Below are 115,343 nucleotides of genomic sequence, written 5' to 3'. Positions count from 1 at the left end.
TACGAGAGCGATTTAGCAAAGGTAACACTGACTAACATGTAAAAGCCCGAACTTAGGTTCGGGTTCAGACTGATGACAAACCTCTTCCCAGGTCGGATAAGCGCAGCGTCATCCGACACTTTTATCTGCAACAACAGGCGAAAATGGTGGATGGCGCTATCGCTTATCCCCCCTACAACACCTGTTTAGTGACCTTTGCCTGTAATCTAAACCCGAACTTAGGTTCGGGTTTTTTTATCCGACAAAACCACAAACTACGGACGAAAAAAAAGTCTGAACGTGAATTCAGACTTTCTCTTTAAATATGGCGGTGAGAGAGGGGTTCGAACCCTCGATACGTTGCCGTATACACACTTTCCAGGCGTGCTCCTTCAGCCACTCGGACACCTCACCGTTTTGTTTTTGTTGCCAACTTCTGGGGGCAACGGGGCGCTACTATAGGGATTCAACCTCATTCGGTCAAGTTTAATCTTTGGTTTATGTACCGTTCGGTTAAGGTGTGAACGATGATGAATTACGGGCGAAAAAAAAGCCCGTATTTGCATACGAGCTCTTCTTCAAATGTGGCGGTGAGAGAGGGGTTCGAACCCTCGATACGTTGCCGTATACACACTTTCCAGGCGTGCTCCTTCAGCCACTCGGACACCTCACCGTTTTGTTGTTCCTTACCTGCCGGAACGGGCGCTAATGTAGGGAAAACTGGGGGCTGCGTCAATTCACTTTTCAGCAAAGTCGGTGCGTTTAGCCAAACTTCAAACAACTTGCTTCTTAAAACAGCAACGCTGAGGTGATTTTTTATTACATTCATCTATTGTATTGTTAAACGCTACGCGTAAGTACAAGAATAAATGGAGAAAGCATGGATATTATTTTTCACCACCCGACATTTGATACGCAATTTTGGCTCGACGGTATGCAGCAGCTCTTTCCCGATGCCAGGGTTCGCCAGTGGCGTCCTGGCGATAATCAGCCAGCTGATTACGCTCTGGTATGGCATCCTCCGGTCGAGATGCTCAGCGGGCATAGTGAGCTGAAAGGTGTGTTTGCGTTAGGTGCAGGTGTGGACTCCATTCTGAGTAAACTACAGACGCATCCGGATATGCTGCCAGAAGGCGTGCCGCTATTTCGCCTCGAAGATACCGGCATGGCGCTACAAATGCAGGAATATGCCGTCAGCCAGGTGCTGCACTGGTTCCGCCGTTTCGATGATTATCAGGCATTGAAGCTGCAGGCCAAATGGTTGCCACTGGAAGATTATCGCCGTGAAGATTTTACCATTGGTGTGCTCGGCGCGGGCGTGCTAGGCGGAAAAGTGGCAGAAAGCCTCGCTGCCTGGGATTTCCCGGTTCGTTGCTGGAGTCGCAGCAAGAAAAATTATCCAGGTATCACAAGCTATGCCGGGAACGAAGAACTGAGCGATTTCCTGAATGGCACCCGCGTGCTTATTAACTTGTTGCCCAATACGCCACAAACCGTCGGTATTATTAACAGCCAAATGCTCAATCAACTGGCCGATGAGGCTTATGTTATGAACCTTGCGCGGGGCGTACATCTGGTCGAAAACGATCTGCTGGCTGCACTGGATAGTGGCAAAGTGAAAGCTGCAATGCTCGACGTATTTGCTAAAGAACCTCTACCTGAAAACAGCCCGTTGTGGAAGCATCCTCGCATTGCCATCACTCCGCATCTGGCGGCGGTGACTCGGCCGCAAGAAGCCATGGAGTACATTGCAAAAACCATTCGTGAAATTGAAAAAGGTGAATCACCGAGCGGACAGGTCTCTTTGCATAACGGCTATTAATGCTAAGCCCGGCCAGTGCCGGGCTAAAAAACAATGGCGATAACTGCTATCCTTGCGGGAAAGAGATAAAAGGAGAGAGCCATGTATCCCGTTGACCTGCATATGCACACCGTCGCTAGCACCCACGCCTATAGCACCCTTCACGACTATATTGCGATTGCGAAAAGCAAAGGCATCCAACTGTTCGCCATCACCGATCATGGCCCGGATATGGCTGATGCCCCACATTACTGGCATTTTGTGAACATGCGTATTTGGCCACGAATGGTTGATGGTGTTGGTATTTTGCGTGGTATTGAAGCCAACATTAAAAATACTGCCGGGGAAATTGACTGCACTGGCCCAATGTTGGATTCACTGGATCTTATTATTGCCGGTTTTCATGAGCCTGTATTTCCCCCAAAAGATAGCGCTACACACACAGAAGCAATGATCGCTGCCATGGCGAGCGGTAACGTTCATATCATCAGCCATCCAGGTAACCCGAAATTCCCGGTAGATATTCCTGCCATTGCACAAGCAGCAGCAAAATATCAGGTCGCACTGGAGCTGAATAACTCCTCATTTACTCATTCGCGCAAGGGCAGTGGCCCGAACTGCCGTGCTATCGCCGAAGCGGTGCGTGATGCGGGTGGGTGGTTATCGCTGGGTTCTGATTCCCATACTGCATTCACCCTTGGTGATTTCGATGAATGTCGCAAAATTCTGGCAGAAGTTGAGTTCCCGGAAGCGCGCATTCTCAATGTTTCTGTGCGCCGGATGCTTGGTTTCCTTGAATCCCGTGGTATGAAGCCAATCGAAGAATTTGCCACACTTTAGCTTTCACACCACAGTTTTTACTCAATAAATCTCTACTTAATGGACCACTAGCATGAATGAGTTTTCAATTATTTGTCGCATCTTAGGATCGCTGTTTTACCGCCAACCCCAGGATCCGCTTTTGGTTCCATTGTTGACGATGATCCGTGAAGGCAAGCTGGCAGAGCATTGGCCGCTGGAGCAGGATGAATTACTGACTCGCCTGCAACAAAGCTGCGATCCTCAGCTGCTAGCTGCTGATTACAATGCCCTGTTTGTCGGCGAAGAGTGCAGCGTACCGCCATATCGTTCAGCGTGGGAAGCGGGCAGCCACGAAGGTGACGTTCGTGAGTTCTTGAAACAACGCGGCATGCCGCTTGCAGAAACTCCTGCTGATCATTTTGGCACTTTGTTGCTGGCCGCTTCGTGGCTGGAAGATCAATCACAAGAAGACGAATTTGAAGCCCAGGTGCGTTTATTTGATGAGTACATTATGCCATGGGCGGGGACGTTCCTGGGCAAAGTGGAAGCGCATTCGACCACGGCTTTCTACCGTACGTTGGCATTAATTAGCCGTGAAGCTATTCAGGCGATGCGTGATGAGCTGGAAGAAGAAAGTGATGAATAAATGTGATTTAAATCACATTTAAAATGTAACGTTGATTTTTGATTTACAAAAATTGTGCGGCAGATCGTAGTCGAGCGATAAGGCTCTGCTATGATACGCCGCTATGAACATACTTATTTCTCTGGCATTGACTACCGGTATTCTCTCAGGCCTTTGGGGTTGGGTTGCGGTGAGTCTTGGCCTTCTCAGTTGGGCTGGCTTCCTCGGTTGTACCGCGTACTTTGCGTGTCCGCAGGGCGGAATCAAGGGCCTTGTTATTTCTGCATGCACGCTATGTAGCGGCGTATTGTGGGCGGAAGTGATTATCCACGGCAGTGCGCTGGCTCCGCATCTGGAGATTCTGGGCTATATGGTAACGGGCGTCGTGGCATTTCTGATGTGCGTTCAGGCAAAACATATGCTGCTGTCATTTGTACCAGGTACTTTTATCGGTGCCTGCGCGACCTTTGCCAACCAGGGAGAATGGCGTCTTGTCGTTCCGTCGTTACTGCTGGGTTTAGTATTTGGGTTTGCGATGAAAAACAGCGGATTATGGTTAGCGGCGCGAAAAGCAAAACCTGAGTCACAGGTGATAACCGAATAAATAAAAAAACCAGCCGCGGCTGGTTTTTTCTTATCTGATAATTATCAGGATTCTGGAGGGACTGACATCTCTCTGTATTTAGCCAGTACCGGGTTGTTAACATCTTGCGGATTTTGCAGATCCCACAATCCACGGTTAATACCATCATTAACCAGATAAATAACTCCTGTTTCAATCGCTGACATCAGACACATCATCACCGGTTCATTGGTGGTATAGCCGATTTCACCTTCCAGCAGTCGTTGGTAATCCACGAAGCGGAATACCCCAGCCTGCACTTCATAAGACAAAATCGTTTTACTGGTATTCACCGATGAAAGCACTTCACCGGTACTCACGTTAACCACACGTAGGTTCACGGCAATTTGGTCCAGTTGATATTGAGTTTCGCCACCGATACCGAAGTACCGCGCGCCAACACCGCCTGATTTCACATTGCTTTCATAACCGATGATTGAACCTTCAACCATTACGTTTGCCGCAACCAGTGATTGCAAAGGCATACGGTTATTCTCGGCTACAGTTCCATTTTCCTGTGCTGCACGAATGATCTTACGTTCGTTGAGCAAGTTTTGCAGGCCCTGACGTTCCAGAGGAATAAACCAGCGAGAATCTTTTAATGCTGTGACCAGCATGGATGTTGCACTCTGTGGTACTGCGGTCGAGAAGTTACTTGCTGGATAAGGTTTAAATTGCCCAGTTTCATCTTGAATATTATATACCGAGACAAAAAGTTTCCCTTTTGCTGGTGGCAAATGGGTTAAGTCACGATAACTTTGCGCACGAGGCAAAAGTGTAGGTTTCGCAGCTTCTTTAGGTGGTGCCGTTAAACAACCACTTAATAAACACACTGCTACGATGAGAAGTAAACGCTGCATGATGTTTATCCTTAAATACTTTTTTGATTATTTAATTTCCACTAGAAATCAGTGGAATTATTTTGTAAGCCTGCAACCTGGATAGTCGATACTTTTCCTGTTTTACGGTCAGTGACATTTAACTGTAGCTGTCCGTCAGTGTTTGCAATATCGACGATAAAATCATTAGTCATCATGCGACCCGGTTTGCCAGTATTAATATTGCTTAGCAACCCGCCAAGAAGTTGTGACTGAATAGCTTGAGTAAAGTTGTCCAGTGCTGATGGTGTTTCGATACCAAAATCATCGTCATAACTAGGGTCTTTATACGAGTTTTGAGCTTGCGCCTCATTAAGTAAGAAGGACCCATTATTGGGGTTGCCACCAAAATTTGGGTTAGTGAACTGAAAAGTCATATTGCCTCCCCAGGACAAAGGGGATATCAGCAGTAAAGAAATAACTGCATGAGTGATACGCATGACAGCCTCCTAAAATTCGTCGCTGGTTAAATCACCGGTACTTAACAATGTTTTGTCAATTTGTCGGCGCTTAATCGCTTCTGCGGTTTGGACCAGTGCGATAGTGACATTACGGTCAAAATCACGTTTAGAGGGGAATAAGAACGACTGAAATATGACGTCCTGATCAACGGTAATGGTTATCCAGCTCCCCCAACGGGCACTGGGGCGCTCATTGATGGTTAAGGTTCCGGTAAAACTGCTTTCCCACTTGTCACTAAAGGCACGATAAAACTCATGCCCCACCGAAGAAACGGTATGATCCGTTAATAATCCAGGAACCTCGACTTCAACGGCGCGAACGCCGTTGGAGGTCCAGACTAATACTGACGCTAGCAGTAAAGCAGTTTGTAATTTCATCGCCTTATCGCCTGAGATTATCGTTTGCCCAGGAAACAGCCTGAGTGCGATTTTTTACAGATATCTTCTTGAAAAGATTGTAGAGATGCGTTTTTACCGTGTTTTCACTTATAAATAACGACTGGGCGATTTCAATATTGGATGCCCCAATACGCAATTTATTAAGTATTTCCTTTTCACGGTGAGTCAAAAGAGATGACTCGACGTTATTGAAACGGTAGTTCCCTGAGTGATTAATAAGGTAACTTGCTAATTTCTGAGAAAAATAGCACTCTCCGGCCATTACGCCTCGAATACCTTCTACCACACGTGGCTCTTCCTCTGACATGTAAAATACGCCGTTTATATGCGGCCAGTTTTCTATGTCACGGAATTGATACTCTTCAGGAGTGTTAAGTAACAACAGCTTAATACTGTTATGTTTGCGACTTAAGTTATCTTGCCAATAGTTAATCAGCTTTTTATCGGCTTCAACCATATCGAAAAGGACCACTAAATTACCCACGACATCTTCAAGAGAGCGTTGAATATTATGGAGTTTCCCATTGATAGAGAGTGAAGACTTTAGATGCTGTAATAACGCAGTCGCTTGTAGCGAGGGTTTAGTGATCAACAATAAAGTTTGAGCATTTAACGCCTGGCTATTCATTGTATGGACTTCATTAAACATGATGAAACTCCATCCGAGTTTGCGCATCAACCAGCTGAATTAACAGAAAGTTAATTCACCAGAGGTACTGATAGATGCTGCACTGCTGTGTTTGAAATTAATGTAACACGGTCAAATAACGCTAAGTTGCGTCCTGACTTAATGTGTTAAACAAAATGTTACTGCTGATTTCAATCTAGCGGTTACTAATCTTAAAGCAAGTGTTAAAGCTGTTACAAAATGTAACTGTAGATATTAAAATGTTGCAATCCAGTTTTTTTGTTATTTAGTTTTAATACTAAAGTTGTACACATATTATAAACTGCATAGTTTTAAAAATCATACAAATGATTGTATATAATTGAATTAAATCAAATTTTTGATTTTTGTTTTGAGCGTGACTGGTCTTAACATATGTAAATAGTGAATGTTACATTGCGCGTTAGGATGATTCTTAAGGAAAATAATCTTCGTGACAGGGTCCCCTTAAAAATTGCCTGGAACGCCGCGGGAAACCCAACCAGGCGGCAAAATACAGTGTGGTTGGCGAGGCGGTTTAAAAGCTTGCAAGCTAATTAATATGATCAATCCTGAACCCTTTGTTGTATTTGATTTTTTTTATACGACTCATACTTTGTAATGAGTGGAAATATAAAAATACAACGTGCGGGTGAGATATTTTAAATGTTTCGCCAGACATACTCAGTTCCGTAACGCAGAAATAACTTTTCATCGTTAGCGTTAACAAAAGTAAATGTGTGATGTTTTAAGATGCAATTAGTAGATGTATTCAGGCCCAGGGTGACAACATGAAAAACAGATCGTTATTAGTGATGTTAGCATTGTTGGGTGCGCCTGGTTATGTTATTGCGAGTAATCCAGATCTTGCAAAATCAGAATATAACTTTGCGATTAACGAATTAAGTAGAGCATCGTTAAATCAGGCAGCAATAATTGGGCAACATGGCAACAATAATAATGCCAATGTTGACCAAAATGGAACCCGGCAAGTAGCACTGGTCTCTCAGACTGGGTCTGGGAACAGAGCTAACGTCGACCAATCAGGGAGTTATAACTTTGCTTATGTTGCGCAATCAGGCTACGGCAATGATGCAGATATACAGCAAACGTCATTTGGTAATGCCGCTCTTATTATTCAGCAAGGCTCGGGTAATAAGGCAAGCATTATTCAACAAGGCACACAGAAGTCGGCAGTTGTAGTTCAGAAACAGTCTCAAATGGCGGTACGCGTTATTCAACGATAATACACGACCATTTAGACTTACATTCTCAATACGATGGGGGCTTTACCATGAACTTTTTCAAAATCGCAGCATTAGCAGCAGTGGTTGTTTCAGGTAGCGCAATGGCAGTATTCCCACAATTCCCTAGCCATGGTCCAGATTCTACAATGAAAGTGTATCAGCAAGGTGCGGGTAACAACGTTACTGCGCTACAAGCTGATGCCAAAGATTCGACTGTTGATATCAAACAATATGGCGTGTCAAACGGCGCGAATGTTGGTCAGGGTGCTGACGATTCAACAATCACACTTCTGCAAGATGGTTTTGGAAACAATGCCACCATCGCTCAATGGAGTGCTGAAGATTCCACTATTGACGTGAAACAATATGGTGGACTGAATGGAGCAAATGTTAATCAAACTGCTAGTGATTCTTCCATTACGCTGACTCAAGCTGGCTTCAACAACCACGCTAACCTTCAGCAGCACTAACAGGTTTTCTGAACTATATAAAAACAGGGCCCTGGCCCTGTTTTTCTTTTTATAGTGGGAGAGGGAAGAAATATGCACACCTTATTATTGCTTGCCGCACTCAGTAATCAACTTACCTTTGATACCCAGCAACAAGGGGAAATCTACACTATTGTGCCAGTGGCGACCTTAACCGAGGATTGCCAATGTACCTTCAAAATGACGGCATTACGTTCAGGCTCTGGCGGGCAAACTAATAGCAGCCAGAGTAGCCATGTTTTTATCAAGGCCAATGAACCAGCCAAACTTTCACGCCTGAGCCTCAATATTTCTCCGGGAGACAGCGTGACGATTACTGTCACTATAACGGATGGAAAAGATATTCATCTTGAAAAACAGTGGGCATCACCAGGAAGCGTTTAATTAATTTCGCGGCAGGTAGAAATTCTTTCATCTATATACCAGGGTTTAACTGTAGTTCTGGTCACCTGGTGCCGATAACCCTCATATAACCTGGTTGAGGAGTTCCTGACGTGAAAATATCAAGCCTAAGATGTTTCATGCTTTTGTCCATGCTTGCTGTCTGTGTCCCTTTACTTAACGCACATGCCAGCGATGGTGTGATTCATTTTCGGGGCTCTATAGTAGAGGCTCCCTGTACTTTTTCACAAAGAGAACAATTCGTTAAATTGTCCTGCACACAAGACGGAAAACCAGTGGTGCGAACAGTCGCATTCAACCAACTCAATAACTACAAACCTGATAACAACGTCCCGCTAACGACGCAAATTCATTATCTTGATCCCCAGCGCAAACTCGCCGTTCTGGAAGTGACCTACCGTTAAAATCCACGGCCTGCTGTTCCGCGGGCCAGAGGATTTATCTCAAGTATTTATTTAATCGCCTTTTTTGTTACAATTCTCAGCCGCTGGAGAAGCCATAGCGCACGAAATATCAAAACTTGAGCGAAAATTCTTAAAATTAAGACTTAGTTGATAGTCGGCAACTGTCCCGGGATTAAAATCTGTCGGGCGATTTAGATGAATATGGGTATCGAGCATGAAGTTAGCGTTTAACGTTGTCGACTGGCAGGCCCGAGCCCCTGGTTTATCTGAAACTGAGGAGTGGCAGGCATGGAGCCAAACCCCCGGCGCCGTTGATATTTCAGCTCCGCTTGCAAAAAGCCGCTACTTACCGATGATGACGGCGCGTCGTTTGTCATCAGGAAGCCGTCTTGCCGTTGATTGTGCACTGGCAATATTGTCCCGACAGTCAGTTGATGCGCTGGTTTTTGCCAGCCGTCATGGTGAACTTGAAAGAAACTTTCGAATTTTAACTGCGCTGGCGGAACAAGAAAGCCTCTCGCCAACGGATTTTGCGATGTCGGTACACAACTCGTCAGTAGGTAATACCACCATTGCAGCCAAAAAAGCCCTGGTGTCATCGTCTGTTTCTGCGGGCTATGACTCATTTTCCCAGGCATTAATAGAAGTCACATCGCTGCATCATGCCGGGTATAAGCGCGTTTTGCTGGTCGATTTCGATGGTTTGATCCCCGAGTTTTATCACCCGCATTTGGCCGGTGACGTGGTCAATTTGCCATTTTCCGTTGCACTGTTATTGGAAAGTGGTTCGCAAATTCAATGCCAAACCACACCGAGTCCAATGAGCGAAGGGCAATTTTTACCGCAGGGACTGGCATTTTTGCACAGCTGGTTAAGCTCGCAGCCCACTTTTACTGTTGCCGGTGAACGCCTCGCCTGGTGCTGGAGCCGCTGCTAATGTGGGCGCGTTTGAAATGGGGCTGGCGGGTGCTTATGACCGGCTGGTTATTTGTTTTATTTGGTAGTGGTGGCCTGGTGCTGTCGCTGGTTTGGTTTAATTTACTACTATTATTTGTGCGTGATAATGGCAAGCGCCGTGAGATTGCACGTCGAAGCATTGCCGCCAGTTTCCGATTGTTTTTACGCATCGGACGCGGCCTCGGTGTGTTCGATTATCGCTTCGAAAATTGCGAGCAGTTAACAAACGATCATGGGTGTTTGATTGTTGCCAACCATCCGACGTTGCTGGATTACGTATTTATTGCTTCTCAGGCGCCGCATATTGGCTGCCTGGTGAAAGCCAGTTTGGTAAACAATCCCTGTTTTCGAGGCGTGATACGTGCAGCCGATTATCTGGTTAACAGTCAGGGCGAAACGTTACTTCCTGAAAGCCAGAAGCGTATGGCAGCAGGGGAGGCGATACTGATTTTCCCGGAAGGCACACGCACACGCCCAGGGGAACCGCTGGTTATCCAGCGCGGTGCGGCTAATATTGCGGTGCGCAGCGGATGTGAATTGCGGCTAGTGCATATTCATTGCGACCAGCGGTATCTCGATAAACACAGCCGCTGGTATCAGATCCCACAGCACAAGCCAATGATTACCGTGAGTGTCAAACAGCGGATCGACAGCCAGAGCTTTATGGTCAATTTAGACGATGCCCCAGGCTTAGCGGCGCGCCGTCTTAGCCAATATTTATGTCAGGAACTGCTTCCTGATTCTCGTTAAGACTCGGATGGTTATATGGAATCCTTAGAGACCGATATTAAACAACTCATTATCGATACTTTGAATCTCGAAGAGATAAGCGTTGATGAGATTGAAAGTGAGGCCGCGTTATTTGGTAATGACGGCCTTGGCCTTGATTCCATTGACGCACTGGAATTAGGACTGGCGGTTAAAAAACGTTATGGTGTGGTGTTATCCGCCGAAAACGAAGCGATGCGCGAACATTTTTATTCTGTCGCGAATCTCGCCGCATTTATTAAAAGTCAAAACCCTGCGCACAGCGCCTGATTGAAACCACGAGTACGTTATGAAGAAAGAAGATATTTATCAGGAAGTCACCGGGTTACTGGTTAAGTTATTTGAACTCTCTCCTGAACAAATCACTCCGCAATCTCGTTTATACGAAGATTTGGATCTCGATAGTATCGATGCTGTAGATATGGTTGTTCATCTACAAAAGCGCAGCGGTAAAAAAATTAAACCGGAAGATTTTAAATCGGTACGCACAGTACAGGATGTTGTAGACGCGGTTGAGCGTTTGCATAGCGAGCCGTAAAGCGTGCGGGCAAAACAAGCACTGACGATAGCGGGGGGGCTAGCCGTAATTGGTTGGCCCTTTGCCGTCTGGTTGGCGATCTCATACCCAAAATTACACATTTTGCTGCCGATCCTTGCGCTGTGTTTTGTGCTGCGTTTATGTGTGTTACGTGGAAAAACTGGTGCTTTAAGCCGGGCTTTTAAAGGTCTTGCGTGGGCTGGGGCGGTGTTATCACTCGCCAGTATCTGGATGCGAGAAGCGCAACTGCTACTGTGGTATCCGGTGGTCGTCAATGCGGTGATGCTGACCTTGTTTGGGTCATCATTGTTTACGACGATGTCGCTTATCGAGCGCCTGGCGCGTTGGCGTGAAGGGGATCTGCCGCCTGCGGGCGTGCGTTACACCCGCCGTGTGACACAAGTCTGGTGCCTGTTCTTTATTTTTAACGGCAGTGTCGCCCTATGGACGTGCCTTGCGGGCAACATTCATTGGTGGACTCTATGGAATGGAATGGTGAGTTACCTGTTCATGGGAATGTTATTTGCTGCCGAATGGCTGGTCAGAGTGCGAGTGAAACGTCGCTATGAATAGCCCGTTAGCGCTGGCGCTCTGGCTTAATGGTAGCCGTCATCCGCAGCATGTGGTGGCGTTTGCCGGGCAGCAATGCTTCACGCAGAGCGATTTAATTAAAGATGTGCAGCGTATTTATGACTGGCTACAGCGCCAGCCCGGCCAGCGCTGGGCACTCTGTTTTGATAACAGTTATGACTTTATCGCTGCACTATTAGCGACGCTGCACGCGGGTAAAACACCGGTTTTACCAGGGCATAATCGTGAAGCCCAACTGCGTGAGCAGCAAGAACATTTTTGCGGCGTGCTCAGTGATACTCCGCTAAATCTCAGTTGCCCGGTGCTGAACCCGCAAACACTGAATTACTCCGCGTTCCAGCCGTTTGAACCGGTCCCCGAAGAGGCTGGCGTGGTGTTCTTTACCTCAGGTTCGACGGGGGAACCGGCACAAATCTACAAAACGCTGCGTGCACTGGATGAGGAAATTGCCTGGCTGGCGGCGCTGTGGGGCGATAGCCTGCGTGATTGTCGCGTAGTGGGGTCGGTGTCGCATCAGCACCTTTATGGTTTCACCTTCCGCGTGATGTTGCCGATGGCGCTTGGCCTGGCGGGAGATGCTGCGATGATTCACTTCCCGGAACAATTAGCGGCGCGTGCCTCACATCCATTGCTGTTTATCAGTAGCCCGGCATTTTTAAAACGGCTGGATATTAACCTTGCCGCACCGCAGTTCAAACGAGTGATTTCCGCTGCCGGGAAACTCGATGATGTTACGGCGCAACAGGCACTGGCCTGGCTGAAAACGCCAGTATCAGAAATTTACGGCACCACTGAAACCGGTGTTCTGGCATGGCGTGAACATGTGCAGACTGCTCCGGAATGGCAAGCCTTTCCGGCGGTGCGGTTTACTCAACAAGACGATGTCTGGCACGTGGAATCACCCTTGATTCATCACCTTCACGGGCAACTCGACGATATTCTGGAATTTACCTCGCAAGGGCGGTTTCGTTTAATTGGCAGACGTGACCGCGTGGTTAAAATTGAAGAAAAACGTATCTCGCTGAGTGAAGTTGAGCGTCGATTATTAGCTTTGCCAGGTGTTGAAGAAGCGGTTGTGGTCCCGGTCACTCGAGGGAGTCGCATCGCACTTGGTGCCGTAGTGGTGGCCCCCACGGCGCAAGGAGCCTGCAAGCAACAGTGGCGAGAAGCGCTCAGTGCCTGGCTTGAGCCAATCGCCATTCCGCGTTACTGGCGCATCGTCGAGCGCATCCCGCTCAATAGCCAGAGCAAGCGCGCGTGGGCGCAATTACAGGAGTTATTTGATGAAACCCGTTGAGTTACAGCGTGCGCAACCCGAAGCGGGCAAACTGTGTTTGCGGCTTGCGGTTCCGCCAACATTAGGCTGGTTTGCCGGGCATTTCCCCACACAACCGCTGTTACCTGGGGTCGCGCAACTCGATTGGGTGATGGCCTACGGTGCAGAACTTGCGCCGGATATGCGCTTTAGTGCGATTGATAACGTTAAATTCCAGCGCCCGATTGTTCCGCAAAGCGAACTCGAACTGAATCTGCAATGGGATGCTACGCGTAACGTGCTGAGTTTTTCCTACACCTTGTTGACCGAAGATGGCGGCATTCCGGCCAGCAGCGGGAAGATTAAATTATGCCCGTAACACCTGCGGCTTTTCGCCCCTGTGTGGTGATCCCGTGTTTTAACCACGGCGCGACGATGTCGGCGGTGCTGGCACGCCTGCAACCGTTTGGCCTGCCTTGCATTATTGTCGATGACGGCAGTGAACAAGCCACCAAACTGCAACTGGCACAATTAACCGGCGTTACGCTTATCAGTCTTCCCACTAATCAGGGGAAGGGAGAGGCGGTGATTACCGGCCTGGAAGCGGCGGCGCAGGCGGGTTATACCCACGCAGTCCAGCTTGATGCCGACGGGCAACACTGCATAGAAGATGTGCCACGTTTTTTAGATGAAGCGCGAGCCCATCCCGAAAGCCTGATTTCCGGCACGCCGGAATACGACGAATCAGTACCAAAATCGCGCCTTTACGGGCGTTATGTCACGCATGTCTGGGTGTGGATTGAAACATTGTCGCTGTCATTAAAAGACAGTATGTGTGGATTTCGTGTCTATCCGCTGACGGCCACGCTCGGGATTATTGAGAAACACCGTCCGGGTAAACGGATGGATTTCGATACCGAAATCATGGTGCGTTTGTATTGGGCGGGAACCGACAGTCGATTTTTGCGCACCAGGGTTATCTATCCAGCGGATGGTGTGTCGCACTTTGATGCGCTGCACGATAACTTGCGTATCTCCTGGATGCACACTCGGTTGTTTTTTGGCATGTTGCCGCGCATTCCGGCGTTGCTCACGCGCCGTCGCAAAGCTGCTCACTGGGCACAAATCCCCGAGCGTAAAGGGCTGGCGGGAATGCGTTTAATGCTCAACATTTACCAGCGCTTAGGGCGTCGGGCATTCAACGTCTTGCTTTATCCGGTGGTGGCGTGGATGTGGCTGAGCGGAAGCGCGCAGCGTAAAGCCTCACAGCAGTGGCTGGAACGCGTCAGGCAACAGGCAGAAAGCCAGCAAATAACCTTGCCACAAGGTTTAAATAGCTATCGCCATTTCTTACGTTTCGGGGATGCGATGCTCAATAAGATTGCGGCCTGGCGGGGTGATATTGTCTGGGGACGTGACATTGAATTTGCACCAGGCAGCCGTGAAGTTTTACAACCACAGGCCGGGCAGGGGAAGCTAATCCTTGCCGCTCATCTCGGTGACATCGAGGCCAGCCGCGCGCTGGCGCAAGTGGAGGCCGGGCTGATTATTAATGCGCTGGTATTTACTGACCATGCCCAACGTTTTCGTCAGATTATTGAAGAAATTGCCCCACAGGCGGCGGTGAACTTGCTCCCTGTCAGCCATATTGGGCCGCAGACAGCAATGTTATTACAAGACAAACTTGACGCTGGTGAATGGGTGGCGATTGTGGGTGACCGAATTGCGGTGAACTCGCAGCGCGGCGGGGAAAGGCGCATCTGCTGGAGCCAGTTTATGGGCAACCCCGCGCCATTTCCACAAGGCCCGTTTATCCTGGCTGCCGCATTACGATGCCCAGTCATTCTTATGATGGTATTGCGTGAGCAGGGCAAGTTGCGTATTCACGCCGAAAACTTTGCCGATCCGCTGTTGCTACCGCGAACCACACGCTCTCAGTCTCTACAAGACATCATTGATCGCTACGCGCAGCGCCTGGAATTTTACGCACTGCGTTCGCCACTAGACTGGTTTAATTTTTATGATTTCTGGCAGTTACCGCCAGAAAAGGAGTCCGGATGTTAAATGACCCACGTTTCTCTGTGGAGATCAGCATCAAAGTCCCATTCCATGATGTCGATGCAATGGGTGTGGTGTGGCACGGTAACTATTTCCGTTACTTTGAAGTGGCGCGTGAGGCGTTGCTTGGCCAATTTTCTTATGGCTATCGGGCGATGCAAGAGTCCGGTTACGTTTGGCCAGTGGTCGACACCCGCGTCAAATACCGTGATGTGGTGAAATTTGAACAACAGATTTTGGTCCGCGCTACGGTACTGGAATACGAAAACCGTCTGAAAATCGGCTATGAAATTGTCGATGCGCAAAGTGGCAAACGCACCACCACGGGTTACACCATTCAGGTTGCTGTTTCGGCAACCAGCGGAGAGCTGTGTTTTGTTTCCCCTCCAGTACTTTTTGAACGTATGGGTTTGAGTCATGAATAAGATTTTTTTAATGGCCTTGCTGCTTATCAGCTTTACGGCGAGCGCCATCACACTTGATGATGTGCAGCGCAGTTTTGCCTCGCAGCCGGTGGTTCGGGCTAAATTCCAACAAGAACGGCAAATTAGCGGCATGGCGCAACCGCTCCATTCCAGCGGTGAAGTGTTGATCGCCAAAAGCAAAGGCTTGTGGTGGCAACAACAGCATCCTTTCCCGATGACGCTGGTGCTGGATGACAGCCATATGGCACAAAAGATGGGCACTCAGCCACCGCAAATCATCACCGCTGACAGCAACCCGCAAATGTTCCAGTTCAACCATTTGTTGCGTGCGCTATTCCAGGCTGACCGCAAAGTGCTCGATGAGAACTTTTCCAGCGTCTTTACCGACCAGGGCAAAGGCCAATGGCAGCTGGTATTAACGCCGACAACAACGCCGCTCGATAAGCTGTTTAGCACCATTACTTTGCAGGGCGATAAGTATCTGAAGCGCATTGCGTTGAACGATTTGCAGGGCGATTTCACTGAAATCATCTTTAGTAACCACCGACCAGAACCGCGAAAACTCACGAATGAAGAGCAGCAGCGCTTCGCTTTCTGACGTGTATCGTCGCCTGGCGTGGGGCTGGCTGGCGGTAGTCAGCTTGCTGGTGGTGTTGCTTGCACTCTTGCTCCCCAGGGCGCGGCTCGACAGCAGCGTATTGTCGCTGCTGCCTGCCAGCAGCCTTGGGAAAGTCCCGCCGCAAATTGAGAACGGTTTTCTGCAACGTCTGGACAAACAGATGATGTGGATGGTCAGCCCCGGTAACCAACCGGATGCCGCTGCTGCGCAGTGGTGGCAAACACAACTGCAACAGCAACCGTTCCTGCAAAATGTGCAGGGGCCGATGGAGGCTAAAAGCCAGCAGGAGTGGGGGAAATTCTACTTCGAAAACCGCAATGGCCTGCTGGATAACCAGACCCGCGGCCGTTTGCAAAATGGCGGTGAAGCGCAGGCGCAGTGGGTGTTATCGCAACTTTACTCGGCGTTTTCAGGCGTTAGCGGTAAAGAGCTGACTAACGATCCGCTGATGCTGGTGCGCGGTTCGCAACTGGCGCTGCAACAAACTGCCAGCCAAATGCGCCTGCAAAACGGCTGGCTGGTGGCGCGTGATAAACAAGGGCGCTACTGGTATTTGCTGCATGGCGAACTTAAAGGTTCCTCGTTTGATATGCAGCAAGGGCGTGTGGCAGTTGAACAACTGCGGGCTTTACAACAAAAGCTGAAATCACAATTCCCGGATGCACAGGTGATGTCGCGCGGCACCTTATTCTACAGTGATTACGCCAGCCAGCAGGCTAAGCATGATGTTTCAACGCTGGGTCTGGCAACGGTGATTGGCGTACTGCTGCTGGTGTTACTGGTGTTTCGTTCGCTGCGCCCATTACTGTTATGCGCCACGTCAGTTGCCATTGGTGCGCTGGCGGGTACGGCAATTACGCTGCTCTGCTTTGGCGAATTGCACCTGATGACGTTGGTGATGAGCATGAGCATCGTTGGTGTTTCGGCAGATTACACGCTCTATTACCTGACAGAACGTATGGTGCATGGCGCGCAAAATTCGCCGAGCGCCAGTTTACGCAAAGTGCTTCCCGCGCTATTGCTGGCGCTGGCGACGACGGCGATCGCTTATCTCATTATGATCCTCGCGCCATTCCCTGGCATTCGTCAGCTTGCAGTGTTCGCCGCCAGTGGGTTAATCGCCTCTTGTCTGACGGTGGTGTGCTGGTATCCGTTTGCGGTGCGCGGTTTACCCGTCAGACCGGTGCCTTGTAGCAGGTTGCTTAACGGTTGGTTGAATGCGTGGCAAAACAATAAAGCGGTGCGTTTTGGCATACCACTGGCGTTGCTGTTTATTAGTCTCGCCGGAATAGTTTCATTAAAAATTAACGATGACATTGCCAGCTTCCAGGCGTTGCCGCAGGATCTGGTGCGTGAAGAACAGGCGATTACCGCGCTGACCGGGCAGGGCATGGATCAAAAATGGTTTGTGGTTTACGGCGAGACAGCCGAACAAACCTTGCAGCGCCTCGAAAAGCTGGCCCCAGTCCTGGCAAGCGCGCAAAAGAATAAACTTATCGACAGTTATCGACTGATCCCGCTCGCCTCGCTTGAACAGCAACAGGCGGATTTGCGATTGCTGCGCGAAGCCGCGCCGGTTTTACAAAAACGCCTCGCCGAAAGTGGGATTACCGTCAGTGCGCCCAATCTGCAACAAATGGCGGTGACGCCCGAACTCTGGCAAAAAAGTGTTATTAGCAGTGGCTGGCGCTTGTTGTGGCTCACATTGCTGGACGGTAAAAGTGGCGCGCTGGTGCCGGTCAGTGGGGTTCGTGATAGCGCGGCACTGGCGGGGTTGGCGGCAAAACTGCCGGGCGTCAGTTGGGTTGACAGAAAAGTGATGTTCAATGAATTGTTCAGCCATTTCCGCAGTTTATTAGCGGGGCTGTTGGTTGCCGCAGTGGCCGCGATTGCGTTGAGTTATGTGCTGCGTCTCGGCGTAAAACGTGGCCTGCTGAGTGTGGTGCCTTCGCTGTTATCACTCGGCGGTGGCCTTGCTGCTCTGGCGTTTAGCGGCCACGCACTGAATCTGTTTTCGTTGCTGGCGTTGGTGCTGGTACTGGGCATCGGTATCAATTACACCCTGTTCTTTAGTAATCCGCGTGGGACTGCGCTTACGTCGTTGCTCGCCATCAGCGTGGCCTTGCTGACCACACTTTTCACCTTAGGAATGCTGGTCTTTAGCCAGACACAAGCCATCGCCAGTTTCGGTATTGTGTTGAGCTGCGGGATCTTCTGCGCATTTTTAACCGCACCATTAGCCTTACCCCCATCCACCCAGGGAAAGGGAAAGAGAGAATAATGAAAAAATTACCGATATTGGCCTTACTGTTGGGCTCATTTTTACTCAGCGCGTGCAGCACGCCAAAACCTGATAACTCCCGTCCGCAAGCCTGGTTAAAACCGGGCACCCTGGTGACGCTACCCGCGCCGGGGATTTCGCCGTCAATCACCGAACAACAGTTGCTGAGCGCCCAGGTCAAAGGTAAAACGCAGTCGCTGATGGTGCTGCTGAATGCCGACCAGCAAAAAGTGATGCTGGCAGGGTTGTCACCATTGGGGATCCGTTTATTCCGCCTGACCTACGATCAAACAGGGGTTAAAACCGAGCAGTCGATTACGTTGCCGGAATTACCGCCAGCCAGCCAGGTGCTTGCCGATATTATGTTGAGCTACTGGCCGATAAGCGCCTGGCAGCCGCAACTCCCTGCGGGGTGGACGCTAAAAGATATCGATTCACGACGTGAATTACGTGACGACCAGGGTGAAATCATCGAAACGATCGATTACCTGACCCGTGACGGAAACCGCCAGCCAGTCAGCGTGCGTCACCATCGTTTCGGTTATGTCATCAGCATTCAGCACCTGGAAAACTAATCATGATTACTTTAACGGCTGCCGGAATGGTCAATGCGTTAGGCAATAACCTTGCCGAAATCGCCGAAAATTTGCAGGCTAACACTGCACCTGGCATGGTGCCGGATACCGACGGTTGGTTGCAGCAAGGCGAATGTTGGGTCGGGCGCGTTACCGGCGAGTTACCGGAAATCCCACCAGACATGGTGCAATACCGCAGCCGTAACAACCGCTTGTTGCTGGCGGCACTGGCGCAAATTCGCCCACAGGTAGATGAAGCGATTGTGCGTTACGGCAACGAACGTGTGGCGGTAGTGCTGGGGACCAGTACGTCCGGGCTGGATGAAGGTGACCGTATGGTGAGCGGCACTAGTGCGGGCAAACCGCCTGCGTCTTATCGTTATGGTCAGCAAGAACTTGGCGATCCCTCGCGTTTTCTCAGTGATTATCTGCAACTGTTTGGCCCAGCGTTGACGGTTTCAACCGCCTGTTCTTCAAGCGCGCGTGCCATTATTACCGGCCAACGGTTGATTGAATCCGGCATGGTCGATGCGGCGATTGTCGGCGGGGCAGATACCCTCAGCCGCATGCCGGTTAACGGCTTTAACAGCCTGGAATCGTTGAGCAGCACGCGCTGTAAACCTTTTAGTGCTGCACGCTCCGGCATCACTATCGGTGAGGCCGGAGCGCTGATTTTGCTGACCAAAGAACCGGGCAAAGTACAACTGCTGGGCGTGGGCGAATCGTCAGATGCCTGGCATATGTCGGCTCCACATCCGGAAGGCGTGGGCGCGATTCACGCCATAGAAATGGCGCTGCGTGAGGCTGAACTCACGGCACAAGACATTGGCTATATTAATATGCACGGCACCGCCACGCGTCTTAATGACGAAATCGAAGCCAAAGTGGTGAATCAACTGTTCGGCGAAAGCGTTCCTTGCAGCTCGACAAAACATCTGACCGGCCACACGTTAGGTGCGGCTGGAGCCTGTGAAGCGGTGCTCTGCTATTTACTGTTATCGCAAGGGCTGAGGCTGCCAGCACAGGACTTCACTGATGCGCATCAAGACCTCACCCTTGCGCCTTGTGGTTTACTCAGCGCACCCCAGCCATTTACCAAACCAATAATGTTGTCGAACTCATTTGCTTTTGGCGGTAACAATGCCAGCCTGATTTTTGGAGTATCTCATGACTGATTTTCTTGCCCCGCACCACTATTTGCCGCACGAAGCACCCATGTGCCTGCTGGAGTCGGTAGTGGCGGTGGAACAAGAAAGTGCCCATTGTCGGGTCACGGTCAGCCACCATGGGGTACTGGCACCGTTTCTTGATGCGCAGGGGAATTTACCTGGCTGGTTTGCCATCGAGCTTATCGCGCAGACGGTAGGGGTGTGGTCTGGCTGGCACACCATGAATAACGGCGAAGAAGCCAGCCGTGTTGGGATGCTGCTGGGGGGGCGAGGGTTGCGCTGCCCAGCCGGGTATCTTGCGCAAGGTTTGCAGTTGGAATGTCATGTCACGTTACTAATGCGTGATGAAAAAATTGGTAGTTTTGAAGGACAAATTCTCGCGGACGGTAACGTACTGGCGAGCGGGCGGGTCAATACCTATCAGCCTGATAATAATGAATTAGAGAAGTTTTTTTAAAGGAGTTTTTTTGTAGGTCGGGCAAGCGCAGCGCACCCGACAACGCGGATGAAAATGGTGGATGACGCTGACGCTTATCCACCCTACGAAACTTATAATAATGAGTCATACCCAAAATAATTCGAGTTGCATCGCGGCGGCAAGAGAACAAGTCCCGATGAGCTTACATAAGTAAGTGATTCGGGCGAGTGAGCGCAGGCAACAAAGAGGCAGCTTGAAGTATGACGGGTATTTTAATGGGATAGCAGCAAGATGACACAGACGGTATTAGTAACCGGTGCCAGCAAGGGGATCGGCAAGGCGATTGCCTGTGGGCTGGCGGCCGACGGATTTGCCGTGGTGGTGCACTACCATCGCGACGAAGCGGGCGCACAACAAACGCTCGAGCAAATAACGGCTCAGGGTGGAACGGGGCGCGTCATGCAGTTCGATAGCGCAGACCGCGAGCAATGCCGTAGTGTGATTGAAGCGGACATCGAAGCTCACGGTGCTTACTGGGGCGTGGTTAACAACGCTGGTATCACGCGTGACGGCGCATTTCCCGCATTAACTGATGATGATTGGGACGGCGTAATCCGCACCAATCTCGATAGTTTTTACAACGTGATTCAGCCGTGTGTGATGCCGATGATTGGCCTGCGTGCGGGAGGGCGAATCATCACGCTCTCTTCGGTTTCGGGCCTGATGGGCAACCGTGGGCAAGTGAATTACAGTGCCGCAAAAGCGGGCATTATTGGTGCCACAAAAGCGCTGGCAATCGAACTGGCGAAACGCAAAATCACCGTGAATTGCATAGCACCTGGTCTGATTGATACCGGCATGATTGAAATGGAAGCGGCCGCGCTCAACGAAGCCATGCGCCTGATTCCACTCCAGCGCATGGGCCAGCCAGAAGAAGTGGCTGGGCTTGCACGTTATTTGATGTCGCCAGTGGCCGCTTACGTCACACGCCAGGTTATCTCCATCAACGGAGGCATGTTGTGATTCGCCGGGTGGTGGTTACCGGAATGGGCGGTGTGACGGCATTTGGCGATAACTGGCAGGATGTGGCTGCGGGGCTGAAGTCCGGCCAGAATGCAGTGCGCAACATGCCAGAATGGCAAATCTACGATGGGCTAAACACCATGCTCGGCGCGCCGATAGATAATTTCACGCTCCCCGAACACTACACGCGTAAGCGTATTCGGGCGATGGGACGCGTTTCTTTGCTCGCGACTCGAGCCACTGAACTGGCATTAACCCAGGCCGGTTTACTCGACGATCCGATTTTAACTTGCGGTGAAACGGGGATAGCTTACGGTTCATCCACCGGCAGTACGGGGCCAGTGAGTGAATTCGCCACCATGCTGACCGAAAAGCACACGCGTAATATTACCGGCACCACTTACGTCCAGATGATGCCGCATACCGCTGCGGTGAATACCGGATTGTTCTTCGGTTTACGTGGCCGAGTGATCCCGACCTCAAGTGCGTGTACATCAGGCAGCCAGGCAATTGGTTATGCCTGGGAAGCTATTCGTCACGGCTACCAGACGGTCATGGTCGCGGGAGGTGCTGAGGAGTTATGTCCTTCGGAAGCGGCGGTGTTTGACACGTTGTTTGCAACCAGCCAACGCAATGACCAGCCAAAGAGCACGCCATCACCGTTTGATAAGCAACGTGATGGTCTGGTGATTGGCGAAGGTGCGGGGACATTGATCCTCGAGGATCTGGATCATGCACTGGCGCGTGGTGCCACCATTTATGCCGAGATCGTCGGGTTCCATACCAATTGCGATGCGGCACATATCACCCAGCCACAGAAAGAAACCATGCAGATTTGTATTGAACGCGGTCTGTATTCGGCGGGGCTTGAGGCCCGCGACATTGGCTATGTCAATGCGCATGGCACGGCAACTGACCGTGGTGACATTGCGGAAAGCCAGGCGACGGCGGCAATTTTCGGCACTAATACGCCAATCTCTTCGCTGAAAAGCTATCTGGGTCATACGCTTGGCGCGTGTGGTGCGCTGGAAGCCTGGATGAGTATCGAAATGATGCGTGAAGGCTGGTTTGCCGAAACGCTGAATTTGATTCAGCCGGACGAGGCGTGTGGTGAACTGGATTACATCATGGGTGAAGCGCGCAAAATCGAGACTGAATTTGTGCAGAGCAATAATTTTGCCTTTGGTGGCATTAACACTTCACTGGTGATGCGACGTTGGCGGTAAACGATTATCAGCTGGCGTTCGGCGAGGTGGCGTGTGTATTGAATGACGCGTCCACTTCGCGTTGGCTGTCGCCTGAACTGTTACAGGATGCGCCAGTGGGCCACCGTCGCGCAGACTGGATTGCTGCGAGGATCCTGCTGGCGATGCTGCTCAATGACGGTCCTTTGCCCAAACTAGCCCGCGCAGCACAAGGTAAACCTTATCATCCATCGCTCCCCGAATTTAACATCAGTAACCATGCGACCCGCGTTGCGGTGCTGGTGGGTAGTGGGGAAGTTGGTTGTGATGTTGAGCAAATCCGCCCACGGTCGCGTTTTATGGCGATTGCCCGTTACAGTTTTGCCGCGCATTTGTGTGACTGGCTGGAATCTCTGTCGGAAGTTGAGCAAATCGTGCAGTTCTGGCGTATCTGGACGGCACACGAAGCGGTGCTTAAACAGCGAGGCGGGACTGTCTGGCAAATGAGCCAGCTGGAGCTGCCATTACACACACTTTGCCCGCCAGGCCGCTTTTTGCAGCATGTCACCGTGGACGAGTCGCTGATCGCTTGTTGCGGTGAACAGCCATTTCCTGACGATTTCTCTCCTCAACTTCTTATTAGGAAGTGATGTACGCCTGATTTAGACTACTCTCAAAGACTAACTGGAGATTTCCTGATGAGCGAAAGAATGTCGGTGATACAAGGTGATATCACCCATGCTGAGGTTGATGTAATCGTCAATGCAGCGAATTCATCCTTGCTAGGTGGCGGTGGTGTTGATGGTGCCATTCATCGCGCGGCAGGGCCTGCACTATTGGCGGCCTGCAAAGTGATTCGCCAACAGCAAGGTGAATGCGCCCCCGGGCATGCCGTGATTACCGAAGCCGGAAACATCCCCGTTAAAGCTGTGATCCACGCCGTTGGCCCGGTGTGGCAGGGTGGTGAAAATCACGAAGCTGAATTGCTTGAACAAACCTATCGCAACTGTCTCGATTTGGCTGCTGCCAATGGTTACCGCACTATCGCGTTTCCAGCCATCAGCACCGGCGCGTACGCTTTCCCAAAAGAGCTAGCCGCAAAAATAGCCGTTGATACGGTTTATCGATACATCGGTCTGCGCCCGCTGCCTGAACAAGTGGTTTTCGTCTGTTTTGATGACGAAAACACCCGTATTTACCAGCAACTGCTTGCCCAACTCTAACGTGAAGAACCCTCACGCTACCCGCCTTGGGAAAGCGATTATCCCGGCGCTTGCTGAGCATCCTGGCGTGAGCGGTATTCATCCTCTTGCGGATAGCCTTGATGCGTTTGCAGCGCGTTATCTGTTGTGCGGCATGGCGGAAAATACCCTCGATGTGCAGTACTACATCTGGCAGGACGATATGTCCGGGCGGTTGTTGTTCAGTGCGTTACTGGCTGCGGCCGACCGTGGGGTGAGAGTCAGGCTGTTGCTGGATGATAATAACACCAACGGGCTGGATGATATTTTAGAGCTGCTTAATTCCCATCCTCAGATTGAAGTTCGCCTGTTTAATCCCTTTTCATTTCGCTTGTTTCGCGCCATCGGTTATCTGACTGATTTTGCTCGCCTGAACCGCCGCATGCACAACAAGTCCTTCACCGTTGATGGTGAAACGACGATTGTTGGTGGGCGTAATGTTGGCGATGCTTATTTTGGTGTCGGTAAACAGCCGTTGTTTTCAGATTTAGACGTGCTGGCGATTGGCCCGGTGGTTGCAGAAGTCAGTCAGGATTTTCAGCGCTATTGGGAAAGCCAGTGTGTTTCGACGCTGGCAAAGGTGCTGGATGTTGACGCCGGGGTGTTACAGCAACGGGTACAACTGCCAGACGACTGGCGCAACGACCCAAAAGCTCGGCGCTATCTGGATCGCCTGACCACCAGCCAGTTTGCGACGGATCTTGTGGCTCGCAGGTTAAATATGTACTGGGCTCAGACCCGTTTGCTGAGTGATGACCCGCGTAAGGGGCAGGGAAGGGCGCATCATCACACCTTGTTACCGCAACGTCTGATCAACGTGATTGGCCTGCCAAAGCAGGAAATAGACATAATTTCTGCCTATTTTGTCCCGACTCGCGCCGGCATCGCGCAAATTCTCGGGTTGGTGCGTAAAGGGGTGAAAATCGCCATTCTCACTAATTCGCTGGCGGCCAATGATGTGGCGGTAGTGCATGCCGGATATGCCCGCTGGCGTAAGAAACTGTTACGCCACGGTGTCGCGCTGTATGAACTAAAGCCAGAAAACAATAGCCCCCGCAGGCCGCGAGACAGGGGGTTAACCGGTAATTCTGGCTCCAGCCTGCATGCCAAAACCTTCAGCGTCGATAAGCAGAAAGTGTTTATCGGTTCATTCAATTTTGACCCACGCTCGGCGATGTTGAATACCGAAATGGGCTTCGTGATTGAAAGCGCCGCACTCGCGGAAGATATTCACCAGCGTTTTACCCAGAGCCAGAAAGAGGCCGCCTGGGCATTACGTCTGGACAAATGGGGGCGGGTGAATTGGGTAGAAAATCGTGATGGCAAAGAGATTGTCTGGAAGAAAGAACCGCACACCCGTTTTTGGCAACGGGTGTTGGTGAGACTGGTTTATCGGTTACCTATTGAATGGTTGCTCTAAAGTCTCTGTCGGCGGCGCTTCGCTTGTCCGACCTACGAAGGGAAGTTGTAGGGGGGATAAGCGCCAGCGTCATCCACCATAAAGTACCGGAGTCCGATCTACGAAACTTTAACCGCCACGTTCTGCGGCTTGCCAGAGAACAAGAAGCGCAGCAGTGGAATTCGCAGATGGATTTCATACAGAATCACCGCAATCCCCACCACAAAGACCAGTCCCGTAATAAAGCCCAGCGCATTGGACGTGATATGTGGCGTGATAAACGCGCCGTAGAATAGCGTCAGCGGATGGTGAACCAGGTAAATGAATAGCGATGCATTCACGAAATAGGTGACACGCTTAGACTGGAAGTTCAGCAGTTTATGGCCCAGTGAGAACACCACGTTAACCATCCACAGGCCTAAAACCATGGTGATAACGCTTTCAGTCTCATACATCCAGGCATCGCCGCTGCCGTAACGCTGGTTGAGCAAATAAGCCGCGAATGCCAGCACAGCACCCGCAGCGCACCATGGCGATGGCGTGGTAAACAGGGCTTTCAGTTGCGGGCGCACAAACGTTAAAGCCCCGAGCATGAAGAACGGCAGATAAAACAGCGTCTGCATCACCACGAAGTTAAACAAGCCATCACTTAATATTGGAGAGTAAACAATGAAAATCGTGCGGCGAATGGCACCGTATAAAAAACCGAACCCAAGGAAATAAATTGAGAGTTTTCCCAGGGTAATGGTTGACGCACTATTTTCGGGTGCCTTCTCAAGGCGGTTTTTCATTTGTTGAAACAAAAATAAACAAACTGTCGTCAACACCACCATCACTAACAAGAACCATAAATGGGAAACCAGTTCCCAAACCAGCGTGTTGTACTTCTCGTAAGGGGTGAGCCCCGGCCAGTTTTTTGCTTTGTCGTTAACGTGTTGCAACATTAAAAATTGCGGTAGCGTCAGCAAGGGAATTGCTGTCAACATTGGGATGCCGACACGCTCAACACGCACTTTCCACCAGCGTTTAAGCGGGTAACGCAGAAAAAGCATGTAGGAGAAATAACCGGAAATGACAAAAAACACCTGCATCCGGAAGGAGTGAATGATGTCATTAAAAAGGGTTAATCCCCAGGAGGCTTCAGCGCTGTTGACATGCCAGTGGTGGCTTGAATAGATGAGGGAGATATGAAACGGAATGCCTAAAAGCATTAACCAGGCCCGGATAGAATCCAGGAAAAACTCGCGTTGTTGTGGTGCTTTACTCATAATACTCCAGACATTATCGGACGAATCGCCTTATCCTTAAGAACATATCCCAATAGGCTTGAAGTCCCGAACGGTATCAATTCCGTGGCAACCCTACACTAACCATGACATCCTGTCTCCAGGATGGGCTCTGAAAGCGTAAGCAGTTGTCTTTTTTTGCTTAAAGGCTGAGCCAGCGTGCTGAACAATGCGGGTATTTGGTTGTCGGAAAGCAGAAGTTTCCATTAAAATGGATTGGATTGATTTAAGCACACAAAGGGGGATGTGCTGGTTAATATGAAACATAAACTAAAAATGATGAAAATGTGTGGGCTCGGTGCGGCAGTAATGTTGTCACTTTATACCACCTCGGTTTGGGCCTTCACCATCGATGATGTCGCAAAACAAGCGAAAACATTAGCGGGCAAAAGCTACGAAGCACCGAAAAGCAATCTGCCTTCGCTCTTCCGCGACATGAAATATGCGGATTATCAGCAGATCCAGTTCAATCACGACAAAGCCTACTGGAGCAAGTTAAAGACCCCATTTAAGCTTGAATTTTATCATCAGGGTATGTACTTCGACACCCCGGTTGCTATCAACGAAGTGACAGCGACTGCGGTTCATAAGATCAAGTACAACCCGGATTACTTTAATTTCGGTAATGTAAAACACGATAAAGACACCGTTAAAGATCTTGGCTTCGCCGGGTTCAAAGTGCTCTATCCGATCAACAGCAAAGATAAAAACGACGAAATTGTCAGCATGCTCGGGGCGAGTTATTTCCGTGTGATTGGCTCAGGTCAGGTTTATGGTCTGTCTGCTCGTGGTTTGGCTATCGATACTGCTTTGCCATCTGGTGAAGAGTTCCCCCGTTTCCGTGAGTACTGGATTGAGCGCCCGAAAACTGGCGACAAAACGCTGACCCTCTATGCGTTGCTCGACTCCCCACGTGCAACAGGTGCCTATCGCTTTGTGATTACCCCTGGGCGTGACACCGTGGTCAACGTGCAGTCAAAAGTTTATTTGCGCGACAAAGTAGGCAAACTGGGCGTTGCACCGCTGACCAGTATGTTCCTGTTTGGGCCAAATCAGCCGTCACCAAGCATCAACTACCGTCCTGAATTACATGACTCTAACGGTCTGTCTATCCATGCTGGTAACGGTGAGTGGATTTGGCGTCCGCTGAACAACCCGAAACATCTGGCCGTGAGTTCCTTCGCGACAGAAAATCCGGTTGGTTTTGGTTTGCTGCAACGTGGCCGTCAGTTCTCTCGTTTTGAAGATCTGAATGATCGTTACGATCAGCGTCCAAGCGCCTGGGTTGCACCGCAAGGTGATTGGGGTAAAGGTCGCGTCGAACTGGTGGAAATTCCAACCAACGACGAAACCAATGACAACATCGTTGCTTACTGGACGCCGGATCAGCTCCCGGAACCCGGCAAAGAGATGAACTTCAAATACACCATTACCTTCAGCCGTGACGAAGACAAAATGCACGCGCCAGATAACGCGTACGTGACGCAGACTCGCCGCTCAACCGGTGATGTGAAGCAGTCGAATCTGATTCGCCAGCCAGACGGCACGATTGCGTTTGTCGTGGATTACGTCGGCGCGGACATGAAAAAACTGCCGCAAGATACGCCGGTTACCGCGCAAACCAGCATCGGTGACAACGGCGAAATCGTTGACAGCCAGGTACGTTACAACCCGGTCACTAAAGGCTGGCGTTTGACAGTACGTCTGAAAGTCAAAGACGAGAAGAAACCGACTGAAATGCGTGCAGCGCTGGTCAATGGCTCGCAAACGTTGAGTGAAACCTGGAGCTACCAGCTACCTGCCAATGAATAAGTTTACTGATACTGCGTCTGATTATATTGATGCCCTCCCGCTTTCTGCTGAGCAGAAGGCGGCTCTACCTGCATCGGATCTGCAAGCGGTGCATGAGGCGCTGGATGCGCAAGAGCACCACTATGACCGCGCCGATGATTCCCCTTTAGCCTCGGTAAAGGCCCGGCTCGAAGCGAGCTGGCCTGGATCGTTGGGTGCGGAACAACTGATTAAGGATGAAGAAGGGCGCACCCAGTTGCAGGCAATGCCAAAAGCAACGCGTTCTTCGATGTTCCCCGATCCGTGGCGCACCAACCCAATTGGTCGGTTCTGGGATCGTTTACGCGGGCGGGAAGTTAATCCTCGCTATATGTCGAAAGAAGAGGCTGAAGCTGAGCAGAAATGGCGTACCGTCGGGACTATTCGACGTTACATTCTGCTGCTGCTGACCATTTCTCAGACCGTGGTGGCGACCTGGTACATGAAGACCATTCTGCCTTACCAGGGCTGGGCGCTGATCAATCCATCCGATATGCTCGACCAGGATTTGTGGGTCTCCTTCATGCAGCTGCTGCCGTATGTGCTGCAGACCGGCATCTTGATCCTGTTTGCGATTCTGTTCTGTTGGGTATCAGCCGGTTTCTGGACCGCGTTGATGGGCTTCCTCCAGCTACTGATGGGCAAAGATAAATACAGTATCTCTGCCTCAACAGTGGGTGATGAGCCAATCGACCCGGCGAACCGCACTGCGTTGATTATGCCTATTTGTAACGAAGACGTTGACCGCGTATTTGCGGGTCTGCGTGCGACGTGGGAATCGGTAAAAGCGACCGGCCAACAGCAGCACTTCGATGTTTACATCCTGAGCGACAGCTACAACCCGGATATCTGTGTTGCCGAGCAAAAAGCGTGGATGGAACTGATCAACGAAGTGCAGGGCGAAGGGCAGATTTTCTACCGCCGCCGCCGCCGCCGTGTGAAACGTAAAAGTGGCAACATCGATGACTTCTGCCGTCGCTGGGGTAACCAATACAGCTACATGGTGGTGTTGGATGCTGACTCCGTCATGAGCGGTGACTGTCTGACCAACCTGGTGCGTTTGATGAATGCTAACCCGAATGCGGGCATCATTCAGTCATCACCAAAAGCGTCTGGCATGGACACGCTGTATGCGCGCTGCCAGCAGTTTGCGACTCGCGTTTACGGGCCGTTGTTTACCGCAGGTCTGCACTTCTGGCAGTTGGGCGAATCCCACTACTGGGGCCACAATGCGATTATTCGCGTTAAGCCGTTCATCGAGCACTGTGCGTTAGCACCGCTGCCAGGTGAAGGGTCATTCGCCGGTTCAATCCTTTCGCACGACTTCGTCGAAGCCGCTTTGATGCGCCGTGCGGGTTGGGGCGTATGGATTGCCTATGACTTGCCGGGTTCTTATGAAGAACTGCCACCGAACTTACTGGATGAACTCAAGCGTGACCGCCGTTGGTGCCACGGTAACTTGATGAACTTCCGTCTGTTCCTGGTAAAAGGCATGCACCCGGTTCACCGTGCGGTATTCCTGACGGGCGTCATGTCGTATCTGTCGGCACCTTTGTGGTTTATGTTCCTCGCATTATCAACTGCATTGCAGGTGGTTCATGCGCTGACAGAACCGCAGTACTTCCTGCAACCGCGCCAGCTGTTCCCGGTGTGGCCGCAGTGGCGTCCGGAGCTGGCGATTGCGCTGTTTGCTTCCACCATGGTGTTACTGTTCCTGCCGAAGCTGCTGAGTATCATTCTGATTTGGTGCAAAGGCTCGAAAGAGTTCGGCGGTTTCTTCCGCGTGACGGCCTCCCTGCTGCTGGAAGTACTGTTCTCTGTGCTGCTGGCTCCGGTGCGTATGCTGTTCCACACCGTATTTGTGGTTAGCGCGTTCCTCGGTTGGGAAGTGGTCTGGAACTCGCCGCAGCGTGATGATGATTCAACCCCATGGGGTGAAGCGTTTATGCGCCACGGTTCTCAACTTCTGTTGGGTCTGGTGTGGGCTGTCGGCATGGCATGGCTGGATTTGCGCTTCTTGTTCTGGCTTGCGCCAATCGTCTTCTCACTGATTCTGTCACCATTTGTCTCGGTGATTTCGAGTCGTGCGACCATCGGTTTGCGTACTAAGCGTTGGAAGTTGTTCCTGATCCCGGAAGAGTATTCTCCTCCGCAGGTTCTGGTCGATACCGACAATTACCTGAAGCTGAACCGCAGCCGTACGCTGGATGATGGCTTTATGCACGCGGTGTTTAACCCGTCGTTTAATGCCCTGGCAACTGCGATGGCAACAGCACGTCACCGTGCAAGCCAGGTGCTGGAAATTGCGCGCGATCGTCACGTTGAGCAGGCACTGAACGAAACGCCTGACAAACTGAACCGCGATCGTCGTTTGGTGTTGTTAAGCGATCCGGTCACTATGTCTCGTCTGCATTATCGTGTGTGGTCGAATCCGCAGCGTTACTCCTCGTGGGTAGATAGCTACAAAACGGTTAGCCTGAACCCTGAGGCGTTACCGTCCAAATAGAGCGCGAAACGCATCATCAATGCCGGCCTTCGGGTCGGCATTTTTTTGGAGTAAAACTGTGTTAAGAATCCTTGTGGTCGCGTTGTTCGCCTGCTTACTGAGCGGATGCGGGAGTATTATTAGCCGTGCTGTACCGGGGCAGGGACATGGTAATCAGTATTACCCCGGTGTGCAGTGGGATGTGCGTGACAGCGCATGGCGCTATATTACTGTGCTCGATTTACCTTTTTCGCTGGTGTTCGACACACTTTTGCTGCCGATTGATGCCAGCCATGGGCCTTACGAGTAAAACTTATCGTTCATCCCATTCATCAGCGGCAGTCTGGCCTTCCTCGGTATCCAGAGGCGGCTCAAGTTGAAATTCACCTTCGTCCCATTCGTGCAGTGTATTTTCTTCAATCCACTCCTGACGTAACTCGATTTCATCATAGTCACCGTCAAAGACACTTTGCGCCGCTTCACCGCTGACCATCGGTAGACATTCGCCATCCCCGCTGTCATCAGCGAAAAACTCGGCTTGCCACATAATGTCGCCATCCTGAAGAATGTACTTCTGAATGTTCAGTTGCTGAACACTGGCACTCTCTTCATCCAGCTCCGGGTTCTCAACAAGGAAAAGCTCGCGTGCGGCATCGATGGCCTCTTCCAGCGTCGCATACAGACTCATAGTAATCTCCTTTGTACAGGTCAGGGAGCGCGTTACGGCGCCATTTCAAGTTAATTGTTGACGCTGTTTGCAAAGTTGCAAGTATGTCGGAGATTTCTGAGTCAGTCGCCAGAAACACTGACACGTTCAGTCGGGCGACGGAGACTTATCCACGAGTAAAGAGCATTGAAAAGAACCACACAACCGGTGACTAAAAATACCGTGCGGAAGCCATAGTTTGCTGAAACAGCGGCACCCATCAACGGACCGGTGACATTGCCAATATCGCGGAATGACTGGTTGTAACTAAAGATCCGCCCGGCAATTTGATTGCTTGAGTTGTAGACCAGCAGTGTTTGTACCGCTGGCAACAGTGCGCCATCGGCGGCACCAAGCAGGAAACGTAACACCCCCAGTTGCCATGGGTTTTGTACCATCGACATCGGGATCAGCAACAACACAGAGATAACCAGCGCGCAGATTAAAATCCTTTCCGGCCCGATTCTATCCCCCAGTTTGCCCAGTCGCGGCGCACTGATTAACGCCGCAACGCCAGGCACAGATGCAATCATCCCGCTGATAAATGCCAGATTGCTGACATTGCCTGCCAGTTCACGCACGTAAAGCGTAAGAATCGGGGCGATAGAACCGGTGGCAACCTGAATAATCATGGTGGTGATAAACAGGCTCAGCACCAGGCGTGGATTTTTGAGCGAAGTTAAAACCTGACGTGCGTGCAACATGTCCTTCTTGTGCACCGGGGTAAATTGTTCGCGAATGCAGAACAAGGTAAAAACAAAACAGGTAAATAGCACGCCAGCGGTGATGAAAAACACCGGACGCAGGCCATAGGTATCCGCCAGAAAACCGCCAATCATCGGCCCAAGAAGTGCACCGCTTACCCCGCCGGTAGACAACGTGCCCAATGCCCAACCACTTTTATGGCGCGGAACTTGGGTGGCGATAAGCGCGTTAGCATTGGGGACAAATCCACCCAATAGTCCGAGCAGTGCGCGCAGCGCCAGAAATTGCCAGATATTGCTCGCAAAGCCCATCAGCACCATCACAATGGACATCCCCAATGCTGAACGCAGTAGCATTATCTTGCGGCCTTTACGGTCGGCAAGCCCGCCCCAGAAAGGTGACGCAATGGCTGAGAACAAAAAGGTAATGCTGAAAACGATGCCGGACCACATGTTGAGTGCGCTGTGTCCGGTCACGCCAAGATGTTCGACATACAGCGGCAGGAAGGGCATGACCAGGCTAAATGCGACACCGGTAAGAAAACACCCAAGCCATGCAACGGTGAGATTTCGTTTCCAGTTGATCGGGTTCTCGGGGAGAGTCATAACGCTCCAGTTCAGTGCAGAAAAGACATGTGATGGAATTATTACCTTGCTAATTATGCGCTTGTTGGCGGGGAGGGGCAATGTTTCTGAAACACAATTTTAGAATGAAAAAAGGTGGCAAAATGCCACCGATTTACAGAAGTTAATAACGCGCAGGAACCCCTTCTGGACGCGTTTTAAAGCGGCGGTGCAGCCACATGTATTGCTCCGGGGCCATCAAAATGCACTGCTCGATGATTTTATTCATCCAGATCGCCGTACTTTCAGGGGTTTCCAGCGGTGGTGAAAACTCTGCGGGTAGAATCAGCAACTCGTAACCTTTACCGTCCGGCTTGCGGCGCGGCACCATTGGTACGATTGCCGCACCTGACATACGTGCAAGAGTGTATGTTCCTGCGGTGGTGGCGGCTTCGTCAACGCCAAAAAATGGCACAAAAACGCTGCCACGCGGGCCGTAGTCGTGGTCCGGTGCGTACCAGATGATTTCACCCTGTTTCAGCGCACGAATCATGCCTTTAAGGTCTTTACGGTCGATCATGCTTTTATTGGAGCGCATACGGCCCCAGGTTTGCAGCCAGTCGAGCAGGGGGTTGTCATTCGGGCGGTAAACGCCGATACCGGGCGTGTTCATACCGAACATGCGCGCGCCTAATTCCAGCGTCAGGAAATGAATTCCAATAAGCAACACGCCCCGTTTGGCTTCCTGCACCGCGTGAATATGCTCGACACCAGAAACATCACACCAGCGTCGAATACGCCAGGTGGGCCAAAACCATGCCATGCCGGTTTCCATCAGGCCTAGGCCAACGGATTCGAAGTTTTTCTCGAGATAATACTCACGTTCTTCCGCGGTTTTGTGGGGAAAGGCGAGTTCAAGATTGCGGCGGGTAATAGTGACGCGGTGCTTCATAAACCGCATAGCAAGTTGGCCAAGTCCACGCCCGACTCGATAAATCACCGGATAGGGGAGCAGGGTAACTAAGTAAAGTAAGCCAATACCAAACCAGGTTCCCCAATAGCGGGGATGAAGTAATGCGCGCGAGAATTGCGGTAAGTTCGTCATGTAAAACCTATTGTGACGGCAAATGCCGGATCTTCTTGAGTCAGACTATTGTGACATTAATTGAGGGTCTGCCAAAATTAACAACAGCAGAGTGTTTGATATTCAAACGATTGTTGCGTTTTGTACGGATAGATAACGGAAATGTAGCGCAAAATGCGGGGATGTAAATTAACGATAATTGCTATATGATGCAGCCCACTTTTTTATCAACGATAGCCGAGCGAACACCATGCCAGTGTTACACAACCGCATATCGAATGATGAACTGCGTGTGCGCATGTTGGCTGAAACTGAGCCTCGCACTACCATCTCATTCTATAAGTATTTCACCATTGAAGACCCTCAAACGACGCGCGATGCGCTTTACCAGGCGTTTACATCGCTAAATGTATTTGGTCGCGTTTATCTCGCTCATGAAGGGATTAACGCGCAAATCAGCGTGCCAAACAGCCGTGTGGATGGATTCCGCGAAACACTTTACGCTTTCCATCCTGCACTTAACGGTGTGCGACTCAACGTTGCCCTCGAAGACGATGGCAAATCGTTTTGGGTATTACGCATGAAGGTCCGCGACCGCATTGTCGCCGATGGGATTGATGACCCGTCATTTGATGCCAGCCAGGTCGGTGCTTATCTCAAAGCCGCAGACGTGAATGCGATGCTCGACGACCCGGAAGCGGTGTTTATCGACATGCGCAACCATTACGAATATGAAGTGGGTCATTTCCAGGATGCACTGGAGATCCCGGCGGACACTTTCCGTGAGCAGTTGCCGAAAGCGGTCGACATGTTGCAGGAAGACAAAGACAAAAAAATCGTCATGTACTGTACTGGCGGCATCCGTTGTGAGAAAGCCAGTGCCTGGATGTTGCACAACGGTTTCAAGAACGTCTACCACATTGAAGGCGGGATTATCGAATACGCAAGACGTGCGCGTGAACAAGGGATTCCGGTGCGTTTTGTCGGTAAGAACTTTGTCTTTGATGAGCGTATGGGCGAACGTATTTCTGATGATGTGATTGCCCATTGCCATCAGTGCGGCACATCTTGCGACAGCCATACCAACTGCAAAAATGACGGCTGCCATTTGCTGTTTATTCAGTGCCCGAGCTGCGCTGAGAAGTTTGCTGGCTGCTGTAGCGACATTTGCCGTGATGAACTGGCTCTGTCACCGGAAGAACAGCGCCGTCGTCGTGCCGGGCGGGAAAACGGTAATAAGATTTTCAACAAATCCCGTGGCGTTCTCAACACTACGTTAGGGATCCCGGATCCTAAGTAAAAGCAAAGGGGGAAACCTCTTTCACAGGTCGGATAAGCGCAGCGCCATCCGACGTTTTCATCTGTGAATACAGGCGAAAATGGTGGATGGCGTGTACCGCTTATCCACCCTACAACATTTTATTCCGCCTATTGTCACTCGAACGCTAGTTAAAACGCGCAAGCGAGAACGGTGTCAGGTCGAAACTTGACTCTTTGCCCAGTGCGAACTGGCAGGCAATTTCCCCCAGCACTGAAGCGAATTTAAATCCGTGTCCGCTCAGGCCGGTAATCACCAGCGTGTTGTCATGACCCGGCAGGGTATCAATAATAAAATCTTCATCCGGTGACATATCGTAGGTGCATGCCGCGCCGTGCATACACACGCCCACACCTGGCATTATCTGGCGCAAGAAGCTAAATACTTCACTTCCATCCGTGGCGATTGCACCAAACGGTTTGCGCTGACCGGGTTCACTAATCACCTGACCACCATCATGTTTGCCCAGCTTCAGCTCGTTATCCTCGCCCGCGGGGAAACCGTAATACTGGCTACCATCAGGTAGTTCGGCGGTAAAAGCAGGGAAGTGGTTTTTTTCACTGTAGCGGCCATCGGCCTGATGCCAGCTAAAGATTTTGCGCACTGGCGTGACGGGCAGTTCCGGTAGCAATTTAGTGACCCATGTTCCTGCACTGACTAACAATTTACTCGCGGTGAATTCACCTTCTGGCGTATCGACAACCACCCCTTCAGCGGTATGACGAATATCAGCCACCGGGCAATTGAACAGTTGAGCGCAACCGCCCTGATTGGCCAGTCGAATATAGGTCTCCACCGCCAGCTCGCTGCGAAGCACGCCAGAGTTCGGCTCAAACAAACCAACATAGTTTTCGGGAACGGTTACCTGTGGCCAGCGTGCCATGACTGCTTCAGCACTCAGCGTTTCAAGCGGCAGCGACCAGTTTTGCGCACTGCGTTGCACGGTTGAGATAAACGTTGAATCTGCCGGACCGAGATTAATCACGCCGGTACGGTGAAACACTTTCTCGCCGCTAATTTCCTGTAACGCATCCCAGAGTGCCTGCGCACGCAATACCAGCGGGACATATTTTTCCCCTTCGCCGTAGGCGTGACGCATCAGGCGTGTATCGCCATGATGGCTGCCTTGTTGGTGAGGGGGATGGCAACTATCGATCATTAGCACATTCAAGCCGGAGTGAGTGGCATAGCACCCGGCTGCTGCGCCGACAGAACCGCTACCGACGATGATAAGGTCATAATGCATGGTGCTTTTCTCTTCTCTTTGGCGAAAATGAATTATATAGCAGGGTAATTAATTCTCCGTCGCCTGGCAATTGAGCGAAAGAGGAATAATAAAAAAGGCACCTCTACGGTGCCTTGTGCGTTATTTGGGCAGCATCAATAATCAATGCTTACGATAATCGCTTACCTGGTAATCACTGGATTCAATCTTAGCAATGCCGGCTTCAAGAATAGAAATAAATTGCCGGGCAACATCCGTGGTCAGCCATAAAGTTTGACCGATTTCAGTTTCGTCGTGCTTTTGCGTATTTGAGGTCAGGTAGTGCAGGCGAAGCATCAGCGCGTCGTAACTATCTACGGTGCTGATGTCCCATCCAACAAGGGGATGGGTCTGGATAACATCACTATTTTTTTCCATCATAACCCCTTTTATACGTGTGTTTAAGACAACGGTTCGCGAGGTTTAATGCTTGTTTCTTGTTTCTTTTTAAATGTGAAGCCAGTTAAGTATATCAATGATTAAGCTATTTCGACGGATAAATAAATACCCCGCAACACTTTTTTTACATAAAGGTGCTTGGTTGCTCAATAAAACCGCAGGTTGTGCTTGGTGAATATCAGAAGATTCTAAGTAATCAGTGTCAGGAGGGAATTATTTGCAGTGTGATTTTTAAACGATAAAAAAACCGGATGGCGACACCCGGCATAAAAATAACGAGGGAAACTTATATTTGAAATAAGCAGCGGCTCAAGCAGCCTGCCACCTTCCATGATGAGTTTTAATCCGCAGAAAACCAGTCGTCAGCGCTTTCCCAGGTCTCTTGCAATATTTCGCTAATACGATCGCGATCTTCTTTGCTGGCCCCTAACACCGAAAGGTTATTAGCAGCAGCGTAACGCACCTGAACGTGATTTGAGTCTTCAGGATAGTGTTGAGTAATTCGGCGTGAGAGTTCAGTAGCAAGCGCATCAATAGCGCCTGGCGGCAGAGATGTAGTTTTAGCAATAGTGACTTCAATACGCATAACAGCCCCCTGTATAATATACTGGATATTTATACAGTCATATTCTGGGTTATGCAACAGGGGGCATGAAAAATTATGCTTTTACTGACCAGGCCACTTGCTCACCGGCGAGGAACGGCACAATGCTGTCATCGGACGTTTCGATGAGTTCCGGCATGTGCACTGGAGTACGCACCAGTTCAATGGATTCTTCATTCACAGGCAGGCCGTAGAAACGTGGGCCATTCAGTGAAGTGAAGGCTTCAAAGTGCTGCAACGCATTCAACTCTTCAAACACCGTCGCGTAAGCGCCAAGAGCAGAAGGCGCGTTAAAGCAACCTGCGCAACCACAACTGGCCTCTTTACGATGACGCGTATGAGGCGCGGAATCTGTACCGAGGAATACGCGGTCACATCCGCTGGCAACCAGCTCACGCAACGCTTCCTGATGAATGCTGCGTTTCAGAATTGGCAGGCAATACAGGTGAGGGCGCACGCCACCGACCAGCATATGGTTACGGTTAAACATCAGGTGTTGCGGGGTAATGGTTGCCGCCAGCAGGGAGTTTCCTTCCTTCACATACTGCGCCGCATCTTTGGTAGTGATGTGTTCAAACACCACTTTCAGTTCCGGGAATTGTTGGCGCAAAGGTTCCATAACGGTTTCGATAAAGCGCGCTTCACGGTCAAAAATATCAATATCAGCGTGAGTCACTTCGCCGTGGATAAGCAGCGGCATGCCAATTTTCTGCATGCGCTCAAGCACCGTTTTAATCGCGGCAGTGCTGGTAACACCGTGGCTTGAGTTGGTGGTCGCATTGGCTGGGTAGAGTTTTGCTGCGGTAAACACGCCTTCGTTAAACCCGCGCTCAACTTCATTCGGGTCAAGAGAATCGGTCAGGTAGCAGGTCATCAGTGGTTCAAATTTATGGCCTTGCGGCACAGCATCAAGAATACGCTGGCGATAAGCAATGGCGGCTTCAACCGTTGTCACTGGGGGAACCAGGTTTGGCATCACAATCGCGCGACCATAAGTTTCGCTGGTATAAGGCACCACCGTTTTTAACATTTCACCGTCACGTAGGTGAACATGCCAGTCATCAGGGCGGCGAATTTTTAATACCTGGGGTAATACGGTCATGAAATTGCTCCGGCGTAGGAAGGAAAAAACGATGATTTGTGCCGGAGAGCAAGGATAAGCGCAAACGTTTCGCTTTGCACCATTTTCATCGAGATTTTGTCGGGGGAATGTTGCCCCCGACCAGGAAAAACGGGTTAATCAGTAAATGGGATAATGAGTTGGCCTGGTTTAACCTCAAGTCCCTTGGCGTATCTTTTCGCCAGGTTCTCACCAGTACTGCGGTCTTCGCCCAGCACATAAGCCGGTTGTTGATTGAAGTAATTACGCAATGACTGATTCAGATAAGGAATCAGGGTCTGGACAATGGTCTGCATTTTTTCAGGTTCGACCGTCGCGTTTACCACTTCCATTTCTTGCAAATAAATCGCGCCTTGTTCTTTATTGAACACCGGCAATGCTTTGAGTTTGAGCTTGATAGTGGCTTTTTGATTACCAAACAGCGACGACATATCCAGATTGGCATCGCCAGTCAACGTCACTTTATTCGGCTCTTCACGGCCAATCGCACTGCTTAAATTGGTTAAAACAATATGGGCATCGGCAACGCCTGGCAGGCCAATATCTTTAGAGAAGTTATTACGTTTATGCAGCGCCTGGTTTATTTCCTGTTCGCTGACCGTGTATTGCGTTAACTGATTGCAACCCACCACTAACCCGCTGAGCATTAGCGCTGCGGCGAAAACAATCTTTTTCATGGAATTCCTTAACATGCTGCATAGAACACAGATCCTGACATAAAGCATTATGATGTCCCAGGGCGGGCTACGCCACCGGAAAAAACCGAAATAGCCGTCATACTTCGAGCGACATCAGAGTTGGCTGCGTTTACTCACCCCAGTCACATACTTGAGTAAGCTCCTGGGGCTGGTAACTCGAATTAATAAGTGTATTTAAACCGCGTGGGACGACAGCAGATTAATTTGTGTCTGTTTAGCCATATTATCGCGATACGCCGCAACACGGCTTGGCCACTCAATACCCGCGACCAGAGTCAGGTTACGCAGCAGTGGGAACAGATGAATATCGTCGTCAGACAGCTCACCGTTTACCGCATTCGGCTGCACAATCAGCTTATCGAGCTTGCGTAAATCATCAGAGATTTTTTTGATTAGCCCTGGCGAATGATGAAGGAGGTCGGCAAACGAGCCGATCATCGCTTCCTTTTTGTTGACGAAATAAGCACGTGCTTGTGGCGTGGCAAACTCATCAAAAGGCGCTTTCGCCATGCGCGGAATCAACAACTGCTGCACATAGCTATTCACGTGGCGTAACCAGTCGCTAATTGCGGCGTTGGTTGCGCCAGTCAGAAGCGGTTCGCCATCCAGTTTATCGACGTAATGCACGATATCCATGCTTTCTGGCATATAGCGGCTATCGTCTTTTTGCAGGATCGGCGCCATTTTCTTACCAATCATTTTGGTCGGAGTGGCTTCATCGTCATTGAGCAGGACTTTCAACTCAATGGGGATGTTCTTTAAACCAAAAATCATGCGTGCTTTAAGGCAGAAAGGGCAGTGATCGTAGATATAAAGCTTCACGTTTCTCCTCCATATTTATCAGCGAACCAGGTTGGTTAACTATTGAGTATGGGGGAGAAAAGTGAGTGCCGCAAACTAGTTACCGGGTTCGAGCATCGAGGGTTCAATAGGTTTCGTGCTGAATTGCCACCACAGGGCGATAAGCGTGATGAAGCCAATAATCCCTAACATTACCCACGGAAGCGATGGCTGGTTGATACTTTTCCCGGCATCAAACAACCAGCCGCCACCGGCGTAACCAAATGCCCCACCAATGGCCAGACCCAGACGGCTAAAGCCCATGTAACTGCCGCGAGCACGGGAATCAGCAAGGGATGCACTCAGCGTTTCCCTGGCCGGTTCAGCAATGATTGAACCGACATAAAACACACAAATTAGCGTGAACAGTTGCTGAAGATTATTGGCAAGGCCAATCGGCAGCATGGCCAGCGACATTAAGAATAAACCCGCCATCAGGCGCTGCTCCAGACGGAAGCGTTTTTCGCTCCAGCGCGCAATCGGGTACAGCAGCGTTAACGAGAGTGCGGCTTCAATGGCATACATCCACTTCACGGCGGCAGGTGTGCCGGCAATTTCGTTGACCATAATCGGCAGCATCAACATCACCTGCACCGCCAGCATGTAATATCCGGCCAGCGTTAACACATAAGTGATGAAGCGTTTATCGCGCAGCACGCGTCCCATCCCTTCAAGCATCGGCGTGCGGATGGTGGAAAGTTTATAGGCAGGTAGCAGCCAGGCGTTGACGAACGCGCAAATCACAAACATCACCGCGCCAACAGCACACACCAGACGGAAATCATATTGCAGCAGCCAACTCCCGAGTAGCGCACCAATAACCGCACCCGCGCTGTCTTGCATCATCAGAATTGAGAAGAAACGCCCTCGTTGATGTGGGCGTACGAGTTTAACCACCAGCGCGGCGCGCGGCGGGTCGAATAACGTGCCGCCGATAGCGGAAATAAAACACGATAGCCACAACACCCAGGGTTCATGGGCGATACCCATCAGCGCAAAACCGACGGCTCGCAGCAGCATGCCGGTGACAATCATCGGTTTAGCGCCCAGCCGGTCAGCGATGGCGCCACCGAAAATCCCCAGCCCTTGCTGGGTGAGCTGACGCAGGCCGAGCGCAATACCGACCATTAGCGCTGCCCAACCCATTTGGTCAACGAAGCGAATGGAAATAAGAGGGAAAACCACGAAGAAGCCTAATACCACTAACATGTTATCGAGCAATAAGAAGTATTTACCCAGGCTCCTGGCCTGCGCTACCCGTGACATCTCCCCTCCTGGGAATATTAAAAGTGTGATGAACTTCTATTCTCTACTGCTATTTGAGTTTTTGACAGCCAGGCATATGACAATATTTTTTCATCAATCTGAGGCTTCGATTGAACTCTTTAATCGAAAAAGTTTGCGCAGGTGAAAAATCTGCATGCTGTTGTTTTCCTTCCGCAGCCAGCCGCAGGTATAGTAAATACGTTGCCTAAGAAAATATGGGATGTGAGGAGCAGGGGTGAACATGTTTGGCTACCGCAGTAACGTGCCGAAAGTACGCTTATCAACCGACCGCCAGGTGGTGCGTCTGGTGTATGAGCGAGATGCCTGGCGTCTGGCAGATTATTACGCCGAAAACCGTCAGTTCCTGAAACCCTGGGAACCGATTCGAGATGACAGCCACTGCTTTCCTTCTGGCTGGCAAGCACGTCTGGGCATGATCAGCGAAATGCATAAACAGGGCAGCGCCTATTACTTTGCGCTGCTCGACCCTGACGAGAAAGAGATTCGCGGCGTCGCCAATTTTTCAAACGTGGTGCGCGGCTCATTTCATGCCTGTTATCTGGGGTACTCGTTGGGTGAAAAATGGCAGGGGCAAGGTCTGATGTTTGAAGCGCTGACCACCGCGATTCGTTACATGCAGCGCAGCCAGCATATCCACCGCATCATGGCGAACTACATGCCGCATAACCAGCGCAGCGGCGATCTCCTCGCCCGCCTTGGTTTTGAAAAAGAAGGCTATGCCAAAGAATATTTATTGATTGATGGTGTCTGGCGCGATCATGTTTTGACTGCGCTCACCACCAAAGAATGGACCCCTGGCCGTTAAGGACGAGAAATGAAATATCAGTTAACTGCGGTTGAAGCGCGTGTGGTGGGTAGCCTGCTGGAAAAACAGGTGACCACGCCTGAACAATATCCGATGTCCGTCAACGGCGTCGTGACGGCGTGTAATCAGAAAACCAACCGCGAACCGGTGATGGATCTGAAAGAACATGATGTGCAAGAAACGCTGGATACTCTGGTCAAGCGCCACTTTTTGCGCACTCTTAGCGGTTTCGGTAATCGCGTGACGAAGTACGAGCAGCGCTTCTGCAATTCCGAATTTGGCAATCTGAAACTCTCGGCGGCGGAAGTGGCGGTCGTCACAAACTTGTTGTTACGTGGCGCACAGACACCGGGTGAATTACGTTCTCGCGCCGCGCGTATGTTTGAATTCAGCGATATGGCGCAAGTTGAAGCGACGCTAGAAAACCTTGCCAACCGTGAAGATGGCCCATTTGTGGTGCGTTTGCCACGTGAACCGGGCAAACGTGAAAGCCGCTATATGCACTTGTTCTGTGGCGAAGTTGATTCATCACCAGCCAACCTCGCCGAAAGTGCGACGGCACCAACGGATGATTTAACTGCCCGCGTGGAACAACTTGAAAGCGAAGTCGCTGAACTCAAGCAACGTCTTGACTCGCTGTTGGCACATCTTGGGGATTAATTGATGACTAAACTTCGCGTCGGCGTGGTGGGTTTGGGCGGCATCGCGCAAAAGGCGTGGTTGCCAGTATTAGGAGCCTCTAATGACTGGATTGTGCAAGGTGCTTTTTCCCCAACCCGCGCCAAAGCCCAACCGGTTTGCGATGCCTACCGTATCCCTTATGTTTCATCTATTGCCGAACTCGCAGCACAGTGCGATGCGGTCTTTGTCCACAGCGCCACCAGCAGTCACTACGCGGTAGTCAGCGAACTGTTACAGGCTGGCGTCAATGTCTGTGTGGATAAACCGCTGGCAGAAAACCTTGCTGATGCGGAGCGTTTAGTGGAACTGGCACAGCAGAAAAAACGCACCTTGATGGTCGGTTTTAACCGCCGTTTTTCTCCTCTGTATCGTGACCTGAAAACGAAACTAGCGAACGGCACCTCGTTGCGGATGGACAAACATCGCACTGACAGCGTCGGGCCAAATGACCTGCGCTTTACCTTGCTTGATGATTATCTGCATGTTGTTGATACCGCGTTGTGGTTGGGGGGGAGCGAAGCACAGTTACAAAGCGGAACATTGCTGACCAACGATCACGGCCACATGCTGTTTGCTGAGCACCACTTTGCCAGTGGCAACCTGCAAATCACCACCAGTATGCACCGCCGTGCCGGTAGCCAACGCGAGTCGGTACAAGCGGTGACAGATGGCGGCTTATATGATGTGACCGATATGCGCGAATGGCGTGAAGAGTGCGGCAATGGGGTGGTCAATCGTCCCATTCCCGGCTGGCAAACCACGCTCGAACAACGCGGTTTTGTCGGTTGTGCCCGTCATTTCCTCGATTGTGTGGCAAATCAGACAGTTCCTGAAACTGCAGGCGAGCAAGCATTGATAGCCCAGCGTGTGGTTGAGAAACTGTGGCGCGATGCCATGAGTGAATAACACGGTAGTATTTCGTCTGTGTATAGGTAGACTAGCGGGGCTTTCGTAGGTCGGATTAGCGTAGCGACATCCGACATGAATTGGACGTCATTGCTGTTATCCCAACGCCTGCCTTGCAGGCGTTGATGTTTGATGACAAACCTCATTCTTTCGCAAAGCGAACATATGTCACCAAATAAATAAACAAGGAAAATCGATTTATTGATTTTCGGCTGATAACCACAAAGAAGGAAAAACCACGCTTTTTCCTTCTTTGTTTACGCGCTGAACGCCTGCCTTGCAGGCGTTGATGTTTGTGGAACCACATAATAATGAATCTATTAAAATCGCTGGCAGCCGTCAGCTCGATGACCATGTTTTCTCGCGTGCTCGGATTTGCGCGCGACGCCATTGTGGCAAGGGTTTTTGGGGCAGGGATGGCGACGGATGCCTTTTTCGTGGCATTCAAACTTCCCAACTTGTTGCGTCGTATTTTTGCCGAAGGGGCATTTTCGCAGGCGTTTGTGCCGATTCTTGCCGAGTACAAAAGTAAGCAGGGCGAAGATGCCACCCGCGTGTTTGTCTCGTATGTTTCCGGGCTACTCACGCTGGCACTGGCGGTAGTCACCGTTATCGGCATGATAGCGGCACCGTGGGTGATTATGGTCACCGCGCCTGGCTTTGCCGATACCGCAGATAAATTCAACCTGACTTCCAGCCTGTTGCGGATAACCTTCCCGTATATTTTCCTGATCTCGCTGGCTTCGTTATGCGGGGCGATTCTTAATACCTGGAACCGTTTCTCCGTTCCTGCTTTTGCGCCGACTTTCCTGAACCTCAGCATGATTGGCTTTGCGCTGTTTGCGGCACCGTACTTTAACCCACCGATTCTGGCGCTGGCCTGGGCGGTGACCGTGGGCGGCGTGTTGCAACTGGCGTATCAGTTACCGCATCTGAAAAAGATTGGCATGCTGGTTTTGCCGCGCGTCAATCTGAAAGATGCCGGTGCGATGCGCGTTATCAAACAGATGGGACCGGCAATTCTCGGTGTTTCCGTTAGCCAGATTTCTTTGATTATCAACACCATTTTCGCCTCGTTCCTCGCCTCAGGCTCGGTTTCCTGGATGTACTACGCTGACCGTTTAATGGAATTTCCATCCGGCGTGTTAGGCGTGGCGCTAGGCACTATTTTGCTGCCTTCGCTGGCGAAGAGCTTTGCCAGTGGCAACCATGACGAATACTCGCGCCTGATGGACTGGGGGTTGCGTTTATGTTTTCTGCTGGCGTTGCCAAGCGCGGTGGCACTGGGGATTCTGGCAAAACCGCTCACCGTTTCACTGTTCCAGTACGGTAAATTCACCGCTTTTGATGCCGCGATGACGCAACGTGCGCTGGTGGCCTATTCCGTCGGTTTGATGGGGCTGATTGTGGTGAAAGTGCTGGCTCCGGGTTTCTATTCGCGCCAGGACATCAAGACGCCGGTCAAAATTGCCATCGTCACACTGATTCTGACTCAGGTGATGAACCTCGCGTTTATCGGCCCGCTCAAACACGCCGGGCTGTCGTTGTCGATTGGTCTGGGGGCTTGCCTGAATGCCAGCCTGCTATACTGGCAACTGCGGAAACAGGATATTTTCCAGCCTCAGCCGGGCTGGTGGGCGTTCTTGTGGCGTTTGTTTGCCGGTGTGGTTGTGATGGCGGCGGTGTTGTTCGGCATGATGCACGTGATGCCAGCCTGGGATCTTGGCTCCATGCCTTACCGCTTGCTGCGCCTGATGGCGGTAGTGGTTGCCGGGATTGCGGCGTATTTCGCAACACTGATGGTGCTGGGCTTCAGGGTGAAGGACTTTGCCCGCCGCACCATTTAGCAAACAGACTAGGTACCAGGCGCGTTCTGCATTAAACTGCGCGCTGCAAAAATTTGACATATTGAACGATTAATTAGGCGGTAATAGCGATGCACGGAGTAATCACAACCTGGTTTGAAGATAAAGGTTTCGGTTTTATCAAAGATGAAAACGGTGACAATCGTTATTTTCATGTGATTAAGGTCGCCAACCCTGAGCTGATTAAGAAAGATGCCTCGGTGACTTTTGAGCCAACCACCAACAACAAAGGCTTATCAGCTTTTTCGGTGAAAGTTGAGCCAGACAGCAAATACATCTTTATTGCTGGCGAGCGCATCAAAATCACGGCGATTAAATCCTTCCTGGTTTACAGCGAAGAAGTGCCAGCCGAAACCAAGATTGATAAAGAGAACGCGGTGCTGTCTGTTGGCGCGCTGATGAACAGCATTCGCCCGAAAGCAGAACCTAAGCCGGGCGAAATGCGTACGCTGAAGAAACTGGCGGTGACCACCTTCCAGGGCTCAACATTAATCTTCTCCGAAGATGAAATTGATGTTGAAGCCACCATGAAGATCCTCCAGGGTCTGAAGTAAGTCATGCTGTAGCGCTCAACTCTGAGCGCTACAAGCTTCCTGCCTGTTAAGCCTGTGACTTTTCCGCTTTTGGGTAGCCATTAAAAAAGAGATTCAAAATCACCGCGCAGGCGGTTGCCAGCATGATCCCGCTGTGTAGCAAAGGCTGTAAGGCTGCCGGAAATTGTGCGAAGAAGCCGTGAGAAAGCGTGGGTGTCATCCCCATCCCTAAGCTGATGGCGACGATATAAAGGTTGTAACGATTGGTTGAGTAGTTGGCGCGAGCCAGAATACGAATCCCTGTTGCCAACACCATCCCGAACATCACCAACCCCGCACCACCTAAGACAAATTGTGGAATTGACGCCACAAACACGGCCATTTTCGGCACCATGCCAAACAAGATCAAAATACAACCCGCAGCCACGCACACCCAACGGCTATGGATCCGCGTTACGCTCACCAGACCGACGTTCTGCGAAAACGAAGTATGCGGGAAGCTGTTAAACAGACCACCAATCACCGTCCCCACGCCATCAACCCGTAAACCACGGATAATATCTTTTTCGGTTAATTTATGGCCGACAATATCGCCGAGCGCCAGAAACATCCCCATCGACTCAATAAAGACAATAATCAGCACCGCGGTCAGCGTCAGGATGGCAACGGGATCGAACGTCGGGATACCCAGCGCCATTGGCGTCACGATGGCGAACCATTTTGCATCAGCCAGCCCGGACAAATTAACTTCGCCCATCATGTAAGCCAACGCAAAACCAAAAGCGATACCCAGCAGCACCGCGACATTTGATAAAAAGCCTGTGGCATAACGGGTAATCAGCAAGATAAACAGCAACACGGCTGAGGCGACGCAGATATAAACGGGGTCGCCGTAATTCGGGTTGCCCGCACCACCTGCCGCCCAGTCGATACCGACCTGGATAATACTCAGCCCAATCGAGGTAATCACAATCCCGGTGACCAGCGGGGGGAACAGCGGCATTAACCTGCCTACTACCGGCGCCAGCAGGGTGGTAATCAACCCGGCGGCGATGGTCGCGCCAAAAATACCGGTCAGGCCAATCTCGGGATTAGAGCCAATGGCCACCATTGGCGTGACCGCCGCAAAGGTCACCGACATAATCACCGGTAAGCGAATTCCCATAAATTTACCGACCCCCAGACACTGAATCAGCGTGACGACGCCACAACAGAACAGATCGGCGCTAATCAATAAAGAGATGACTTCTTTGCTTAACCCTAAACGGTCACCAATCATCAGTGGTACGGCTACGGCCCCGGCATACATCACCAGCACATGCTGAAGGCCGAGGATCAATAATTGCCCTGGCGGCAGTATTCGGTCGACTTCATTTGGCGTGGTCGCGGGTGAAATTTCAGAGGCACTATTGTCCATATTTATCTCCTTTAATGGCGGCGGTATTGGCAATCCTGTTTTTCCAAAAAATGAGTTCAGGGAATGCATGCGTAACTGATGCCAGTTCCATGCATTGCGCTAAATTGATTGAAGAAGTGTGAAAAACATCACGTAACTGATTGTATTGACAGCGAAGGGGAAAATATTTTGTCTGGGGAGTTTTATCAGTTTGAGGTTTATCTTCTCAGTTTGATAAGCCCACTCTCACTTTTGAGCGGCGGCGAGCAGGCCGGAACTTTGCATAACCTCAATTTTGGGCAACATTCTTTGCAGTGGCTCACAAATTTAGATTTAGTCTGCTTACGCTGAACAAATTGTCCCTGTTTTTGCATTGCTGCAAGTGAGTTCTGGCTTTCAAAAAGGGATGCGAATGAATAAATTTATCGCTGTAGATGCGCAAGAATGCATCGGTTGTCACGTCTGCGAAATTGCCTGCGCAGTGGCTCACAATCGACAGAGTTGGCCAGAGTCTATTGCCGCTTTTCATCCACGCATTGAAGTTATTTCCCACCAGCAAAACCATGTCACGGTCACCTGCCATCACTGTAACAATGCCCCTTGTGTCACCAGTTGTCCGGTGGGGGCATTAACCTACCGGAACGAGCAGGTTCACCTGAACGAAGCGCGCTGCATTGGCTGTAAAAACTGCGTGCTGGCCTGCCCATTTGGGGCGATAGAAATGGTGAATGCCAGCCAGGATGCTATCTGGCTGGCGCAAAAATGTGACCTCTGTGAACAGAGTGAAAGCGGTCAACCCGCCTGTGTGGCCCATTGCCCTGCGGATGCACTCAAACTAATGGATGACCGTGAGTTAAACGACTTACGCCTGCGGCGGCAGAAAATGGCGCTCAGTGGCGCGTCGGCTGCGGTTCGTCGCCAGAGTTTATTGGACAAACCCGCCCGCAATGGCGCTGAAAAACTCCCGGCGATACAACGCAAAATGCACTTCGAAGAGATTTATCAGGGCTTGTCCTCTTTGCATGCGGTTAATGAAAGCCAACGCTGCATCCATTGTGCGCAAAAAGCGCGCTGCAACTGGACTTGCCCGCTGCATAACGCTATCCCTGAACTGCTGCGTTTGGTTGCCGAAGGTAAGATTATTGAGGCGGCGGAATTAAGCCACCAAAGCAGTTCACTGCCTGAAATTTGTGGGCGAGTCTGCCCGCAAGAACGCTTGTGTGAAGGGGCTTGTACCTTAAAACCGCACAGCGGCGCGGTGGCTATCGGGAATATCGAACGTTACATCACGGACACCGCACTGGCTCAGGGCTGGTGGCCTAAAGTGTCGCCAGATATCGCAACACGCAAAGAGCGAGTGGCGGTTATTGGTGCCGGTCCTGCTGGATTAGGATGTGCAGATATTCTGGCGCGCCGTGGTATTCAGGTCGATGTCTATGACCGCTATCCTGAAATCGGTGGGCTGCTGACCTTCGGTATTCCTCCCTTCAAGCTTGATAAACAGTTGCTTGCCATGCGGCGCGAAATCTTCAATTCGATGGGCATCGAGTTTCATCTTAACTGCGAAATCGGGCGCGACATCGCCTTTAGCGAACTGCTGTCCAGCTATCAGGCGGTATTTCTGGGTGTTGGCACCTACGATTTAATGCGTGCCGGGCTGGAGCACGAAGACTCGCCGGGGGTCGTGCAGGCGCTACCATTACTGACTGCTAGTGCGCGCAGAGTGATGAACCTTGCTGATGATGCCGCCACGCCCTGGATTGAGCTAGCTGGGAAACACGTTGTGGTACTTGGCGGCGGTGATACGGCGATGGACTGCTTGCGCACCGCGATACGCCTGGGGGCGGCAAGCGTGACCTGTGCTTATCGTCGCGATGAAGCCAGCATGCCGGGTTCAAAGAAAGAAGTGGTGAATGCCAGGGAAGAGGGCGTGGAGTTCCTTTTCAATGCGCAGCCGCAATTCATTGAACGTAATGACAATGGCGCGGTGACAGGAATTGGCCTGATTCGCACGCTTTTGGGCGAACCTGGCAGCGATGGACGACGGCGTCCGCAGCCTGTCGTCGGTTCAGAGTTTGTGCTGCCCGCCGATGTTCTGGTGATGGCCTTTGGTTTCCAGCCACATGCGATGCCGTGGCTACAAACTCACCAGGTCACTTTCGACAAATACGGCCTGATTGAAACCGGTAAAGCGGGGCGCTTATCCACTCAAACGCAGCATCCGAAAATATTCGCGGGCGGTGATGCGGTTCATGGTGCTGATTTAGTGGTCACGGCAATGGTCGCCGGACGGCAGGCGGCACGGGACATTCTGGTGATGTTGGGTGATTCATCCCCCATTCAGTGCTCACACAGTCAGGAGCCGTTGCGATGACACAGTTTATTCACGTTAACCCCGATCGCTGCATCGGGTGTCGCACTTGCGAAATTGCCTGTGGGCAGGCACACAGTGACAGCGATTTTCGCCCCAGGTTACAGGTGATGAAACTGCATTCATCCACTCAGCCCGTGATGTGCCATCAGTGTGAGAATGCCCCTTGCGTGGCGGTTTGCCCGGTGCGTGCGCTGGTGCAGGATGAGAGATGTGTGCAGCTCAACGAGTCGTTGTGTATTGGCTGTAAAAACTGTGTGATGGCTTGTCCCTTTGGCGTCATCGATATAGCTCTGACGCCTGAAAAAAACATCCAAATCGTGAAATGTGATCTTTGCCAGCAGCACCAAAGCGGCCCCGAATGTGTAAGGGTATGCCCGACCGCGGCGCTGGAGAAAAATGATAGTCATTCGGTGAAGCAACAAGCCACCCTACGCCGCCGCAGTGCGGCTTTGCAGAGCGTGTATTTCTCGTTGAAATAGCCAACAATACGGCCCGATAATCGGGCCGTATTGCTTACGTCAAATCGCCCAACCACCCGCGTAGAAAATGACCAATACCAGGGCAATCAGCACTGTGCCGATATTCAACCGACGCCAATCATTTGAGAACACACGCCCCACCACCAGTGTCACAAAACCCAGCATAATGCCGGTGACAATATTGCAGGTCAGCACGATAAATACCGCGCACACTAGGCCGGCCATCGCATCCACAAAGTCATCGAAATCGAGTTTTGCCACGTTGCTGAGCATCAATAACCCGACATACATCAGTGCCGGGGCGGTGGCATAACCGGGGATCAGGAAAGCCAGCGGCGACAGGAACAGCACCACCAAAAACAGTGCGCCGACCACCACTGCGGTTAAGCCCGTTTTCCCACCCGCCGCGGTTCCCGCTGCGGATTCGATATAAACCGCCGCAGGAGACGCACCGACCAGGCCGGATAAAATCGAACTCACCGAGTCGGCGGTTAACGCTTTGCCGCCATTGATAATTTGGTTGTTTTCATCCAGCAGATTCGCCTGGCCAGCAACGGCACGTATTGTCCCAGTGGCATCAAAAACTGCCGTCATTACCAGCGCCAGTACGCTTGGCAACACCATTGGCTGTAACGCGCCCATAATATCGAGGCTGAAAATAAGTGATTTGCCGTCTTCTCCGCTCAGACTCGGTAACGCCACCAGCCCGTGATACTGCACATTGGGGTCGAAAATCAGGCCGATAATCGAAATGGCAATAATGACCAGTAAAATCCCCCCAGGGACACGCAGTTTTTCCAGCCCCAAAATGACGGCTAAACCTAATAACGTCATGATGACAGGGAAGGTGGTGAAGCCACCGAGCGCTACTGGCAACCCTTCAATTGGGTTCTTGATAACCAGCCCCACGCCACTTGCGGCAATTAATAACAAAAACAGACCAATCCCGATGCCGGTACCGTGGGCGATCCCCATTGGCAAATTACGCAATATCCAGGTTCGCACGCCGGTTACCGAAATGGCGGTAAACAGCACCCCCATCAGGAACACCGCGCCTAAAGCCACGGGAATGCTGATGTGTTGCCCTAACACCAGGCTGAAGGCGGTAAAGGCAGTGAGTGAAATGGCACAGCCAATTGCCATCGGTAAATTGGCCCACAGCCCCATCAGTAATGAGCCGAAGCCCGCTATCAGACAGGTTGCAACAAAGACGGCACCGGGCGGAAATCCGGCTTTCCCTAACATACCTGGCACCACGATCACGGAGTAAACCATGGCTAAAAATGTGGTAATGCCAGCGAGGACTTCCTGGCGAAAGCTGCTGCCGCGTTTCGTAATACTGAAATAGCGGTCGAGCGCCCCTTTTCCCTGCACTGTGGCAGGCACATGCGATGAATCGGTCGACATAATTCTGTCCTTATCAACGATGAAGTGACGGTTTTTCCTGTTTGCTATGTTCTTTCGTACACCAGTTGGCCATCGACGTAAGTGCGATAAATCGAGCGGTCATCGCCCAGCGTTATCATCACAAACAGCTTGTCCATCAGCGACACCGAATTGTCATAGCGCAGTTGTTGCAACGGCGTGGCGGTTGGCTCAAGAACCACAAAGTCAGCCTCTTTGCCGATGTCGAAATTGCCGATATAACTATCAAGTCCTAATGAGTGCGCCCCGCCCAGGGTGGAAAGATAGAAGGCTTCATAAGCCGACAGCCGGTAGCCCTGAAGCTGCATCACTTTGTAGGCTTCATTCAGGGTTTGCAGCATATTGAAGGTGGTGCCCGCGCCAATGTCGGTGCCAATCCCGACCTTGATTTTCTTGCGCCAGGCTTTTTGCAGATTGAATAAGCCGCTGCCGAGATAAAGATTGGATGTTGGGCAAAAGGCGATGGTGGAATCGGTGTGATGCAGGCAATCCCACTCGTCTTCCTCCAGATGAATACAGTGGGCAAAGACACTGTTTTTGCCGGTCAAACCGTAGTGATGGTAAACATCGAGATAGTTTTTGCGCTCCGGGAACAACTCTTTTACCCAGGCAATTTCGTCCTTGTTTTCGCACAAATGGGTGTGAACCCAGGTATCGGGATATTCCTGGCGCAGACGCTGCGCCATCGCCAGTTGTTCAGGCGTTGAGGTCGGTGCAAAACGTGGCGTGATGGCATACAGCAAGCGGCGGTTTTTGTGCCAGCGCTCAATTAGCGCCTTACTTTCCAGGTAGCTACTTTCTGCCGTATCCAGCAACCATTCAGGCGCATTGCGGTCCATCATCACTTTACCGGCAATCATGCGCATATTGATATTGCTCGCCGCTTCAAACAACGCGTTGGCCGATTCCGGGTGAACGGTGCCAAACACCAGCGCCGTGGTGGTGCCGTTGCGCAGCAACTGTTTAAGGAAAAACGAGGCCATTTCACGGGCATATTCGGGGTCTTTATAGCGCCGCTCGGTGGGGAAGGTGTGCTTGTTTAGCCACTCGAGCAACTGCTCGCCATATGCGCCCACCATTTCACTTTGTGGATAGTGAATATGGGTGTCGACAAAGCCAGGAACGATGAGCTTGCCGCGATAATCACGCACGCGGATAGCATCCGGTACCCGTGATTTCCCTTCTTCCCACGAGCCAAACCACACCACTTTACCTTCACTGATTAACAGCAATCCATCTTCAACAAAGCGCAACGCTGACTCGATTTCTTCAGGGTGCGAAATTACGCGTGTCACATCCAGGAAGTTCCCGCGCACGGCCTTCAGGTTTTGTACACCAGTCATGTTTTAATCCTCAGTGATTCACAGCACTCACTCCGGTTCTTCGGTCGCCACCGGGGTTGCACTGGTCTCTTTTTGTCTTAACGGGATAAGCAAATTCAGGATGATGGCCGTCAGGCCTCCGGCGCAGATGGGGTTTTCCACCAGCACGAATAACGAAGCGGGCAAAATGCGGAACACATCCGGATCGTATGAAACGCCAAGCCCCAGCCCTAGTGATGTGGCCACAATCAGGGTTTCACGCCGCCGTAGGCCGTTAGAGATGATGATGCGAATCCCGGCAATGGCGATCATCGAGAACATCAGGGTCATTGCTCCGCCCAGTACCGGCGCGGGAATGGTGGTAAAGAAGCGCCCGATAACCGGGAAAAAGCCCAGTACGATAAGGATCACGGCGATTACGCGCCCGATATAGCGTGACGCCACACCGGTCATCTGAATAACGCCGTTATTTTGCGAAAAGGTGGTCAGCGGCAGTGAACCGAGTGCCGAGGCGATAACCGACACCAAACCGTCGGCCAGCACGCCACCTTTCAGGCGCGACTGGTATTCATCACCTTCAATCGGCTGGTTTGACACCATGGCGGTGGCGGTAATCGAACCCACTGCTTCCAGCACACTGAGCAGATAAATGGTGCCGACCACCAGAAATTGAGTGATATCAAAGGTAAAACCGAACTTGAAGGGGACGGGCATGGTGATCAGCGGCAGATTACGCATACTGCTGAAATCCACCATTCCGAGGCACAGCGCGGTGAGATAGCCGACAATCAAACCCACGGCAATCCCGACCATGCGCAACAGCGGGCTGCGGCAACAGTTGAAGCCAATCACTACGACCAACACCAACAACCCGACACCAATGTTTTCATAGTTACCAAAGGTGCCGCTGTGTTTGGCCGAGAACCCGCCGCCAAAATCAATAATGCCGACTTTTATCAGGCTCAGGCCAATCATCAACACCACCACTCCGCTCACCGTCGGGGTGATGACGCGGCGCAACGCGGGCAGAATAAATGACGAACCGACCACCAGAAAAGCGCCGACAAAAGAAACCGCCATCATCGAAGAAAGGATCAGTTCTTCATGAAAACCGTCTTTCTTCATCGCACCGCCAAGGGCAATCATCACGGTCACAAAAGAAAAATTAACTGACTGAATCGATAACAAACCCGAACCAATCGGGCCATAACGATTGACCTGCAACCAGGTGCCAATACCTGAGGCAATCATTGCCATCGAAACCAGGTAAGTGGTGGTGGCGGTTGAGAGTTGCAGCGAGGTACCGACGATCAGCGCAGGCGTAACCATCGGCACAAAGATAGCTAACAGGTGGGTGATAGCGCCCACTAAAGACTGGTAAAACGGTGGTTTGTCTTCCAGGGCATAAACCAGTTCAGAATCGGCATTGCTGAAATCAGACATCTGGACACTCCTGTACCTACCAGTAATGGTGGATGTCGCTTGCGCTTATCCACCCTACAAAAGCCCGTCATCCACGATTTTCGTAGGTCGGATAAGCGTAAGCGCCATCCGACCCCATTACCGGTTTACAGTTTCCCTAAGGCATGGAGGATTTTCTCAGGGGTGAAATGCCACTCTCGCAGCCACACTTTGCAGGCATCGTGGATCGCTGTCGCAATAGCGGGAGCCGCGCCGTTGACGCCAATTTCTGAAATAGACTTGGCACCGTACGGCCCAACATGGTCCTCGCTGGGAACGAGAAATGCGCGGAAATCACGGGGAATATCGCCAATCATCGGCGCACCATAGGTACGCAGGTCGCGCGTCAGTGGGATGCCGTGTGCGTCATACTGAATTTCTTCAGTCAGGCTATGCCCGATGGCGCGCATCGATGCGCCATAGATTTGCCCCAATGCGAGGTCTGGGTTTATCGGCGTACCACAATCGAGCAGGGCGTAGAACTTGTTGAGCTTGATTTCACCCGTACGCGTATTCACCGCCACTTCGGCAAAGTTTGCCCCAAACGGGAAGGCGAAATTCGGGGTGATATAACTGGCGGTGGCAACTAACGTCCCGAATCCGGTGCCGGTTTCGGCCTTGTGGGCAATTTGCGCAAAGCTCACTTCGCCTTGCTTGCCGCGCACAATACCTGGTGCGGCCAGTTGCACATCTTCCAGCGGTTCGCCGAGCATTTGCGCGCCGTGGAAGAGAATTTTATCGCGTAAATTCTCCGCGGCATTTTTCGCCGCGTTACCGGAGAAACAGGTGCCAGAGGAGGCGTAAGCGCCTTTGTCGAACAGCGCGTGGTCGGTGTCACCCGAAATCACGTGGATATCAGACAGCGGGCAGCACAGCACTTCAGCCGACAACTTCCCGACCACGGTATCAAGGCCAGTACCGATATCGGCACCACCGGAGTGGACGATAAACGTCCCGTCAGATTCCAGTTTGATCATGCAGTTGGCCTGGTCAATATCCGGGATTCCCGATTTCTGCATGATGATGGCAACGCCACGCCCGGTATGCCAGTCGCCCTCTACCGGTTTGGGTGCATCCCAGTCGATTAGCTGACGGCCTTTGCGCAATATCGGTTCTAACGCGCAACTGGCTGCGACTGGAATTGAGGTGGGCATTTTCCCTTCGCCAATCGCCCCGAGGATTTTCAACTCCTGGCCTTCACGGACGCGGTTAATTTCCACCATATCTAACTGGTCGATACCCAGTTTTTCCGCCAGCTCAGCCATTGCCATGGTCAGCGCAAAGTTCCCTTTGGGTGCGCCGTAGCCCTGGTATGCGCCGGTTGGGCAGATATTGCTGTAGTAAGTGGTGACCTGGAAATCGACGTTATCGCAAGGATAAAGCGGCAGCGACAACGCAGGGCCATTACACGGCACCGTGAGGGCGTGGTTGCCATACGGGCCAGTATTGGCGCGGAAATCCATCTTGATGGCGGTCAGACGGCCATCTTTTTTGGCACCGATTTTTACCGTCACTTTGGCGACGTGGCGCGAGGTGTTAGCGATAAACTCCTCTTCGCGGGTGTAGTGGAAATAGACCGGGCGTCCGGTTACGCAGGTCGCCCAGGCGCAAACTTCTTCCAGCAAAATATCCTGCTTGGAACCAAAACCGCCGCCGACGCGCTCTTTGATGACATGGACTTTATGTTGCTTGAGCCCCACTAAACGCGCGACCTGGCGGCGCAAGTGCCACGGAACCTGGGTTGAAGCATGGATAACCAAACGGTCACCCACCCAGCGGGTGAAGCAAACGTGGGTTTCAGTCGGGCACTGTTGCACCTGTTTGGATTCGTAGGTGCGCTCGATAACCACTTCGGCGTCGGCAAAGCCTTTGTCTACGTCACCTATGCGCCCATGAATACCGGCGGCGATGTTTTTTTCCGGGCGAGCGCCAATCGGGAAATTGATAATCATGTGCTCGTCACGATCGGCAGCCTGGCTGTTTTGCGCTTCGAGGTCCGCTGGCGCACCGTTGACGTAAACCACTTTTTCGTCATGCACGCGTGGGGCATCAGCCGCCATCGCTTCGTCAATCGACAACACCGGTTTTAAAACCTGGTATTCAACCTCGATAAGCTTAAGTGCTGCCAGGGCAATCTCGGCACTTTCTGCGACCACTGCCGCAACGCGATCGCCGACGTGGCGCATTTTTAGGCCAAACATGCGGCGGTCAAGCGGCGAAGGTTCGGGCGCGCTTTGCCCGCCTGGAGTGTAATAAATATCCGGGCAGTTTTTATGCGTGATCACATGAACCACGCCGGGCAAGGCTTCCGCTTTGCTGACATCCAGACGGGTAATCAGCGCGTGCGGGTGCGGGCTGCGTAACATCTTCACCACACAGGCATCCGCAGGAACGCGGTCTTCGACATAACACGGTTTGGCCTGCACCATCATCGCCGCATCGGTTTTCGGATGACGCTTGCCGATAACCGCGAGGTCATGGCGAAAGGTTGGGGTGACGGTGGGCTGGTAAGTGGGGTCGGTCAGACGTGTTTTTGCCAGATCGACCACTTGATAAAACTGCTGGTAACCGGCATCACGGCTGAACAACCCTGACAATGCATCATCAATATCTTCGCGAGTCGGTGACGCAATTCGTTGCAGTAAATCGGTGAGAATCAGCGCGGCGGCAGGGTCGTTGTAGCCTGATTGCACTACGCCTGTATCGACCATCGCCTGTTGTACCAGGCTTAACTGGTTCCAACTGCCAAGTGATTCGGCGGTTTTTATCTCGCCGCCTTCAAGTTGCCCGGCAATCAGTAAAGAGGCGTTAACGATGATTCCGTTGCACCAAATGGCATCTGAACCGGCAAAACCAAAGCCGTCGTCGCTGTTGCGCACCGAGTGTAAACCCAGCCCGAACAACAGTTTTTGCACATTTTCCCCGGCCACGCAGTCAATTTCGCGGGGTGTTCCGTTCAGCGTAAAGTGAATCATCATTTTGTTACCTCATCTTGCTGCTGGCAGTCGGTCAGCAGGTCAGCGACCAGCACACCGGCAATATGGCGTTTAAACGCTTCGCTGCCCGATAAGTCTGCACGTGGATAAATTGCCGCACCCACCGCCTTTTCCAGTGCTTCGCCTTCTAGAGCCAGCGACTCTACGTCGCGCAAGCGCAGCGGTTTTTCCGCCACGCCATCCAGCGCGATACGGATCTCTTCGTTTTCGGTGATGGCAACGGCGGCGGTGACCACCGACCAACCGGCAGCGGAACGGCTGAATTTACGCGTCGCACAGCGGCGGTATGGGTCGTGAATAATCACTTCGACCAATAAGCGGTCGCCCGGAGCCTGCAAATACTCTTCCAGCGTTAAGGTTTCACCATCGGCAAACAGCAACACGGTTTCCAGCGCCAGTAAGATAGGAATGATCACCGATTCGGCCTGGCGGGCGGCAATTTCACCACCCAAAGTGGCCTGGTTACGCACATGGCGTGAATAGACAAAACCCAGCGCATCGTTCAGGGCTTGCGGGATAAAAACGGTGTCGCGCAGTTTTTGCAAAGTGATCAGCGAACCAATGCGCAGCGTGCCGTTGTCCCAGTCCACTTCGTCGAGTGGCAAACCTTGCAAAGAAATCGCCACGCTGCATTCAGTGCGCGTTGGCGTGGCATTGAGTTTGCTGCCGCCCGCCATCCACACCGCGCTATCTTTGTAGTGTTCCTTCAGTTCCATCGCTTGCTCAATGGTCGTGACACGGAAAAATTGCTTAATCATATGTTCCTCTCTTCGGTCAGACTGGTGTCCGCCAGGCGTGATTATTTTGTCGAATCCATACGTCGCCACATTTTTGCTGCCACCTTTCTGGCTTCGGCGTAAATCGGCTCACAATCGAAGGCGAACTCGCGGTCTTCATAAACCATCACGCCGTCAATCATCACGCTATGAACGCTCGATGAGCCGAGGCCAAACGCCAGATGGCCGCCGATATTTTCGGCCTGTAGCGGCGTTGGCGATAAGTAATCACAAATGGTGAGGTCGGCTTTATAGCCTGCCGCCAGGCTGCCAAATTTGGCATTAAAGTTGCGCACCAGCAGTTCGTTACCGCTCCACAAATAGCGGGTGAAACTGTCAGGCCACAGTGGGCCGCCGGCATCACGGTGTTTGAAGAAGGCGAACTTCAGCTCTTCGAACATATCCGACCCGATACCGTCGGTGCCCAGCGCCAGGTTGTGGTATTCGGCAAGCTGATGGTTGTAGCCCACATGGTTATTCATGTTGGAGCGGGCGTTGTGGACGAGGAACCCGTCTTTCTCATTGAGCAGGCGAATATCTTCTTTCGACAGGTAAAGGCCGTGGGCAATCAACGTTTTGCTGTTGAGTAAGTCGAACTCTGCGAGGCGCACCAGCAGATCTTTGCCGTATTTGTCATGGCTATGAGAAACATCGTAGCGATCTTCGGCGGCGTGAATATGCAGGCCACGGCCCGTGGATTTAACCGCGCCTGAAAGCATCGCCAGCCCGGCATCCGGCACGGTAAAGGGAGCGTGAGCGCCAATATGAGCTTCAACCAGATAACGCTCTTTTCCGGCACTTCGCGCGTTATCAATCAGCCGCGCAAAATTAACGTTTTCTTCGACGCCAGCTTCCAGTTCCTCCATCCCGCCGTTGCGGTCGGTGGTTTCAAAACAGGTCATGCCGCGCAGCCCGGCTTTCAGGAAGGCGTTGCGTAAGGTGCTGAGCGAACCGGCGATGTAATGCGGTGACGCGTGGTGATCAATCACCGAGGTACAGCCGCTTTTAATCGCTTCCAGTGAGCAAATCAGCCCGCTGTAGTAGAGCGATTCTTCGTCAAGTACGCGGTCGAGTCGCCACCACAGGTTTTTGAGCGTCGAGATAAAGTCCGGGCTGGGCGGGATTTGCGCCATGATGCCGCGCGATAACCCCGAGTAAAAATGGTTATGTGCGCAGACCATGCCCGGCATCACGATGCGCCCGTGCATCTCTTTTACCGTGGCCTGCGGGTAATCTGTCGCCAGCCCAGGACCAACGTTGACGATTTCGCTACCTTCAATCGCAATATCAACGTTGTGTTGTACTTGCGCCGGAGAAAACTGTACGGCGGTGACATTTTTCAGAATCAACATAATCAGGCCTCCACTTTTCCTAACAGGTAACGATGATGTTTATGCACGTGGCTGATAATTTTGCAGATCTCGCCAAGCTCGTGCGGCGGTTGGTGGAACTGGCTGTCATCGTCAAGCGTTAACTTCCACAGTTTTTGGTGCAGGCGGATGCTGACGTCGTTGCCTTCAGCGTAAAAGCCTGGGTTGCTGCTGTTGGTGAAGTCTTCTGGCAGGCTGAATACCGTCAATTTGTCGGTATACGGTTTGCCTTGCCACGGGCAGAACTGGGCGCAGTTGCCGCATTCATTGCAGAAAGCATCAAGGTGCAGCGTCTGGAAGCGGTTCTGGAAACCAGGAACGGCAATCGAAACGTTGGCGCGGTTCGGGCAGACATCGACGCATTTACTACAGATGTAGTTACATTCCAGGCAGCGTTCAGCCTCTTGTTTCACAAAATTATTGCGGTCGTTTTTACTCACCAGGTTGACGGCGATATTGCCTTTGCGTTGATAAACATGCTGCGGGTCGACGTTGTTCCAGTGCTTGTCACCGTGGCTCGATTGAATGTTTTCGCGCCACAAAATGGCATCCGTCGCCCGTCGTGCGGTGCCGATAGCCGCCACAATGGAAGACGGGCCGCTTTGCACGTCACCAATCAGGAACAGGCCAGGTTTGGTGGTTTCGCCAGTGGCCGACGCCACCGCAGGCCAGCCTTGTTCATCCAGTGGCACGCCCATTGCGGCCAGCGCTGCACAATCTTGCTGTTCGCCGATGGCGGTAATTAAGGCGGAGAATTGCAGCGTTTCGCTTTGCTCAGAAGCCACAGGGCGGCGGCGGCCTGAACTGTCTGGCTCACCTAATTCCATCTTACGTACCGTTAAGCTGCCGTCTGCGGCAAAGTGCTCTGGGTTGGTCAGGAACATAAACTTCACGCCATCTTCCAGCGCTTCTTCATACTCCTCCCGCCAGGCGGGCATTTCGCTGGCGGTGCGGCGATACAACACGGTGACATCGGTGACGCCAGGCACACGCAGGGCGGCACGCGCGCAGTCCATCGCCGTGTTGCCAGCACCCACTACGGCAACGTGCTTACCAAGATTCAGGTTCACACCGCGATTGTAATCACGCAGGAAGGGCAGCGATTTGTAGACATTGCGGTTGTCACCCGCCAGTTTCACACCGCTGTTTTTATCGGTCCCGGTGCCGACCAGCACATAGTGGAAACCGTCTTTTTGCAATTGTTCAAAGGTCAGATCCGGCGAGCAGTTATATTCAAACTTCACGCCATGGGCAGCGATAAAATCAATGTCATGTTGGATAAGTTCAGCCGGAATACGGAACTGAGGTATCACGTTTTTTACCACGCCGCCTGCGTTGGCTTCGCGTTCAAATAGCGTGACCTGGTGGCCCGCCCGTGCGAGGAAGTAACCAGCGGAAAGCCCGGCTGGGCCCGCGCCAATCACCGCTACCGGATGGCGGCTACCTGAGCCAGCAGGCTTATGCCAGCGCTGTTTATAGCCTTCCCAACCTTTTTCCAGCGCCACCTTTTTGAGTTCGCGAATGTTAAGCGCACTGTCGTAATCCAGGCGCGTACAGTTGCTTTGGCACTGGTGGTCACAAATATGGCCGGTGATGGCAGGCAGTGCGTTGCGCTGGTAAATCACTTCCAGCGCATCGGTATAACGGCCTTCACCCATCAGGCGAATGTATTCAGGAATATCTTGCTTCACCGCGCAGGCCGTGACGCAAGGGGCGACGTAGCAATCGGTGAGCGGCAACGGGCCGCCAGCATCAATCTGGTCTTCTGATTTCCAGTGTTTTTGGGTGTATTCCATGCTGATGGCGCGTTTTGCCAGCGCTTCCAGGCGTTCAACGTCAACACGCGTGAGCGCAGCGGCGCTGGATTTTTCCAGCTCGCGCATACAGTCGAGCATACGCAGGTAACCGCCAGGCTTGAGCAAATCCGTAGCCATGGTGATCGGGCGAATCCCGGTTTCAAAAATATCGCGAATGGTGAATTTGCTGGCACCGCCGGAATAGGAGATAGGCAGCAGGCCATCAAAGGCGCGTGAGAGTACCGCCGCGACGTTGATCGACAGGGGGAACAGTGCGCGCCCCGACATATACATCTCTTCACCCGGTAACGCGCCTTTGTGATTAATGGTGCCGAGGGTGTTGGTTAACTTAACGCCAAATCCGAGCTGTTTTTCTTTCGCCAGTGCCATTAAACGTTGCAGCATGTCCAGTGCTTGCTGGAGTTTCAAATCATGGCCGAAGGACTCTTCTTTCAGGCCGATGTAGTCGAAGCCGCAAGTGTCCAGAATCTCTCTGACGCGCGGATAACCGAGCAGCGTCGGGTTGAGTTTGACGAAAGTATTTAAGTGTTTTTCCTCCAGCATGTAGCGGCAAATGGCTTCGATTTCATCTGGCGGGCAGCCGTGCATGGTCGACAGCGTAACCCCGGTGACCAGCGTGGCGGGGATGGATTCAGCCAGTACCGCCAGTTCAGATTTGCGTTCTGCCAGTAATGCAAAGCGGTTAATGAACGACTCGTTTTGCAGCCATTTTTGCAACGTTTTGCGGTAACGCGCGAAATCTGGGTGCGCCGAGGAATCCATCATGGAATGGATAAATTGCTGCATCGGCGGCTGGCGAATACCGTCGAGGTTGTATCCGACACTCATGTTGAAGATAAATGACTTTTGCGCGTCTCGCGGTTGCGGCGTAAAGACCTTTTCCAGCAAATGGAGAATGAACCAGGCTTTGAGATATTCGTCGTAGGCTTTTGGTAGCGTAAATTCGCTAGACCACTCGGTATTAAAGGCTTCGTCTTGCGCATCAATACACGGTTTTTCAAGCTCCAGGCGGTCAAGGATCTGCACGGTTTTCAGTTCGATAAAACGGCCACCCGTTAACCAGGAGACGACAATATTCTGGGCTAATTGAGTATGAGGGCCAGCAGCAGGGCCAATCGGCGTTTCACAGGTTTCACCAAACACATTAAATGTGGAAGGCGTGTCCGCCCGATAAAACTGTTGAGCCGGAATTCCAAAGATAGAATTGCTCTGCTGATACTCATCGAAAATGCGCGTCAAAAGTTCTTCGAACGGAACCGGACGCATAATATCTCCCATGACATTCTCCTTGCGACAAATTAAAGGGTAATAGCGCGTGTGGCCTGACCACAGAAATAGTTAATGGGTTTGTGCAAATATCGCGCCAGAGAAATTAATTGAGGTTATGGGGAATAATAAATGCGAGCGGCCTCTAATATTCATACTTCTTTGTGAAAGACTTCACATCTGTCTTTTTGAGAATGATTTTCATTAATAAATAACTGTTTCAAATGGGGTTTATCGAGTTTGTGTTGATTCTCATAAGTAGAGATAAAATATCATTTTGATAATAACAAGAGGGCGTCTGGCGCGGTTGTTTGAACGCAATCGATTAAACGAAAGAAGTCTGTAAAGTCACATTATTTTGTAATGGCTGGTGTGGTAATTTTTAGAAGAATATAAACGTAGGTCGGATGGGTGTTAGCGTCATCCGACACATCCTGATATAAAGTCATTCCAATTTTACAGTGGTTTTATTAAAGATGAGGTGGGGAAATAATGACTCATGCAAATATTCCGGCCCCTCTGAACTCTTTCGGTGAAAATAAGAATTTATTTAATCAGAAAACCGCAGTGATTAGCATTGTCGGAGCCGGGGGAAAAACCAGCACCTTATTCTGGCTGGCCCGTGAGTTTGCCCGCATCGGTAAGCGAGTCATTGCCACCACCACTACGCAGATGTATTTGCCGGAAGAGAATATTCCAGTGCTATTTTGTCGCTCCCCTGAAAAGCTTCCGGGTGCGGTTTTTACCCCGCCAGCCATTGCCTGCTTTGCGGGCTGGAACCAAGAATTGGGTAAAGTGCGCGGGTTTTCGCCCGCAGAAATTGATGCACTGGCAAAACGCCATCTTGCCGATGTGTTACTGGTGGAGGCTGACGGAGCGCACGGTTTTCCACTTAAAGCGCCGGCCTTGCACGAACCTTGCATAGCTCAAAGCAGTGATTTCGTTATTGCTGTGATGGGCGGGCAGGCAATAAACCAGCCGATAGAGCCGCAAAATGTCCATCGCTGGCCATTGTTTAGCGCCATCACAGGGCTGCGGCAGGGGGGCAAGTTAGGTATTGAAGCCCTGAAGCAGTTTATTAACCATCCGCACGGCATGTTTAAGCAGGCTCCGCCGCAGGCCAAACGTATCTGGCTGATTAATCAATGTTCTCATATTGAGAATATCACCGGCGTCCTGCCAGAACTTCTCGCCAGTGGCGGGCTTGATGCCATTTGGCTGGGCGCGGTCAGAGAGTTTCCACCGATTACACACGTGTTACTGCGCGATGAAGGTGCGGTGACGGATAAAAATCTGTAGAGGCAATCATGAAAATATTCGCAGAAGCAGCAAGACTGGAGCAGCAAAACAGCCCCTTCGCGCTGGCTCAGATTGTTGATAGCCGGGGCTCGACACCACGCCATTGTGCGCAAATGCTGGTGCGCAACGATGGCAGCGTGATGGGCACGATTGGCGGCGGCATGATGGAGCGTCGGGTGATTGAAGAGGCGTTACTGGCGCTCGCCGAACGTAAACCGCGTTTATTTCATGGCCGTATGGCGCGTAACGGTGAAGATGCGGTCGGCTCCGACTGCGGCGGGGCGATGACCGTTTATATTGATGTTCATGGTCACAGCCCGCGCCTGGTTCTGGTGGGCGCAGGGCATGTTAACCAGGCGATTGCCAAAGCGGCGGCAGCGCTGGATTTTAATATCCACGTGGCAGATGTGTATGCCGACAATCTTAATCCTGACTATTTTCCGCCAGCGACCCGTTTGCTCCAGGCGGCAAGCTTCACTGAAGCCATCGAAGCCCTGCAAATCGACGCTGAAGATTATGTGGTGATTGCCACCAATAGCCAGGACAAAGAAGCGCTGGATTGCCTGATTCAACGACCGGTGAAATATCTGGGTCTGCTAGCCAGCCGCCGCAAAACGCAGACTTTCCTCCAGCAATTGCGTAGCCATCGAATCCCCGAAGCGAAGCTTGCGCGTTTACATGCGCCGATTGGTTTTAATATTGGCGCTGAAACACCGCAAGAAATTGCCATCAGTATCCTGGCAGAAATCGTCCAGCACCGTCATCAGGCGCCCGGTGGCCCAATGAAAACGCAGGAAACAGCGGGGCGGTTGGTGGTTATTCGCGGTGCCGGGGATATTGCGACCGGCGTGGCATTGCGCCTCTGGCACTCCGGTTTCCGCGTGGTGATGCTGGAAATGGCAAAACCTACGGTGATCCGCTGTTCGGTCGCTTTTGCTCAGGCGATGTTTGACGGCGAAGTGACGGTCGAAGGGGTTAAAGCGCGCTATGTCGCGGATGTTGATGAAGTCCCGGCGGTGTTACAAGCGGGGATTATTCCGGTGTTAGCCGATGAAAAGGCGAGTTTGTTGTCGGTATTGCAACCTGATGGCGTAGTGGATGCCATTCTGGCAAAAGTGAACAAAGGTACCCATCGCGCAATGGCTCCGGTCACCATCGCTCTCGGGCCAGGGTTTGAGGCCGGAAAAGATTGTGACGCAGTGATTGAAACCAATCGTGGGCATTATCTGGGGCGGGTGATTTACCAGGGGGAAGCTCAGGCTAACACCGGCATACCGGGGAATATTAAGGGCGAAACCACCCGTCGGGTGATGCGTGCGACGGTCGCCGGGAAAATACGCTGTTGTGTGAAGCTCGGTGATGTGGTGAATGAAGGGGACACGGTGGCGTGGATTGATGACACACCGGTGATTGCGCCGTTAGGCGGCATGGTGCGCGGGCTGCTCAATGAGGGGTTAAGCGTCACCGTCGGTTTTAAAATTGGTGATGTAGACCCGCGAGGACTGGCGGCAGATTTTACCACGGTGTCGGATAAAGCCCGCGCAATTGGCGGTGCGGTGCTGGAAGCGATGATGGCGTTACCAAAAAAGCCGCAACAAATGCAGCAGAAGCCAGTGCGTGAAGTTGATCTGGTGGATTAGGGTTTTGGCGGATGACGCTTCGCTTATCCGCCCTACGAAAACCGATTGGGCGGTTTGGTTTCGCAGGCGTCATCCACCATTGGCTACTGGCAAATCACCGTCCCCGTTTTCCCCTCAATCCCTTCTTTGGCTTTTTCCAGCACCGTAATCAGCGTCTTACGCCCTGGGCGGCTGGCGGCAAACGCCACAGCGGCTTCCACTTTCGGTAACATTGAGCCTTTGGCAAAATGCCCCTCGGCAATAAAACGCTCAGCATCGCTCAGGCTCAGGTTATCCAGCCATTGTTCGCCTGGCTTGCCGTAGTTAATCGCCACTTTTTCCACCGCGGTGAGAATAATTAACATATCGGCGTTGATCATCTCGGCGAGTTTGGCGCTGGCCCAGTCTTTATCAATAACCGCGTTAGCGCCGCGTAGGTGGCTTCCTTCGCGAGTCACCGGGATGCCGCCGCCGCCAACGGTGATCACCAGTTGTCCGGCACTGAGCATCGCTTTCACTGTCTCTTTTTCGATAATATCAACCGGTTTCGGTGAGGCGACCACGCGCCGCCAGCCGCGTCCGGCGTCTTCCATCATTTGATGCCCGTTAGCCATCAGCACTCTGGCTTCTTCGTGGGTGAAGAACGAGCCAATAGGTTTGGTCGGGGAGAGGAACGCAGGGTCGTTTTTGTCGACTTCCACCTGGGTGATAATCGTCGCCACGGGCGTTGCCAGTCCGCGCAGATGAAGCTCCTCACGAAGGGCGTTTTGCAGGTCATAACCGATATAACCCTGGCTTAACGCCACACAGACCGACATCGGCAACATCGGTGTATGGGCTTCGGTTTTGGCGGCTGCCTCAAACGCCCGGTTGATCATACCAACCTGTGGGCCGTTGCCGTGCGTCAGGACAACTTTATGTCCCTGTTCAACCAAATCGACAATAGCGCGAGCGGTGATTTTCACAGCGACCATTTGCTCTGCCAGGCCATCGCCTAAAGCGTTACCCCCCAGAGCCAGCACAATTGTCTTTTTCATCATCCTTACCTTATTCGTAGATTAGTGACAAACCTCAATGGTGGATGACGCCTGTGGCTTATCCACCCTACAAAACCAGAGCTGTCTGTAACGGGTAGGTCGGATAAGTGCTGCGTCATCCGACACTCGTGGAGCAAATGGTGGATGACGCCTGTGGCTTATCCACCCTACAAAACCAGAGCTTTCTGGAACGGGCAGGTCGGATAAGCGTTGTTTCATCCGACACTCGTGGAGCAAAGGGTGGATGACGCCTGTGGCTTATCCACCCTACAAAACCAGAGCTTTCTGGAACGGGCAGGTCGGATAAGCGCTGTTTCATCCGACACTCGTGGAGCAAAGGGTGGATGACGCCTGTGGCTTATCCACCCTACAAAACCAGAGCTTTCTGGAACGGGCAGGTCGGATAAGCGTAGCGTCATCCGACATCAGCAACTTATTGTTAAGTATCTGAATAGTTAAAAGGCTGGCGCTTCAGGAAACGTCCATCTCCTGCTATTCCGGTAAATTTTCCGAGACTGAAAACCTTTTTGCCGCGTGACAAGGTGTGGCGTATTTGCCCCTCGCAAACCATGCCTTCATACGGGCTGTAATCGGCATTGTCGTGCAGTTCGCTGTGGAGAATCGTGGTGCGGGTTTTGGGGTCGATAATCACCACATCCGCGTCGAAGCCTGGGGCAATACAGCCTTTTTGTGGCCATAGCCCGAATAGCTGCGCGGGCATGGCACTGGTCAGTGAAACAAAGCGTTCGGGTGAAATACGCCCGCTCATGACCGCGGCGGAAAACAGCAGCAGTAAGCGGTTTTCCACACCCGGAAGCCCGTTCGGGCAGCGGCTGAAATCACCACCAGAAAGTGCTACCCGTTGTTGGTAAGGGAAAGTGCAGTGGTCGGTCGCGACGACATCAATCGCACCGTCGTTGATTCCACACCACAAGGCGTCTTGTTCGCGGACATCACGCAACGGTGGGCTGAGAATAAATTTCAATGCGTCTTCGCGTGAATACAGACGTTCATCCAGCATTAAATATTGCGGGCAGGTTTCCACCCACACCGGCTGATGGCGTGCTTTTGCCAGCCGTAAGTAGTCAAGCCCAAGGCCATTAGAAAGATGGACGATATACAGCGGTGCATTACCCGAAAGCCGCGCGAGGTTAATCATGCGTGCGATGGCCTCGGCTTCACATTCTGGCGGGCGGCTGCGTGCGTGGTAGAGCGGGGCGGTGAGGTTGGCTGCCAGGAAATCAGCACGCCGTTGGGCAATCACCGCATCATTTTCCGGGTGGACGGTGGTCAGCACCCCGGCTTCGTTAAGCCGTTGCAAAGCACGCAGCACATCGCTGTCGTTCAGCTTGTAGAGATAGGTCAGATAGAGTTTAAAACTGCTGATACCCGCATCGACCATCGAGGGGATCTCGTCGATGATGGCATCATCAATGTGCTGGATAACACCATGAAAGCTATAGTCGACAACCGCTTTGCCACGCGCATAACCGTGATAAGCCTCGAGCTGGTGGTGCAGGTTGCAACCTGCCGGGCCAAATCCCATATGGTCAATAATGGTTGTTGTACCGCCACACGCGGCGGCGCGGGTGCCGGTAAAAAAATCATCACAGCTACGGGCTATTCCGACATCAATATTAAAATGCGTGTGCACATCGACTCCACCTGGCATCACGTAGCAGCCAGCGGCATCAATAACTTCGCAGTTGTCTGGCACGGGAATATCCGCAGCAATGCGTTCGAACAAACCGTTGGCGATGAGTACGTCATGTTGTGCCTGGCCTGTGGCATTCACCACGCAGCCGTTTTTAATCAGCACTTTTTTGGGCGGCATTTGGGAAGGAATCATGTTGGAAACTCCGTCAACAACAGGCTCCGTTGGTGGCCCAACGGAGCATCGCCAGTAACAATTATTTTTTCAGTTCAGACAGGTAGGCCAAAGGAATCGAGGCATACAGCGCAGCACAAGTCACCAGATGGTCTTTCCAGGTTTTTTCGTTCGGCGCGTGGGCTTCAGGCTCTTTACCTGGGCCAAAGCCGATCACCGGAATACCGTGGCGGCCCATGATGGAAACGCCGTTGGTCGAGAACGTCCACTTATCCACCACCGGATCTTTGTGGAACAAGCCCTGGTAGGCTTTGCTGAGGGTTTTCACCGTGATGTGGTCTTCTTCCACTTTCCAGGTCGGGAAGTAACATTCGGTTGGATACACCAGACCGGTCCATGATGGGCGGTCATATTCGTACATCGACACCGTGGCGTTAACGGCTTTGACCGAGTCGAGCGCGCGGATCTCTTCCAGCGCACCTTCCCAGGATTCGCCCCAGGTTAAGCGTCGATCAATAGAAACCGCGCAACTGTCTGCCACTGCGCAACGGCTTGGCGAGGTGAAGAAAATTTCCGAAACGGTTAGCGTCCCTTTGCCGAGGAAGTCGTCATTACCCAGACGGGTGGCCAGTTGCTGCAACTCGTTGAGGATTGGCCCCATTTTGAAGATGGCGTTATCGCCGCGCTCTGGTGCGGAACCGTGGCAGCTCACGCCCTGCACATCAATGCGGATTTCCATGCGCCCGCGTTGGCCGCGATAAATCTGGCAATCAGTCGGTTCGGTACTGACCACGAACTCCGGGCGAATGCCGGATTGTTCAATGATGTACTGCCAGCACAGCCCATCGCAGTCTTCTTCCTGAACGGTGCCGGTCACCAGCAGGGTGTACTGATCTTCCAGCCCTAAATCTTTGATAATTTTACCGGCGTAGACCATTGAAGCCATGCCACCTTCCTGGTCCGATGCGCCACGTCCACCAATCAACTCCTCGGTTTCCATGCCCTGATACGGGTCGAATGACCAGTTTTTCATGTTGCCGACGCCAACGGTATCAATGTGGGCGTCCATGGCAATCAGGTGTGGGCCGTGGCCGATGTAACCAAGAATATTGCCCATCGGGTCGATGACGATTTTATCGAAGCCGACTTTTTCCATCTCTTCTTTGATGCGATGCACGACGCGTTTTTCGTCGCAGCTTTCGCTTGGAATGGCAATCATGTCGCGCAGGAAGCGTGTCATATCGGCTTTGTAGTGTTCTGCTTTTTCTAATACTAATTTGAATGGAACCTGCTTAGTCATTTCTCTAACTCCCTTAATGAAACTCATCTGTGAACCGCCAGGGTTCACGCAGTTGTCGGGTACGCGCCTTCCCAGACCACTTCGCGGTAGTGCTTCACGTCGGTATCACCTTCGGTACTGATAACCAGTACGACGGAATCGCGATTCAGCCCCAGTTTTGCCATCAGTGTTTCGCGTTGTGGGTGGTAATGAACGGCGGCCAGCACGCCGAGGCCAACGGCTCCCGATTCGCCAGAAATAATGCGCGGATCGTTGCCTAACGGGTTGCCCAGCACGCGCATCCCAAGTGCGGCAACCGAGTCCTGGCAGGAGATAAATTGCGTGGCGCAGTTGCGCAGCACCGTCCAGCCGAGTGGGTTAGGTTCACCACAGGCAAGACCTGCCATGATGGTGGCCATATCACCGCCAACGTTGACGATGTCGCCTTTCACACCCGAGCGGTAAATGCAGTCAGCCAGTTCTGGCTCAACCACTACGGAGTGCAAGTGCTGCGCCCCATAAACATCGGCCAGATAACCGAGCACGCCACCGGCCATTGCGCCGACACCCGCCTGTAAAAAGACGTGTGTTGGCCGCTTGATGCCCAGCTGTTTCATCTGTTCAACGGCTTCGTCGGCCAGAGTCGAATAACCCTGCATAATCCAGGTCGGGATTTTGGTGTAGCCTTCCCAGGCGGTGTCCTGTACCACTTCCCAGCCGCGTTCTTTGGCGGTTTGCATGGTCATACGCACGGTGTCGTCGTAATTCATGTCGGTGACGATACATTCCGCGCCGAGATTCAAAATGTGGTCTACACGTTCTTGCGCCGACCCTTTCGGCATATAAACCACCGCATGCTGCCCTAATTGCCGTGCAGCCCAGGCCACGCCGCGCCCGTGGTTGCCATCGGTGGTGGTGGCGAAGGTCATTTTTTCTTTGATGGTGTTTTTGATTTTCTCAAACGAGAAATCGTTGATATCCATCTGGTATTTTTCACACAGCAACTGTGCAATGGCGTAGGTGCCACCCAGCATTTTGAAGGCATTGAGGCCAAAACGCTGGGACTCATCTTTCACCAGAATTTTGCCGATACCGAACAAGCTGGCGAGCTCATTAAGTTCACACAACGGGGTCGGTTGGTAACCGGCAATCTTCTGGTGAAAAGCGCGGGCTTTGCGGGTTTGTTCGCTGGTGAACAGCGGAGATATTTCACCATTGAATAAACGGTTTTGTTCGATAGCTAACTTCAATGAGAAAACAGACATAACCCAACCTCATTTAGCAAAAGATGTTTTGCTGAAGGAGGCTCTGGCCTGTAGGCCAGAGACCCTTTTATTTGACACGTTTCACAGCATCTTTAAGCAGTTTTTCAAGGATTTGACCCGGGTTCGCATATTTACGCGACAGGATCATTGCGGCGATGATGTACGGCTTCCAGCTGGCTTCTTTGTAGGTTTCGATGCGGTATTTTTCGAACACGCCTTCGGTGACTTCACCTTCTTTACAAGACACGCCGGAAATATCCGCAGGCAGGCAGTGCATATAAAGGGCTTCGCCGTCGCGGGTCAGCTTCATCATCTCTTCGGTGCAGTGCCAATTTTTGTGGTTAGCGTTTTGTGCCAGGCACTGTTTTTCCAGCGCTTTCAGGCCGTCGTGGTCATTGGCGCGCAGCAGGGTGGTGCGCTCTTCCATGACTTTGTAAGGCGCCCAGGATTTTGGATAGACGATATCGGCGTCTTTAAATGCCTCTTCCATTGAGTTGACCTGGCGGAAGCTGCCGCCGGAAGATTTGGCATTGTTTTTTGCTACTTCCACGACATCAGGAATCAACTCATAACCGTCGGGATGTGCCAGCGTGACGTCCATTCCAAAGCGGGTCATCAGGCCGATGATGCCTTGTGGTACGGACAGCGGTTTGCCGTAGCTTGGCGAATAGGCCCAGGTCATGGCAATTTTTTTGCCTTTTAGATTTTCCAGCGAACCGAAATGCTCACGCAGCCAGGCCAGATCGGCCATAGATTGCGTTGGGTGGTCAATGTCGCATTGCAGGTTGACCAGCGCAGGGCGTTGCGGCAGAACACCTTCTTCGTAACCTTCGTCCAGCGCGGCCCCCACTTCACGCATATAAGCATTGCCTGCACCAAGGAACATGTCATCGCGAATACCGATGGCGTCAGCACAGAAGGAGATCATATTGGCGGTTTCGCGCACCGTTTCGCCGTGGGCAATTTGTGATTTGCCTTCGTCGAGGTCTTGTTGCGCCAGGCCCAGCATGTTTAAAGCAGATGCGTAAGAGAAACGGGTACGGGTCGAGTTATCACGGAAAACGGAGATGCCTAAACCATTGGTAAAGACGTTGGTGGCAATGTTATCGGCACGCATGGATTTCAGTGCGGCCGCGACGTCGAGGACTTGTTTAAGCTCATCCGGACTCTGTTCCCAGGTTAACAGGAAATCCTTTTCATGAAGATGAGAGTTAAGTTTGCTGAGATCTTTAATTAAATCATTAATCGTTTTCATCAAAACACCCTTTGTTATGACTGGTCACAGGACGGCTGCACTGTGCAGGATTAACCCAACAAATCTATACTCGTCATCCTTCAAGCTACTGGGGTGTTGGCTGCACTAACAAACCCCAGTCACTTACCTAAATAAGCTCCTGGGGACTTGCTCCCTTGCCGCCTATCTGCAACTTGAATGCTAACGGGTATGTGTGAGCTATTTATTGATTAACAATAATTATGCCAGGTGCGGGAAAATGGCCGATTGAGCGGGGCAGGTGAATTAAATGTGTGAACGCAATCGCTAAAATCACGCTTTCTTAATGAATTGAGTGTCGATTATTTCATGTCGGGATAAATCAAATAAAAATAAAATTTAGCGAGCTGACGGCACATTGCAGGATTATCATAAGCTCACTCCCCAAATTGATAACAGCACATGGTGGATTATCAATTTGATAAATTAACGGTGAAAACATCGGGGTGTTAATTTGTGAGTAAATGAAAATAGGCCGATTATTATCACTGTTTTCATTTGCCAGATTAGTATTATGAACCTTGTTTTAAGGTCACCAGGAGTTCAGTAAGGGATAGTTAGACTATCAATAATTGCAAAGGGAAATTATCGATCATGATGGCTGTGAATACTCAGTCGGTGCTGATGCAGATTCAACCGACGATCATCCGTTTTGCGAAGATGCTGGCAAGTGTGTTGCAACTGGAAATTGAGATTGTTGATATCAACCTGGTTCGTGTAGCAGGCACCGGCCCTTATGCTAAGTCTTTGGGACGCAAGCTAAATGCTAATTCACGTTTGTTGAAACATGTCATTGAATCAAAGAAGGAAAAAGTCGTCACCCAGTCTGGTGTTGACCCTATTTGTGAAGGATGTACAGATAAGCAAAATTGCCGGGAAAAAGCCTTCCTTGGTACACCGGTCATGTTTCAGAACTCCTGCGTTGGTGTGATTAGCCTGGTGGCACTTAATTGCGAACAGCAAGAACGCATAAAAGACAATTTGCGCGAATTTTCAGATTACGTGCAGCATATTTCCAATATCTTTATATCCAAACTTCTCGAAGACCAAAGCGGTGAGAGTAACGCCAGCGGGATACTGTTAAGCCTGATCGATAATATGGATCAGGGGGTGTTGATCTTTGATAAAAATAATCAGCTGAAATTTGCGAACCCCGTCGCATTAAAAATATTAAAATCCAATCACGAGCAGTTGCTGGGGAAAACGATTTCTGCACGCGCGCTGACTTTTCAGAATTCTTTTACTAGCGGAAATATGCAATATATTATTTCCCTCGATAATCGTAGCGAAATAATTATTGGCCAGTTGCTTACGGTGCAGGAAAACCAGATTTTTTTAATGGCATTTCATCAATCACACACGGTTATTAATACTGATTCAAGTAACGAAGTTCCGCAGATCGAACATCTTATTGGCGAATGCCAGCCTATGCAGGCGTTAAAGCGTTTGATAGGCCGCATCGCACCTGGCCCGTCGAGTGTGATGATTACCGGTGAAAGTGGCACGGGTAAAGAGGTGGTCGCCTGGGCGATTCATAAACTTAGCAACCGTAATGACAAACCCTTTATCGCGATTAACTGCGCCGCCATCCCTGAACAACTGCTGGAAAGCGAACTGTTTGGTTACGTCAAAGGTGCATTTACAGGTGCGTCGACCAACGGTAAGCAAGGGTTGATTCAGGCCGCCGATCAGGGGACGCTGTTCCTTGATGAAATTGGTGATATGCCATTAGTCATTCAGGCTAAATTGCTGCGTGCCATTGAAGCACGCGAAGTACAGCCCATTGGCTCAAGCCGCCCCATCCCGGTTGATATCCGCATTATTTCTGCCACCAATCAGAATCTGGAAAAGTATGTTTCCGAAGGGAAGTTTCGCGAAGATCTCTATTACCGTCTGAATGTCATTCCGGTGATACTGCCGCCGCTGCGCGATCGCAAAGAGGATTTGTCTTTACTGATCCACTATTTTCTCAATTTGCACACTAAGCGTATTGGGCTGGTTTATCCGGGGATTGCAGCTGATGTTATGGCGCTGCTGGCAGCGTATCAATGGCCGGGAAATCTGCGTGAGTTAAGCAACATGATGGAGTATTTGGTGAATGTGGTTCCTTCGGGCGAAGTGATCACCACGTCGCTGTTGCCGCCGAACATCGTCAATCAGCGGCATATTGTGGTTGATTTCAGCCGTGCGCGTACCGAGCAACCTCAAGAAATCAGCGAATTACCTGAACATGGCGCACATGCGCTAGAGGAGATGGAAAAGCAGCTTATTGCCGAAGCGTTGGTGCGCCACGGTAATAAGAAACTGGCGGCGGATGAATTGGGGATAGGGATTGCGACCCTGTACCGCAAAATAAAGAAGTATGGTACTGACGATAAGCCTCTTTCGTAGATCGGATGACGCAAAAGGTGGATGACGCCTGCGGCTTATCCCCCCTACAAAACCCAATCACGGGTCGGATAAGCGTTAGCGTCATCCGACACCTGTGGCTAATGGCTGCTCCCGGCATCACATTTGCGCACCGCATCGACAATCATCTGGTAACCGGTGCAGCGGCATAAATTGCCCGCCAATCCCTGGCGAATTTGTAGCACTGTCATGGGCTGGCTGCGCGGTTTTGCCAGTAATGCGCTGGTGGCCATGATAAACCCAGGGGTGCAAAACCCGCATTGTACCGCGCCGCTTTCGGCAAAGGCTTGCTGAATGGCGGACGGCTTCCCGTGCAATGATTCCCCTTCGCTGGTACGAATCGTTTTACCGTGCGCCCATACCGCCAGATAAAGGCAGCTATCAATCGCGGTGCCGTCAACCAGCACCGTGCAGGCTCCGCATTCCCCGACGCAGCAACCCTGTTTAATACTGAGAAAACCCTGGGCGCGTAATACATCGGATAACGGCATCGCCGGGGAGACATTCAACTGATAGTTGGCGCCATTAATCCGGCAGTTGATGGTTTTGCTGTTCATTGCGATGTCGCTATTCATTAATTTCCCCTCCAGCCTGTTTCACCGCCTGTTCGATAACGCGTTTGGTTAGCGTGCTGATCAGGTGCAAACGGAACGATTTTTCAGCACGCCAGGATGTTCTGGGTGACACATCCTGTGCGACCGCTTCCGCAATTGCCGCCAGGGTTTGTCGGGTTAAAGGCTGCCCAGCCGCGGCTTGTTCGGCATGAGCACAACGTACCGGCGTGGGGGCGGCAACCCCGAAGGCGAGTTTGATTTCCCGGAAGCGGCCCGCATCTAATTCACATAATACGCTACAACCAATGGTGGAAATATCCATCGCATCGCGCATCGCGTATTTGAAACTCGCAGCTCCTTTATTACGGTAATTTTCTGGCTTGAAATGGAAGGCTACCAGCACTTCTCCGGCGGTTAATGCCACTTTACCTGGCCCGGTGTGGAAACCGTTAATCGAGGTAAAGCGCGTCCCCTGCGGGGTGGCAATTTCCAGCTCGGCTTCGTAAATCAGCGACGGGCAGGCAGAGTCGGCACTGGTTGCGCCATTGCAAATATTACCGCCGTAAGTGGCGACATTACGGATTTGCGGCCCGGCGATGACGGCAGCGGATGCTGCCAGCGCCGGAAGGTGTTGCTGCACTAGCGGATGTTCGATGAGTTCGCTAAAGGTGGTGCCGGAGCCGATGCGAATTGCGCCGTGGGCGTTGCATGTCACGCCGCGCAATTCGGCTAAATCATGAATGTCGACGATATGGCGAAAACGCGGGTTGAGATGATGGAGCTGAATTAATACGTCGGTTCCACCCGCCAGCAAGCGGGCCTGGTCATCTTCCATCAGCAGGGCGACCGCGTGCGCGACGCTCTCGGCATGGTGGTAACGTTCAATGTCATACATAGCATTATCCTTTTATCAGCCCGGCCTCGACAAACTCCTGGTACAGGCGTTTTGGCGTCAGGGGAAGCGTGTTGATGGCAACACCTGTCGCCATGCGCACCGCGTTGCGAATCGCTGCGGCAGGGGAGATAATCGGCGGTTCGCCCAGCGCTTTGTGACCGTAGGCTGACTGCGGTTCGTCAGTTTCCACAAAGGCGCACTCCAGCGTCGGCAGGTCGGGCATGGTCGGCATTTTGTAATCCAGCAGGTTAGGGTTACGCACCACGCCGCTTTGCTCATCGACAATGATTTCTTCAAACAATGCCCAGCCAATGCCCATTCCCATACCGCCATGAACTTGCCCTTCAGCCAGCGTAGGGTTAAGGATTTGCCCCGAATCATGCAGATTTAAGATACGGTTGATGGTGACTTTGCACAGCGGTATATCCACGGTGACATCCACAAATGTGCAGCCGTAAGTCGGCGGGTTGGTCTGGGTTTTAAAGGAAGTTTCTGCCGAAAGTTGCCCGCCCAACTCTGGATGGTAGAAAGTGTGCATCGCAAGCTCAGCCACGCTCAGTAGCACCTGTTCAGGACGAGTTTCCAGTACGATATTGCCATTGATAATCGTCAGGTTCATTTCGGGAAGATGTAGCATTAGTGCCGCGTGCTGGAGGATTTTTTGCCGTAAAATTTGCGCGGCTTCGCGCAAAGCCGGTGCGGTGACATAGCTTTGGCGCGAGGCAAATGCACCGGGGTCAAAAGGCGTGATGTCGGTGTCCTGCGTGGAAATGGTATGGACCATCTCGAAAGGCATGCCGATGGTTTGTGCGACCATTTGTGCAAACACGGTATCGGCACCTTGCCCGACTTCGGTGGCGCCGCTTTGCAGATTGATGATTCCGTCCTGGTTGAGCACCAGGCGCACGCTGGCAATTTCGACGCCAACTGGCCAGGTGTTTGAGGTATAGCTAAAACAGGCGACACCTACGCCACGACGCACGTCGCCCTGAGTTTGTAAACAGAGCGCTTTACGTTCATCCCAGCCGAAACTTTCGCGCCCTTGTTTCAGGCATTCAAGTAAACCGGCGCTGTATATTGGCCTGTTGTACAAGCTGTTGATATCGCCTTCGCGGGCGGCATTGAGTAAACGGATGTCTACCGGGTCGATGTTTAAAGCAACGGCGGCATCATCCAGTAATGATTCCAGCGCAAAGATCACTTGTGGCGCGCCGTAGCCGCGCATCGCCCCCGCTGAAGGAAGGTTGGTGTAGGCGGTAGTCGCCTTGAAGCCATAGGCACTGCGCGGATAGAGCCAGGAAATTTTACTGCTCGCGGCGGCGGCAATCGAATGCCCGTGCGAGGCGTAAGCGCCCGTGTTGGAGAGAATATCGAGCTGAAACCCTTTTAACTCACCTTCAGACGAGATACCCAATTGCGCATCAATCTGGAAGGCATGACGGGTGCGTGAGGCGTAGAAACACTCTTCACGGCTGATTAACACTTTGACCGGAATACCGCCCAGTTTCAGCGTCAGAAAGGCCGCCATCGGCTCTTCCAGCACATCCTGCTTATTGCCAAAACCGCCGCCAATATATGGCTTTATCACGCGGATTTTTGACCAGGACATATTGAGCGCTTGCGCAGTCACGCGGCGCACGATGTGCGGAATTTGGGTGCTGGAAATTATGGTGATGCGGCCGGGTTGTTCCATCCAGGCAAAGCAGGTGACGCCTTCCATATGGCAGTGCTGCACTACAGGGGTTTTAAAGCGCCCGGAGTACTGGTGATCTGCCGCTTGCATCGCTGCGATGGGGTTGTTGGTGGCGGCTTCGCTGCGTTTGAGCAGATTGCCCCCTTCATGAATCGCGGTGGCATCAGCGGTGAGGGCGGCTTCGGGCGAGGTGATAACGGGTAACGCTTCCCAGGTGACCACCACCGTTTCAGCAGCTTTTTCCGCCGTGAGTTCATCTCGTGCCACGACAATTGCCACAGCATCGCCGAAATGCCGGACATGTTGCGTCAGCAAACGGCGGTCGGCAATATCCTGTTTTGTGGGGTCGAGCGTCCAGGCATGTCCTGCGGTGGCAAAGAGGGTATCCGGCACATCTTCCCAGGTAAAGACGGCGACAACACCGGGAATTTCAAGCGTGGCGCGGTAATCAATGGCACGGGCATAGCCGTGGGCGATTGGGCTGCGAACGTATTTGGCATAGCACATGCCAGCCATCAGTATATCGTCGGTATATCTGGCTTGCCCGGTGATTTTGGCAAGCGCATCCACCCGCAAGCAGGGCAATCCTAATGGTGCTTTACCCATTCTTTCTGACATGGTTTTGTCTCCATCCTCAGGAATAAGGTCACGCTTCGTTTAGCTCCTGAGTGAAGCAAGATGTACGCCAGTCATCGCTAATGGCCATTTCTTATCATCAAACTGTGATAGTCATCGGAAAATAAGCTGTTGTTCAGGAAGGGGATGGTGCCAGGAAGAAGAAATTTTTTTCTCACAATGATAGGTAATGATCATTATGATAAATCGACGATATGTTTAGTGTGGACTCACCTTTCTGGCAGTCCATCACTCAAATTTTGACCGCGGCTAAATCGTTATTTTTTTGCCACCGCGACTGACTGTCGTTGCTTGTCCATCGGCACCGTAGAGGTTCGGTTCCTGATGTGGTTTGAGTACCGCAAGCGCTTGTTCATTGCGCGCTAACTGGTCCTCTAATAACCAACCGTTATGCTGGTTAATATCACGTAAGTGCTGTGTTTTTTGCGTAATCGTCTGCCAACGTTGGCTAATATCAGTGCTGCCGATACTTTCGACTTTCTGTGCGGCACGACGCTGCTGCTCAAGATAATCAAGCGTCGCTAACAATGAGCTTTTATCTTCAGTGATACGTTGTAATGCACTGCCATTCACATGGCCTGCTGATAATTGTTGTTGCTCAGCGTCCATCACCTCTTTAAGAGAGTTGAGTACCGCAGTCATTTGATCCATCACTTCTAACAGACGATTCATGCCATTATTTACTCAAGATAGAGCTTTGAGCTTCCTGGATTAACGCATCGGCGATCTTGCCGGTATCCATTTTCAGCTCACCGTTACGGATCGCTGTTTTGAGTGCTTCAACGCGTTCCATATTGATATCCCCGCTACCCGGCTGAATTAACTTAGCCTGTGCGTCACTGAGTGTCACATTGGTGCTTTTCGGGGTGGTGCTTTTTTCCAGTTGGCTCTTTTGAATCGGCGCTTCTGGCGTTTCGCGTGGTTGTACAGTGCTTACCGGTTTCAAAGGCGACGTGCGATCAATGCTCATTATTAATTCCTCATCGAGGGGTAATATCTATCATCTGTTAATACACTATCGGCAGACATCACGGAACCTTTAAAACCTTCTTAATCCCTAACGGAATTTTATAAGTTAATCAGAATATTCCCATCCGTGTCGACGACTCCGCTGACTATCTGACCCGAACTCATTCGTACCCGTGCATTCTGTGCCACGGCGGCATTATTCAGTGCCTTGCCCTGGCTATTGACGCTAAATCCTTCACCAGCGGCGACCACTTGCACCTGCTGCCCGGCTTTGACTCGCCATGTCTGGCGCACCATTGACAGCAGAATCGGTTGATCTGCGGCGATGTCGCGCAGCGTCACGGCACTGCTGGCCTGGTTGATATCGAGCATAGCGCGTGGTGGCAGTTGATCGAGCCGTCCACGTTTGAGCTGAAGCTGGCCTGCATCTATGACGCTACCGCGCGGTAATGGCTGCGCGGCTACAACGTAATTTCCGGTGGCCTGCACCTGGGCCTGTATGTAGCGTTTGTCGTTACCGCAGCGCGCCATCACGCTCACGTTTCCCCACAGGCGGCTATTCCCCGGCATAGAAAAATCAGGGAGTGGGCAGGGAGGTAATTGCGCATCAGGCGTTTTGACTATTACCGACACTTCATCACTCATGCCCGCCAGGCGCTGCTGGAAAAACTGGCTCAACGGCGCATCCAGAATGCTGGCTAATGCCTGCGGGCAAGCCAGCAAAAGGGCAATGGTGCTCCAGGTTTTCAGACCGGTCATGACGTTTCTCCTTGTTCAGGTGGCAGTGATTTTAACTGCACAGCGAAATGATCAAGGCGACAAATAGCGACGCATTTTGCGTCTATTCCAACGATAACGCACGCGTAAGGAGCTTTAAGCTGTCGGACAAATCCTAATTATGCGGAGGGAACATGCTAGACAAACTGGATGCCGCGCTGCGATTTCAGCAAGAAGCGATAAATTTGCGCGCCCAGCGTCAGGAAATTCTGGCAGCAAATATCGCCAATGCGGATACCCCGGGCTATCAGGCTCGCGATATTGATTTTGCCAGTGAAATGAAAAAAGTGATGGAACGGGGTCGTGCCGAAGGCAGCGGTGTTGCGCTTGCGCTCACGTCCGCGCGCCATATCCCTGCGGCAACACACTCAGCACCTTCGCTTGATCTTCTTTACCGCGTTCCGGACCAGCCATCGATGGATGGTAACACCGTCGATATGGACCGCGAGCGTACACAATTTGCCGATAACAGCCTGAAATACCAGTCCGACCTTACGGTTCTCGGTGGCCAAATCAAGGGCATGATGTCGGTGCTGCAACAGGGTGGCTAATCGATGGCATTACTGAATATTTTTGATATCGCAGGCTCTGCGATGACGGCCCAATCCAAGCGGATGAACGTGGCGGCGAGTAACCTGGCTAACGCCGATAGTGCCACCGGCCCTGACGGACAGCCTTATCGCGCTAAGCAGGTTATTTTCCAGGTTGATGCCGCTCCGGGGGCTGAAACGGGTGGCGTAAAAGTGACGGGCGTTGAAGAGAGCCAGGCACCGGACAAACTGGTGTTCCAACCGGGTAACCCGTTGGCTGATGCCAAAGGTTATGTGCGGATGCCGAATGTGGATGTGGTGGGTGAAATGGTCAACAGCATGTCGGCGTCACGCAGCTATCAGGCCAACGTCGAAGTCCTCAACACCGTGAAAAGCATGATGTTGAAAACCCTGACGCTGGGTCAATAAGGAGTGATTGATGGGCATCGCCGTTAATATGAATGACACCACCACCAGTGGTGTCAGTGCGACTTCGGGTAACAATAATCTGACAGGCAGCAACGCCGCTGACCTGCAAAGTAGTTTTTTGACGCTGTTGGTCGCGCAGCTGAAAAACCAGGACCCAACCAACCCTCTGCAAAACAATGAATTGACTACGCAACTGGCGCAAATCAGCACCGTGAGCGGCATTGAAAAACTCAATACCACGCTCGGTTCGGTTTCCGGTCAGTTGACTAATAACCAGTCTGTGCAGGCCAGCGCCTTGATTGGCCATGGCGTGATGATCCCTGGCAGCAAAATTCTGGCAGGCAGCGAAGCGACCACGCCATTTGGTGTTGAGCTGCAACAGGCCGCAGATAAAGTCACCGCCACCATTACCGACAGTAGCGGCAAAGTGGTGCGTACTCTCGATGTGGGGGCGCTTAGCGCAGGCGTCCATACCTTTACCTGGGATGGCAGCATGACGGACGGCACCACCGCACCGGACGGGGCCTATAACGTCGCTATCAACGCCAGTAATGGCGGGACACAACTGGTGGCTCAACCGCTGAATTTTGCGTTGGTCAATGGCGTGACACTCAGTAATGGTACGACCTTGCTCGACCTCGGAACTTACGGCACCTCCACCCTCGACGACATCAGGCAGATTATTTAAGCCTTCAACCCTTGCAGGAGTAAAACATGGGCTTTTCTCAAGCGGTCAGCGGATTGAATGCTGCGGCCACCAACCTCGACGTGATTGGTAACAACATTGCCAACTCCGCCACTTACGGTTTTAAATCCGGCACCGTTTCTTTTGCCGATATGTTTGCCGGCTCCAAAGTGGGCCTCGGCGTAAAAGTTGCGGGCATTACCCAGGACTTTAACGACGGCACCACCACTAACACCGGCCGTGGCCTGGATGTGGCGATTAGCCAGAATGGTTTCTTCCGCCTGGTCGATACCAATGGCTCGGTGTATTACAGCCGTAACGGCCAGTTCAAACTGGACGAGAATCGCAATCTGGTGAACATGCAGGGGATGCAGTTGACCGGTTACCCGGCAACCGGTACGCCGCCAACGATTCAGGAAGGCGCAAACCCAGTTGGGCTGGCTGTGCCAAATACCTTGATGGCGGCGAAAACCACCACCACGGCGTCGATGCAGATCAACCTGAACTCTACCGACCCAACGCCAACGAAAACCCCGTTCAGCGCGACAGATTCCGATACCTACAACAAGAAAGGTTCTATCACTGTCTATGACAGCCAGGGTAACGCCCATGATATGAACGTCTTTTTTGTGAAATCGACGACGGCGAACACCTGGGATGTGTATACCCAGGATAGCAGCGTGGCGGGTAGCCCAGCGACCAAAGGCGCATCGATGGTATTTAGCCCAAATGGCACGCTGATTTCAGGTGGCACTAACTCCCTGACCACCGGGACTATCAATGGTGCGACTCCGGCGACATTTGATCTGAGCTTCCTGAACTCGATGCAGCAAAACACCGGCTCCAACAACATTGTTGCCGCGAATCAAAATGGCTATAAGCCAGGCGACCTGGTGAGCTACCAGATTAACGAAGACGGCACCCTTGTTGGCAATTACTCCAACGAGCAAACCCAATTGTTAGGCCAGATTGTGCTGTCGAATTTTGCCAACCCGGAAGGTTTGTCCTCTGAGGGCAACAACGTGTGGTCTGCGTCCAATTCTTCTGGCGTGGCGCTGCTGGGAACGGCGGGTTCCGGTAACTTCGGCACCCTGACCAACGGTGCGCTGGAGTCTTCGAACGTCGACCTGAGTAAAGAACTGGTCAACATGATTGTCGCGCAGCGTAACTACCAGTCGAATGCGCAGACCATCAAAACCCAGGATCAGATCCTCAACACCCTGGTTAACCTGCGTTAAGCACTGACGGGATAGCTTAATGGATCACGCAATTTATACCGCCATGGGTGCGGCCAGTCAGACGCTGAACCAACAAGCGGTGACTGCCAGCAACCTGGCAAATGCTTCTACACCGGGCTTTCGCGCACAGCTAACCGCATTGCGTTCGGTGCCAATAGAAGGGCTTTCGTTGCCGACGCGCACCCTGGTGACGGCTTCAACGCCTGGCGTGGATATGTCGCAAGGTCAGCTTGATTACACCCAACGCCCGCTGGATGTTGCCCTGCAACAAGATGGCTGGCTGGCGGTACAAAGTGCTGATGGTACTGAAGCTTATACCCGTAACGGCAATATGCAGGTTAGCCCTGCCGGGCAACTGACCATCGGCGGGCAACCGGTGATGGGAGAAGGTGGCCCGATTGCTGTGCCTCAGGGCGCGCAACTGACTATCGCGGCAGATGGCACTATTTCTGCACTGAACGCGGGTGACCAGCCCAATACTGTGGCACCGATTGGCCGCCTGAAACTGGTGAAAGCCACCGGCCAGGAGGTGGTGCGCGGTGATGACGGTTTCTTCCGCCCGAGTGCGCTGGCGCAAGCTACGCGTGGTGCCACGTTGCAGGCGGATGCCAGCATCTCGTTGATGCCTGGCGTGCTGGAAGGCAGCAACGTTAAGCCCGTCGAAGCCATGACCGACATGATTGAGAACGCCCGTCGTTTTGAGATGCAAATGAAGATTATTTCAAGCGTTGATGAAAACGAGCAGCGCGCCAATCAGTTGTTGGCGATGAGTTGATAGCCGAACGGTTTTTGTAGGTCGGATAAGCGAAGCCTCATCCGACAAACGAAATACAGATCTAACAGGAATCAAAAATGATCAGTTCTTTATGGATCGCTAAAACCGGTCTTGATGCCCAGCAAACCAACATGGATGTGATTGCCAACAACCTGGCAAACGTCTCCACCAATGGTTTTAAGCGTCAACGCGCGGTGTTTGAAGACTTGCTTTACCAGACGATTCGCCAGCCTGGTGCGCAATCTTCTGAACAGACCACATTACCGTCCGGTTTGCAGATTGGTACGGGTGTGCGTCCGGTGGCTACCGAGCGCCTGCACAGCCAGGGCAACCTGTCGCAGACCAACAACAGCAAAGATGTGGCGATTAAAGGCCAGGGCTTTTTCCAGGTGCAATTGCCGGACGGCACTAGTGCCTATACCCGCGATGGTTCTTTCCAGGTCGACCAGAACGGCCAGTTGGTCACCGCGGGCGGTTTCCAGGTTCAGCCAGCGATCACTATCCCTGCTAATGCACTCACCATTACCGTTGGACGTGACGGTATTGTGAGCGTGACGCAACAGGGGCAGGCACAGCCGGTTCAGGTGGGGCAGCTGAATTTGACCACCTTTATGAATGACACGGGTCTGGAAAGCCTGGGTGAAAACTTGTATGCCGAAACCCAGTCTTCCGGTACGCCAAACGAAAGCACACCTGGACTGAATGGCGCAGGGCTTTTGTATCAGGGGTATGTTGAGACCTCTAACGTGAACGTGGCTGAAGAACTGGTGAATATGATCCAGGTTCAGCGCGCTTACGAAATCAACTCTAAAGCCGTTTCAACCACTGACCAGATGCTGCAAAAGCTGACGCAGTTGTAAGACGTTTGCCGGTGTGAGTGTTTCGCACCGGCTGTCGTTATCTGAATGACCTGAAGATGAAAGCAATGCAAAACCCAATGGTTCTTCGTCCTATCGTGATGTTTCTGGTGCTCTCCACAAGTGGCTGCGCACTGGTGCCAACTAAACCGCTGGTGGAAGGGGCAACATCGGCCCAACCTGTGCCTGGCCCTGCACCTGTGGTTAATGGCTCTATTTTCCAGACGGCGCAACCGCTGAACTATGGCTATCAACCGCTGTTTGAAGACCGCCGCCCACGTAACGTTGGCGATACTTTGACGATCCAGCTTCAGGAAAATGTCAGTGCCAGTAAGAGTTCGTCGGCGAATGCCAGCCGTGATGGCAAAACTAATTTTGGCTTTAACGTCACGCCGCGCTATCTCGAAGGTCTGTTCGGTAATAACCGCGCCGATGTGGATGTGGAAGGCGGCAACAGTTTCAACGGTAAAGGTGGGGCGAATGCCAGTAACACCTTTAGCGGAACCTTAACCGTGACGGTCGATCAGGTGCTGGCAAACGGCAACCTGCACGTCGTGGGTGAAAAACAGATAGCCATTAACCAGGGCACCGAATTTATTCGTTTCTCCGGTGTGGTCAATCCTCGCACCATCAGTGGCTCCAACACCGTGCCGTCCACACAAGTGGCGGATGCGCGCATCGAATATGTCGGAAACGGCTATATCAACGAAGCGCAGAACATGGGCTGGATGCAACGCTTCTTCCTTAATTTATCGCCGATGTAAGCGAGGGATTTATGACCAGATATTTATTCGGATTGCTGATGCTGGTGGCAACGCTAGCGCAGGCTGACCGTATCCGCGACCTGACCACGGTTCAGGGCGTGCGTGAAAACTCCCTGATTGGTTATGGCCTGGTGGTTGGCCTTGACGGAACGGGTGACCAGACCACACAAACGCCGTTCACCACGCAAACCATGAACAACATGCTTTCGCAGTTGGGGATTACCGTTCCTGCGGGCACCAATATGCAGCTCAAAAACGTGGCTGCGGTCATGGTGACGGCTAAGTACCCGGCGTTTGCCCGCTCGGGGCAAAATATTGATGTGGTGGTTTCTTCAATGGGTAACGCCAAAAGCTTGCGCGGCGGCACATTGCTGATGACGCCAATGAAAGGGGTCGACAACCAGGTTTATGCCCTGGCGCAAGGCAATATTCTGGTCGGCGGTGCGGGGGCTTCTGCGGGTGGCAGCAGCGTTCAGGTGAACCAACTGAATGGCGGGCGTATCACCAATGGCGCGATCATCGAACGTGAATTACCGGGAACGTTTGGTTCAGGCAATCTCATCAGCCTGCAACTGAACAATGATGATTTCACGCTGGCGCAGCAAATTACCGACACCATTAACCGTTCGCGTGGCTTTGGCAGCGCGTCGGCGATTGATGCTCGCACCATCCAGATTCGTGTCCCAACCGGCAACAGCTCGCAAGTGCGTTTGCTGGCCGATATTCAGAACCTGGAAGTGAACCTGCCAGCACAGGACGCCAAAGTGATTATCAACTCACGTACCGGTTCGGTGGTGATGAACCAGGAAGTGACACTGAATACTTGTGCGGTGGCGCAGGGCAACTTGTCGGTGACGGTCAACCGCCAGGCACAGGTGAGCCAGCCGGATACACCATTTGGTGGCGGTCAAACTGTTGTCACCCCGCAAACGCAAATCGACTTGCGCCAGAATGGCGGGGCGCTGCAACGGGTTAACGCCAGTGCCAACCTGAACACCGTGGTTCGTGCTTTGAACACGCTGGGCGCATCACCAATGGAGTTGATGTCGATTCTGCAATCTATGCAAACCGCGGGTTGTTTGCGGGCCAAAGTGGAAATTATCTGATGCTTAACGAGTCCCAATCACTGGCGAATGCGGCGTGGGATGCTAACTCTCTTAACGAGTTAAAAGCCAAAACCGGGCAAGATCCGAAAGGCAACATGAAGTCGGTTGCCCGCCAGGTGGAAGGGATGTTCGTGCAGATGATGCTGAAAAGCATGCGCGAGGCGCTGCCGAAAGATGGCTTGTTCAGCAGTGAGCAAACGCGGATGTACACCAGCATCTATGATCAGCAAATTGCCCAACAGCTCAGCGCAAAAGGCCTTGGGCTGGCGGACATGATGGTGGAGCAAATGGGCGGCAATGCTGACCCATCGGAAGAGGCTGGCAAAGTGCCGATGAAGTTTGATATGCAGACGGTGACCAGCTTCCAGAACCAGACCATCACGCAAATGGTGCGTCAGGCCATCCCGAAAGCACCGTCTAACGAAGAACCGCTAACCGGTGATAGCAAAGACTTCCTGGCGCAGCTTTCGTTACCAGCACGCCTTGCCAGTGAACAGAGCGGCATTCCTCATCACTTGATTCTGGCGCAAGCGGCACTGGAGTCAGGCTGGGGGCAACGGCAAATTCTGACTGAAAAAGGTGAGCCGAGTTTTAACCTGTTTGGCGTCAAAGCCAGCAGTAGCTGGAAAGGGGAGGTGACTGAAATCACCACCACCGAATATGAAAACGGTGAAGCGAAAAAGGTAAAAGCCAAATTCCGCGTGTATAGCTCTTATCTGGAGGCGCTTTCTGATTACGTCGGCTTGTTGACGCGCAACCCGCGTTACGCCGCCGTGACTAATGCCAATACCGCAGAACAGGGCGCACAAGCGTTGCAAAATGCGGGGTACGCCACCGATCCGAACTATGCCCGTAAGCTGACGGGCATGATTCAGCAGATGAAAGCGATGGGTGAGAAAGTGGCGAAAGCGTATAGCAACGACCTGTCTAATCTCTTCTAAGTTCTCACTATTAAATACTCAAGTCCTGCCGGGAACTGCCGATACTTACTGACAGGAACCGTGATTAATGCGCTAAGGAAATTTCATGTCCAGTAGCCTGATTAACAGTGCCATGAGTGGCCTGGGTGCTGCCCAGGCGGCACTGAATACTGTCAGTAACAACATTTCTAACTACAACGTCACAGGCTATACCCGCCAGACTACCGTGTTATCTCAGTCGAAAAGTACGCTGGGTGCTGGAGGATGGATTGGCAACGGTGTGCAAGTCAGCGGTGTGCAACGTGAATATGATGCGTTCATCACTAACCAACTGCGCGCGGCACAGACGCAAAGCAGTGGTCTGAGTACTCAGTATCAGCAAATGTCGAAAATCGACAATATGCTGTCGGGTAGCACCAACACCCTCGCCACCACCATGCAAAGTTTCTTTACTGGCCTGCAAACGCTGGTCAGTAATTCTGAAGACCCGGCTGCTCGCCAGGCGTTGCTTGGCAATGCCAGCGGCCTGGTAAACCAGTTTAAGGTGACGGATCAGTATCTGCGCGACCAGGATAAGCAGGTGAATACCGCTATCCAGAGCAGCGTGGAACAAATCAATAATTACGCCAGCCAGATTGCGAATCTGAATAATCAGATTTCACGCCTTACCGGTGTGGGCGCGGGCGCATCACCAAACGATTTGCTCGATCAGCGCGACCAGTTGGTCAGCCAGCTTAACCAGATTGTCGGTGTTGAAGTCAGTGTGCAGGACGGTGGCTCGTATAACGTGTCGATCGCCAACGGTTTAACCCTGGTGCAAGGCGACAAAGCTAATCAACTGGCGGCTGTCGGCTCCAGTTCTGACCCGTCACGCATTACTGTTGCATATGTTGACCCGGTTTCTGGCACCACTGAAATCCCTGAAAGCCAGCTGAAGAATGGCTCGCTTGGCGGCATGTTGACTTTCCGTTCTCAGGATTTGGACAGCGCGCGTAACCGCCTCGGGCAGTTAGCTTTAGCGTTCTCTGATGCGATTAATCAGCAGCACAGCGCGGGCATTGATGCCAATGGCGCGGTGGGGAAAGATTTCTTTGATTACGGCGGCCCGTCTGTTTTAAGCAACAGTAAAAATGCCTCTCAATCGACAGTACTGACTGCACAAGTCACTGACAGCAAAGCGGTTCAGGCCAGCGACTATAAAGCTGTGTTTAACGATCCTGACTGGGAAATCACTCGCTTGTCGGACAATAAGAAATTCACCGCAACCGAGGCCGTTGATGGCAGTGGCAACAAGAGCCTGAGTTTCGACGGCTTAAAAATCGACATTAGCGGTACGCCAGCGACCAAGAATGACAGTTTCGTTATTAAGCCGGTTTCAGATGTTGTGGTGAATATGAACGTCTTAATTAGCGACGAAAGTGAATTGGCATTAGCGGCCAATCCTTCGGGTGGCGATAGCGACAACCGTAATGCTCAGGCGCTGTTGGATTTGCAGAGCAGTAAAGTCGTCAACGGCAACAAATCGTTTAACGATGCCTATGCCAGCCTGGTGAGTGATGTGGGTAACAAAACCAGCACGCTGAAAGTCACCAGTACCACGCAAGATAATGTGGTCACGCAGTTGAGTAACCAACAGCAGTCCATCTCTGGTGTCAACCTTGACGAAGAGTACGGTAACTTGCAGCGTTTCCAACAGTATTACCTGGCGAATGCCCAGGTTCTTCAGACGGCATCAACTCTGTTTGATGCGTTACTGTCCATCCGTTAATTAAGGAATCTGGCGTATGCGTATCAGTACCGCAATGATGTACCAGCAAAACATGCGTGGCGTGACCAACGCACAAAGTGAGTGGCTGCGCTACGGCGAGCAAATGTCGACGGGTAAACGTGTCACTAAACCTTCTGATGACCCGATTGCCGCATCGCAAGCGGTGGTGTTGTCTCAGGCTCAGGCTCAAAACAGCCAGTACGCGCTGGCTCGTACTTTTGCGACACAGAAAGTGTCGCTGGAAGAGAACGTACTGGGGCAGGTGACCACGGCGATTCAGTCTGCGCAGGAGAAAATCGTTAACGCCGGTAACGGTACGTTAAGCGATGACGATCGTGCTTCACTGGCTACCGATCTGGAAGGTGTCCGCAATCAGATCCTCAACCTTGCCAACAGTACAGATGGCAACGGGCGTTTTATTTTTGCGGGCTATAAAACGGATTCTGCACCGTTTAGCGGTGGGGCAAACAGCATCGTTTATACGGGCGGTGGTACTGCTGTGACCCAGTCTGTTGATGCCGCACGCAGCATGACGATTGGCCACACGGGCACGCAAGTGTTCAACTCACTGACCAGCAATGCGGTGCCGGAACCTGATGGCAGTGACTCGGAAACCAATCTGTTCAACATGCTTGATTCTGCGATTGCTACCCTGAGAAAACCCGCTGAAGGCCTGGATGATGCCGACAAAGATCTTTTAACCGCGGCTATCGATAAAACCAACCGTGGGCTGAAAAACTCCCTTAATAACGTTCTGACCGTGCGTGCAGAGCTAGGCACACAGCTTAATGAGCTGGATAAGCTTGATGATTTAGGTAATGACCGTGCGTTGGGACAGTCGCAGCAAATGAGTGATTTGGTGGATGTAGACTGGAACTCGGCGATATCTTCCTATGTGATGCAGCAGGCAGCACTTCAGGCGTCTTACAAAGCATTCAGTGATATGCAGGGGATGTCTTTGTTCCAGCTGAATAAATAGTAGCTTTACCGTTTGGGGCGTGCCATGAAACTGGGTGCGCTTTATGTGCCCACTTCATTACCCCGAAGTGGGCTTTTTTTTGCCTTATCCCACCAGACTCTCAGAAATAAAAAAGCCGGTCAGTTTCCTGACCGGCTTTTTCGCAACGCTTAGCGATTATTCAGCGCTTTGCGGGCGTGTAGCTGGAGCTGTTGCCTGGTGAGTTGCGCTGTTTCCACCAGCAGAACCGCGGCCACTGAACTCATATGTTGGGCGTACCCAATCGCTCTGGCGTGGTGCTTCCGGAGTATATTCCGGTGCCGGAGCTTTAGTCATCGGCGCGGCTGCATGTTTAGTCACATGAGCAACAACAGGCTGTGCAGCTTTCACTTCAGGAACCACAGTTTCTGCTACAACAGTTTTCTCAACTGGCGTCTCTTCAGCTTTGGTTTCTGCAACCGGAGTCTCTTCAGCTTTAGTCTCTGTCACTGCCGGCTTAACTTCTTCTACCGGAGCCTCTGGCGTAGTTTCTTCAACTACGACTGGAGCAACTTCAGCCACTGCTGCTGCCTGCTGTTGATGCGTTTCAACGGCAACGTCATCCTGAGCTGGCGTAACTTCGTCAATCACTTGTTCAGCAACAACGTCGTCTTCAGTGGCAATCAGATGTGGCTGCTCAGTGACCGAAGCCGCAATCACTTCTGGATGCGTGGTTTCAACGTGTGCCGGTTCAACCGCTACAGGTTGCGCTACTGCCTGAACGACTGGCGGAACAATAACCACTTCTACAGGCTCTTGCTCGTGAGAAACAAAGACTGGAGCATGATCAACGTGATTCTCGTACTGCGAATCTTCCTGGGAACGGGCAACCGGGTAGCTGATCCAGGCTTTACCAGAAGCAAGTTCAGGAGAAGCACAAGCAACGATCAATGGCATCGGTGACTGCGTTGGGTAACGCTCATCACGATAACGACGGCGACGTTGACCACTGACACGCAAGTGACGTGGGGAACGGCGAGAGCGACGCGGCATACCGTTAGAATCGTTACGTGAATCGTTGTTGTCATCATGCTCAACAACAGGTTTCTCGATAACTGCTGGTAACGGAATCGTCGCCAGTTCGGTACGTGCAGCAGGTGCAGCGGTCACTTCGGCTACGTCTGGAGTTGCCACAGTTTCAGTTACGGAATCTGCTGCAGATTCGAAACGAATTTTCTGGCTCAATTGACGTTGCTTACGGCGAGGCATCACCTGGACGCGTTCTTCCTGCTCGGTATCAGCTTCAACTTCTACCGGTTCATCGCGCTGCAGAACTTTAACTTCCTGCTGTGCCTGGCGTTTGTCATCGCTACGACGACGGTTGCGTTCACGACGTGGCTGCTGCTCGTCACGTGCTTTAGGCTTTTCAGCTTCTTCAGCAACGGCCGGGCGGTTTTCACGGACTTCAGCATTTTGCTGCTGACCCTGGCGGCGATTACGGCGGTTATCGTCGCGATCGCGGTTTTCGCGCGGCTCACGATTATCACGATTATCACGATTATCACGATTTTCGCTGCGATTTTCACCACGGCTTTCGCCACGGTTATCACGATCGCGGTTGTTGCGATCGCCACGATCGTTACGGTCACGACGGTTGTTCTGGCGACGGTTATTACGACGATCCTGACCCTGACGCTGGCCTTCAGTCTCAGCCGGTTTCGCTTCCTGAACTTCTTTGCTTTCAGTAGTCGCTTCGCCTGCGAACAGGTTTTTCAGCGCACCGAAGAAGCGGCTAATCAAGCCAGGTTGCTCAGCTGTTGCCGTTTTCGCGACCGCAGGTTTAGCAGCAGGAGCTGGTGTGGCTACCGGTGCAGATTCTGGCGGTGCTGGCGGCACGTCTGGCATCACGAAGGTCGCGAGCGCAGGTTGCTCTGGGCGTTTACGCTCGGCGTACTCTTCATCAGAAGGCATCGCCATCTCTTCTTCATGCAGCTTAGGCAGCATGTAGCTCAGCGTTTTAGTTTCTTCGCCTTTGCGCACGCGCAGTACGGAGTAGTGTGGTGTTTCCATCTGATCGTTAGGAACGATGATGGCTTTCACGCCGCCCTGACGGGTTTCAATCGCGCTAACTGCATCACGTTTTTCGTTCAGCAGGTAAGACGCAATCGGCACCGGAACAATCGCATGAACTTCCTGGGTATTCTCTTTCAGCGCTTCTTCTTCAATCAGACGCAGAATGGAGAGTGCCATGGATTCGTTGTCACGCACCGTACCTGTGCCGCTACAGCGCGGGCAGACGTGGTGGCTGGACTCGCCCAAAGAAGGGGAGAGACGCTGACGAGACATTTCCAGCAGGCCAAAGCGAGAAATATGGCTAATCTGGATACGAGCTCTGTCCTGACGGACAGCTTCACGCAGACGGTTTTCTACCGCACGCTGGTGGCGCACAGGCGTCATGTCGATGAAGTCGATAACAATCAAACCACCGAGGTCACGCAGACGCAGTTGGCGCGCGATTTCATCAGCCGCTTCAAGGTTGGTATTGAACGCCGTTTCTTCGATGTCACCACCGCGAGTTGCGCGCGCGGAGTTGATGTCGATGGCGGTTAACGCTTCAGTGGAGTCGATAACAATCGAACCACCGGATGGCAGACGAACTTCGCGCTGGAAAGCGGATTCAATCTGCGACTCAATTTGGTAGTGGCTAAACAGCGGGATTTCACCGGTGTAGAGCTTAATTTTGCTGCTGAAATCAGGGCGACCCAGAGCACCGATATGCTGGCGAGCCAGTTCGAGTACTTTCGGGTTATCGATAAGAATTTCACCGATGTCCTGACGCAGGTAATCGCGGAAAGCACGTACAATAACGTTGCTTTCCTGATGGATAAGGAATGGAGCAGGGCGATTTTCTGCCGCTTTTTGAATCGCTTCCCAGTGCTTCAGACGGAAGCTTAAATCCCATTGCAGTGCTTCAGCGGATTTACCCACGCCAGCAGTACGTACAATCAGACCCATGCCATCTGGTAGTTCCAGAGAGGAAAGGGCTTCTTTCAATTCAGTACGATCGTCACCTTCGATGCGGCGGGAAATACCACCAGCACGTGGGTTATTTGGCATCAGTACTAAATAACTTCCTGCCAGACTAATAAAGGTGGTTAAGGCTGCGCCTTTATTACCACGTTCTTCTTTATCAATCTGGACAATCACTTCCTGGCCTTCACGCAGAACATCTTTAATGTTCGGACGACCATGTGATGAATAATTAGACGGGAAGTATTCGCGGGCAATTTCTTTAAGAGGAAGGAAACCATGACGTTCCGCGCCGTAATCTACAAATGCCGCTTCCAGACTTGGTTCAATACGGGTGATTTTGCCTTTATAGATGTTGGCTTTTTTCTGTTCGTGTCCAGGACTTTCAATATCCAGATCGTACAGACGTTGCCCATCTACAAGGGCGACACGCAACTCTTCTTGCTGAGTCGCGTTTATTAGCATTCTTTTCATCGTAACTTACTCATTATTCTTACATTGGTGACAAAGCTACGGGCATGGTGACGCTGACCGGGAGTGAACCGATGGCCTCGTGACTAAACGCTAAGTCGCCAACCTCACGGTTGTCGCTTGCTGAGAGGCGCAAAGTGTCGGTAGCCTGTATTTCATACGGAAATACAGCGCAATTATCGTGGGAATAACCTTAGAATATATCTTAAGAGTTGATTCCAATTTACCGGTCAGGCTGCAACCCGCAGCCCGCTAACTGCCTGAAGGTACAATACGTCTTACGCCATTGCTGCGTGGATGGACGTTCAGGCAAAACTGGTAATTCCGCAAAATTCCTTGTTCTAACAAGTATCAACACGGAAAACCGCAACATTATTCCATTGCTAACCTTATTATAGCAAGATGACTTTTGCCTTTGATGCCTCGTTTCTTACAGTTTTTTAACTCACTTTTTCGCTGCATGTCGCAGAAATCTGAAAAAGGGGAGTCAGGCGACTTAAAACCAGGCAGATTCTCAGTTAAGCACATAAAAATGAGTGGCGCTATGCGCGCACGCTATTTAGAATCGCCGACCATGAAAACTCCGACACCTTCAGTACAAATCGTTGCCATTTCTTCTGATGAAGCTGGGCAGCGTATCGATAACTTTTTGCTCTCCCGCCTGAAGGGCGTGCCGAAAAGTATGATTTATCGCATTTTGCGTAAAGGCGAAGTGCGCGTGAATAAAAAACGTATTAAGCCTGAATATAAAATCCAGGATGGCGACGAAATTCGTATTCCGCCGGTTCGCGTCGCCGAACGTGAAGAACAAGCCGTATCGCCACATCTACAAAAAGTCGCCGCGCTGACGGATGCGATTATTTATGAAGATGATCACATCCTGGTATTGAATAAACCTTCAGGTACTGCGGTTCACGGTGGCAGTGGCTTGAGCTTTGGTGTGATTGAAGGCTTGCGTGCGTTGCGCCCGGAAGCGCGTTTCCTTGAACTTGTGCATCGTCTTGACCGTGATACATCGGGCATTTTGCTGGTGGCGAAGAAACGCTCCGCACTGCGTTCACTGCACGAGCAGTTGCGTGAAAAGGGTATGCAGAAGGATTATTTAGCACTGGTGCGTGGCCAATGGCAGTCGCATGTCAAAGCGGTGCAGGCTCCGTTGTTAAAAAATATTTTGCAGAGCGGTGAGCGTATTGTACGCGTCAACAGTGAAGGCAAACCGTCAGAAACACGTTTTAAAGTGGAAGAGCGTTATGCTTTCGCCACATTAGTACGTTGCAGCCCAATCACCGGGCGAACCCATCAGATTCGCGTGCACACGCTGCATGCCGGGCACCCCATTGCGTTCGATGATCGCTATGGCGATCGCGAATTTGATAAGCAACTCGCAGGCACTGGCCTGAATCGTTTGTTCTTGCATGCCGCAGCATTGCGTTTCACCCATCCCAATACCGGTGAAATTATGCGTGTTGAAGCGCCGCTGGATGAGCAATTGAAACGCTGTCTTACGGTGTTACGCAACGCGGGCTAACCGTTTAGAGTGGAGGCGCGAAGGTGTCTCCACTCTAAGTCAGCTATATGAGTAAAGGGTTACATCCCTCGTTGTTGAGCATCTCGCACAAGCTAATTAACGGCAGCCCAACCAGGGTGTTCGGATCCTTACCGGACAGTCTGTCGAATAATGTGATCCCCAAACCTTCACTCTTAAAACTTCCAGCGCACTGTAACGGCTGTTCTTTTCGCACGTAATTGCGGATTTCTTGTTCACTCAGATGACGAAAATGAACATCAAAAGGTTCGCAAATCACCTGTAAATTTCCGGATGCTGAATTATACAGCGCCAACCCGGTATAAAAAGTGACAATACTGTTGCGGGCAGTCAGCAATTGTTCCACTGCTTTTTCTTCGGTGTGCGGCTTTCCGACGATTTTTCCCTCTAAAACGCAGACCTGATCTGAACCGATAATCAGATGATTTGGATATTCCTTGCTCAACGCCTGTGCTTTTGCTTGCGCCAGTCGCACGACCAGTTGGCGGGCATTCTCACCGGGAATCGGCGTTTCATCGACCTGTGGAGACGCGGTAGTAAAGGGGATACCGAGCTTTTCTAGTAGCTCTCGACGGTATGGCGAAGTTGAAGCCAGAACAATTTGCGTCATATTTTTTTCATTAATGATAGCGATCCGAGAAAAGGCATTTTAAACTATGCCACCGCAATGTGTGCGAATAAGTAGAAAAGGCGCTGTTTACAGGCTTTTTCTTTGACTCTATGACGTTACAAAGTTAATATGCGCGCCCTATGCAAAAAGTAAAATTACCCCTGACTCTCGATCCGGTTCGTACGGCTCAAAAACGCCTTGATTACACGGGTGTTTACACCCCTATTCAGGTTGAGCGTGTCGCCGAATTTGTAGTCAGTGTAGACAGTGATGTGGAATGCGATATGTCATTTGCCATCGATAACCAACGCCTCGCGGTTCTTACCGGTGATGCGAAGGTTTCGGTAACATTGGCATGTCAGCGTTGCGGAAAGCCGTTTGCCCATCAGGTCTACACACAGTATTGTTTTAGCCCGATCGTCAAAGACGAGCAGGCTGAAGCACTCCCGGAAGGATATGAACCAGTTCAGGTCAACGAATTTGGTGAAATCGATCTTCTGGCGTTGGTTGAAGATGAAATTATCCTCTCCTTGCCAGTTGTTCCGGTGCATGATTCTGAACACTGTGAAGTGTCCGAGGCGGACATGGTATTTGGCAAACTGCCTTCCGAGGCGGAGAAACCAAACCCATTTGCCGTATTAGCCAGTTTAAAGCATAAGTAATTGAGGAGTAAGGTCCATGGCCGTACAACAGAATAAACCAACCCGTTCTAAACGTGGCATGCGTCGTTCCCATGACGCGCTGACCACAGCAGCAGTGTCCGTGGACAAAGTTTCTGGCGAAACTCATCTGCGTCACCACATCACCGCCGACGGTTTCTACCGCGGTCGCAAGGTTATCGCTAAGTAATTGGCGATACCTTGAGACGTCTAACCCTTGCGTTAGATGCCATGGGTGGGGACTTCGGTCCTTCCGTGACAGTGCCTGCAGCTTTGCAGGCACTGGACTCTAACTCTCAGCTAAACCTTCTATTAGTCGGCGACCCCGACGCCATCACGCCATTACTTGCCAAAGCTGATTTTGAAAAACGTTCACGAGCGCAGATAGTTCCTGCGGAATCGGTTATTGCCAGTGATGCAAGAGTTTCGCAAGCGATTCGTAACAGTCGCGGAACCTCAATGCGAGTGGCGCTTGAGTTAGTAAAAGAAGGGCGAGCGGAGGCTTGTGTCAGTGCAGGAAATACTGGTGCGCTGATGGGCCTGGCTAAATTATTGCTCAAACCGATTGAAGGGATTGAGCGCCCAGCGTTGATGACGGTTTTACCGCATCAACAAAAGGGTAAAACTGTCGTGCTGGATCTCGGTGCGAACGTTGATTGTGACAGTAATATGTTGGTGCAATTCGCGATAATGGGTTCTGTGATGGCTGAAGAAGTACTCGGCATCAACTCCCCGCGAGTCGCTTTGCTGAACATCGGCGAAGAGGAGACTAAAGGTCTCGATAGTATTCGTGATGCCTCAGCTTTATTAAAAACAATGCCTTCTATCAACTATATTGGCTATCTTGAAGCGAACGAGCTGTTGACGGGAAAAACCGATGTGCTGGTGTGTGATGGCTTTGTCGGTAACGTCACCCTCAAGACGATGGAAGGGGTTGCCAGAATGTTCCTTTCGCTTTTGAAATCTCAAGGTGAAGGGAAAAAAAGGTCGTGGTGGCTAATAATATTGAAGCATTGGTTACAAAAGAGCCTGACCAGGCGATTCAGTCACCTCAACCCCGACCAGTATAATGGCGCCTGTCTGTTAGGATTGCGCGGCACAGTGATTAAGAGTCACGGAGCGGCCAATCAGCGAGCGTTTGTTGTCGCTATTGAACAGGCAGTGCAGGCGGTGGCGCGGCAAGTCCCTACACGGATTGCTGCCCGCCTGGAATCTGTATTACCCAAGAGTGACTGACGTACATGTATACGAAGATTATTGGTACGGGCAGCTATTTGCCCGAACACGTGCGTACCAACGCCGACCTGGAAAAAATGGTGGATACTTCTGACGAGTGGATTGTCACCCGTACAGGTATTCGTGAACGTCGAATTGCTGGGCCAGATGAAACCGTTGCAACAATGGCTTTTGCTGCGGCTACGCGTGCGCTTGAAATGGCAGAAATCGATAAGTCTGAAATTGGGCTGATTATCGTTGCCACAACTTCTTCAACGCACGCTTTCCCAAGTGCTGCCTGCCAGGTGCAGGCAATGTTAGGGATTAAAGGCTGCCCTGCATTTGATGTTGCAGCCGCTTGCGCAGGTTTTACCTACGCCCTGAGCGTGGCAGACCTATATGTGAAGTCTGGTGCAGTAAAACATGCGCTGGTTATTGGTTCTGATGTGCTGGCTCGTACTTGCGATCCTACCGATCGTGGCACAATTATTATTTTTGGTGATGGTGCAGGGGCGGTTGTACTGAGTGCTTCTGAAGAGCCTGGTATCATTTCAACCCACCTGCATGCTGACGGTCGCTATGGTGAACTGCTGATGCTACCGAATGTCGATCGCGTGAATCCTGAAAATTCGATTCACCTGTCGATGGCCGGTAATGAAGTCTTTAAAGTCGCGGTTACAGAGCTTGCACACATTGTTGATGAGACCCTTGAGGCGAATAATCTGGATCGTTCGGATCTCGATTGGTTGGTGCCGCATCAGGCTAACTTACGCATTATCAGTGCCACGGCCAAGAAACTTGGCATGTCATTAGATAATGTGGTTGTGACTCTTGATCGCCACGGCAACACCTCTGCGGCCTCTGTACCGGCAGCGTTTGACGAAGCTGTTCGTGATGGTCGAATTCAACGTGGCCAACTGGTATTGCTCGAAGCCTTCGGTGGCGGCTTTACCTGGGGTTCAGCACTGGTTCGTTTTTGATTATTAGGGATTTAACCATGACTCAATTTGCTTTTGTTTTCCCAGGCCAGGGTTCGCAAGCACCAGGTATGCTGGCAGAAATCGCAGCAGCAAACCCTGTTGTAGAAGCGACCTTCCGTGAAGCTTCTGCTGCTCTGGGCTATGATTTGTGGGCATTGACCCAACAAGGTCCTGCGGAAGAGTTGAACAAAACCTGGCAGACTCAGCCTGCTTTGCTTACCGCATCTGTTGCTTTATGGCGTGTCTGGCAGCAGCAAGGTGGCAAAACGCCTGTTATGATGGCAGGCCACAGTCTGGGCGAATATTCTGCTCTGGTTTGTGCTGGTGTGATTGATTTTGCTGACGCGGTGCGTCTGGTTGAATTACGTGGCAAATTGATGCAGGAAGCGGTTCCTGCTGGCACAGGTGCAATGTATGCCATCATCGGTCTTGATGATGCATCAATTGCCAAAGCTTGTGAAGAAGCGGCTCAAGGCGAAGTAGTCTCTCCGGTGAACTATAACTCACCAGGCCAGGTCGTGATCGCGGGTAATAAAGACGCAGTTGAGCGTGCAGGTGCAGCCTGTAAAGCCGCCGGCGCAAAACGCGCTCTGCCATTGCCTGTCAGTGTGCCTTCTCACTGTGCGTTGATGAAACCAGCGGCAGATAAACTGGCAGTCGCGCTGGAAAATATTACTTTCAATGCGCCAACTGTTCCGGTTGTGAACAATGTGGACGTGAAGTGCGAAACATCACCAGAAGCTATTCGTAGCGCGCTGGTGCGCCAATTGTACAGCCCAGTACAATGGACTAAATCAGTTGAATTTATGGCAGCACAGGGTGTGACCCAGTTGCTGGAAGTAGGGCCTGGTAAAGTATTGACTGGCCTGACAAAGCGTATTGTTGACACACTGACAGCATCGGCGATTAACGAGCCGGTAGCTCTGTCAGCGGCGCTCGAGCAATAAGACGAGGATGACCATGAGTTTTGAAGGAAAAATTGCGCTGGTAACCGGTGCAAGCCGCGGTATTGGCCGCGCAATCGCGGAAACCCTAGTGGCCCGTGGTGCGAAAGTTATCGGTACTGCGACCAGCGAAAGCGGTGCGCAGGCGATCAGTGATTATCTGGGCGATAACGGCAAAGGCTATATGCTGAATGTGACCGATCCTGCTTCGATTGAAGCTGTTTTAGGAAATATTCGCGCAGAATTTGGTGAAGTTGACATTCTGGTCAATAATGCCGGTATCACTCGTGATAATCTGTTAATGCGCATGAAAGATGACGAATGGAACGATATCATCGAAACCAATCTGTCATCAGTTTTCCGTCTGTCAAAAGCGGTAATGCGCGCTATGATGAAAAAGCGTCATGGTCGTATTATCACTATTGGTTCCGTGGTTGGTACCATGGGAAATGCTGGTCAGGCAAACTACGCTGCGGCGAAAGCGGGTCTGATTGGTTTCAGTAAATCACTGGCACGTGAAGTTGCGTCTCGTGGTATTACTGTAAACGTTGTTGCTCCGGGCTTTATTGAAACGGACATGACGCGTGCGCTTTCTGAAGAACAGCGTGCGGGTATACTGGCGGAAGTTCCAGCGGGTCGTTTAGGCGACGCAAAAGAAATCGCCAGTGCTGTTGCATTTTTAGCCTCTGACGAGGCGGGTTACATCTCTGGTGAAACCCTGCACGTCAATGGCGGAATGTATATGGTTTAACCACGATACAAAATATTTGCGTTATTTGGGCGAATGCCCGCAAAATAGCGTAAAATCGTGGTATGACCTGCCGGGATTTAGTTGCATCTTTTTCAACATTTTATACACTACGAAAACCATCGCGAAAGCGAGTTTTGATAGGAAATTTAAGAGTATGAGCACTATCGAAGAACGCGTTAAGAAAATTATTGGCGAACAACTGGGCGTTAAGCAGGAAGAAGTTATCAACTCCGCTTCCTTCGTAGAGGACCTGGGCGCTGATTCTCTTGACACCGTTGAGCTGGTAATGGCTCTGGAAGAAGAGTTTGATACTGAGATTCCGGACGAAGAAGCTGAGAAAATCACCACTGTTCAGGCTGCCATTGATTACATCAACGGTCACCAGGCGTAAGTGAACATCTCCAGGCGGTCATTCGACCGCCTGAGTTTTATCTAATTGTCCCACTAGTATTATTTTTTCCCTCCCTGGAGGACAAACGTGTCTAAGCGTCGTGTAGTTGTGACCGGACTGGGCATGTTGTCTCCTGTCGGCAATACCGTAGAGTCTAGCTGGAAAGCTCTCCTTGCCGGTCAGAGTGGCATCAGCCTAATCGACCATTTCGATACTACCGCCTATGCAACGAAATTTGCTGGCTTAGTAAAGGATTTTAACTGTGACGACATCATTTCGCGCAAAGAACAGCGCAAAATGGATGCCTTCATTCAATATGGAATTGTTGCTGGCCACCAGGCCATGCTGGATTCTGGTCTGGAAGTAACAGAAGAGAATGCAATCCGTATCGGTGCCGCAATTGGTTCTGGTATTGGTGGTCTGGGTCTTATCGAAGAGAACCACTCCTCGTTGGTCAACGGTGGTCCACGTAAGATCAGCCCATTCTTTGTACCATCCACTATTGTGAATATGGTAGCAGGTCATTTGACCATTATGTTTGGCCTGCGCGGCCCAAGCATTTCCATTGCTACAGCTTGTACTTCTGGTGTGCATAACATCGGTCAGGCAGCACGTATGATCGCTTACGGCGATGCAGACGCTATGCTGGCAGGTGGCGCAGAGAAGGCGAGTACTCCGCTGGGCGTGGGTGGCTTTGGTGCGGCACGTGCACTTTCTACCCGTAACGAAAACCCACAAGCGGCAAGCCGTCCGTGGGATAAAGACCGTGATGGTTTTGTACTGGGTGATGGCGCAGGCATGATGGTACTCGAAGAGTATGAACATGCTAAGAAACGTGGCGCGAAAATCTATGCAGAAGTCGTTGGTTTTGGTATGAGCAGCGATGCTTATCACATGACTTCTCCGCCGGAGTCAGGTGCAGGTGCTGCACTGGCGATGGAAAATGCTCTGCGTGATGCAGGTATTACCCCTGGTATGGTGGGCTATGTGAATGCGCATGGCACTTCAACGCCAGCTGGCGATAAAGCTGAAACACAAGCGGTTAAGACTATTTTTGGTGAAGATGCCAGGCGTGTTCTGGTGAGCTCAACTAAGTCTATGACCGGTCACCTGTTAGGTGCTGCAGGGGCTGTAGAGTCAATCTACTCCGTCCTCGCACTGCGCGATCAGGCGATTCCACCAACAATTAACCTTGATAACCCTGACGAAGGTTGCGATTTGGACTTTGTTCCTCATGTTGCTCGCCAGGTGAAAGGAATGGAATACACTCTGTGTAATTCATTCGGGTTTGGTGGTACCAACGGCTCATTGATCTTTAAAAAGATCTAAGTCGTTACTTATAAAGGGCTCGCTTGCGGGCCCTTTATACATCTGAAATGTCCCCTCTTGCTGCAAACCCTTCGCACTGGCACTCTTAACTCACAGAACATTGAGGAGTTGTAATGTATTTAATCAATGGTGAGTTAACGGAAAATCTGGCGGCGAACGATCGCGCTGTGCAGTTCGGTGATGGCTGCTTCACCACGGCGCGTGCTTGCAACGGCAGCATTCGTTTTTTAGAACAACACCTCGCTCGATTGCAGCAAGCCTGTGAAAAACTGCTGATTCCATTTGTCGATTGGTCACTGCTGGAAAATGAAATGCAGCAAATGGCGGCGGTTGAACAACAAGCCGTGTTGAAGGTGATCATTACCAGAGGCAGCGGTGGGCGTGGTTATAGCGCCGCAAATTGCGTGCAGCCGACTCGCTTATTGTCGGTTTCTGCTTACCCTGCTTTTTATCCTCAGTGGCGCGCACATGGTATCTCCCTGGCGCTTAGCCCAATTCGGATGGGTATCAACCCACATCTCGCCGGAATTAAACACCTGAATCGGCTCGAACAAGTAATGATTCGTACGCATCTTGAACAGATGCCAGCCCAGGAGGCGCTGGTTCTTGACAGCGATGGGTGGCTTACGGAATGCTGTGCCGCTAATTTATTCTGGCGTAAAGGAACACAGGTATTTACGCCGTATGTAGATAAATCTGGTGTGAACGGCACCATGCGTCAGCATATTATCGCCTGTCTGGCTGATTCATCATGGCAGGTGACTGAAGTGCGCGAAAGATTAGACAGCCTGGCGACGGCTGATGAAGTGCTAATTTGCAACGCATTGATGCCGATTATCCCTGTGAACCAGGCTGAATCCTGGCAATATAAATCGCATGAGCTTTATCAATTTTTAGCACCACTTTGTGAGTAACCAATTATCAATGAAAAAGATGCTACGTTTCTTCCTGCTGTTGTTAGTGGTGCTTGGCGTGGCGGCAGGTGTTGGCTTATATAAAGTCCGTCAACTCGCCGACAGCCATCTGACCATCAAGCAAGACACCATATTTATGCTCAAGCCGGGCACGGGTCGCCTGGCGTTGGGTAAGCAGTTATATGAAGAAAAATTACTGAATCGCCCACGAGTATTCCAGTGGCTGTTAAAAGTTGAGCCAGACCTCGCTAAATTTAAAGCGGGTACTTATCGCTTTACCCCGCAAATGACGGTTCGAGATATGCTCAAACTGTTAGCCAGTGGCAAAGAAGCTCAATTTCCTATTCGATTTGTCGAAGGGACTCGTTTAAGTGACTGGCTAAAACAATTGCGCGAAGCACCGTTCATTCAGCACACCCTTAAAGATGATAACTACGCCACCGTTGCCGAAGTTTTAAAGCTTGAGCATCCAGATTGGGTTGAAGGGTGGTTCTTCCCCGATACCTGGCTTTACACTGCTAACACCACCGATATTGCGCTGTTAAAACGCGCCCATGAGCGCATGGTCAAAGCCGTTCAGACTGCATGGGATGGCAAAAAAGACGGATTGCCGTACAAAACGCAAAACGATTTGGTCACCATGGCCTCGATAATCGAGAAAGAAACCGCTGTGGCAGCAGAAAGAGATCAAGTCGCCTCGGTGTTCATCAACCGTTTACGCATCGGCATGCGTTTGCAAACCGACCCAACGGTAATTTACGGTATGGGTGAGAGCTATAATGGTAAGCTGTCGCGCAAAGATCTGGAAACGCCGACGCCATATAACACCTATGTGATTAGTGGCATGCCGCCAGGCCCAATCGCGATTCCTGGTAACGCTTCGTTGCAAGCCGCGGCAAACCCCGCGAAAACACCGTATCTCTATTTTGTCGCTGATGGAAAGGGCGGTCATACATTTAATACCAACCTTGCAGGCCATAATCAGGCTGTGCAGGTGTATCTCAAAGCACTGAAGGACAAGAATGGTCAGTAAATTTATCGTCATCGAAGGGCTCGAAGGGGCAGGGAAAACTAACGCACATAATGTGGTGGTTGCGACTTTAAAAGAGCTGGGGGTGACCGATCTGGTCTTCACGCGTGAACCCGGCGGCACGCCTCTTGCGGAAAGATTGCGTGAGTTGACGCTGAACAACAAAGGTATCGGCGATGAGATCGTAACGGATAAAGCTGAAGTGTTGATGTTCTACGCAGCACGCGTACAGCTTGTTGAAACGGTCATCAAACCGGCGCTGTCACGCGGAGCATGGGTTATTGGTGACCGTCATGACCTCTCGACGCAAGCATATCAGGGCGGTGGCCGTTGTATTGACCAGCAATTACTGATGGCACTGCGTAATACCGTGCTGGGTGATTTCTATCCTGATCTGACCATTTATCTTGATGTCACGCCGGAAGTTGGCCTGACTCGCGCCCGTGCGCGTGGTGAACTTGACCGCATCGAACAGGAGTCTATCGACTTCTTTAACCGCACCCGCGCCCGTTATCTGGAACTCGCTGCAAGCGACAGCCGTATCCGTACCATTGATGCGACACAAACCCTGGATAAAGTTTCACTAGACGTGCGTAACGCCGTGCTTGAGTGGGCTAAGGGGCTGGCGTAATGAAATGGTATCCATGGTTACGCGCGCCGTTTGAGCAAATCCTCAGCCAGTATCAGACTGGGCGCGGGCACCATGCACTGTTGTTACATTCATTGTCTGGCATGGGGGACGACGCATTAATCTACGCTCTCACACGCTGGTTGATGTGCCAGAAACCGCAAGGAACGAAAAGCTGTGGCCAGTGCCGCAGTTGCCAGTTGATGCAGGCGGGAACACATCCTGACAGCTACGTGGTCGCGCCAGAAAAGGGCAAATCCAGTCTTGGCATTGATGCTATTCGTGAAATAACTGAAAAGCTTTACAGCCACGCTCAGCAGGGTGGAGCAAAAGTGGTCTGGCTGGAAGATGCCGGTTTACTTACCGAGGCGGCGGCCAATGCGTTGTTGAAAACACTCGAAGAACCGCCATCCAATACCTGGTTCTTTCTGGGGTGCCGTGAACCTGCGCGTTTACCCGCCACACTGCGTAGTCGCTGCCTGTACTGGTATCTGACTCCCCCAGACGAAAACTTTGCTCTCGCCTGGCTGGCCCGGGAACTCACGCTGGATAACGCGCAGCTGCGCGCCGCATTGCGCCTGAGTTCTGGCGCTCCCGCCGGTGCGCTGGCTCTGTTGCAACCTGAACAGTGGAAGCACCGCCAGACACTGTGCGAGAAACTCAACGAAGCTTGCGCCACAAAGAACATGCTGGCGTTATTGCCTGCTTTGAACAGTGATGATGCGACCGTTCGCGTCCATTGGTTATGCTCACTGCTGGTTGATGCACTAAAATGGCAGCAGGGTGCTACGCCGTGGTTGACCAATGATGATCAACATACATTGGTGGCAAATATTGCCAACAGCGCAAGCCCCGCGATGCTACAAGCTATTTTGCATAGCTGGTTTTCCTGCCGCGAAGCATTGCTGAGTGTCGTAGGTGTGAACCGCGAATTATTACTGACTGAACAATTGCTCACCTGGGAGCGTTTAATGCAACCAGGTGCTGTCCTTCCTTCCTTCCATCTTTAAGAGTATCTGTATGTTCCTGGTTGACTCACATTGCCATCTTGATGGCCTGGATTATCAATCCCTGCATAAAAGCGTCGATGACGTCCTGGAAAAAGCGGCGGCACGTGATGTGAAATTCTGCCTTGCGGTTGCCACTACGCTCGACGGTTATCGCAATATGCGCCAATTAGTTGGTGAGCGTCACAATGTCGCTTATTCATGCGGTGTACACCCGCTGAATCAGGACGAAGAATATGACGTCGAGGAACTTCGCCGCCTGGCCGCCGATCCTGGCGTCGTCGCGCTGGGGGAAACGGGATTAGATTACTTCTATACCCCGGAAACCAAACCCCGCCAGCAGGAATCTTTCCGCCATCATATCCAGATTGGCCGTGAACTTAACAAGCCGGTGATTGTTCATACCCGAGATGCACGCGCCGATACCCTGGCCATTCTGCATGAAGAGAAAGTGACAGACTGCGGTGGGGTACTACACTGTTTTACAGAAGACAGAGAAACTGCTGCAAAATTGCTCGATATGGGTTTTTACATCTCTTTCTCCGGTATTGTGACTTTCCGCAATGCCGAACAACTCAGGGAAGCGGCGCGCTATGTGCCACTGGATCGCATACTGGTGGAAACCGACTCACCTTATCTTGCTCCGGTGCCGCATCGTGGTAAGGAAAACCAACCGGCAATGACGCGTGATGTGGCGGAATATATGGCGGTACTGAAAGGTGTTTCACTTGAGGAATTGGCCGTTGTGACGACAAAAAACTTCGCCACTTTGTTCCATATTCCTGACTCCCGCCTGCAATCCGTTTGATAAGTCTAAGTTATTTTAAAGCTCGTAATTAATGATCGAAGCGAGTACAGTGCACCACCCCAAAAAAGGTGGTGCAGACTCTTTTTGTAACGTTTAGAAACGTGTTTTGTAAATTAATGAAAGTTTTTCATATGGCTTTTAGAGAAACGTGATAGCCGTCAAACAAAAAATCTTCGATTTATTTTACTCTGCGTAATAAATCAAAGGGCACTTAAGATGCCTGTATATGGACCGGATCTCCCCCCAGTCCGATGCGCATAACGCGTAAAAAAAAGCACAAATACTCAGGAGCACTCTCAATATGTTTAAGAATGCATTTGCTAACCTGCAAAAGGTGGGTAAATCGCTGATGCTGCCAGTATCCGTACTGCCAATCGCAGGTATCCTGCTGGGCGTCGGTTCTGCAAACTTCAGCTGGCTGCCAGCAGTCGTTTCTCATGTAATGGCGGAAGCTGGCGGTTCAGTATTCGCCAATATGCCGCTGATTTTTGCTATCGGTGTGGCATTAGGCTTCACGAATAACGATGGCGTTTCTGCATTAGCCTCTGTGGTTGCATACGGCATCATGGTTAAGACCATGGCGGTTGTTGCACCTTTGGTTCTGCATATTCCTGCTGAAGAGATCGCGGCAAAACACCTGGCTGATACCGGTGTTCTGGGCGGTATCATCTCTGGTGCCATTGCAGCCTACATGTTTAACCGTTTCTACCGCATCAAGTTGCCAGAATACCTGGGCTTCTTCGCGGGTAAACGTTTCGTACCGATCATCTCCGGTCTGGCTGCGATCTTCATGGGTGTTGTGCTGTCCTTCATCTGGCCTCCAATCGGTACGGCTATTCAGACCTTCTCTCAGTGGGCTGCTTACCAGAACCCGGTTGTGGCATTCGGCATCTACGGTTTCGTAGAGCGCTGCCTGGTACCATTCGGTCTGCACCACATCTGGAACGTTCCATTCCAGATGCAAATTGGTGAATACACCAACGCTGCAGGTCAGGTCTTCCACGGCGATATCCCACGTTACATGGCAGGTGACCCAACTGCGGGCAAACTGTCTGGTGGCTTCCTGTTTAAAATGTACGGTCTGCCTGCTGCGGCTATCGCAATCTGGCACTCAGCTAAACCTGAGAACCGTGCAAAAGTCGGCGGTATCATGATCTCCGCTGCGTTGACCTCGTTCCTGACCGGTATTACCGAGCCAATCGAGTTCTCCTTCATGTTCGTTGCTCCAATCCTGTACATCATCCACGCGGTGTTGGCAGGCCTGGCATTCCCAATCTGTATCCTTCTGGGTATGCGTGACGGTACTTCCTTCTCTCACGGTCTGATTGACTTCATCGTGCTGAGCGGTAACAGCAGCAAATTGTGGTTGTTCCCAATTGTTGGCCTGTGCTACGCGGCGATTTACTACACCGTGTTCCGTGTGCTGATTAAAGCGCTTGACCTGAAAACTCCAGGTCGTGAAGACGCAACATCTGAGACGACTACCACTTCCACAAGCGAAATGGCACCAGCTCTGGTTAGCGCTTTCGGCGGTAAAGAAAACATCACTAACCTGGATGCGTGTATTACCCGTCTGCGTGTTAGCGTGGCCGACATTTCTAAAGTCGACCAGGCTGGCCTGAAGAAATTGGGTGCAGCAGGTGTAGTTGTAGCTGGTTCAGGTGTTCAGGCAATCTTCGGTACTAAATCCGATAACCTGAAAACTGAAATGGATGAGTGGATCCGTAACAGCTAATAAGAAGTTGGGGAGACTGAGGGAGGCCATTGGCCTCCCTTTTTTACGTCTACAATTCACAGGTTAAGGTTGAAAGAGTAGGTGTAACTCGCTCATACTCTTGGGCTATGTCACATAAAGTTCGCCACACATGAATAAAAGGTAACGTCATGGCCGAAGAAACCATTTTCAGTAAAATTATCCGCCGGGAAATTCCGGCTGATATCGTTTATCAAGATGAGTTAGTCACTGCATTCCGTGACATATCGCCACAGGCTCCAACCCACATCCTTATCATTCCTAATGTGCTGATCCCAACGGTTAACGACGTAACTACTGAGCATGAACTGGCACTAGGGCGCATGTTGATCGCAGCAGCAAAAATTGCTGAACAAGAAGGGATTGCAGAAGACGGCTATCGTCTGATCATGAACTGCAATCGCCATGGTGGACAGGAGGTTTACCACATTCACATGCACCTGCTGGGTGGCCGTGTGCTTGGGCCGATGCTGGCGCATAAAGGATAAATTGATGAAAGCGAACTCGCTGTTAACGCTACTGGCCATCATTTTTATGGTGGGATGCAGTTCCAAACCCGCGATTCCTGTCAGCGATGATCAAACGCTGGTGATGGAAACCTCGGTGCTTGCGGCGGGGATTAGTGCTGAAAAACCTGATATTTCAAGTGATAGCGGTGCCACTGTTTCACGTAGCCAGTTGTATAATGAGCAGTCTAAACCAGTCATCATCAGCTATCGTTTTTATTGGTATGACGACAAAGGGCTGGAAATTCATCCTCTCGAGCAGCCGCGCACGATTACGATACCTGCAAAATCTAGCGTTTCGGTGTCATCCATAGCCAGTTATCCAGACGCACGTCAAGTTCGTCTATCTCTCTCTTTATAAGGGGTGAATTTTGATTAAGGGAATCCATCGTTACCTGGTAATTATCGCCGCGGCGATGATTTTATCCGGGTGTATTAACCGTGGTGAAGCTCCTGCTCCTGTGGAAGAAGTGAAGCCAGTTCCGCAGCAGCCAGTTGAACCGCCACCGACTGTTCCAACGGTGCCGACTGTGCCAACTCAGCCAGGCCCAATTGAACAGCCACAGCCGACTATTCCTGCCACACCTAAAGTTCGTAGCTACGATTGGGGCAGCGCGATGCAGCCGATGGTTGGCAAAATGTTACAAGCCGATGGCGTGACAGCCGGCGGCGTTCTGCTGGTGGATAGCGTGAACAATCACACCAATGGTTCGCTGCAAACTGGTAAAGCGACCGAAGCGCTGCACGGTGCGTTGGCAAACAACGGCAAATTTACCCTTGTGTCGCCACAACAGCTTTCGCTGGCAAAACAACAACTCGGGTTATCGCCACAAGACAGCCTGGGTTCTCGTACTAAAGCGATTGGTATTGCCCGTAACGTTGGTGCGCAATATGTGCTGTATACCAATGCCAGTGGCAACGTGAATGCACCAACGCTGAAAATGCAGTTGATGCTGGTACAGACCGGCGAAATTATTTGGTCAGGCAGCAGTGCTGTTCAACAAACCCAATAATTCGACACTGCAAAGTGTGATTGAAAAGTATCTTCCGGCGGCTCAGGCCGCCGGTTGCTTTTCTCCTCTTGAAGGATTGAGCGGCGGGAGCCTGCATTTCACCATTGGCACGCGGGAGTATGTCGCGCGACAACAGCTTGAAACCCCGATGCCGGGTGTTTCTCTCGCCCGGCAATATCGAGCATTAACTCGAATATCGCAAGGAATCGGGTCACGTCCAGTTTGCCTCGCGAATGGCTGGTTAATCGTTGAATGGCTAGCTGGGGAGGTAAAATCGGAACTACCCTCACTGCATTTGCTCAATTCCTTACTGTATGATTTACATCATCAACCTTGTTTCGGCTGGCGAATCAATTTGTTGCCTTTACTGGAATACTATTGGCAAATGGCCGGGCCTGAGCGAAGAAGCCTGACCTGGTTGCGTTGGCTTAAAAAGATGAACAAGCAGGGTGAGCCAAAACCGCTGCGCCTTGCTGCGCTGCATATGGATATTCATGCCGGTAACCTGGTGCATCAGGCGCAAAGTATCAAACTCATCGACTGGGAATACGCCGGTGATGGGGATGTGGCGCTGGAGCTGGCGGCTATTATTGCGGCCAATAATATTGATGGCGAGTCTTTGGTTCGCGCTTATGCTCAATTGAACCATATTCAGGTGGATAAATTACGCCGACAGGTCAGCCGCTGGCAACCGTGGGTTATTTTGCTGATGGCATCCTGGTATGAATGCCGCTGGCAACAAACGCAAGACAGAACATTTATAACCCTTGCAGACGAAGCATGGTGCCGTCTGCGAGCGTTTGATTAATTAAGAGAGGTCGATGTGGGTCCGGTAATGTTAGATGTGGCAAGCTTTGAGCTGGATGCCGAAGAGCGTGAAATTCTAAAGCACCCACTGGTCGGTGGGCTGATTATTTTTACCCGCAACTATCACGATCCTGAGCAACTCCGTGAGCTGGTTCGTCAAATCCGCGAAGCTTCTCACAATCGTCTGGTGGTTGCGGTTGACCAGGAAGGTGGGCGAGTTCAACGTTTCCGTGAAGGCTTTACCCGTTTGCCAGCAGCACAATCTTTTGCCGCAATACATGGCCTGGAGTTGGGTGGGAAACTGGCACAAGAAGCAGGCTGGTTGATGGCAAGCGAAATGATTGCCATGGATATCGACATCAGTTTCGCGCCAGTATTGGATATCGGCCATATCAGTGCCGCCATTGGTGAGCGTTCCTACCATGAAGAACCGCGTAAAGCGCTGGCGATGGCGACTCGCTTTATCGACGGCATGCACGCCGCAGGTATGAAAACCACCGGTAAACACTTCCCAGGCCACGGTGCGGTAACGGCTGATTCCCATAAAGAAACCCCGCGTGACCCGCGTGATGAAGCGCTGATCCGTGAACACGACATGCAGATTTTCCGCAGTCTGATTACTGATAACAAACTCGACGCCATTATGCCGGCGCACGTTATCTATACCGACGTCGATCCGCTTCCGGCGAGTGGTTCTCCGCACTGGCTGAAAACCGTTTTGCGTGGCGAGCTGGGCTTTAATGGCGTTATTTTCTCGGATGATTTATCAATGGAAGGCGCTGCCATCATGGGGAGCTACGCTGAACGCGGGCAAGCTTCTTTGGATGCAGGTTGCGATATGATCCTGGTCTGCAATAATCGTAATGGTGCGGTTAGCGTGTTAGATAACCTGTCTCCGGTCAAAGCAGAGCGTGTTACAGGTTTGTATCATAAAGGTTCATTTACCCGCCAGGAGCTGATGTCGTCAGCGCGCTGGAAGCAAGCAAACCAGCAACTTGAGGCGCTGCATGAGCAGTGGGAAGCCCACAAGGCGGGTCTTTAACTCATCAGGCCAAATGGCCTGAATTCGTGTGGTGAGGATGCAATGATTATCTATTTACACGGTTTCGACTCTAATAGTCCTGGTAACCATGAAAAGGTGCTGCAACTCCAGTTTATCGATCCGGACGTCCGCCTTATCAGTTACAGCACGCGGCATCCGAAACACGATATGCAGCATCTGCTCAAAGAAGTAGACAAAATGTTGCAACTCAGTGTCGATGAGCGGCCACTGATTTGCGGTGTCGGGCTTGGCGGTTTCTGGGCCGAGCGTATTGGTTTCTTGTGTGATATTCGCCAGGTGATTTTTAACCCAAATCTGTTCCCGCAAGAGAATATGGAAGGGAAAATCGACCGTCCTGAGGAATACACCGATATTGCCACCAAGTGCGTGCAGAATTTCCGCGAGAAAAACCGTGACCGTTGCCTGGCCATTTTGTCGCGTAATGACGAAGCGCTGGATAACGCACGAGCCGCAGAGCTGCTGCATCATTACTATGAGATCGTATGGGATCAGGAACAGACCCATAAATTCAAAAATATCTCACCACATTTGCAGCGGATTAAAGCGTTCAAGACTCTCGGCTAGCCGCGGGCTAAATAAGCAAAAAGTGAAAGGGTCAGCCAGGTGCTGGCCCTTTTTGTTTATCTTTTCGGCATAAAAATTTGACGCACATCAATTTTGGTATGACCAATACACCATCCATGTTATTCTTTGGTCATATTCGTGAGTTTGTTTAGCTAACTTGTTGTTAATTAAATGCTATTTACATAACCTTTAATTAACAATTGGTTAATATTTTAAGGGGGTCACTTTGACTACGCCATTAAGAAAGATTGTCATTGTCGGTGGTGGTGCTGGCGGACTTGAACTGGCCACTCAGTTAGGTAAAAAACTGGGTCGTGGTAAAAAAGCTAAGGTTACGCTTATCGACCGTAACCACAGCCATTTATGGAAACCGCTGCTGCACGAAGTGGCAACCGGTTCACTGGACGAAGGTGTAGACGCGCTGAGCTATCTGGCACATGCTCGTAACCATCATTTCCAGTTCCAGCTCGGTTCCGTGGTCGACATTAACCGCGAAAGCAAAACTCTGACGCTCGCAGAACTGCGTGACGACAAAGGCGAGCTGCTGGTCCCTGAACGTAAAATTCCTTATGACACGCTGGTGATGGCGTTGGGTAGTACCTCCAACGACTTCAACACCCCAGGCGTTAAAGACAACTGTATCTTCCTCGATAACCCGCATCAGGCGCGTCGTTTCCATTCCGAAATGCTGAATCTGTTCCTCAAGTATTCTGCAAACCTCGGTGCCAGCGGCAAAGTTAACATCGCTATTGTTGGCGGTGGGGCGACGGGGGTTGAGCTGTCTGCTGAGCTGCATAACGCGGTGAAACAACTGCACAGTTACGGTTATAAAGGCCTGACTAACGAAGCGCTAAACGTAACGCTGGTCGAAGCCGGTGAACGAATTCTGCCTGCATTGCCGCCACGTATTTCTGCGGCGGCACACAGCGAACTGACTAAACTGGGCGTGCGTGTTCTGACGCAAACCATGGTGACTTCCGCAGACGCAGGTGGCCTGAATACCAAAGACGGCGAATACATCGCAGCGGATTTGATGGTCTGGGCGGCAGGGATTAAAGCACCAGACTTTATGAAAGATATCGGTGGCCTTGAAACTAACCGTATCAATCAGTTAGTGACTGAGCCTACGCTGCAAACCACGCGTGACCCTGATATTTACGCGATTGGCGACTGTGCTTCATGTGCGCGCCCTGAAGGTGGCTTTGTGCCGCCACGTGCGCAAGCGGCGCACCAGATGGCGTCACTGGTTTTAACCAACATTCTTGCGCAGATGAAAGATAAGCCTCTGAAATCTTACATCTATAAAGACCACGGTTCGCTGGTGTCGCTGTCTAAGTTTTCCACCGTTGGCAGCCTGATGGGTAACCTGATGCGTGGCTCGATGATGGTAGAAGGGCGCATGGCGCGTTTCGTCTATATCTCGCTGTACCGTATGCACCAGGTTGCACTTCATGGTTACTTCAAAACCGGCCTGATGATGCTGGTGGGTAGCATCAACCGCGTGATCCGTCCGCGTCTGAAACTGCACTAATCGTCTGGCCAGCATGAAATTCAAACCCGACCACGTGTCGGGTTTTTCTTGCTTAGGAATTCTCTCAAACAGCTGTTTTCTCCGTAAGAATCTGCGTTTTTCATCCGTTGTCTGATTTGCCTGGTCCTACTCTGGTTGCAAAATTGTAAGCAATAGCAAAGTCAGGAGGATGTCCTGTGAATAAATCAATGTTAGCGGGTATAGGTATCGGTGTGGCCGCAGCACTGGGTGTGGCGGCGGTTGCCAGCATGAACGTTTTCGACCGTGGTCCTCAGTTCGCACAGGTGGTGTCAGCGACACCTATTAAGGAAACGGTAAAAACGCCACGTAAAGAGTGCCAGAACGTCGCGGTGACTCATCGCCGACCGGTACAAGATGAAAACCGTATCATCGGTTCAGCACTGGGTGCGGTTGCCGGTGGCGTGATTGGTCATCAGTTTGGCGGCGGACGCGGTAAAGATGTTGCCACAGTGGTGGGCGCATTAGGTGGGGGTTACGCAGGTAACCAGGTGCAAGGCAATATGCAGGACCGCGACACCTACACCACGACACAGCAAAAATGTAAAACCGTGTACGACAAGTCAGAAAAAATGCTCGGTTATGACGTCACATACCGCATCGGCGATCAGCAAGGGAAAATCCGCATGGATAAAGACCCTGGCAACCAGATCCCGCTGGATAACAATGGCCAGTTGGTTTTGACTAAAATCTAACCGATAACATGCCGGTATCATAGGGTGGATAAGCGATAGCGTCATCCACCAAAAAATGTAAACCCATCTGCAAAGATGGGTTTTTTGTTAATGGCGGCCACGTAACTGCTGCTGTAATTCCAGCAGCGCCGTCACTTCGGCTATCCGTCGCTGAGTGTAAGCAGGGATCTCCTCGGGTAAGCGTAAAAACAGCCTGTTCTCACCAAACACCACGTCATGTAAACAACGGTCATATAACGGCCCTGCAAGGGTTTGACGCCTGGTTTCGTGCTCAGTCGTCCGTTCAATCACTTCATTCTGGCCTTCACGGTCGATATTGATGACTCGCCCATCATGCAGATAGATACGCATGCCTTTTTGCCCACCCGCAGGGCCAGCATATTTATTAAGATGGAGAGTGAACGGAATATCGCTGAGGGTGCCGGTCAGCAGGGCTTCACCTTCTGCGGTGGTAAAATCGCCTGCTGCAATCTCATTTCCCAGACGGTCACGTGCGTAGCTCAACTCAATCTCTAACCGATGGTTACCACCTAACTGATGGAGTGTTTCGCGCATCATGGCGAGGACATGCGTGCCGATATCAACAATCACGCCGTCAGGATGACGTAGCTGGCGGGTATCCG

At 51.5% G+C, this 115,343-nt stretch carries 112 protein-coding genes, 2 tRNA genes and 1 pseudogene (2 of these 115 only partly in view); 76 read left to right on the top strand and 39 right to left on the bottom strand.

Features of this window, described 5'->3' with window-relative positions; genetic code table 11:
• Window positions 1-35: the 3' portion of an efflux RND transporter permease subunit gene (locus MNO13_RS16030; protein WP_241938998.1), read on the top strand. Its footprint begins 3,079 nt before the window's first position; only the last 35 of its 3,114 coding nucleotides appear in the window; its start codon lies beyond the left edge, outside the window; the stop codon is at window positions 33-35.
• Window positions 36-305: 270 nt separating this feature from the next.
• Here the strand turns inward: MNO13_RS16030 and MNO13_RS16025 are convergent.
• Window positions 306-393, bottom strand: a tRNA-Ser gene (locus MNO13_RS16025).
• 171 nt (window positions 394-564) lie between these two features.
• Window positions 565-652: transfer RNA gene (locus tag MNO13_RS16020), tRNA-Ser, on the bottom strand.
• 207 nt (window positions 653-859) lie between these two features.
• Between MNO13_RS16020 and ghrA the strand changes: the two genes are divergently transcribed.
• The 4 genes from ghrA to MNO13_RS16000 all read left to right on the top strand — a co-directional run bounded on the left by ghrA (window position 860) and on the right by MNO13_RS16000 (window position 3,810).
• The gene (gene ghrA / locus MNO13_RS16015) at window positions 860-1,801 is read left to right on the top strand and encodes a glyoxylate/hydroxypyruvate reductase GhrA (protein WP_121813913.1); all 942 of its coding nucleotides are present in this window, start codon (window positions 860-862) and stop codon (window positions 1,799-1,801) included.
• Window positions 1,802-1,882: 81 nt separating this feature from the next.
• Complete coding sequence (locus MNO13_RS16010; RefSeq protein WP_064547986.1) at window positions 1,883-2,620, top strand: phosphatase; 738 nt, start codon at window positions 1,883-1,885, stop codon at window positions 2,618-2,620.
• 52 nt (window positions 2,621-2,672) lie between these two features.
• Entirely contained in the window at window positions 2,673-3,227 is a 555-nt protein-coding gene (locus tag MNO13_RS16005; RefSeq protein ID WP_064547984.1) for a TorD/DmsD family molecular chaperone, read from the top strand.
• A 103-nt stretch (window positions 3,228-3,330) separates the two neighbouring features.
• A complete protein-coding gene (locus MNO13_RS16000; protein WP_064547982.1) occupies window positions 3,331-3,810 on the top strand; it encodes a DUF1097 domain-containing protein in 480 nt (159 codons plus the stop codon).
• Between the two features lie 44 nt (window positions 3,811-3,854).
• Here MNO13_RS16000 and csgG read toward each other — a convergent pair whose 3' ends face one another.
• Genes csgG through csgD form a run of 4 tightly spaced genes read right to left on the bottom strand, consistent with a single transcriptional unit; the run spans window position 3,855 to window position 6,215 of the window.
• Window positions 3,855-4,688 (bottom strand): curli production assembly/transport protein CsgG, encoded by an 834-nt coding sequence (csgG, locus tag MNO13_RS15995; protein ID WP_064547980.1) that lies wholly within the window; start codon window positions 4,686-4,688, stop codon window positions 3,855-3,857.
• A 41-nt stretch (window positions 4,689-4,729) separates the two neighbouring features.
• On the bottom strand, window positions 4,730-5,146 hold the full coding sequence (gene csgF / locus MNO13_RS15990) for a curli production assembly/transport protein CsgF (RefSeq protein ID WP_241938997.1): 417 nt from the start codon (window positions 5,144-5,146) through the stop codon (window positions 4,730-4,732).
• Window positions 5,147-5,155: 9 nt separating this feature from the next.
• A complete protein-coding gene (gene csgE / locus MNO13_RS15985; protein ID WP_064547977.1) occupies window positions 5,156-5,545 on the bottom strand; it encodes a curli production assembly/transport protein CsgE in 390 nt (129 codons plus the stop codon).
• Window positions 5,546-5,549: 4 nt separating this feature from the next.
• A complete protein-coding gene (csgD, locus tag MNO13_RS15980; protein ID WP_064547975.1) occupies window positions 5,550-6,215 on the bottom strand; it encodes a biofilm master transcriptional regulator CsgD in 666 nt (221 codons plus the stop codon).
• A gap of 788 nt (window positions 6,216-7,003) precedes the next feature.
• On the opposite strand from csgD, the gene csgB reads away from it, so the two are divergent.
• The 23 genes from csgB to MNO13_RS15870 all read left to right on the top strand — a co-directional run bounded on the left by csgB (window position 7,004) and on the right by MNO13_RS15870 (window position 25,275).
• On the top strand, window positions 7,004-7,459 hold the full coding sequence (gene csgB, locus MNO13_RS15975; RefSeq protein WP_064547973.1) for a curli minor subunit CsgB: 456 nt from the start codon (window positions 7,004-7,006) through the stop codon (window positions 7,457-7,459).
• A gap of 47 nt (window positions 7,460-7,506) precedes the next feature.
• Complete coding sequence (csgA, locus tag MNO13_RS15970) at window positions 7,507-7,929, top strand: curli major subunit CsgA (RefSeq protein ID WP_064547971.1); 423 nt, start codon at window positions 7,507-7,509, stop codon at window positions 7,927-7,929.
• A gap of 72 nt (window positions 7,930-8,001) precedes the next feature.
• Window positions 8,002-8,331 (top strand): curli assembly chaperone CsgC, encoded by a 330-nt coding sequence (csgC, locus tag MNO13_RS15965; protein WP_121813911.1) that lies wholly within the window; start codon window positions 8,002-8,004, stop codon window positions 8,329-8,331.
• A 296-nt stretch (window positions 8,332-8,627) separates the two neighbouring features.
• Window positions 8,628-8,753, top strand: a complete 126-nt coding sequence (locus MNO13_RS24365) for a hypothetical protein (protein WP_255424168.1) — start codon at window positions 8,628-8,630, stop codon at window positions 8,751-8,753.
• Window positions 8,754-8,967: 214 nt separating this feature from the next.
• The gene (locus tag MNO13_RS15960; protein WP_064547967.1) at window positions 8,968-9,690 is read left to right on the top strand and encodes a beta-ketoacyl synthase chain length factor; all 723 of its coding nucleotides are present in this window, start codon (window positions 8,968-8,970) and stop codon (window positions 9,688-9,690) included.
• Window positions 9,690-10,460: a lysophospholipid acyltransferase family protein gene (locus tag MNO13_RS15955; RefSeq protein ID WP_241938996.1), complete on the top strand. Its 771-nt coding sequence runs from the start codon at window positions 9,690-9,692 to the stop codon at window positions 10,458-10,460. The genes MNO13_RS15960 and MNO13_RS15955 overlap by 1 nt, the downstream gene beginning before the upstream one ends.
• Window positions 10,461-10,475: 15 nt before the next feature.
• A complete protein-coding gene (locus MNO13_RS15950; protein WP_064547962.1) occupies window positions 10,476-10,748 on the top strand; it encodes a phosphopantetheine-binding protein in 273 nt (90 codons plus the stop codon).
• A gap of 19 nt (window positions 10,749-10,767) precedes the next feature.
• The gene (locus tag MNO13_RS15945; RefSeq protein ID WP_064547960.1) at window positions 10,768-11,016 is read left to right on the top strand and encodes an acyl carrier protein; all 249 of its coding nucleotides are present in this window, start codon (window positions 10,768-10,770) and stop codon (window positions 11,014-11,016) included.
• Window positions 11,017-11,019: 3 nt separating this feature from the next.
• Window positions 11,020-11,589 carry a COG4648 family protein gene (locus MNO13_RS15940; RefSeq protein ID WP_064547958.1) on the top strand — a complete coding sequence of 190 codons (570 nt, stop codon included), beginning with the start codon at window positions 11,020-11,022 and terminating at the stop codon, window positions 11,587-11,589.
• Window positions 11,582-12,904: an AMP-binding protein gene (locus tag MNO13_RS15935; protein ID WP_241938995.1), complete on the top strand. Its 1,323-nt coding sequence runs from the start codon at window positions 11,582-11,584 to the stop codon at window positions 12,902-12,904. The genes MNO13_RS15940 and MNO13_RS15935 overlap by 8 nt, the downstream gene beginning before the upstream one ends.
• The gene (locus MNO13_RS15930; protein WP_133522696.1) at window positions 12,891-13,241 is read left to right on the top strand and encodes an ApeI family dehydratase; all 351 of its coding nucleotides are present in this window, start codon (window positions 12,891-12,893) and stop codon (window positions 13,239-13,241) included. Before MNO13_RS15935 ends, MNO13_RS15930 begins: the two co-directional genes overlap by 14 nt.
• A complete protein-coding gene (locus MNO13_RS15925; RefSeq protein WP_241938994.1) occupies window positions 13,232-14,926 on the top strand; it encodes a glycosyltransferase family 2 protein in 1,695 nt (564 codons plus the stop codon). Before MNO13_RS15930 ends, MNO13_RS15925 begins: the two co-directional genes overlap by 10 nt.
• Window positions 14,920-15,345, top strand: a complete 426-nt coding sequence (locus tag MNO13_RS15920; RefSeq protein ID WP_064547949.1) for an acyl-CoA thioesterase — start codon at window positions 14,920-14,922, stop codon at window positions 15,343-15,345. Before MNO13_RS15925 ends, MNO13_RS15920 begins: the two co-directional genes overlap by 7 nt.
• Complete coding sequence (locus tag MNO13_RS15915) at window positions 15,338-15,943, top strand: outer membrane lipoprotein carrier protein LolA (protein WP_064547947.1); 606 nt, start codon at window positions 15,338-15,340, stop codon at window positions 15,941-15,943. Before MNO13_RS15920 ends, MNO13_RS15915 begins: the two co-directional genes overlap by 8 nt.
• Window positions 15,915-18,245: an MMPL family transporter gene (locus MNO13_RS15910; protein ID WP_241938993.1), complete on the top strand. Its 2,331-nt coding sequence runs from the start codon at window positions 15,915-15,917 to the stop codon at window positions 18,243-18,245. Before MNO13_RS15915 ends, MNO13_RS15910 begins: the two co-directional genes overlap by 29 nt.
• Window positions 18,245-18,820 (top strand): DUF3261 domain-containing protein, encoded by a 576-nt coding sequence (locus tag MNO13_RS15905; protein ID WP_232886513.1) that lies wholly within the window; start codon window positions 18,245-18,247, stop codon window positions 18,818-18,820. The genes MNO13_RS15910 and MNO13_RS15905 overlap by 1 nt, the downstream gene beginning before the upstream one ends.
• Before the next feature lie 2 nt (window positions 18,821-18,822).
• Entirely contained in the window at window positions 18,823-19,995 is a 1,173-nt protein-coding gene (locus tag MNO13_RS15900; protein WP_232886514.1) for a beta-ketoacyl-[acyl-carrier-protein] synthase family protein, read from the top strand.
• Complete coding sequence (locus MNO13_RS15895; RefSeq protein WP_241938992.1) at window positions 19,988-20,446, top strand: hotdog family protein; 459 nt, start codon at window positions 19,988-19,990, stop codon at window positions 20,444-20,446. The genes MNO13_RS15900 and MNO13_RS15895 overlap by 8 nt, the downstream gene beginning before the upstream one ends.
• Window positions 20,447-20,698: 252 nt before the next feature.
• Window positions 20,699-21,430, top strand: a complete 732-nt coding sequence (locus MNO13_RS15890; protein ID WP_064547936.1) for a 3-ketoacyl-ACP reductase FabG2 — start codon at window positions 20,699-20,701, stop codon at window positions 21,428-21,430.
• Window positions 21,427-22,656 (top strand): beta-ketoacyl-ACP synthase, encoded by a 1,230-nt coding sequence (locus tag MNO13_RS15885; RefSeq protein WP_121813901.1) that lies wholly within the window; start codon window positions 21,427-21,429, stop codon window positions 22,654-22,656. Before MNO13_RS15890 ends, MNO13_RS15885 begins: the two co-directional genes overlap by 4 nt.
• Entirely contained in the window at window positions 22,647-23,264 is a 618-nt protein-coding gene (locus MNO13_RS15880) for a 4'-phosphopantetheinyl transferase superfamily protein (RefSeq protein WP_064547931.1), read from the top strand. Before MNO13_RS15885 ends, MNO13_RS15880 begins: the two co-directional genes overlap by 10 nt.
• A 48-nt stretch (window positions 23,265-23,312) precedes the next feature.
• Complete coding sequence (gene ymdB, locus MNO13_RS15875) at window positions 23,313-23,837, top strand: O-acetyl-ADP-ribose deacetylase (RefSeq protein ID WP_133522687.1); 525 nt, start codon at window positions 23,313-23,315, stop codon at window positions 23,835-23,837.
• Entirely contained in the window at window positions 23,788-25,275 is a 1,488-nt protein-coding gene (locus MNO13_RS15870; protein WP_232886517.1) for a phospholipase D family protein, read from the top strand. The genes ymdB and MNO13_RS15870 overlap by 50 nt, the downstream gene beginning before the upstream one ends.
• Window positions 25,276-25,373: 98 nt before the next feature.
• Here the strand turns inward: MNO13_RS15870 and mdoC are convergent, their stop codons facing one another.
• Window positions 25,374-26,522, bottom strand: a complete 1,149-nt coding sequence (gene mdoC, locus MNO13_RS15865; RefSeq protein WP_121813897.1) for a glucans biosynthesis protein MdoC — start codon at window positions 26,520-26,522, stop codon at window positions 25,374-25,376.
• Window positions 26,523-26,816: 294 nt separating this feature from the next.
• Here mdoC and mdoG point away from each other — a divergent pair, with 294 nt between their 5' ends.
• The 3 genes from mdoG to MNO13_RS15850 all read left to right on the top strand — a co-directional run bounded on the left by mdoG (window position 26,817) and on the right by MNO13_RS15850 (window position 31,165).
• Entirely contained in the window at window positions 26,817-28,352 is a 1,536-nt protein-coding gene (gene mdoG, locus MNO13_RS15860; protein ID WP_121815655.1) for a glucans biosynthesis protein MdoG, read from the top strand.
• On the top strand, window positions 28,345-30,876 hold the full coding sequence (mdoH, locus tag MNO13_RS15855; protein ID WP_064547925.1) for a glucans biosynthesis glucosyltransferase MdoH: 2,532 nt from the start codon (window positions 28,345-28,347) through the stop codon (window positions 30,874-30,876). Before mdoG ends, mdoH begins: the two co-directional genes overlap by 8 nt.
• Window positions 30,877-30,943: 67 nt before the next feature.
• Window positions 30,944-31,165, top strand: coding sequence for a YceK/YidQ family lipoprotein (locus tag MNO13_RS15850; protein ID WP_370090861.1), 222 nt, complete (start codon window positions 30,944-30,946; stop codon window positions 31,163-31,165).
• Between the two features lie 3 nt (window positions 31,166-31,168).
• Here the strand turns inward: MNO13_RS15850 and MNO13_RS15845 are convergent, their stop codons facing one another.
• The 3 genes from MNO13_RS15845 to MNO13_RS15835 form a co-directional block, all read right to left on the bottom strand.
• Window positions 31,169-31,543 (bottom strand): MysB family protein, encoded by a 375-nt coding sequence (locus MNO13_RS15845; protein ID WP_064547921.1) that lies wholly within the window; start codon window positions 31,541-31,543, stop codon window positions 31,169-31,171.
• Between the two features lie 101 nt (window positions 31,544-31,644).
• A complete protein-coding gene (mdtG, locus tag MNO13_RS15840; protein WP_064547919.1) occupies window positions 31,645-32,871 on the bottom strand; it encodes a multidrug efflux MFS transporter MdtG in 1,227 nt (408 codons plus the stop codon).
• A 142-nt stretch (window positions 32,872-33,013) separates the two neighbouring features.
• Entirely contained in the window at window positions 33,014-33,934 is a 921-nt protein-coding gene (locus MNO13_RS15835; protein WP_064547917.1) for a Kdo(2)-lipid IV(A) acyltransferase, read from the bottom strand.
• 229 nt (window positions 33,935-34,163) lie between these two features.
• On the opposite strand from MNO13_RS15835, the gene trhO reads away from it, so the two are divergent.
• The gene (gene trhO / locus MNO13_RS15830; RefSeq protein ID WP_064547915.1) at window positions 34,164-35,213 is read left to right on the top strand and encodes an oxygen-dependent tRNA uridine(34) hydroxylase TrhO; all 1,050 of its coding nucleotides are present in this window, start codon (window positions 34,164-34,166) and stop codon (window positions 35,211-35,213) included.
• Between the two features lie 145 nt (window positions 35,214-35,358).
• Here trhO and solA read toward each other — a convergent pair whose 3' ends face one another.
• The 7 genes from solA to mdtH form a co-directional block, all read right to left on the bottom strand.
• The gene (gene solA / locus MNO13_RS15825; RefSeq protein WP_064547913.1) at window positions 35,359-36,477 is read right to left on the bottom strand and encodes an N-methyl-L-tryptophan oxidase; all 1,119 of its coding nucleotides are present in this window, start codon (window positions 36,475-36,477) and stop codon (window positions 35,359-35,361) included.
• A 141-nt stretch (window positions 36,478-36,618) separates the two neighbouring features.
• Window positions 36,619-36,873: a biofilm formation regulator BssS gene (bssS, locus tag MNO13_RS15820; protein ID WP_064547911.1), complete on the bottom strand. Its 255-nt coding sequence runs from the start codon at window positions 36,871-36,873 to the stop codon at window positions 36,619-36,621.
• Window positions 36,874-37,234: 361 nt separating this feature from the next.
• Window positions 37,235-37,480 (bottom strand): DNA damage-inducible protein I, encoded by a 246-nt coding sequence (dinI, locus tag MNO13_RS15815; protein ID WP_064547909.1) that lies wholly within the window; start codon window positions 37,478-37,480, stop codon window positions 37,235-37,237.
• 73 nt (window positions 37,481-37,553) lie between these two features.
• The gene (gene pyrC, locus MNO13_RS15810; RefSeq protein WP_232886520.1) at window positions 37,554-38,600 is read right to left on the bottom strand and encodes a dihydroorotase; all 1,047 of its coding nucleotides are present in this window, start codon (window positions 38,598-38,600) and stop codon (window positions 37,554-37,556) included.
• A 134-nt stretch (window positions 38,601-38,734) separates the two neighbouring features.
• Window positions 38,735-39,295 carry a lipoprotein gene (locus MNO13_RS15805; protein WP_064547904.1) on the bottom strand — a complete coding sequence of 187 codons (561 nt, stop codon included), beginning with the start codon at window positions 39,293-39,295 and terminating at the stop codon, window positions 38,735-38,737.
• A gap of 195 nt (window positions 39,296-39,490) precedes the next feature.
• Complete coding sequence (gene grxB, locus MNO13_RS15800) at window positions 39,491-40,138, bottom strand: glutaredoxin 2 (protein WP_064547902.1); 648 nt, start codon at window positions 40,136-40,138, stop codon at window positions 39,491-39,493.
• Between the two features lie 75 nt (window positions 40,139-40,213).
• Window positions 40,214-41,422 carry a multidrug efflux MFS transporter MdtH gene (gene mdtH / locus MNO13_RS15795; RefSeq protein WP_121813895.1) on the bottom strand — a complete coding sequence of 403 codons (1,209 nt, stop codon included), beginning with the start codon at window positions 41,420-41,422 and terminating at the stop codon, window positions 40,214-40,216.
• Between the two features lie 241 nt (window positions 41,423-41,663).
• Here mdtH and rimJ point away from each other — a divergent pair, with 241 nt between their 5' ends.
• The 5 genes from rimJ (at window position 41,664) to MNO13_RS15770 (ending at window position 46,254) form a co-directional block, all read left to right on the top strand.
• Window positions 41,664-42,248: a ribosomal protein S5-alanine N-acetyltransferase gene (gene rimJ, locus MNO13_RS15790; protein WP_064547898.1), complete on the top strand. Its 585-nt coding sequence runs from the start codon at window positions 41,664-41,666 to the stop codon at window positions 42,246-42,248.
• A gap of 9 nt (window positions 42,249-42,257) precedes the next feature.
• Window positions 42,258-42,908, top strand: coding sequence for a YceH family protein (locus tag MNO13_RS15785; RefSeq protein ID WP_064547896.1), 651 nt, complete (start codon window positions 42,258-42,260; stop codon window positions 42,906-42,908).
• 3 nt (window positions 42,909-42,911) lie between these two features.
• A complete protein-coding gene (locus MNO13_RS15780) occupies window positions 42,912-43,835 on the top strand; it encodes a Gfo/Idh/MocA family protein (protein WP_064547894.1) in 924 nt (307 codons plus the stop codon).
• 311 nt (window positions 43,836-44,146) lie between these two features.
• On the top strand, window positions 44,147-45,682 hold the full coding sequence (murJ, locus tag MNO13_RS15775) for a murein biosynthesis integral membrane protein MurJ (protein ID WP_064547892.1): 1,536 nt from the start codon (window positions 44,147-44,149) through the stop codon (window positions 45,680-45,682).
• Between the two features lie 83 nt (window positions 45,683-45,765).
• Entirely contained in the window at window positions 45,766-46,254 is a 489-nt protein-coding gene (locus MNO13_RS15770; RefSeq protein WP_074388587.1) for a cold shock domain-containing protein, read from the top strand.
• Window positions 46,255-46,327: 73 nt separating this feature from the next.
• Here MNO13_RS15770 and MNO13_RS15765 read toward each other — a convergent pair.
• A pseudogene (locus MNO13_RS15765) lies at window positions 46,328-47,650 on the bottom strand (nucleobase:cation symporter-2 family protein); the annotation flags it as partial.
• 391 nt (window positions 47,651-48,041) lie between these two features.
• Between MNO13_RS15765 and MNO13_RS15760 the strand changes: the two are divergent.
• A complete protein-coding gene (locus MNO13_RS15760) occupies window positions 48,042-50,003 on the top strand; it encodes an FAD-dependent oxidoreductase (RefSeq protein ID WP_241938991.1) in 1,962 nt (653 codons plus the stop codon).
• Entirely contained in the window at window positions 50,000-50,482 is a 483-nt protein-coding gene (locus MNO13_RS15755) for a 4Fe-4S dicluster domain-containing protein (protein WP_064547886.1), read from the top strand. The genes MNO13_RS15760 and MNO13_RS15755 overlap by 4 nt, the downstream gene beginning before the upstream one ends.
• Before the next feature lie 39 nt (window positions 50,483-50,521).
• Here MNO13_RS15755 and MNO13_RS15750 read toward each other — a convergent pair whose 3' ends face one another.
• The 7 genes from MNO13_RS15750 to ygfK form a co-directional block, all read right to left on the bottom strand.
• Window positions 50,522-51,889: an NCS2 family permease gene (locus tag MNO13_RS15750; protein ID WP_241938990.1), complete on the bottom strand. Its 1,368-nt coding sequence runs from the start codon at window positions 51,887-51,889 to the stop codon at window positions 50,522-50,524.
• Window positions 51,890-51,933: 44 nt separating this feature from the next.
• Window positions 51,934-53,250 carry a guanine deaminase gene (gene guaD, locus MNO13_RS15745; protein WP_241938989.1) on the bottom strand — a complete coding sequence of 439 codons (1,317 nt, stop codon included), beginning with the start codon at window positions 53,248-53,250 and terminating at the stop codon, window positions 51,934-51,936.
• 27 nt (window positions 53,251-53,277) lie between these two features.
• Window positions 53,278-54,672 carry a nucleobase:cation symporter-2 family protein gene (locus MNO13_RS15740; RefSeq protein WP_237931452.1) on the bottom strand — a complete coding sequence of 465 codons (1,395 nt, stop codon included), beginning with the start codon at window positions 54,670-54,672 and terminating at the stop codon, window positions 53,278-53,280.
• 125 nt (window positions 54,673-54,797) lie between these two features.
• Window positions 54,798-57,668, bottom strand: a complete 2,871-nt coding sequence (locus MNO13_RS15735; RefSeq protein WP_241938988.1) for a molybdopterin-dependent oxidoreductase Mo/Fe-S-binding subunit — start codon at window positions 57,666-57,668, stop codon at window positions 54,798-54,800.
• Window positions 57,665-58,444 (bottom strand): molybdopterin-dependent oxidoreductase FAD-binding subunit, encoded by a 780-nt coding sequence (gene ygfM / locus MNO13_RS15730; RefSeq protein WP_064547876.1) that lies wholly within the window; start codon window positions 58,442-58,444, stop codon window positions 57,665-57,667. The genes MNO13_RS15735 and ygfM overlap by 4 nt, the downstream gene beginning before the upstream one ends.
• A gap of 41 nt (window positions 58,445-58,485) precedes the next feature.
• Window positions 58,486-59,814, bottom strand: a complete 1,329-nt coding sequence (gene ssnA, locus MNO13_RS15725; RefSeq protein ID WP_241938987.1) for a putative aminohydrolase SsnA — start codon at window positions 59,812-59,814, stop codon at window positions 58,486-58,488.
• Between the two features lie 2 nt (window positions 59,815-59,816).
• Window positions 59,817-62,927, bottom strand: coding sequence for a putative selenate reductase subunit YgfK (ygfK, locus tag MNO13_RS15720; protein ID WP_241938986.1), 3,111 nt, complete (start codon window positions 62,925-62,927; stop codon window positions 59,817-59,819).
• Between the two features lie 480 nt (window positions 62,928-63,407).
• Between ygfK and yqeC the strand changes: the two genes are divergently transcribed.
• Window positions 63,408-64,214, top strand: a complete 807-nt coding sequence (gene yqeC, locus MNO13_RS15715; RefSeq protein WP_083963422.1) for a selenium cofactor biosynthesis protein YqeC — start codon at window positions 63,408-63,410, stop codon at window positions 64,212-64,214.
• Between the two features lie 8 nt (window positions 64,215-64,222).
• Window positions 64,223-65,854 carry a selenium-dependent molybdenum cofactor biosynthesis protein YqeB gene (yqeB, locus tag MNO13_RS15710; RefSeq protein ID WP_064547869.1) on the top strand — a complete coding sequence of 544 codons (1,632 nt, stop codon included), beginning with the start codon at window positions 64,223-64,225 and terminating at the stop codon, window positions 65,852-65,854.
• Between the two features lie 83 nt (window positions 65,855-65,937).
• Here yqeB and arcC read toward each other — a convergent pair whose 3' ends face one another.
• The 5 genes from arcC to ygeW form a co-directional block, all read right to left on the bottom strand.
• Window positions 65,938-66,870, bottom strand: a complete 933-nt coding sequence (arcC, locus tag MNO13_RS15705) for a carbamate kinase (RefSeq protein ID WP_232886532.1) — start codon at window positions 66,868-66,870, stop codon at window positions 65,938-65,940.
• 439 nt (window positions 66,871-67,309) lie between these two features.
• Entirely contained in the window at window positions 67,310-68,719 is a 1,410-nt protein-coding gene (gene hydA, locus MNO13_RS15700) for a dihydropyrimidinase (protein WP_277881108.1), read from the bottom strand.
• Between the two features lie 61 nt (window positions 68,720-68,780).
• Entirely contained in the window at window positions 68,781-69,998 is a 1,218-nt protein-coding gene (locus tag MNO13_RS15695) for a YgeY family selenium metabolism-linked hydrolase (protein ID WP_064548004.1), read from the bottom strand.
• A gap of 44 nt (window positions 69,999-70,042) precedes the next feature.
• Window positions 70,043-71,242: a diaminopropionate ammonia-lyase gene (dpaL, locus tag MNO13_RS15690; protein WP_064547865.1), complete on the bottom strand. Its 1,200-nt coding sequence runs from the start codon at window positions 71,240-71,242 to the stop codon at window positions 70,043-70,045.
• Window positions 71,243-71,309: 67 nt separating this feature from the next.
• A complete protein-coding gene (ygeW, locus tag MNO13_RS15685; RefSeq protein ID WP_064547862.1) occupies window positions 71,310-72,497 on the bottom strand; it encodes a knotted carbamoyltransferase YgeW in 1,188 nt (395 codons plus the stop codon).
• Between the two features lie 612 nt (window positions 72,498-73,109).
• On the opposite strand from ygeW, the gene MNO13_RS15680 reads away from it, so the two are divergent.
• Window positions 73,110-74,906, top strand: a complete 1,797-nt coding sequence (locus MNO13_RS15680) for a sigma 54-interacting transcriptional regulator (RefSeq protein ID WP_133522669.1) — start codon at window positions 73,110-73,112, stop codon at window positions 74,904-74,906.
• Window positions 74,907-75,004: 98 nt separating this feature from the next.
• Here the strand turns inward: MNO13_RS15680 and xdhC are convergent, their stop codons facing one another.
• The 6 genes from xdhC to flgA form a co-directional block, all read right to left on the bottom strand.
• Complete coding sequence (gene xdhC, locus MNO13_RS15675) at window positions 75,005-75,499, bottom strand: xanthine dehydrogenase iron sulfur-binding subunit XdhC (RefSeq protein ID WP_370918135.1); 495 nt, start codon at window positions 75,497-75,499, stop codon at window positions 75,005-75,007.
• Window positions 75,492-76,373, bottom strand: coding sequence for a xanthine dehydrogenase FAD-binding subunit XdhB (gene xdhB, locus MNO13_RS15670; RefSeq protein WP_241938985.1), 882 nt, complete (start codon window positions 76,371-76,373; stop codon window positions 75,492-75,494). The genes xdhC and xdhB overlap by 8 nt, the downstream gene beginning before the upstream one ends.
• 4 nt (window positions 76,374-76,377) lie before the next feature.
• The gene (gene xdhA / locus MNO13_RS15665; RefSeq protein WP_422387197.1) at window positions 76,378-78,684 is read right to left on the bottom strand and encodes a xanthine dehydrogenase molybdenum-binding subunit XdhA; all 2,307 of its coding nucleotides are present in this window, start codon (window positions 78,682-78,684) and stop codon (window positions 76,378-76,380) included.
• Between the two features lie 267 nt (window positions 78,685-78,951).
• Window positions 78,952-79,374 (bottom strand): flagella biosynthesis chaperone FlgN, encoded by a 423-nt coding sequence (flgN, locus tag MNO13_RS15660; RefSeq protein ID WP_064547854.1) that lies wholly within the window; start codon window positions 79,372-79,374, stop codon window positions 78,952-78,954.
• A gap of 4 nt (window positions 79,375-79,378) precedes the next feature.
• The gene (gene flgM, locus MNO13_RS15655; RefSeq protein WP_064547852.1) at window positions 79,379-79,672 is read right to left on the bottom strand and encodes a flagellar biosynthesis anti-sigma factor FlgM; all 294 of its coding nucleotides are present in this window, start codon (window positions 79,670-79,672) and stop codon (window positions 79,379-79,381) included.
• Window positions 79,673-79,770: 98 nt separating this feature from the next.
• Window positions 79,771-80,430 (bottom strand): flagellar basal body P-ring formation chaperone FlgA, encoded by a 660-nt coding sequence (gene flgA, locus MNO13_RS15650; RefSeq protein ID WP_064547850.1) that lies wholly within the window; start codon window positions 80,428-80,430, stop codon window positions 79,771-79,773.
• Window positions 80,431-80,582: 152 nt separating this feature from the next.
• Between flgA and flgB the strand changes: the two genes are divergently transcribed.
• The 11 genes from flgB (at window position 80,583) to flgL (ending at window position 90,499) form a co-directional block, all read left to right on the top strand.
• Entirely contained in the window at window positions 80,583-80,999 is a 417-nt protein-coding gene (flgB, locus tag MNO13_RS15645) for a flagellar basal body rod protein FlgB (RefSeq protein ID WP_064547847.1), read from the top strand.
• A 3-nt stretch (window positions 81,000-81,002) separates the two neighbouring features.
• Window positions 81,003-81,407: a flagellar basal body rod protein FlgC gene (flgC, locus tag MNO13_RS15640; protein WP_121813866.1), complete on the top strand. Its 405-nt coding sequence runs from the start codon at window positions 81,003-81,005 to the stop codon at window positions 81,405-81,407.
• Between the two features lie 10 nt (window positions 81,408-81,417).
• Window positions 81,418-82,095, top strand: a complete 678-nt coding sequence (gene flgD / locus MNO13_RS15635; RefSeq protein WP_064547842.1) for a flagellar hook assembly protein FlgD — start codon at window positions 81,418-81,420, stop codon at window positions 82,093-82,095.
• A 26-nt stretch (window positions 82,096-82,121) separates the two neighbouring features.
• Entirely contained in the window at window positions 82,122-83,330 is a 1,209-nt protein-coding gene (gene flgE / locus MNO13_RS15630; protein WP_121813865.1) for a flagellar hook protein FlgE, read from the top strand.
• 19 nt (window positions 83,331-83,349) lie between these two features.
• Window positions 83,350-84,105: a flagellar basal body rod protein FlgF gene (locus MNO13_RS15625; RefSeq protein WP_064547838.1), complete on the top strand. Its 756-nt coding sequence runs from the start codon at window positions 83,350-83,352 to the stop codon at window positions 84,103-84,105.
• A 77-nt stretch (window positions 84,106-84,182) separates the two neighbouring features.
• Entirely contained in the window at window positions 84,183-84,965 is a 783-nt protein-coding gene (flgG, locus tag MNO13_RS15620; protein ID WP_064517889.1) for a flagellar basal-body rod protein FlgG, read from the top strand.
• Window positions 84,966-85,030: 65 nt separating this feature from the next.
• Window positions 85,031-85,726, top strand: coding sequence for a flagellar basal body L-ring protein FlgH (locus MNO13_RS15615; RefSeq protein ID WP_121815654.1), 696 nt, complete (start codon window positions 85,031-85,033; stop codon window positions 85,724-85,726).
• 11 nt (window positions 85,727-85,737) lie between these two features.
• Entirely contained in the window at window positions 85,738-86,832 is a 1,095-nt protein-coding gene (locus MNO13_RS15610) for a flagellar basal body P-ring protein FlgI (protein WP_064547836.1), read from the top strand.
• Window positions 86,832-87,773 (top strand): flagellar assembly peptidoglycan hydrolase FlgJ, encoded by a 942-nt coding sequence (gene flgJ, locus MNO13_RS15605; protein ID WP_064547834.1) that lies wholly within the window; start codon window positions 86,832-86,834, stop codon window positions 87,771-87,773. The genes MNO13_RS15610 and flgJ overlap by 1 nt, the downstream gene beginning before the upstream one ends.
• A gap of 85 nt (window positions 87,774-87,858) precedes the next feature.
• Window positions 87,859-89,520, top strand: coding sequence for a flagellar hook-associated protein FlgK (gene flgK, locus MNO13_RS15600; RefSeq protein ID WP_064547832.1), 1,662 nt, complete (start codon window positions 87,859-87,861; stop codon window positions 89,518-89,520).
• A 16-nt stretch (window positions 89,521-89,536) separates the two neighbouring features.
• The gene (gene flgL / locus MNO13_RS15595) at window positions 89,537-90,499 is read left to right on the top strand and encodes a flagellar hook-associated protein FlgL (protein WP_064547830.1); all 963 of its coding nucleotides are present in this window, start codon (window positions 89,537-89,539) and stop codon (window positions 90,497-90,499) included.
• A 156-nt stretch (window positions 90,500-90,655) separates the two neighbouring features.
• On the opposite strand, the gene rne is transcribed toward flgL, so the two are convergent.
• Window positions 90,656-93,961, bottom strand: a complete 3,306-nt coding sequence (rne, locus tag MNO13_RS15590; protein ID WP_241938984.1) for a ribonuclease E — start codon at window positions 93,959-93,961, stop codon at window positions 90,656-90,658.
• Between the two features lie 571 nt (window positions 93,962-94,532).
• On the opposite strand from rne, the gene rluC reads away from it, so the two are divergent.
• Window positions 94,533-95,486: a 23S rRNA pseudouridine(955/2504/2580) synthase RluC gene (gene rluC, locus MNO13_RS15585; RefSeq protein WP_166642073.1), complete on the top strand. Its 954-nt coding sequence runs from the start codon at window positions 94,533-94,535 to the stop codon at window positions 95,484-95,486.
• A gap of 43 nt (window positions 95,487-95,529) precedes the next feature.
• Here the strand turns inward: rluC and MNO13_RS15580 are convergent, their stop codons facing one another.
• Entirely contained in the window at window positions 95,530-96,114 is a 585-nt protein-coding gene (locus tag MNO13_RS15580; RefSeq protein ID WP_121813862.1) for a Maf family protein, read from the bottom strand.
• Between the two features lie 140 nt (window positions 96,115-96,254).
• Between MNO13_RS15580 and yceD the strand changes: the two genes are divergently transcribed.
• The 22 genes from yceD (at window position 96,255) to MNO13_RS15470 (ending at window position 114,720) form a co-directional block, all read left to right on the top strand.
• Entirely contained in the window at window positions 96,255-96,776 is a 522-nt protein-coding gene (gene yceD, locus MNO13_RS15575) for a 23S rRNA accumulation protein YceD (RefSeq protein WP_034456169.1), read from the top strand.
• Between the two features lie 16 nt (window positions 96,777-96,792).
• Window positions 96,793-96,963 carry a 50S ribosomal protein L32 gene (rpmF, locus tag MNO13_RS15570; RefSeq protein WP_034456167.1) on the top strand — a complete coding sequence of 57 codons (171 nt, stop codon included), beginning with the start codon at window positions 96,793-96,795 and terminating at the stop codon, window positions 96,961-96,963.
• An 11-nt stretch (window positions 96,964-96,974) separates the two neighbouring features.
• A complete protein-coding gene (plsX, locus tag MNO13_RS15565) occupies window positions 96,975-98,009 on the top strand; it encodes a phosphate acyltransferase PlsX (RefSeq protein WP_121813861.1) in 1,035 nt (344 codons plus the stop codon).
• A gap of 5 nt (window positions 98,010-98,014) precedes the next feature.
• Window positions 98,015-98,968, top strand: a complete 954-nt coding sequence (locus tag MNO13_RS15560; RefSeq protein WP_064547819.1) for a beta-ketoacyl-ACP synthase III — start codon at window positions 98,015-98,017, stop codon at window positions 98,966-98,968.
• A gap of 17 nt (window positions 98,969-98,985) precedes the next feature.
• Window positions 98,986-99,915 carry an ACP S-malonyltransferase gene (gene fabD / locus MNO13_RS15555; RefSeq protein WP_064547817.1) on the top strand — a complete coding sequence of 310 codons (930 nt, stop codon included), beginning with the start codon at window positions 98,986-98,988 and terminating at the stop codon, window positions 99,913-99,915.
• A gap of 13 nt (window positions 99,916-99,928) precedes the next feature.
• Entirely contained in the window at window positions 99,929-100,663 is a 735-nt protein-coding gene (fabG, locus tag MNO13_RS15550) for a 3-oxoacyl-ACP reductase FabG (protein ID WP_064547814.1), read from the top strand.
• A gap of 154 nt (window positions 100,664-100,817) precedes the next feature.
• A complete protein-coding gene (gene acpP, locus MNO13_RS15545; RefSeq protein WP_034456161.1) occupies window positions 100,818-101,054 on the top strand; it encodes an acyl carrier protein in 237 nt (78 codons plus the stop codon).
• An 87-nt stretch (window positions 101,055-101,141) separates the two neighbouring features.
• Window positions 101,142-102,383 carry a beta-ketoacyl-ACP synthase II gene (fabF, locus tag MNO13_RS15540; protein WP_064547812.1) on the top strand — a complete coding sequence of 414 codons (1,242 nt, stop codon included), beginning with the start codon at window positions 101,142-101,144 and terminating at the stop codon, window positions 102,381-102,383.
• A gap of 113 nt (window positions 102,384-102,496) precedes the next feature.
• Complete coding sequence (pabC, locus tag MNO13_RS15535; RefSeq protein ID WP_121813860.1) at window positions 102,497-103,297, top strand: aminodeoxychorismate lyase; 801 nt, start codon at window positions 102,497-102,499, stop codon at window positions 103,295-103,297.
• 10 nt (window positions 103,298-103,307) lie between these two features.
• On the top strand, window positions 103,308-104,330 hold the full coding sequence (yceG, locus tag MNO13_RS15530) for a cell division protein YceG (protein WP_121815653.1): 1,023 nt from the start codon (window positions 103,308-103,310) through the stop codon (window positions 104,328-104,330).
• Window positions 104,320-104,958 carry a dTMP kinase gene (gene tmk / locus MNO13_RS15525; protein ID WP_064547808.1) on the top strand — a complete coding sequence of 213 codons (639 nt, stop codon included), beginning with the start codon at window positions 104,320-104,322 and terminating at the stop codon, window positions 104,956-104,958. The genes yceG and tmk overlap by 11 nt, the downstream gene beginning before the upstream one ends.
• The gene (holB, locus tag MNO13_RS15520) at window positions 104,958-105,965 is read left to right on the top strand and encodes a DNA polymerase III subunit delta' (RefSeq protein WP_241938983.1); all 1,008 of its coding nucleotides are present in this window, start codon (window positions 104,958-104,960) and stop codon (window positions 105,963-105,965) included. The genes tmk and holB overlap by 1 nt, the downstream gene beginning before the upstream one ends.
• A gap of 10 nt (window positions 105,966-105,975) precedes the next feature.
• The gene (locus MNO13_RS15515) at window positions 105,976-106,770 is read left to right on the top strand and encodes a metal-dependent hydrolase (RefSeq protein ID WP_121813858.1); all 795 of its coding nucleotides are present in this window, start codon (window positions 105,976-105,978) and stop codon (window positions 106,768-106,770) included.
• A 301-nt stretch (window positions 106,771-107,071) separates the two neighbouring features.
• Window positions 107,072-108,505 (top strand): PTS glucose transporter subunit IIBC, encoded by a 1,434-nt coding sequence (ptsG, locus tag MNO13_RS15510; protein ID WP_064547802.1) that lies wholly within the window; start codon window positions 107,072-107,074, stop codon window positions 108,503-108,505.
• 149 nt (window positions 108,506-108,654) lie between these two features.
• Window positions 108,655-109,011: a purine nucleoside phosphoramidase gene (hinT, locus tag MNO13_RS15505; protein WP_064547800.1), complete on the top strand. Its 357-nt coding sequence runs from the start codon at window positions 108,655-108,657 to the stop codon at window positions 109,009-109,011.
• A gap of 4 nt (window positions 109,012-109,015) precedes the next feature.
• The gene (locus tag MNO13_RS15500; protein WP_064547798.1) at window positions 109,016-109,390 is read left to right on the top strand and encodes a YcfL family putative periplasmic lipoprotein; all 375 of its coding nucleotides are present in this window, start codon (window positions 109,016-109,018) and stop codon (window positions 109,388-109,390) included.
• A gap of 55 nt (window positions 109,391-109,445) precedes the next feature.
• Window positions 109,446-110,042 carry a penicillin-binding protein activator LpoB gene (gene lpoB / locus MNO13_RS15495; protein ID WP_241940074.1) on the top strand — a complete coding sequence of 199 codons (597 nt, stop codon included), beginning with the start codon at window positions 109,446-109,448 and terminating at the stop codon, window positions 110,040-110,042.
• Window positions 110,020-110,850 carry a thiamine kinase gene (thiK, locus tag MNO13_RS15490; protein ID WP_241938982.1) on the top strand — a complete coding sequence of 277 codons (831 nt, stop codon included), beginning with the start codon at window positions 110,020-110,022 and terminating at the stop codon, window positions 110,848-110,850. The genes lpoB and thiK overlap by 23 nt, the downstream gene beginning before the upstream one ends.
• A gap of 15 nt (window positions 110,851-110,865) precedes the next feature.
• Entirely contained in the window at window positions 110,866-111,891 is a 1,026-nt protein-coding gene (gene nagZ / locus MNO13_RS15485; RefSeq protein WP_241938981.1) for a beta-N-acetylhexosaminidase, read from the top strand.
• Between the two features lie 42 nt (window positions 111,892-111,933).
• Window positions 111,934-112,476, top strand: a complete 543-nt coding sequence (gene ycfP, locus MNO13_RS15480) for an alpha/beta hydrolase YcfP (RefSeq protein WP_064547789.1) — start codon at window positions 111,934-111,936, stop codon at window positions 112,474-112,476.
• 226 nt (window positions 112,477-112,702) lie between these two features.
• Window positions 112,703-114,007: an NAD(P)/FAD-dependent oxidoreductase gene (locus tag MNO13_RS15475; RefSeq protein WP_064547787.1), complete on the top strand. Its 1,305-nt coding sequence runs from the start codon at window positions 112,703-112,705 to the stop codon at window positions 114,005-114,007.
• 176 nt (window positions 114,008-114,183) lie between these two features.
• The gene (locus tag MNO13_RS15470) at window positions 114,184-114,720 is read left to right on the top strand and encodes a glycine zipper 2TM domain-containing protein (RefSeq protein WP_064547785.1); all 537 of its coding nucleotides are present in this window, start codon (window positions 114,184-114,186) and stop codon (window positions 114,718-114,720) included.
• Between the two features lie 87 nt (window positions 114,721-114,807).
• Here MNO13_RS15470 and MNO13_RS15465 read toward each other — a convergent pair whose 3' ends face one another.
• Window positions 114,808-115,343: the 3' portion of a Gfo/Idh/MocA family oxidoreductase gene (locus MNO13_RS15465; RefSeq protein ID WP_241940073.1), read on the bottom strand. It continues 493 nt past the right edge of the window; 536 of the gene's 1,029 nt are visible here — the last part of the coding sequence; its start codon lies beyond the right edge, outside the window — the gene reads right to left on this strand; its stop codon occupies window positions 114,808-114,810.

Origin of the sequence: Buttiauxella ferragutiae, from assembly GCF_022637515.1 — a bacterium.
Taxonomy (GTDB): Bacteria; Pseudomonadota; Gammaproteobacteria; order Enterobacterales; family Enterobacteriaceae; genus Buttiauxella; species Buttiauxella ferragutiae.
This window is presented reverse-complemented; position numbering and strand designations above follow the sequence as displayed.

Bases quoted from the DNA above. Each gene is read 5' to 3' on its own strand.
- ghrA (WP_121813913.1), top strand. From the start codon at position 860: ATGGATATTATTTTTCACCACCCGACATTTGATACGCAATTTTGGCTC.
- MNO13_RS16010 (WP_064547986.1), top strand. From the start codon at position 1,883: ATGTATCCCGTTGACCTGCATATGCACACCGTCGCTAGCACCCACGCC.
- MNO13_RS16005 (WP_064547984.1), top strand. From the start codon at position 2,673: ATGAATGAGTTTTCAATTATTTGTCGCATCTTAGGATCGCTGTTTTAC.
- MNO13_RS16000 (WP_064547982.1), top strand. From the start codon at position 3,331: ATGAACATACTTATTTCTCTGGCATTGACTACCGGTATTCTCTCAGGC.
- csgG (WP_064547980.1), bottom strand. From the start codon at position 4,688: ATGCAGCGTTTACTTCTCATCGTAGCAGTGTGTTTATTAAGTGGTTGT.
- csgF (WP_241938997.1), bottom strand. From the start codon at position 5,146: ATGCGTATCACTCATGCAGTTATTTCTTTACTGCTGATATCCCCTTTG.
- csgE (WP_064547977.1), bottom strand. From the start codon at position 5,545: ATGAAATTACAAACTGCTTTACTGCTAGCGTCAGTATTAGTCTGGACC.
- csgD (WP_064547975.1), bottom strand. From the start codon at position 6,215: ATGTTTAATGAAGTCCATACAATGAATAGCCAGGCGTTAAATGCTCAA.
- csgB (WP_064547973.1), top strand. From the start codon at position 7,004: ATGAAAAACAGATCGTTATTAGTGATGTTAGCATTGTTGGGTGCGCCT.
- csgA (WP_064547971.1), top strand. From the start codon at position 7,507: ATGAACTTTTTCAAAATCGCAGCATTAGCAGCAGTGGTTGTTTCAGGT.
- csgC (WP_121813911.1), top strand. From the start codon at position 8,002: ATGCACACCTTATTATTGCTTGCCGCACTCAGTAATCAACTTACCTTT.
- MNO13_RS15960 (WP_064547967.1), top strand. From the start codon at position 8,968: ATGAAGTTAGCGTTTAACGTTGTCGACTGGCAGGCCCGAGCCCCTGGT.
- MNO13_RS15955 (WP_241938996.1), top strand. From the start codon at position 9,690: ATGTGGGCGCGTTTGAAATGGGGCTGGCGGGTGCTTATGACCGGCTGG.
- MNO13_RS15950 (WP_064547962.1), top strand. From the start codon at position 10,476: ATGGAATCCTTAGAGACCGATATTAAACAACTCATTATCGATACTTTG.
- MNO13_RS15945 (WP_064547960.1), top strand. From the start codon at position 10,768: ATGAAGAAAGAAGATATTTATCAGGAAGTCACCGGGTTACTGGTTAAG.
- MNO13_RS15935 (WP_241938995.1), top strand. From the start codon at position 11,582: ATGAATAGCCCGTTAGCGCTGGCGCTCTGGCTTAATGGTAGCCGTCAT.
- MNO13_RS15930 (WP_133522696.1), top strand. From the start codon at position 12,891: ATGAAACCCGTTGAGTTACAGCGTGCGCAACCCGAAGCGGGCAAACTG.
- MNO13_RS15925 (WP_241938994.1), top strand. From the start codon at position 13,232: ATGCCCGTAACACCTGCGGCTTTTCGCCCCTGTGTGGTGATCCCGTGT.
- MNO13_RS15920 (WP_064547949.1), top strand. From the start codon at position 14,920: ATGTTAAATGACCCACGTTTCTCTGTGGAGATCAGCATCAAAGTCCCA.
- MNO13_RS15915 (WP_064547947.1), top strand. From the start codon at position 15,338: ATGAATAAGATTTTTTTAATGGCCTTGCTGCTTATCAGCTTTACGGCG.
- MNO13_RS15910 (WP_241938993.1), top strand. From the start codon at position 15,915: ATGAAGAGCAGCAGCGCTTCGCTTTCTGACGTGTATCGTCGCCTGGCG.
- MNO13_RS15905 (WP_232886513.1), top strand. From the start codon at position 18,245: ATGAAAAAATTACCGATATTGGCCTTACTGTTGGGCTCATTTTTACTC.
- MNO13_RS15900 (WP_232886514.1), top strand. From the start codon at position 18,823: ATGATTACTTTAACGGCTGCCGGAATGGTCAATGCGTTAGGCAATAAC.
- MNO13_RS15895 (WP_241938992.1), top strand. From the start codon at position 19,988: ATGACTGATTTTCTTGCCCCGCACCACTATTTGCCGCACGAAGCACCC.
- MNO13_RS15890 (WP_064547936.1), top strand. From the start codon at position 20,699: ATGACACAGACGGTATTAGTAACCGGTGCCAGCAAGGGGATCGGCAAG.
- ymdB (WP_133522687.1), top strand. From the start codon at position 23,313: ATGAGCGAAAGAATGTCGGTGATACAAGGTGATATCACCCATGCTGAG.
- mdoC (WP_121813897.1), bottom strand. From the start codon at position 26,522: ATGAGTAAAGCACCACAACAACGCGAGTTTTTCCTGGATTCTATCCGG.
- mdoG (WP_121815655.1), top strand. From the start codon at position 26,817: ATGATGAAAATGTGTGGGCTCGGTGCGGCAGTAATGTTGTCACTTTAT.
- mdoH (WP_064547925.1), top strand. From the start codon at position 28,345: ATGAATAAGTTTACTGATACTGCGTCTGATTATATTGATGCCCTCCCG.
- MNO13_RS15845 (WP_064547921.1), bottom strand. From the start codon at position 31,543: ATGAGTCTGTATGCGACGCTGGAAGAGGCCATCGATGCCGCACGCGAG.
- mdtG (WP_064547919.1), bottom strand. From the start codon at position 32,871: ATGACTCTCCCCGAGAACCCGATCAACTGGAAACGAAATCTCACCGTT.
- MNO13_RS15835 (WP_064547917.1), bottom strand. From the start codon at position 33,934: ATGACGAACTTACCGCAATTCTCGCGCGCATTACTTCATCCCCGCTAT.
- trhO (WP_064547915.1), top strand. From the start codon at position 34,164: ATGCCAGTGTTACACAACCGCATATCGAATGATGAACTGCGTGTGCGC.
- solA (WP_064547913.1), bottom strand. From the start codon at position 36,477: ATGCATTATGACCTTATCATCGTCGGTAGCGGTTCTGTCGGCGCAGCA.
- bssS (WP_064547911.1), bottom strand. From the start codon at position 36,873: ATGGAAAAAAATAGTGATGTTATCCAGACCCATCCCCTTGTTGGATGG.
- dinI (WP_064547909.1), bottom strand. From the start codon at position 37,480: ATGCGTATTGAAGTCACTATTGCTAAAACTACATCTCTGCCGCCAGGC.
- pyrC (WP_232886520.1), bottom strand. From the start codon at position 38,600: ATGACCGTATTACCCCAGGTATTAAAAATTCGCCGCCCTGATGACTGG.
- MNO13_RS15805 (WP_064547904.1), bottom strand. From the start codon at position 39,295: ATGAAAAAGATTGTTTTCGCCGCAGCGCTAATGCTCAGCGGGTTAGTG.
- mdtH (WP_121813895.1), bottom strand. From the start codon at position 41,422: ATGTCACGGGTAGCGCAGGCCAGGAGCCTGGGTAAATACTTCTTATTG.
- rimJ (WP_064547898.1), top strand. From the start codon at position 41,664: ATGTTTGGCTACCGCAGTAACGTGCCGAAAGTACGCTTATCAACCGAC.
- MNO13_RS15785 (WP_064547896.1), top strand. From the start codon at position 42,258: ATGAAATATCAGTTAACTGCGGTTGAAGCGCGTGTGGTGGGTAGCCTG.
- MNO13_RS15780 (WP_064547894.1), top strand. From the start codon at position 42,912: ATGACTAAACTTCGCGTCGGCGTGGTGGGTTTGGGCGGCATCGCGCAA.
- murJ (WP_064547892.1), top strand. From the start codon at position 44,147: ATGAATCTATTAAAATCGCTGGCAGCCGTCAGCTCGATGACCATGTTT.
- MNO13_RS15760 (WP_241938991.1), top strand. From the start codon at position 48,042: ATGAATAAATTTATCGCTGTAGATGCGCAAGAATGCATCGGTTGTCAC.
- MNO13_RS15755 (WP_064547886.1), top strand. From the start codon at position 50,000: ATGACACAGTTTATTCACGTTAACCCCGATCGCTGCATCGGGTGTCGC.
- MNO13_RS15750 (WP_241938990.1), bottom strand. From the start codon at position 51,889: ATGTCGACCGATTCATCGCATGTGCCTGCCACAGTGCAGGGAAAAGGG.
- guaD (WP_241938989.1), bottom strand. From the start codon at position 53,250: ATGACTGGTGTACAAAACCTGAAGGCCGTGCGCGGGAACTTCCTGGAT.
- MNO13_RS15740 (WP_237931452.1), bottom strand. From the start codon at position 54,672: ATGTCTGATTTCAGCAATGCCGATTCTGAACTGGTTTATGCCCTGGAA.
- MNO13_RS15735 (WP_241938988.1), bottom strand. From the start codon at position 57,668: ATGATGATTCACTTTACGCTGAACGGAACACCCCGCGAAATTGACTGC.
- ygfM (WP_064547876.1), bottom strand. From the start codon at position 58,444: ATGATTAAGCAATTTTTCCGTGTCACGACCATTGAGCAAGCGATGGAA.
- ssnA (WP_241938987.1), bottom strand. From the start codon at position 59,814: ATGTTGATTCTGAAAAATGTCACCGCCGTACAGTTTTCTCCGGCGCAA.
- ygfK (WP_241938986.1), bottom strand. From the start codon at position 62,927: ATGGGAGATATTATGCGTCCGGTTCCGTTCGAAGAACTTTTGACGCGC.
- yqeC (WP_083963422.1), top strand. From the start codon at position 63,408: ATGACTCATGCAAATATTCCGGCCCCTCTGAACTCTTTCGGTGAAAAT.
- yqeB (WP_064547869.1), top strand. From the start codon at position 64,223: ATGAAAATATTCGCAGAAGCAGCAAGACTGGAGCAGCAAAACAGCCCC.
- arcC (WP_232886532.1), bottom strand. From the start codon at position 66,870: ATGAAAAAGACAATTGTGCTGGCTCTGGGGGGTAACGCTTTAGGCGAT.
- hydA (WP_277881108.1), bottom strand. From the start codon at position 68,719: ATGATTCCTTCCCAAATGCCGCCCAAAAAAGTGCTGATTAAAAACGGC.
- MNO13_RS15695 (WP_064548004.1), bottom strand. From the start codon at position 69,998: ATGACTAAGCAGGTTCCATTCAAATTAGTATTAGAAAAAGCAGAACAC.
- dpaL (WP_064547865.1), bottom strand. From the start codon at position 71,242: ATGTCTGTTTTCTCATTGAAGTTAGCTATCGAACAAAACCGTTTATTC.
- ygeW (WP_064547862.1), bottom strand. From the start codon at position 72,497: ATGAAAACGATTAATGATTTAATTAAAGATCTCAGCAAACTTAACTCT.
- MNO13_RS15680 (WP_133522669.1), top strand. From the start codon at position 73,110: ATGATGGCTGTGAATACTCAGTCGGTGCTGATGCAGATTCAACCGACG.
- xdhC (WP_370918135.1), bottom strand. From the start codon at position 75,499: ATGAATAGCGACATCGCAATGAACAGCAAAACCATCAACTGCCGGATT.
- xdhB (WP_241938985.1), bottom strand. From the start codon at position 76,373: ATGTATGACATTGAACGTTACCACCATGCCGAGAGCGTCGCGCACGCG.
- xdhA (WP_422387197.1), bottom strand. From the start codon at position 78,684: ATGTCAGAAAGAATGGGTAAAGCACCATTAGGATTGCCCTGCTTGCGG.
- flgN (WP_064547854.1), bottom strand. From the start codon at position 79,374: ATGAATCGTCTGTTAGAAGTGATGGATCAAATGACTGCGGTACTCAAC.
- flgM (WP_064547852.1), bottom strand. From the start codon at position 79,672: ATGAGCATTGATCGCACGTCGCCTTTGAAACCGGTAAGCACTGTACAA.
- flgA (WP_064547850.1), bottom strand. From the start codon at position 80,430: ATGACCGGTCTGAAAACCTGGAGCACCATTGCCCTTTTGCTGGCTTGC.
- flgB (WP_064547847.1), top strand. From the start codon at position 80,583: ATGCTAGACAAACTGGATGCCGCGCTGCGATTTCAGCAAGAAGCGATA.
- flgC (WP_121813866.1), top strand. From the start codon at position 81,003: ATGGCATTACTGAATATTTTTGATATCGCAGGCTCTGCGATGACGGCC.
- flgD (WP_064547842.1), top strand. From the start codon at position 81,418: ATGGGCATCGCCGTTAATATGAATGACACCACCACCAGTGGTGTCAGT.
- flgE (WP_121813865.1), top strand. From the start codon at position 82,122: ATGGGCTTTTCTCAAGCGGTCAGCGGATTGAATGCTGCGGCCACCAAC.
- MNO13_RS15625 (WP_064547838.1), top strand. From the start codon at position 83,350: ATGGATCACGCAATTTATACCGCCATGGGTGCGGCCAGTCAGACGCTG.
- flgG (WP_064517889.1), top strand. From the start codon at position 84,183: ATGATCAGTTCTTTATGGATCGCTAAAACCGGTCTTGATGCCCAGCAA.
- MNO13_RS15615 (WP_121815654.1), top strand. From the start codon at position 85,031: ATGCAAAACCCAATGGTTCTTCGTCCTATCGTGATGTTTCTGGTGCTC.
- MNO13_RS15610 (WP_064547836.1), top strand. From the start codon at position 85,738: ATGACCAGATATTTATTCGGATTGCTGATGCTGGTGGCAACGCTAGCG.
- flgJ (WP_064547834.1), top strand. From the start codon at position 86,832: ATGCTTAACGAGTCCCAATCACTGGCGAATGCGGCGTGGGATGCTAAC.
- flgK (WP_064547832.1), top strand. From the start codon at position 87,859: ATGTCCAGTAGCCTGATTAACAGTGCCATGAGTGGCCTGGGTGCTGCC.
- flgL (WP_064547830.1), top strand. From the start codon at position 89,537: ATGCGTATCAGTACCGCAATGATGTACCAGCAAAACATGCGTGGCGTG.
- rne (WP_241938984.1), bottom strand. From the start codon at position 93,961: ATGAAAAGAATGCTAATAAACGCGACTCAGCAAGAAGAGTTGCGTGTC.
- rluC (WP_166642073.1), top strand. From the start codon at position 94,533: ATGAAAACTCCGACACCTTCAGTACAAATCGTTGCCATTTCTTCTGAT.
- MNO13_RS15580 (WP_121813862.1), bottom strand. From the start codon at position 96,114: ATGACGCAAATTGTTCTGGCTTCAACTTCGCCATACCGTCGAGAGCTA.
- yceD (WP_034456169.1), top strand. From the start codon at position 96,255: ATGCAAAAAGTAAAATTACCCCTGACTCTCGATCCGGTTCGTACGGCT.
- rpmF (WP_034456167.1), top strand. From the start codon at position 96,793: ATGGCCGTACAACAGAATAAACCAACCCGTTCTAAACGTGGCATGCGT.
- MNO13_RS15560 (WP_064547819.1), top strand. From the start codon at position 98,015: ATGTATACGAAGATTATTGGTACGGGCAGCTATTTGCCCGAACACGTG.
- fabD (WP_064547817.1), top strand. From the start codon at position 98,986: ATGACTCAATTTGCTTTTGTTTTCCCAGGCCAGGGTTCGCAAGCACCA.
- fabG (WP_064547814.1), top strand. From the start codon at position 99,929: ATGAGTTTTGAAGGAAAAATTGCGCTGGTAACCGGTGCAAGCCGCGGT.
- acpP (WP_034456161.1), top strand. From the start codon at position 100,818: ATGAGCACTATCGAAGAACGCGTTAAGAAAATTATTGGCGAACAACTG.
- pabC (WP_121813860.1), top strand. From the start codon at position 102,497: ATGTATTTAATCAATGGTGAGTTAACGGAAAATCTGGCGGCGAACGAT.
- yceG (WP_121815653.1), top strand. From the start codon at position 103,308: ATGAAAAAGATGCTACGTTTCTTCCTGCTGTTGTTAGTGGTGCTTGGC.
- tmk (WP_064547808.1), top strand. From the start codon at position 104,320: ATGGTCAGTAAATTTATCGTCATCGAAGGGCTCGAAGGGGCAGGGAAA.
- holB (WP_241938983.1), top strand. From the start codon at position 104,958: ATGAAATGGTATCCATGGTTACGCGCGCCGTTTGAGCAAATCCTCAGC.
- MNO13_RS15515 (WP_121813858.1), top strand. From the start codon at position 105,976: ATGTTCCTGGTTGACTCACATTGCCATCTTGATGGCCTGGATTATCAA.
- ptsG (WP_064547802.1), top strand. From the start codon at position 107,072: ATGTTTAAGAATGCATTTGCTAACCTGCAAAAGGTGGGTAAATCGCTG.
- hinT (WP_064547800.1), top strand. From the start codon at position 108,655: ATGGCCGAAGAAACCATTTTCAGTAAAATTATCCGCCGGGAAATTCCG.
- MNO13_RS15500 (WP_064547798.1), top strand. From the start codon at position 109,016: ATGAAAGCGAACTCGCTGTTAACGCTACTGGCCATCATTTTTATGGTG.
- lpoB (WP_241940074.1), top strand. From the start codon at position 109,446: ATGATTTTATCCGGGTGTATTAACCGTGGTGAAGCTCCTGCTCCTGTG.
- ycfP (WP_064547789.1), top strand. From the start codon at position 111,934: ATGATTATCTATTTACACGGTTTCGACTCTAATAGTCCTGGTAACCAT.